Raw genomic sequence first — 115,343 nt, forward strand, 5'->3', positions numbered from 1 at the left:
CACCTCGATGTCGGCTCGTCGCATCCTGGGGCTGGAGTAGGTCCCAAGGGTTGGGCTGTTCGCCCATTAAAGCGGCACGCGAGCTGGGTTTAGAACGTCGTGAGACAGTTCGGTCTCTATCCGCCGCGCGCGTTAGAAACTTGAGGAAGGCTGTCCCTAGTACGAGAGGACCGGGACGGACGAACCTCTGGTATGCCAGTTGTTCCACCAGGAGCACCGCTGGTTAGCTACGTTCGGAAGGGATAACCGCTGAAAGCATCTAAGCGGGAAGCCCGTTCCAAGATAAGGTTTCTCCCACCCTCGAGTGGATAAGGCCCCCCACAGACCATGGGGTTGATAGGCCAGAACTGGAAGCCCAGCAATGGGTGCAGGTGACTGGTACTAAACGGCCGAAGACTTACCACAAAACACATCAAAAAAACAAAAACCGCGTCCACTATGCAACCCTGAAACAACACACACGTGAAAACCGAAAATTTCACCGTGTAGAATTTCATAGAGTTACGGCGGCCACAGCGACAGGGAAACGCCCGGACCCATCCCGAACCCGGAAGCTAAGCCAGTCAGCGCCGATGGTACTGCACCCGACAGAGTGTGGGAGAGTAGGACACCGCCGAACACAACCCAGAAAAGGGGGGACCCACTATAGGTCCCCCCTTTTCGTATTTGATTACAGTTATTCATATCCATTTCTGATCCTTCGGCGAATGGAAAGGTAGTCCGCGTGTCGAAGAACAGCGACGATCGCAAGCCCTTCACTGGTGGCAGGCCAGCGGGCGGCGGGCGGCCTGCGCATCAGCGCGGCGGCGGTCGACCTTTCAGCCAGGGCCGAGATTCTGCGCCGCAGCGCCGACAGAATCGGCCTGAGGAGCCAGAGCTGCCTGAGGACGTGCAGGCGGCAGACCTCGAACCATCGGTCCGCAGGGACCTGCTCAGCCTCGACAAGGGGAACGCCGAAGCGGTGGCGCGGCATCTCGTGATGGCGAGCCGGCTGGTAGACGAGGACCCGGAACTCGCGCTCAAGCATGCGCGGGCTGCTCGACAGCGCGCCGGGCGTATCGCCGTCGTACGCGAAACCGCCGGGGTGACCGCGTATCACGCCGGGGAGTGGGCAGAGGCCCTCGCCGAGTTGCGGGCCGCGAAAAGGATGGGTGGGGCAACCAAACTGCTTGCGGTGATGGCGGATTGCGAACGGGGTCTGGGCCGCCCCGAGCGTGCCATCGAACTGGCCCGCGGCGACGAAGCGCGGGCGCTCACCGGCGAAGAAGCATCGGAACTGCGGATAGTGCTCGCTGGCGCGCGCATGGATCTGGGGCAGGTGGACCAAGCGGTCGTGACCCTCCAAGGCGGAGACCTCAACCCGTCCCAGACCGGTTCCGCCGCCGCCCGCTACTTCTACGCCTACGCCGATGCGCTCACAGCGGCAGGCCGCAAGGATGAGGCATTGACCTGGTTTCTCAATGCCGCGGCCGCCGACGTCGACGGCGAAACCGATGCGGAGGAGCGGGTCGCCGAGCTCTCCGACGAGCACGAGTAACCGATGGGGACGGACTCGCTCGCCGACCGCTACGAGGCGTTGCTGTTCGACCTCGACGGCACTCTGTATGTGGGCGGACAAGCGATACTCGGCGCCGTCGACGTGCTCGCTCAGCTGCACCGCGCCCGACTGTTCATCACGAACAACGCCAGCCGCAAACCGGAAGATGTCGCTGAACACCTTGCGGAGCTAGGCTTTTCAGCGAGCGGCCAGGACGTCGTGACCAGTGCGCAGGCGGCTGCGCACGTGCTGTCGCAACGCCTGCCTGCGGGTGCTGCGGTGCTGGTCGTCGGGACGGATGCGCTCCGCGGGGAAGTCGCCAACGTCGGTTTGCGACCGGTGCGCCGTTTCGACGAAGACGTCGACGCTGTAGTTCAGGGCCACTCGACCGAGACCTGCTGGCCCATTCTCGCCGAGGCCGCCTATGCCATTCGATCCGGCGCGCTCTGGGTCGCGTCGAACACGGACACCACCCTGCCCACCGAACGGGGTCTCGCGCCTGGCAACGGTGCGATGGTGGCCGCATTACGCACGGCCACCGGTGCCGAACCAGTCGTCGCAGGAAAGCCAGCGCCCCCGCTGATCGAAGATGCGCTTGCTCGCGTCGGCACCAGGTCCGCCCTGGTCGTTGGAGACCGGTTGGATACCGATATCGCCGGCGCGAACGCGGTAGGTATCGACTCGTTGCTGGTCCTGACCGGCGTCAGTACCGCCGACGACCTGTTTCGCGCCGATCCGAGTCTGCGCCCGACGTTCGTCAGTTTCGGACTCGATGCGCTGCATCAGCCCGTCGAGGATCCCGATTCGGACTGGCGGGTGAGCGGCGATGGCGAGAATCTGATTTTGGCGGGCGCCGGTGATCCGCTGAGCGCGCTCGTGGCTGTGGCTCGGCAGGCGTGGCAGCGACCGAATTTTGCCGCGGTCGAAGCCGCAGACGACAATGGCGCACAAGCGATTTCGGCATGGGCGCCAGACCGGCACCGCCGTGGACCCGCAGGCCGCGCCCTGCGCGCTACGGAATCGGTGATCGGCTAGCGTTGACCCCGATGAATATCCCGACTCCACGCACCGTCTCGGACCGCGCGCAGCCGCATCCGGGGCTCATGCCGCACCAGGGTGCGGACGAACGGCAGATGGCCGACCCGGACCGGGTCCGGGCTGACATCGCCGAATTGCTGGCGGAACTGAGCTTGGCGCAACCAGCCGGCACCGATCTGACCGCCCGCGCCCGGCTGCTCGAGCAAGCACACGACGTCCTCGTCGACGCGCTGGCGACCGTGGACAAGATCTGAGGTGGTCCGCAAGGCTCGGGTCGACGCCGAGTTGGTCCGCCGCGGACTGGCCCGGTCGCGCGAGCATGCCGTCGAACTGATCGCCGCTGGCAGGGTGCTGATCGCCGGCACCGTCGCCACCAAGCCGGCCACCTCGATCGATCCCGCGACCGCCCTGCTGGTCCGCGAGGAACCCGATGAGGTCCGCTGGGCTTCGCGCGGAGCGCACAAGCTGCTAGGTGCGCTGGCTGCGTTCGAGCCGCTGGGATTGTCGGTGGACGGGCGTAGGGTTCTCGATGCTGGAGCGTCGACCGGTGGCTTCACTGACGTCCTGCTTTCCCGCGGTGCCCGTGAAGTCGTTGCCGTTGACGTTGGCTACGGTCAATTGGTGTGGCGTCTGCAGTCCGATGAGCGAGTTCGCGTGCTCGACCGGACGAATGTGCGCTCGATCGATCCGGAATCCATCGGTGGCGCGGTCGACATGGCGGTGGCGGATCTGTCGTTCATCTCCCTCGGCCTGGTGCTACCGGCGCTGGCGCGGTGCCTCTCGCCGGGCGGCGACCTCGTGCCGATGGTGAAACCCCAGTTCGAGGTCGGCAAGGACCGAGTCGGCTCCGGCGGAGTGGTCCGCGACCCGGTGCTGCGTGCCGAGGCCGTCGCGGGGGTAGCGGCGCAAGCCGGCCAGCTGGGGTTGCAGACGCGTGCCGCGGTGGCCAGCCTGCTGCCCGGTCCGTCGGGAAATGTCGAGTACTTTCTGTGGCTTACCGAAGGTGCGCCACAAGATCCGAACGACACCAGACAACTGATCGAGCGAGCAGTGCAGGAGGGGCCGCAGTGAGCAAACCCGCGCCACAGCGCCGTGAGATCCTGCTCGTTGCCCACCCGGGACGCGCGGAGATCACTGAAACCGCGTATCGGGTCGCGCAGATCTTCGACGATGCCGGAATCGCATTGCGGGTGCTCTCCGACGAGGCCTACAGCGCCGGTATCGAACCTGGGCCGCACACCTTCACCGTGACCGCGGTCGATCACACCCCCGACGCGGCACTCGGCTGTGAAATGGTCCTGGTCCTGGGTGGCGACGGCACCTTCCTGCGGGCCGCCGAACTGGCGCACCCCGCATCGGTGCCGGTCCTCGGCATCAATCTGGGCCGTGTCGGCTTTCTCACCGAGGCGGAGGCTGAACACCTCGACGAGGCGCTGGGCCAGGTGGTCCGCGGCGAGTACCGCATCGAGCACCGGATGACGCTGGATGTCGCTGTCCGCGTGGATGACCGGGTCGTGGACCGCGGCTGGGCGCTGAACGAGGCCAGCATCGAAAACGATTCGCGCATCGGGGTGCTGGAGGTGGTGTTGGAGGTCGACGGCCGGCCGGTGTCGTCCTTCGGCTGTGACGGCGTGCTGATTTCCACCCCGACAGGTTCCACTGCCTACGCCTTTTCCGCGGGTGGGCCGGTGGTGTGGCCGGAGCTCGAAGCCTTGCTGGTGATCCCGAGCAACGCGCACGCGCTGTTCGCCCGCCCGCTGGTGACCAGCCCGGAATCGGTGATCGCGGTCGAGACGGTCGCCGGTGGCCACGACGCGGTCGTTTTCCTCGACGGTCGTCGGACCATCGCATTACCGCGCGGTGGACGCGTCGAAGTGGTGCGCGGCGCGAACCCGGTCCGCTGGGTGCGCCTCGACTCTGCGCCGTTCGCCGACCGGATGGTGCGAAAGTTCGAACTGCCGGTCACCGGATGGCGGGGAAGGAACCGCGGAAGTGCTGGCTGAGATCAGGATCGAGGGCCTCGGCGTCATCACGAAGTCCAGCGCGCAGTTCCACTCGGGACTGACCGTACTGACCGGTGAGACCGGGGCGGGCAAGACGATGGTCCTCACCGGGCTGCATCTGCTCAGTGGTGCCCGCGCCGACGCCGGCCGGGTCCGCCTCGGCGTGGAGCGTGCAGTGGTCGAGGGCCGATTCAGCACGGATGACGTCACACCTGCCGCGCTTGCGCAGGTTGAAGAAGTCCTTGAGTCCACCGGCGCAACCCGCGACGAGGACGACACCATCATCGCCGCGCGGACCGTCAACGCCGACGGCCGATCCCGCGCCCATCTCGGCGGGCGCAGTGTGCCGGCGGCGGCACTGTCGGCGTTCACCGACCCGCTGCTCACGGTGCACGGACAGAACGACCAACTGCGGCTACTGCGCCTCGATGAGCAGCGCCGCGCACTCGACCAGTTCGCGTCGGACACCGTCGGTCCGCTGCTGGCCAAGTACGCCGACCTGCGGCGGCAGTGGCTCGAAGCGCGCACCGAGCTTGTCGAGCGCACCTCACACAGCCGCGAACTTGCCCTCGAAGCCGACCGGCTGCAACATGCGCTCAACGAAATCGACGCGGTAGCGCCCGAACCGGGCGAGGACACCACCATCGCCGCGGAGGTACGCCGGCTCGGTGACCTCGACTCGCTGCGCGAGGCGGCATCGACAGCGCACGCGGCGTTAGCCGGCGCAAGCGGTGAATTCACCAGTGGCACAACAGACTCTGACGGTGCCCTGGACCTGCTCGGCACCGCACGTTCGCGGCTGGAGTCGTGCGACGACCCGGCGCTCGCTGCGCTCGTGCCGCGGTTCGACGATGTCATCGCCGTCGTCATGGATCTCAACTCCGACATCGGCGGATATCTGGCCGGCTTGCCGTCGGATCCGAACGCGCTGGAGAACCTGCTGAACCGCCAGGCCCAGCTCAAGCTGCTCACGCGCAAGTACGCCGCTGACATCGACGGCGTGTTGGCGTGGGCCGAGCAGAGCCGGCAACGACTGGCCAAGATCGACGTATCCAGCGAGGCACTGACCGAACTGGCTGCGCGCGTCGATGAACTGGCGGACAAGCTCGAAGTGGCGGCGAAAAAGCTGACCGCCGCGCGCGTGAAAGCCGCGGCCAAGTTGGCCAAGGCGGTCAGCGCCGAACTCGCCGGGCTCGCGATGGGCAAGGCCGCGCTGGAAGTGATCGTGCGCGAAGTTCCGGCCGCTGCGGACGACTCCGCGCCACTGCGGATCGGCGGACGCGAGCTGCACGCCGGGTCGCACGGTGTCGACGAGGTCGAGTTCCGGCTCAGCGCCCACTCGGGTGCACAGTCGTTGCCCATCAACAAAAGCGCCTCGGGTGGTGAGTTGTCGCGGGTAATGCTCGCGCTCGAGGTCGTGCTGGCCGGCTCGGAGCACGGCACGACGATGGTTTTCGACGAGGTGGATGCGGGCGTGGGTGGTCGGGCCGCCGTCGAGATCGCGCGCAGGCTGGCCAAGCTCGCCCAGACTCACCAGGTGATCGTGGTGACGCATCTGCCGCAGGTGGCGGCGTTCGCCGACACCCATCTGGTGGTGGACAAGTCCGAGAACGGCAAGGGCGTGATCAACAGCGGGGTGCGGTCGCTGTCCAGCGACGAGCGAGTCGCCGAGTTGGCCCGGATGCTGGCCGGCCTCGGTGACACCGAGACCGGCCGGGCCCACGCGGAGGAGTTGCTCGCCACCGCGCGGGCCGCGCGAGTCGGTTAGCTGTTCGCCTTGCGGGTGGCTTCCTTCTTCGCGCCGTTGACGAAAGTGGTGATGAGCGCCTTCAGGCCCGCCCGTAGAACCGGCTCGGGCACCGGCAGTTTCGGCTCCGAGTCCATGGTGTAGACGACGCGGGTGCCGGTGCCGGCGTCAGAGAACTCGATCTGGCCGGTGTGGCTCTTGACCGGCACGCCGCCGACGACCTTGTACGAAATCCGCTGTCCCGGAACAAGCTCGGTGATCTGCTCGCGGACTCCGACAGGGCCGATCCCCAAGAAGTGAACGGCGCCGACGCCCTGACGCTCGACGGTGCCGGGTGTTTCCAGCCGGGTCTGCACCGGCAGGAAATTGCCGTTGTTTTCCCGGTCGGCGAAGATGTCGTAGACCAACTGGCGGGGGGCTTCGATAACCGTGTCGACGGTGTAGGCGGTCATAAGGTTCCTCCTCATCTCTGCGATTTGCTGAGCCTATCCGTCGCCGGGTCGAACGGGATTCCCGGTAAGCGGCCTGGTGCTTGTGTGACGGTTGTGGTAATTGATTCGGCGCGCCTCCACCTGTCCACGGAAATTGGACGCCATCATTGCCGACATGAGAATGCCGGCGCTGCTCTCCCGTAACACTGACTCGCTGCCCGGACTGACGGGCATTGCCCGCGTCGACCGCGACACCACCCGCCTGCTTCGCCGGGTCGGCCCGGGCGACGTGGTAGTCCTCGACGAACTCGACCTCGACCGCATCACCGCGGACGCGCTGGTGGAGGCCGGCGTGCTCGCGGTGGTCAACGCCTCACCGTCGATCTCCGGCCGCTACCCCAACCTCGGCCCCGAAGTGATTGTGGCGAACGGGATTACGCTCGTCGACACGATCGGCGAAGACGGCCTGCGCAAGATCAAAGACGGCACCAAGATTCGCATCGACGAAGGTGTCATCTACAACGGTGAAAAGCGCCTGGCCGAAGGCTTCGAACTCGGTGAGGCTGAGATCTCCGACCGGATGATCGAGGCAAAGAATGGCCTGCAGGATCACCTCGAGGCGTTCTCCGGCAACACCATCGAATTCATCCGCACCGAAAGCCCCCTACTCATCGACGGAATCGGCGTCCCGGACATCGACCTGGACCTCGAGAACCGGCACGTGGTGGTCGTCGCCGAGGATCCCGGTCACGCGCAGGACCTCAAGGCCATCAAGCCGTTCATCAAGGAATACGCGCCGATCCTCATCGGTGTGGGTCAGGGTGCGGACACGCTGGTCAAAGCCGGTTACCGCCCAGACCTGATCGTCGGTGATCCGGAAACCATCACCGGTTCCACACTCAAATGCGGTGCCGAAGTGGTGCTTCCGGCCGACCCGGACGGACATGCCAAGGGACTGGACCGGATTCAGGATCTCGGCATTGGCGCCGTCACCTTCCCCGCGTCGGGCTCGCCGGCAGATCTGGCCCTGCTACTCGCCGACCACCACGGCGCGTCGCTCATCGTCACCGTCGGCAGCACCGCGTCGCTGGACGAATTCTTCGACCGCAGCCGGCGCAACAGCAACCCCGCGACCTTCCTCACCCGCCTCAAGGTAGGTCCTAAACTCGTTGACGCCAAGGCGGTTTCGACGCTCTACCGCAGCCGCGTCTCGGGTGGTGCGATCGCCCTGCTGATTCTCGCGGCGCTGATCGCCGTGATCGTCGCCGTGTTCGCCTCCAACATGGGGGCAGAGGTGGTGGATTGGGCGATCGCCACCTGGAACCGGCTGGCGCTGTGGGTTCAGGGGCTCGTCACCCCATGATTTCTATGCGTTACCACGCGGTCTCGATCGCGGCCATCTTCGTCGCGCTGGCGGTGGGAATAGTGCTGGGCTCCCAGACGCTGGCGTCGGGCCTGTTGTCCGGCTTGCGCAACGACAAGTCGGACATCCAGAAGCACGCCGACGAACTGCAGGACAGCAACAACCAGTTGCAGGTCCAACTCGGCGGCGCCGACGGCTTCAACGCCGCGATGGCTGGCCGGATCGTCAAAGACACGCTGGCGCAACGCACAGTAGTGGTCTTCACCACACCGGACGCGGATCCCGGCGACATCGATTCCGTGACGAAGCTGATCCAGGCCGCCGGTGGCACCGTCACCGGCAAGGTCGGCCTGACCTCGGCATTCATCGATCCGAACAATGCCGACCGGTTGCGCACGACGCTCACCAACGTCATTCCGGCCGGCGTTCAGCTCAAGACCGGCGCGGTCGACCAAGGCAGTCTCGCTGGCGACCTGCTCGGATCCGTTCTGTTGCTCGACGCGCACACCGCCGCGCCGCAGAGCACACCGCAAGAGATGACGCTCGCGCTCGACACGTTACGCAGTGGCGGATTCCTTGCCTACGACCAGATCAGACCCGCCCAGTTGGCCGTGGTGATCTGCGGCAACGGCGGCGGACCGGCCAACTCCGGCACAGTGGTCGGCCGCTTCGCCGCGGCGTTGGACGCCCGCGGGGCGGGCACCGTACTGGCCGGGCGATCGCCGTCGGCCGAGGGGGACGGCCCGATCGCCGTGGTGCGCTCCGATGCGGGCCTGTCGGCGGGCACCACCACGATCGACGACATCGAACGAGAGGCTGGGCGGATCACGGTGCCGCTGGCTCTGCAGGAACAACTTTCCGGAAATGCGGGCCGCTACGGAACCGGGCCGAAGGCCACCGCGGTGACGGTTGGCGCCACTGGCAGCTAGTGCCTCGTCGTTGACGGGGCACGAGCAAAACCTAACCGTGCGGGCGCGTTGTGCGCGCTGCGTGCGGCAGCAAGTGTTACCGTGAAGACCCGTGGGTCGGCAGGCCCCAGCACCACTCCAGAGCCAAGTCCTGCAGCGTCATCACGGGAGCTGTTTTAGTGCAGTCAAGTGCGGGGTCACCATACGCGGGCCAGCAATCACGGATTCATTCGCGCACCGCAACAAAGCACATCTTCGTCACCGGTGGGGTGGCATCGTCGTTGGGCAAAGGCCTGACCGCATCGAGTCTCGGTCAATTGCTCACCGCGCGTGGTTTGCGGGTCACCATGCAGAAGCTCGACCCGTACCTCAACGTCGACCCGGGAACCATGAATCCCTTCCAGCACGGCGAGGTGTTCGTCACCGAAGACGGCGCCGAGACCGACCTGGATGTCGGCCACTACGAGCGCTTCCTCGACCGCGACCTATCCGGGTACGCGAACGTGACCACCGGCCAGGTGTATTCATCGGTGATCGCCAAGGAGCGCCGCGGCGAGTACCTCGGTGACACGGTGCAGGTGATTCCGCACATCACCGACGAGATCAAAAGCCGGATCCTGGCGATGGCGGTCCCGGCTGTGCCCTCCGGTCGCTCCGCAGGCTCCGCTGCTGCCCAGGACCAGACACCCGACGTCGTCATCACCGAGATCGGCGGCACCGTCGGCGACATCGAGTCCCAGCCGTTCCTCGAGGCAGCGCGTCAGGTCCGCCACGACGTCGGCCGGGAAAACGTCTTCTTCCTGCACGTCTCGCTGGTGCCCTACCTCGCGCCCTCGGGCGAACTCAAGACGAAGCCGACCCAGCACTCCGTCGCGGCATTGCGCAACATCGGTATTCAGCCCGACGCTTTGATCTTGCGTTGTGATCGCGAAGTCCCGCAGGCGCTCAAGGGCAAGATCGCGCTGATGTGTGACGTCGATGTCGACGGCTGCATCTCGACGCCGGATGCCCCCTCCATCTATGACATCCCGAAGGTTCTGCACCGGGAAGGCCTGGACGCCTACGTTGTTCGACGACTCGGCCTGCCGTTCCGGGACGTGGACTGGACGGTCTGGGGTGACCTGCTCGAGCGGGTACATCAACCGCGCGAGACGGTGACGGTGGCGCTGGTGGGCAAGTACGTCGATCTGCCCGATGCGTATCTCTCGGTTACGGAGGCGCTGCGGGCCGGCGGCTTTGCGCACCGTGCGAAGGTGCAGATCCGTTGGGTGCCGTCCGACGAATGTGCGACACCCCAGGGCGCGCATGCCGCATTGGCTGATGTCGACGCGATTTTGATCCCTGGCGGCTTCGGAATCCGCGGCATCGAAGGCAAGCTCGGCGCGATCACGTTCGCCCGGACGCGCAAAATTCCGTTGCTCGGACTGTGTCTCGGCTTGCAATGCGTGGTCATCGAGGCCGCCCGCTCCGTCGGGCTCGAGACCGCCAACTCGGCCGAATTCGATCCAGACACAGAACATCCGGTGATCTCGACGATGGCCGATCAGGAGCAGGCCGTCGCGGGTGAGGCCGATTTGGGTGGCACCATGCGCCTCGGCGCCTATCCGGCCGTTCTCACCAAGGGCTCCGTGGTGGCGCAAGCATACGGAACCGAGCACGTGTCCGAGCGTCATCGTCACCGCTACGAGGTCAACAACGTCTACCGCGACAAGATCGCCCAGAGTGGACTGCAGTTCAGTGGCACGTCTCCCGACGGGCACCTGGTCGAGTTCGTCGAACTGCCCGCGAATGTGCACCCGTTCTTCGTCGCCACGCAGGCGCATCCGGAGCTGAAAAGCCGACCGACGCGCCCACACCCGTTGTTCTCCGCGTTCATCAACGCAGCGCTGCGCTACAAACTCGCCGAGCGGCTGCCCGTCCACGTGCACGGTGACGAGGACCTGCTCGACGGCGAGGCTGAGTAGGGGTATGAGCCAACCGCGGCACAACTTCGAAACCGTTTCCAGCAAAACCGTTTACGAAGGCGCGATACTGGCGCTGCGACTCGACCAGGTCGCGATGCCGGGTGGGCGCGTCGCCGAGCGCGAAGTGGTCGAACATCACGGCGCCGTGGCGGTCGTCGCGGTCGATGCCAACGACAAACTTGTTCTCATCGACCAGTACCGGCACCCGGTCGGCCGAAGGTTGATCGAACTCCCGGCGGGTCTGCTCGACAAGGTCGACGAGGACCCGCTCGAAGCCGCCAAGCGCGAACTCGCCGAGGAAACCGGCATGGGCGCGCGAGACTGGTCTGTGCTGGTCGATGTGGTGCTCTCCCCGGGCTTTACCGACGAGGCGTTGCGGGTCTACTTGGCGCAGGACCTGTTCGAAGCCACCCGTGACGAGCCCGAATTGGAAGAGGCGGACATCGAACTGGTCCGAATTTCAGTGCCAGACGCCATTGGGGCCGCGCTGCGCGGTGAAATCGTCAATGCCACGGCCGTTTCCGGCATCCTCGCCCTGGCCGCTGCGCGGGCGTCCGGCTTCCACTTGCGACCCCCCGACGCGGATTGGCCGGGAAAACCAACAAAATTCGCGCGTCGAAAAGCCGAAGGCGGCACCGCCAAGGGTTAGCGTGGACGCGATGAGCGTGCTGGCCTCCGAAATGCAGTCCTACCTCGACCACTTAGCGGTCGAGCGTGGTGCTGCGGCAAACACACTCAGCTCCTACCGGCGCGACCTCGACCGCTACCGGCAGTTCCTCACCGACCGCAGCATCTGCTCGCTCGGCGGCGTGCAGGAGTCGGACGTCAGCGAGTTCATGGTGTCGCTGCGGCGCGGCGACACCGAGGCGAAACTCCCAGCACTGGCAGCAAGTTCCGCGGCACGGGCACTGATCGCCGTGCGCGGATTGCACAAATTTGCGGCCGCGGAAGGAATCACCCAGACCGACGTCGCGCACTCGGTCAAACCACCGACGCCCGGTCGCAGGCTGCCGAAGTCGCTTCCACTCGGCGACGTCATTGCGTTGCTCGAAGCGGCAGGCGGGCCCGAAGACTCCGCCGGACCGCGCGGGCTGCGCGACCGCGCGCTGCTGGAACTGCTCTACTCGACCGGCGCCCGGATCTCCGAGGCCGTCGGGCTCGACGTCGATGACATCGACTTCGACAACCGGGCAGTCGTATTGCACGGCAAAGGCGGCAAGCAACGGCTCGTGCCGATCGGTAGGCCGGCGATCGCCGCGATCGACGCGTACCTGGTTCGGGGCCGTCCGGCTCTCGCTGCGGCGCGCGCGCGGACCCGGGTTGGTGCCACCTACGGCCGGGCCCGGCGGTCATCGGCCGTGCTGTCGGCGCGCGCGTCAGGTCCGCCGCATCCGAATGCTGGTCCCGCTCCGGTGCTGGATGGTCGCTCCGCAGGCTCCGCTCCGGTGTCCTCTGGTCGCTCCGCAGGCTCCGCTCCGGTGTCTTCTGGTCGCTCCGCAGGCTCCGCTCCGGTGTCTTCTGGTCGCTCCGCAGGCTCCGCTCCGGCGCTCGATGGCCGCTCCGCCGCTCCGGCCCTCTTTCTCAACGTTCGCGGTGGCCGACTCTCCCGCCAGAGCGCCTGGCAGGTCCTCCAAACCGCCGCAGACCGGGCCGGCATCACCGCGGGTGTCTCACCGCACACACTGCGCCATTCCTTTGCCACCCACCTGCTCGACGGCGGCGCGGATGTTCGCGTTGTGCAGGAACTGCTCGGTCACGCCTCGGTGACCACCACCCAGATCTACACGTTGGTCACCATCGGATCCCTGCGCGAGGTGTGGGCCGGCGCACATCCGCGCGCACGGTAGTCCGCACGTCACCCGCCAAGTGGTGTCGCACTGCGGTCGATCGACTGCAGTGCAACACGAAACGGCGGGTGACCTCGAGATCTGCCAAAGCGTGTCCGACCACAGGATCGCCGTTGGCAAGCGGTAGCGTTATCCGAAAGTGACCAGGACACACAGGGAGCGTCAGACCGTGATGACACCGCAGCAACCCGCCGGGGTGAGCGGAGCAATAGCGGACGACGCCCAACCCGTTCCGGATACCGCAGAGCCATTGGGGCCCACCGGACGAGCGCTGCGTGACATCCCCGAACCGTCGCCGCTGACCAGCCACGGCCCGGCACGGGTCATCGCGATGTGCAACCAAAAGGGCGGTGTCGGTAAGACCACGTCGACGATCAATCTCGGCGCGTCGCTGGCCGAATACGGTCGCCGCGTGCTGCTGGTCGATCTCGACCCGCAGGGCGCACTCTCGGCCGGCCTCGGCGTCGCGCACCACGACCTCGAACTCACCGTGCACAACCTGCTCGTTGAGAACCGGGTCTCGATCGACGACGTCCTGATGCGCACCCGCGTCGACGGCCTCGATTTGCTCCCCAGCAACATCGACCTGTCCGCCGCTGAGATCCAACTCGTCAATGAGGTGGGTCGGGAGCAGACCCTCGGCCGGGCCTTGCATCCGGTGCTCGACCGCTACGACTACGTCCTGATCGACTGCCAGCCGTCGCTTGGACTGCTGACCGTGAACGCTTTGGCCTGCGCCGACGGCGTCATCATCCCGATGGAGTGCGAATACTTCAGCCTGCGCGGGCTGGCGCTGCTCAACGACACCGTCAGCAAGGTGCACGACCGGCTCAACCCGCGGCTGCACCTCGAGGGCATCGTCGTCACCATGTACGACGCGCGCACCCTGCACTCGCGCGAAGTCATGGGCCGCGTGGTCGAGGTGTTCGGCGACCTCGTCTACGACACTGTGATCAACCGGACAGTGCGCTTTCCCGAAACCAGCGTCGCCGGCGAACCGATCACCAGCTGGGCGCCCAAGTCGGGCGGTGCGCAAGCCTACCGGGCGCTGGCCCGCGAGGTGATCCACCGGACCGGCAAGTGACCGAGGCTGCAGCGCCCACAGCAGCTCCCAGCGAAGCCGACAACAACGCCGGATTCACGGTCCGGCTGCGTAACTTCGAGGGCCCGTTCGACCTGTTGCTGTCGCTGATAAACCAGCGCCGACTCGACGTCACCGAGGTGGCGTTGCACCAGGTCACCGACGAGTTCATCGCCTACACCAAGAATCTCGGCGCCGAGATGGAGCTGGATCAGACCACCGAATTTCTGGTGGTCGCCGCCACGCTGCTCGACCTGAAGGCAGCCCGGCTGCTGCCCTCCGGTGACGTCGAAGATCCCGAGGACCTCGCGCTGCTCGAGGCGCGTGATCTGTTGTTCGCGCGGCTGCTGCAATACCGGGCATACAAGCAGGTCGCCGCCCTGTTCGCCGAGCTCGAAGAGGCGGCGCTGCGCCGCTATCCGCGCTCGGTGGCGTTGGAGGACCGATACGCGGAGCTGCTCCCCGAAGTGATGCTCGGCGTCGACGCCGCCCAGTTCGCCGAGATTGCGGCCGCTGCGTTCGCGCCGCGCCCGATTCCGACCGTCGGCCTCGATCACCTGCACGACGTGCACAAAGTGTCGGTCGTCGAGCAGGCGGGCATTGTGCTGGGGCTCCTGCGCGAGCGCGGCGAGGGTCAGTGGATGTCGTTTCGCGACGTTGCGCGCAGCTCGGGCAACCAACTCGAAGTGGTGGCGAGGTTCTTGGCGTTGCTCGACCTGTTCCGGCAGAAATCGGTGGAGTTCTCCCAGGACGATCCGCTGGGCGAATTGCTGGTGTCGTGGACCGGCGTAGCACCGACCGCGGTGCATGCCGATGACGAGGAAGAAAATGACTGAACCAACTGCACTGCCCGACACGACGCCGACACCCGACGACGCCGAAGTTGTCTCAGCGCTGGAGGCGATGCTGCTGGTTGTCGACGCTCCCGCGCCGGCGGCGCAGTTCGCTGCCGCACTCGAGGTCGACACCGAACGCGTCGAGCAACTCTTGCGGGAAATGTCGGCGCAGCTGACCGAACGCCGCAGCGGCATCGATCTGCGGTACGTGGGGGACGGCTGGCGGCTTTACACCAGGAACGAGTTCGCTCCCTACGTGGAACGGATGCTGCTCGACGGGGCCAGGTCGAAGCTCACGCGTGCCGCTTTGGAAACGCTCGCGGTCATCGCATACCGGCAGCCGCTCACCCGTGCGCGGGTGAGCGCTGTTCGCGGTGTCAACGTGGACGGGGTAATGCGTACACTTCTTGCCCGGGGGCTGATTGCCGAAGCCGGCGTCGACCCCGAGACGACCGCGACGCTGTATTGCACCACCGAGCTGTTCCTGGAGCGGCTGGGGCTGGCGTCGCTGGCCGACCTGCCGCCGCTCGCGCCGTTGCTGCCGGACGTGGACCTGATCGACGAGATCAGCGAAAGTCTGGACACCGACCCCCGCATGAACCGGCTGCGCAAGTCGGCGGAGCCGGAGCAGCATGCAGCAATTCCGGACGACGAGGACTGACCGCCGAGAACACGGCGTGCGAAGAACGACAGGACAACAGTGAACAAACCCGCTCGCCGAGATGGCACACCGGATCACAAGAAGCGCTCCACCCGGAGCGGCGCCGCCGCGAAGGCGCGCTCAGGGCCGAAAGCGCAATCAGGGAAAGCCACAGCCCGCAAACAGACCCAGCAGGGGACCAAGCCGCATGCCGCGCCGAAGCTGAGCAACGCCAAGCCGGCCCGTCACCAGTACGTGGAACCGCGCGGACCGGAGAAACTGGCGGCAGGTGAGGGTGTGCGCCTGCAGAAGGTGCTCGCCCAGGCTGGCGTCGCCTCGCGACGCGCGGCCGAGGAACTGATTGCGCAGGGCCGAGTCGAGGTCGACGGCCGAATTGTCACCGAGCAGGGGCTGCGGATCGATCCCGACATCGCGGTGGTACGGGTGGACGGCACTCGCGTGGTGGTCAAGGAAGACCGCGTATATCTGGCGTTGAACAAGCCGCGCGGCTGGCAATCGACGATGTCGGACGAGCTGGGCCGGCCCTGTGTGGGCGACATCGTCGCCGAACGAGTCGCCGCGGGACAACGGCTGTTTCATGTCGGACGCCTCGATGCCGACACCGAAGGCCTGCTACTGCTCACCAACGACGGTGAGTTGGCGCACCGCTTGATGCACCCGTCGTACGAGGTGTCCAAGACCTACCTAGCGACCGTGCACGGCGTGGTCGGGAAGGGCCTCGGCAAGCAGTTGCGTGCCGGCGTCGAACTTGACGACGGAATTGCGAAGGTAGACAAGTTCTCGGTCCTCGAGTTGGCCGAAGGCAGGTCGCTGGTCAAGGTGGTGCTGCACGAAGGGCGCAAGCACATTGTGCGGCGACTGCTGGAGGCGGTGGATCATCCGGTGATTCGCTTGGTACGCACAGACATTGGATCAGTGGCGCTGGGCGACCAGCGGCCGGGGACACTTCGAGTGCTGGGGCGCAACGAAATCGGCGGCTTGTATGCGGCGGTGGGCCTGTGACCGGCAACGATTCACAGCGGCTGTTCGTCGCCATGGACGGACCGTCGGGTACCGGCAAGTCCAGCGTCGCCCGCCGGCTTGCAGCTCGCCTCGATGCCAACTATCTCGATACCGGCGCGATGTACCGCGCGGCCACCCTGCAGGTGTTGCGCAGCGGCGTAGATCTCGACGACCCAGTGGCGATCGCGGCTGCTGTCGTAGACCTGCCCCTGTTCATCGGCACTGAGCCGGACGGCGAGATCATCGAATTGGCAGGCCAGGACGTGTCATCGGAAATCCGCGGCGCCGTCGTCACGAAGGCGGTTTCGGCGGTGTCAGCTGTCGGACCCGTGCGCGAGCAGTTGGTGGACATGCAGCGCCAGCTCGCCGCGAAGGCTGGCCGAATTGTCGTGGAGGGTCGCGACATTGGGACCGTGGTGCTCCCCGACGCCGAGGTGAAGATCTACTTGACCGCCTCGCCCGAGGCGCGGGCGCGCCGCCGCAACGAGCAGAACATCGCGCAAGGCCGGGGCGACGACTATGAAGCGGTGCTCGCCGACGTGCAACGCCGCGACAACCTGGATTCGACGCGTGCCGTCTCACCGCTGCGGCAAGCTGAGGATTCCATCCTTGTCGATACCAGCGAACTCGGCATCGACGAGGTCATCGACGTATTGCACCGCATTGTGGCTGAACGGACAGGATCGGTGCGATGAGCGAGGAGAGCTTTGCCGGTGACGGCATCTGGTCAGACGAAACCGATTGGGCCTTAGCCGATCTCGGTGATCTGGACGATGCGGCCGAGCATGTGCCGGTACCGATGCTCGCGGTGGTAGGCCGACCGAACGTGGGCAAGTCCACGCTGGTCAACCGGATCATCGGCCGTCGCGAGGCGGTTGTCGAGGACGTGCCCGGGGTGACCAGAGACCGGGTGTCGTATGAGGCCAACTGGGCTGGGCGCCGATTCATGGTGACCGATACCGGCGGGTGGGAACCCGACGCGAAGGGGCTGCAGCAATCCGTTGCGCGCCAAGCTGAATTGGCGATGCAGACGGCCGACGCGATCCTGCTGGTCGTCGATGCGGTTGTCGGCGCGACCGCGACCGACGAGGCAGTTGCCAAGGTGCTACGCCGATCGAAAACGCCGGTGCTATTGGTGGCCAACAAGGTTGACGACGAGCGGATCGAGGCGGACGCCGCGGCGTTATGGTCGTTGGGCTTGGGGGAGCCCAAAGCGGTCAGCGCCGCGCACGGCCGCGGTACCGGCGACCTGCTCGATGATGTCTTGGAAGTACTCCCCGAAACCCCGCGCGAGGGTTCGGGTGTGGCCGGTCCGCGCCGAGTTGCGTTGGTAGGAAAGCCGAATGTGGGCAAGTCGAGCCTGATCAACCGGCTTTCCGGAGACGAGCGCGCAGTGGTGCACGACGTGGCCGGCACGACCGTCGATCCAGTGGACACGCTCGTCGAACTGGGCGGCAAGACATGGCGATTCGTTGACACCGCAGGCTTGCGCAAGCGCGTGAGCCACGCCAGTGGCGCCGAGTTCTACGCGTCGCTGCGAACCAAGTCGGCGATCGAGGCCGCCGAGGTGGCAATCTTGTTGATCGACGCGTCGGAACCGATCACCGAGCAGGATCAGCGGGTGCTTGGCATGATCATCGAGGCGGGCCGCGCGCTGGTGATCGCGTTCAACAAATGGGACTTGGTCGACGAGGACCGGCGCTACCAACTCGGTCGGGAAATCGACCGGGAACTGAACCGGGTGCCGTGGGCGCAGCGGGTGAACATCTCCGCCCGCACCGGTCGTGCGGTGCAGAAATTGGTGCCCGCGCTGGAAACGGCGCTCGATTCGTGGGACAAGCGCATTTCGACAGGTCAGCTGAACTCTTGGCTGAAAGACGTCATCGCCGCGACACCGCCGCCGATGCGTGGCGGGCGGCTGCCTCGGGTCATGTTCGCTACCCAGGCGGCCACCCGACCGCCGACGTTTGTGCTGTTCACTACCGGGTTCCTCGAGGCCGGCTACCGCCGATTCCTGGAGCGCAAGCTGCGTGAGGAGTTCGGATTCGAGGGTTCGCCGGTGCGGATTTCTGTGCGGGTGCGGGAGAAGCGGGTGCGGCGGTAGTTCTCCCGCCGAAACCATGGTTACGTATACGTTGTTCGAGAAGGCGTGTACCTAGCCATGATCTCGTCGACAACTATGGTCGGGCTGACAGGATTTGAACCTGCGACCCCCACACCCCCAGTGTGGTGCGCTACCAAACTGCGCCACAGCCCGTTGCCACCACATGAGGTGACCGGAGTAGCTTAGCGTGCCTTCGCGCGGAGCCCTACCGGGGCCTCACCAACGAAAGTTCGGCCCCGCTCCGCTCGCTGGCGCCCAGCACGGACCGTCCGGTGGCGGAGTGTGTTGGTAGCCGGGGTAACACGGCAGCACGTTTGGCGCCTGCGGCACCGGGGGTGCGGGGTTCTGTGGCGGCGGTGCAGGGTTGACGGCCGGCAGGCACGGCCCGTCGGGCGGCGGTGTGTGCGTGTAGCCGGAGTAGCAGGGCAGCACACCATCGGACGCGGGCGGCGGAGCCGGCTGAACCGGTGGCGCCGGCTCCGCCGATGACGGTTCCACCGGTTGTGCAGCAGCAGAGGTCGTCGCCGGGGGCGGCGGTGGCGGCGCGACCGGCGACGGAGTCGGCGCTTGGGTGGTCGTTGCGGGTGCTGGTGTGGTCACGGTGGCTGAATCGCCAGCCACTGTCGGCGACGATCCGCCGCCCGACACGAGACTGGCGAGGACCACAACGGCGACGATCACCACGAGCGCAACCCCGCCGAGTACCGCCAAATTTCGCCGCACCGCCGGTGATGGTGCGTTAGATGGCTTGTGTGACGGCGCGACGGCGGCGCGTGCCGCAGCGACGAGTTCATCAGTGGAGCGGTATCGCTGCGCCGCGTCGGTGGTGACGCCACGTGCTATTACCGCATCCAATCCGCTTGGCAGCGAACCAAGTGGCGCAGATCGACCAGGGAAGCGCCGCCCGCTGAGGCACTCGTACAACAGCGTGCTCAGTCCGTGAACACCCGCCGTGTCGCGAGGCTTTGTGGCGATGCCGACATCTGTTAGACATGCCATTCCATTGGCACGGACAAGAACATCGGCTGAATCCACTTCCGGAATGGGCAGTCCAGCCGCGCGCACGGCGTTGAGGGCAGAGGACAGTTGCTCGAGGATGTCGATCGACTCGGCAACCGGGAGCGGTCCCGAACGCAGCCTGGCCTGCAAGGTCTCACCGTCGGTGAGCGCGGTGACGATGAAGAGTCGGTTGCCTATTTGACCGAAATCGTGGATTGGCGCCACGTGCGGGTCGTGGATTTGCGCGGCCAGCTCAATCTCATGTTCGAACTCCCCGACGCTCAGATCGTCCTCGGCGGCCTCCGGTGCGAGCGCGCGAATAACCACGTGCTGACACGTCAGCGTATCGTATGCGGCCCAGACCTCTTGGCCGCCAACTGCATTCAGGCGCCGGTCCAAGCGGTACCGGCCGAATCGGGCTCCGGTTTGCATCCTTGCTCCCGAGTTTCGACGTCGACGACATTGCGCGCAACGCTGCGCAGCGGAGATCGAGACCCCCTGCTTCGGGCGATTCTATCGGCGGCGCGAATACCGACAATCACTGCCCGCCGTGACGAACAATGGTTGCGGAGAAGTTGCCATTCTCTGTCGCCTATGACGAAGGCCCCGTCGCATCCAGCGAAATGTTTAAAAAATTGCCACCTCGGGTAGTTGTCCTGATAGTAGCTGGTTGGCGGCACAAGGTCGCACAAACCGGACACTGCAAAGGAAGGAATGCGATGAACTTCGACTCGATCAAGAAGAAGCTGGGCGAGCACAAGGACCAGGTCGACCAGGGGTTGGACAAGGCTGCCGACGCCGCCAAGCAGCGGTTCGAAGGTCACGACGATCAAATCGACCAAGCAGTGGAAAAGGCCAAGGGCTTTACACAGGAGTAGCTCCGGCAGACGACAGCGAGCTGGCCGCTAACTGGCGGCCAGCTCGCTGTCGTTGCGGCCGTGGAGAAATGCCCGAATCGTGAGTATTGTGGCGAGTAAGCGAGAGTTCCAAATCGGTCGAGAAGGTGAGTTCGATGTTCTCGCTGCCGCCAAACGTCAGCGGCTTCGTTTACTGGTTCGTGTCAACATTCGACTCGTTCCCCATCTGAGTGCGTCGGGCATCGGTAGTCGGGACCGTCAGGGATCGCCGATAGCTGACTTCTTCAACTTCGATGCCCCACACCACCTCATGACGCGGGCGTCCGAATGGCACCCAACCGTCGGTCTCGTAGAACCGACGGGCGGATAGTCGCGAGCCCGTCATTATTCATTCTCACGCCGGCGATGCGGCAGCATCTTTGACACTCAGCAAGCTGTCCTGGCTACGTTCGCGCCGGTAGGCGGCGCCGCCGCCGTTGAGTCCGAAGAGGCGCTTGCTCCACAACAGCCACAGCACCGCCGCAATGTTGATAAGAAATGCGATCAGCTTGAACGCGGTCACGCGTTCGGTGAGTTCATAGACCTCGAGGGGAAGAAATACGCTGGTCGCGACCACGGCGAAGTACTCGCCCCACCGGTGTCCCAGCCACAGACCCACCGCTTCGACGAGTTCGATCAGCGCGTATCCGGCCAAAGCCGCGGCGATCCAGGCCAACGTGGTGGGTGACAGCGTGAATGCATGCTGGACGTCGCGGATGATTTTGGAATTGTCCGGATTCCAACCGATTTGGTTGGCCACTGGGCGAAGTACGGGCAGTTCGCGCTCGAACGCTTCCTGCAGGTGTGTTTGTGATCCGCGCACCCTGACGACACCCCAGGCCAGCAGCGCGAAGATGATCACGCGCAGCATCCGCTCGCAAGCGAGAAGCCGCATGATGAAGCGGTCCCGCAAGAGGCGCCCGCGCAGAATTTGCGGCGCGTCACTCGCCGGGCCGTGGCCCTTGGGTGGCCCGATGATGAAGTTCTCGCACCGTAGACACCGCCAGGCCTCGCCAGAGGTGGTGTTCACCAACAGGTGCTGTCGGTACTCGGGCTCGTCGGGCGCGAAGGTCGCATGACCGCGCCATGAGCAGGACCGAAGGGCGAAATCCATTCGGTCACTTTACAGCCGGCCCGCAGTGCGTGCATCGACTATTAGCAAGGGCGTGGACCCGCATTTCAAATGAGTGCAAATTTCGCGAAGGTCTCCACTACTTGCAATGACCGGGGCGTTATATCTAATCGATGACGGCGCCAGCTGAACAAACGGGTACCAGCTGAATCCCTATGCTAGTGGCGTGGACTCGGTTCCGTGGTGCACCGCACGCCAAGCTTTCTATTCCCATCTACCCAATAAAGGCAACAATTGAGAATTATTCTCCGGTCGTCGCGACACCTGTCGCAATTGAGCCTTCGAATTGGGTCATCCTGACCGGGCGCGTTACTTCACGCATTTGCGTGGTATGTACTGATAGTGACTTCCGAACCCGAAGAGAATGCCTTTCACGCCATTGCGGGCGACGTGGACTACCCGATGTGGGTGGTCACCGCGCGCGAGGCCGGTGAGCGGACCGGTTGCCTGGTCGGGTTCGCATCTCAGGCCAGCATCGACCCGCCCCGCTTCGTGGTGTGCCTGTCGATGGCCAACCACACCTATCGGGTCGCCAAGGACGCCGAACGGCTTGCGGTCCACATCCTCGGGCGTGACCACATCGAACTGGCCCGGCTGTTCGGTTCCGAAACCGGCGACGAGGTAGACAAGTTCGCCCAATGCGCTTGGCACGACGGGCCGGACGGACTGCCCATTCTCGACGCCGCAGCGGGCTGGTTCTGCGGGCGAGTCGTCGATCGCTTCCCCCTCGGCGATCACGTTGGCTTCCTCCTGGCCCCCTACGCTGGCGAGTCGCCGCGCACACCGTTGAATCCGGTGTCCTTCACCGACGTGCGCGACCTCGACCCAGGGCATCCCGCCTGAGTCGGTCAGCCGGTCACGATCACCGGATCGCCGATGTGCACATTGTCGAAGTACCACTCAGCATTTGCCGGGCTCAGGTTGATGCAACCGTGGCTCACGTTCGCATAGCCCTGCGAATCCACCGACCAGGGCGCGGAGTGCACAAATACGCCGCTCCAGGTAATTCGCACCGCGTCGTAGACGGTGAGCCGATAACCCTCCGGCGAATTGACCGGCACGCCGTACGTCGAGGAATCCATCACGATCGACGGGTACTTGGCCAGCACAGGGAAGGTGCCCCACGGCGTCTCATGACCGGGCTTGCCCATGGACGCCGGCATCGTCCGCACGACCGCCCCGTTGATGCTCACGGTGAACTCGTGTGAGGACGTGTTCGCCACGGCTACCAGGGCGGCGCCAGTCTTGAAGTGCGACACCGACCTTCCCGCCGAAACGGTGATCGCGCTGCTGGCGGGCCACCAGCTGGCGGGCTGCCATTGCAGCGTGGTGGCGTCGATCCACCGGAACTGGCCGCTCAGCGGCCCTGGCGCGTTAAGCGACACGGCATGCTGCGCCGCAGCCCGGTCATTGACCCGCGCGGCGTAGTGCAGCGTGATCGGCGCGGCCACCCCGACGACTGCGCCGCTGGCCGGCTCGATGGCCGTAACGGCGGGGAGGCCGGGTGGCGGCGCGATCGCTCCGGCCGGGCCGGCCAGCCCCACCGCGAATGCCGCACCGAGTACCGCCGCGGCAGTGCTTCTGATAGTGATCGCGAATCTTGCTATCCACATCTCGGACCAGCCTTTTCGCCGCCTGCCTGACGCTAATCTCCAGTTAAGCACTGCGGAAAACAGATTGGCAGGGGTGCGGCGCCCTTTAATGATCATTTTTCGCCGTGGCTGCCACCTACGCCGCATCGTGGCAGGCTGGGAAATGTCGGCAACGTCAGCGTCCGCGACGGGCGGGCACGGGTAGTGAGGAGTGCGGGTTGTCTATCGCAACAATCAATCCTGCGACAGGGGAGACGGTGCAGACCTTCACTCCCGCAACCAGCGACGAGATCGAGGCCGCGCTCGCCAAGGCGAGCGACCGGGCGGCGACGTACCGAAAGACCAGCTTCGCCGATCGCGCGTCCTGGATGCAGGCGACGGCCGATCTGCTCGAGGCGGAGGCGGACGACGTTGCGGCCATGATGACGTTGGAAATGGGCAAGACGCTGGCCGCAGCAAAGGCGGAAGCGCTCAAGTGCGCCAAGGGCTTTCGCTTCTACGCCAGCAACGCCGAAGAGCTGTTGGCCGACGAACCCGCCGACGCAAAAGCAGTGGGCGCGAGCCAGGCATACGTGCGCTACCAACCGCTCGGCGTCGTGCTCGCCGTGATGCCGTGGAATTTTCCACTGTGGCAAGCGGTTCGATTCGCCGCTCCCGCGTTGATGGCTGGCAATGTCGGCATTCTCAAGCACGCGTCGAACGTCCCGCAGTCGGCGCTGTACCTGGCCGACGTCATCCGACGCGGTGGTTTCCCCGATGGCTGCTTCCAAACTCTGCTCATCGGCTCGGGCGAGGTGGAAAAGATCCTTCGCGATCCGCGGGTGGCCGCGGCGACGCTGACCGGCAGCGAACCGGCGGGGCGCGCGGTCGCCGCGGTGGCCGGTGACGAGATCAAACCCACCGTGCTCGAACTCGGCGGCAGCGACCCGTTCATCGTGATGCCCTCGGCGGACCTCGACCGCGCGGCCGAAGTGGCGGTCACCGCGCGCGTGCAGAACAACGGTCAATCATGTATCGCAGCAAAGCGTTTCATCGTCCACGCCGACGTTTACGACGATTTCGCACAGCGCTTCGTCGAGAGGATGGCGGCTCTCAAGGTCGGCGATCCCACCGAACCCGACACCGACGTGGGGCCGCTTGCCACCGAGCAAGGGCGCTCCGACGTCGAAGCTCTCGTCGACCACGCGGTCGCGGACGGGGCAAAAGTGCTGTGCGGCGGCAAACGACTCGACGGTCCCGGCTGGTATTACCCGCCGACGGTGATCACCGACATCACTAGGGAGATGGAAATCTTCACGGCCGAAGTGTTTGGGCCCGTGGCGTCGCTCTACCGGGTGGACAGCATCGACGACGCACTCGAGATTGCCAACGCCACCACGTTCGGCCTGGGATCGAACGCCTGGACCAACGATGCGGGCGAGCAGGAGCGGTTCATCGACGAGATCGCGGCGGGTCAGGTGTTCATCAACGGCATGACGGTGTCCTATCCCGAACTGCCCTTCGGCGGGGTACGGCGGTCGGGTTACGGCCGCGAACTTTCCGGCCACGGCATCAAGGAGTTCTGCAACGCCAAGACGGTGTGGGTCGGGTAGCCCGCGCGCACGCCGGTCAAGCAGGATGGTGACCACCGCAACCGATGGGAGAACCATGTCGCTCAAGCAGGACACCGCTGTTGCCATCCTCAGCGCCATCAAGCACGCCGCCGAATCCGGCCTGGCGACCAGCGAAGGCCTGAAGTGCCTGGCCGAGGCCTACGCGACTGTCGCCGACTACGCCGAGTCCGACTGAGGGTGGAGTCCGCGCCCATCCTCACCGCAGATCAGATCCGCGCTGCGCTGCAAGAGTTCTCGCCGCATTCGGCCGGCGTCGGCACTGCCCGTGCGGCAGCGGTATCGGTCGCTGTCGGCACCGATGCCGCCGGCGCGACCGCGTTCCTGCTGACGCTGCGACCCGACGAAATGCGGGCGCACCCCGGACAGTTCGCGCTGCCCGGCGGCCGGGTGGAACCGGGGGAGACCGCCGTTTCCGCCGCGCTGCGCGAACTGCACGAAGAGGTCGGCCTCCGTGCCTCGAAAGACGACGTGCTGGGCCGTCTCGACGACTATGTGACCCGGTCGGGTTACGTAATCACGCCGTATGTGGTGTGGGCGGGTGATCTGACGGCCGCGGTGGCCAACCCCGCGGAGGTCGCGACGATTTTCCTGCCGACGATGGCCGAACTCGACGCGGAGCCGCGCTTCATCCAGATACCGGAGTCGCCGCGACCGGTGGTGCAATGGCCGTTTCGGAAATTCCTGATCCATGCGCCGACCGGTGCCATGATCTATCAGTTCCGGGAAGTGGTGCTCCACCATCGCCCCACTCGCGTCGACCACCTGGATCAGCCAGTATTCGCCTGGCGTTGAACACGACGAACGGATGGACGTTCCTATGGGAGTCATGTCGAGCACGCTCGACAAGCTGAATCGTGCTGGGGTGCACCCGGTCGCGTGGCATCCGCCCAAGCCGCCGCCGTTGACCGGCGTCCTCGCGCCTAATACCGCGCTCGACGCGGCCCAGCGGTGGAAGTTGCCGGCCGGGGAGGGCCCCGAGGATGTCGCCGTGGATCCGGATGGCCACGTCGTCACCGGCGGTGTGGACGGCACGCTGTGGCGGTTCGATTCCTCGGGCAATGCCGAGGCGATCGTGAACACCGGCGGACGCCCGTTGGGCGTGGAAGTGCTCGACGACGGTCGGTACCTGGTTTGCGACGCCGAGCGCGGGCTGCTGCGGATCGATGACGCCGGGCGCATCGAGGTGCTTGCCGACGAAGCCATCGGACGCCGGATTCTGGCGTGCAACAACTCTGCCATCGGTCGCGACGGGATTGTCTACTTCAGCGACTCCTCGGCACGGTTCCCGATCGTCGAGCACACCAAGGACATTTTGGAACACGGCGGCACCGGACGGCTGCTGCGGTTCGACCCGAAGTCGGGGGAGATGGACCTGCTTGCCGACGGGCTCAACTTCGCCAACGGCGTTGGGTTGGCCAACGACGAGTCCTATGTGCTGGTCGCGGAAACGGGGTCCTACCGGATCACCCGAGTCGAGCTGACCGGGCCGAGATCCGGGGAGGTCTCGGTCTGGCATGACAACCTGCCCGGCATTCCGGACAACATGGTGTCGCAAACCGCCGCGGGAATCTTCTGGGTGGCTTTGTACAGTCCACGAATGCCGTTGCTCGATCTGGTCGCGCCCTATCCCGCGCTGCGCACGCTCACCGCCAATCTGCCCGCGTTCCTGCAGCCCACTCCGCCGCATCGCGGCTGGGTGCTGGGCCTGAACTCCGATGGTGACATCGTGCACAGCTTGCAGAGCTCCAAGGGTGGCTACGCGCCGTTGACCGGTGTACGGGAAGCCGACGGCTGGCTCTATCTCGGCAGCCTCACCGCCGACAGCATTGCGCGGGTACCTGTGCCGACTGCGAGTGCGGGCGCGTGAGCGAGCAAATCATGGGGAACAGCAGCGAGCGAGCCACCTCCGCGGAAGCCCCGCCGGCCACCCGGTCGGAGCGAATTCTTACGGTGCCCAACGTATTGAGCATCATTCGGCTCATCGGCGTGCCGGTCTTTCTCTACCTACTGCTGGTGCTGAAGGCGGACTGGTGGGCGTTTGCGCTGCTCGTGCTCAGTGGGGTCACGGACTGGCTGGACGGCAAACTCGCGCGCCTGCTGGGCCAAACGTCGCGGCTCGGGGCGCTGCTCGATCCTCTGGTCGACCGCCTGTACATGGTGACGACCCTGATCGGTTTCGTCATCAGGGGCATAATTCCGTGGTGGATCGCGGCCCTGCTTATCGGCCGGGATTTGGTGTTGACGCTCACGCTGCGGGTGTACCGGCGGCGCGGTTTGCCCCCACCAGATGTCATCTACCTGGGCAAGGCCGCAACCTTCGCGCTGATGGCGGCCTTCCCGTGGATGCTTGCCGCACAAGCGGATTGGCCGGGGGCGACCGGCGCGGGCGCTTTCGGGTACGCGTGTTTGGGCTGGGGCTGTGCGGTGTATGTGTGGACGGGAATTCTCTACCTCGGCAAAGCGATTGCCGTCGCGCGAGAGATTCCGGTGGCTAGCCCGCGCTGAGCTGAATCAACAGTGCGACACTCAACCGAACTCGTTACGACCTGACCGAACCCAGTGCTCACCGAAAGGATCCAATCACCGTGAGTGAAATCCCTGCTGACCTGCGCTACACCTCCGAGCACGAATGGGTGCAGCGCACCGGGCCGACGCGGGTGCGAGTGGGCATCACCGACTATGCGCAGGAACAACTTGGTGACGTCGTGTTCGTGCAGCTTCCGTCCGATGGTGAGCAGGTGAGCGTCGGCGACTCTTTCGGCGAGGTCGAGTCCACCAAGAGTGTTTCCGACATCTATGCTCCGATAACGGCGAAAGTCGTTGCCGTGAACGCAGATTTGGAAAGCAGCCCCGAATTGGTGAACTCCGACCCGTACGGCGCGGGATGGCTCGTCGAGCTGGAAGTCGACGGCGAGGACGCGCTGAATTCGGCCCTGGGCGATACGCTTGACGCCGGTGGCTACCGCGATGTGGTGGGTGAGTAACTAGCGCTGCGACGACGCACGAGCAGTATCCCCGCGACACCCGCAACGCCACCTGTGCCGTCTGCCTGCACGCACAGCCTCGGGCAGGGTACGGTCATGAGAAACGCTTTGTGCCGTATGTCGGGGCCCTTCGCAGGGATCTGCGTAGCTCGGATAATTCGGACTGAGGAGGAGATACGGTGAGCCAGAACGAAAATCAATCGGCCTATGGCGAGAGCGCGGCGGAGACCACGTCGGTCTTCCGGCCGATTGGGGAGAACGACGTCCCGGAGCCACCGACGTCGGAACAGCCCGTTTCTGGGGTCGAGGGTCTCCCGCCTGGTTCTGCGCTGCTCGTTGTCAAGCGCGGCCCGAACGCGGGTTCCCGGTTCTTGCTGGACCAGCCGACCACCTCGGCGGGCCGCCACCCGGACAGCGACATTTTTCTCGATGACGTCACGGTGAGTCGTCGCCACGCCGAGTTCCGTCAGGACGACGACGAATTCCAGGTGGTGGACGTGGGCAGCCTCAATGGCACCTACGTCAACCGTGAACCCGTCGACTCCGCGGTACTGGCCAACGGCGACGAGGTGCAGATCGGTAAGTTCCGTCTGGTCTTTTTGACCGGCCCGCGCGGTGGTTCGCAGGTGAACGAGTCATCGGCGGGTGCAGGTAGCCAATGACGGCAGTCGGGCAGACCGCACGCGGGGGGATGTCGATTGGCTCCGTACTCGATCAACTGCGGCCTGATTTCCCCGACATCACCATTTCGAAGATCCGGTTCCTCGAGTCGGAGGGATTGATCAGCCCGGAGCGCACGCCGTCGGGCTATCGGCGTTTCTCCGTGGCTGATTGCGAACGGCTTCGGTTTGTCCTGACCGCACAGCGGGACCAGTACTTGCCGTTGAAGGTCATCAAGGAGCAACTCGAGGCCATCGACAGCGGTGTCGCGACACTCGGTGTGCCGCGCGATCGCAGCGCGCGTCCGCGCTGGTTGTCTCAAGTTTCGCCGGAGGAGTTCCGCAGCGACAGAACGGTCCGGTTCTCGCGCAACGACCTGATCGAGCGGTCCGGTATCGACGAAACGTTTCTCACCGAACTCGTCCGCGCCGGGCTCATCGTCGCCGGGCCGGGCGGGTTTTTCGATGAGGACGCGACGGCGTTGGCAGCCTCTGCGAAAGCGATGTCCGAATACGGCCTCGAGGTCCGGCATTTGCGGGCGTTCAAGCTGGCCGCGGACCGGGAGGCCGCGCTGGTGGCGCAGATCGCCGGACCCATCGCCAAGAGCCGCGACGCCGGCGCCCGGGACCGCGCCGAAGAGATGGTTCGCGAGTTAGCCGCGTTGTCGCTGGCATTGCACACGAGTCTGGTCAAGTCCGCGGTGCGCTCGGCACTGGATCACTAACTCCTCGAAGGCTTCCCCGGCTTCGCCTAGACTCTGTATAGGGCCTTTTGGAAGGCTTCCGTGTCGAGCGCTGGAGGCAGTTTCGATGAGCGAGATGCGCGTTGTCGGTATTCGTGTCGAGCAGCCGCAAAATCAACCTGTGCTGCTGCTTCGCGAGACCCACGGAGATCGCTATCTGCCGATTTGGATCGGGCAAACGGAAGCGACAGCCATCGTGCTCGAGCAGCAGGGTGTGGAGCCCGTGCGCCCGCTCACCCATGACCTGATCAAGAACCTGATCAAGGCGCTCGGTCACACCCTCAAGGAGATTCGCATCGTCGACCTGCAAGAGGGCACGTTCTACGCGGACTTGATCTTCGATGACAACCTGCGGGTGTCCGCGCGGCCGTCTGATTCCGTCGCTATCGCCCTGCGCGTCGGCGTGCCGATCTACGCCGAGGAATCGGTGCTGTCGGAGGCCGGGCTGGTGATGCCCGACGAGCGGGAAGACACCAGTGAACGCGAGGAAGAGGTCGAGAAGTTCAAGGAATTTCTCGAGTCTGTATCGCCCGATGACTTCAAAGCGACAGACGGTTGAGTAACGGTTCAATCTCACCCTCAAGTTTAGGTTGAGAGCGCGGGCGCGTCGGATTGACCGGCTTATGAAGTCCTCATAGCGTTCACGAGCGAGTAGCCTGGGCAATTAGCCCGATCCGAGAGGGAGTAGTCAGTGGGAGACAAGCTGCAGGGTCAGGATGTCCAGCCCGGCCTTTTCCCCGACGACACCGTGCCCGACGATCTTGTCGGTTACCGCGTGCCGAGCGCCTGCCAGATTGCAGGGATCACCTACCGCCAGCTCGACTACTGGGCACGCACCGGACTGGTGGTGCCCTCCATCCGCGGCGCTGCCGGTTCGGGTAGCCAACGGCTGTATTCGTTCAAGGACATCTTGGTTCTCAAGATCGTCAAACGCCTTCTCGACACCGGCATCTCGCTGCAGAACATCCGCGTCGCGGTGGACCACCTGCGCGACCGTGGCGTGCACGACCTGGCCCGCATCACGCTGTTCTCGGACGGCACCACCGTCTACGAATGCACGTCGGCAGAGGAAGTCGTCGACCTGCTGCAAGGTGGTCAGGGCGTGTTCGGGATCGCCGTGAGCGGCGCCATGCGGGAGCTGACCGGAACCATCGCCAACTTCCCGGCTGAGCGCGCCGACGGCGGCGAGGCGGAGACCCGTCCCGAGGACGAACTCGCCTACCGCCGCAAGAACCGCGTGAGCCGCAAGACGGGTTAAGCTGTAATTACGTCTCACCCGCACGGGAGAGTTCTGCACCGGTAGCGGTGCAGACGCCGAAGGAGCAACACCTCTCCGTCAATCTCTCAGGCACCGAGGACCGTGCGGTTTTGGGCGTCTCTGGAAAGTGATGGGAGTACCCATCCGCCCACGGGGAAAGGGTCGGCAGCGCCGTCCCGAATCTCTCAGGCGCCCATCGCGGGCGGCGACAGAGGGGGAGGTTCGAGCTTCGTCGAGCCCGGGAGAACCCGTTGACCCACTCATTCGCCGACCGTCACATCGGACCCGACCAAGCCGAACTCGACAAAGTTCTGCATCTGATCGGGGTGGATTCGCTCGACGTCCTCGCCACTAAGGCACTGCCCTCCAGCATTCTCGACTCGGCCGGCCTCGAGGTTCTGCCAGCACCCGCCAGCGAGCACGAGGTTCTCGCCGAGTTGACCGAGCTGGCCGCGACGAACACGGTAGCGGTGTCGATGATCGGCCTCGGCTATTACGACACGCTGACGCCGCCGGTGCTGGTGCGCAACATCCTCGAGAATCCCGCCTGGTACACCGCGTACACGCCGTATCAGCCGGAGATCAGCCAGGGCCGGCTGGAGGCGTTGCTGAACTTCCAGACCATGGTCTCCGATCTCACGGGCCTGGAGGTGGCCAATTCGTCGATGCTGGACGAGGCCACCGCCGCGGCCGAGGCCATGACCCTGCTGCGCCGGGCCAACCGCAGTAGTTCCGCCCGGTTCGCGATCGACAGCGACTTGTTCCCACAGACTCGCGCCGTGCTCGCGACCCGCGCCGAGCCGCTCGGTATCGAGCTTGTCGAAGCGGACCTGGCCCAGGGCCTACCGGAGGGCGATTTCTTCGGCGCGTGTGTCCAGCTGCCGGGCGCATCCGGCCGCGTGGTGGACTGGGCCGGGTTGATCGAGCAGGCCCATGCGCGCGGCGCCCTCGTGGCGGTCGGTGCCGACCTACTGGCGCTCACGCTGATCACCCCGCCCGGCGAGATCGGCGCCGACGCGGCTTTCGGCACCACGCAGCGCTTCGGAGTGCCGATGGGCTTCGGCGGACCGCACGCCGGCTACCTTGCCGTGCACGCCAAGCACGCCCGGCAGCTGCCCGGGCGGCTCGTCGGCGTCTCCATCGACGCGGACGGTGATCCTGCCTACCGGCTCGCATTGCAGACCCGCGAGCAGCACATCCGCCGGGAGAAGGCCACCTCCAACATCTGCACCGCGCAGGTGCTGCTCGCGGTGATGGCCGCGATGTATGCCAGCTACCACGGTGCGGACGGACTGCGTGCGATCGCGCGGCGCGTGCACGGGCACGCCGAGCGGATCGCGAGCAGCCTCGGCGCGGCGCTCGTGCACGACAAGTACTTCGACACGGTGCTGGCCCGGGTGCCGGGGCGGGCTGAGGCGATAGTCGCCGACGCCCGCTCGCGCGGCATCAATCTGCGCCTCGCGGACGCCGACCATGTCGGCGTTGCCTGCGACGAAGCGACCACGGACGCGCACGTGGCGGCGGTGCTGGCGGCGTTCGGCGTTGCCGCCGCGGAGCCGGTGTGTGCCGGGATTGTGAACCGAACCTCGGAATTCCTCACCCACCCGTCGTTCATCCGCTATCGCACCGAGACCGCGATGCTGCGTTACCTGCGCGCGCTGGCGGACAAGGATATTGCGTTGGACCGCAGCATGATTCCGCTGGGGTCGTGCACGATGAAGCTGAACGCGACCGCGGAGATGGAGCCGATCACCTGGCCGGAATTCGCCCGGCTGCACCCGTTCGCCTCGGCCGACGACGCACCAGGCATGCTGCGCATCATCGCCGACCTCGAACAGTGGCTCGCGGCGATCATCGGCTATGACGCCGTGAGCCTGCAACCGAACGCGGGCAGCCAGGGCGAGTACGCCGGCCTGTTGGCGATCCGGCGCTACCACCTCGAACGCGGCGACACCCACCGCGACACCTGCCTGATTCCCTCCAGCGCGCACGGCACCAACGCGGCCTCGGCCGTCATGGCCGGAATGCGTGTTGAGGTGGTTCGCTGCCGCAGCAACGGCGATGTGGATCTCGATGACCTGCGGGGAAAAATTGCCGATCACGCCGAACGGCTGGCGGCCATCATGATCACCTACCCGTCCACGCACGGCGTGTACGAGCATGAGATCGCCGAACTGTGCGCGCTGGTGCACGATGCGGGCGGGCAGGTCTACGTCGACGGCGCCAACCTGAATGCGCTGGTCGGGCTGGCGCGACCGGGTCGTTTCGGTGGCGACGTCAGCCATCTGAACCTGCACAAGACCTTCTGCATCCCGCACGGCGGCGGCGGCCCGGGCGTGGGCCCGGTGGCGGTGCGTGCGCACCTGGCGAAGTACCTGCCCGGACATCCTGCGGTCGACGGCCTCGGCGAGTCCGGGCCGGTGTCGGCGGCACCCTACGGCTCGGCGTCGATTCTGCCGATCACTTGGGCCTATATCCGGATGATGGGTGCCGACGGCTTGCGCCGCGCGTCGCTGACGGCGATCGCCTCGGCGAACTACATCGCGCGGCGCCTCGATGAGTACTTCCCGGTGCTCTACACGGGCGAGAACGGGATGGTCGCCCACGAATGCATCATCGACCTGCGCGAGTTGACCAAGCGGACCGGCGTGACCGTCGACGACGTCGCAAAACGCCTCGCCGACTATGGATTCCACGCGCCGACGATGAGTTTCCCAGTCGCCGGGACGCTGATGATCGAGCCCACCGAAAGCGAAAGCCTCGCCGAGATCGATGAGTTCTGTGACGCCATGATCGCCATCCGCGGCGAAATCGACCGGGTCGGCGCAGGGGAGTGGCCGGTCGACGACAACCCGCTGCGCGGCGCGCCACACACGGCGGCATGCCTGGTGGGTGAATGGCGTCATCCGTATTCGCGTGAGGTCGCAGTGTTTCCGCGTGGCAAGGCGCGGCCGAAGGTGTGGCCGCCGGTGCGGCGGATCGACGGCGCCCGCGGCGACCGGAATCTGGTGTGCTCGTGCCCGCCGATCGAGGCGTTCAGCGGTCACTGATCGCTTCGAACTGCAACGGAAGCTACGCGGAGAACAACCGAGCGATCGCGCCGGGGATCTCCGACGTTTGGTGCACCGCCACAAACGTGCCGCCGGTTTGGGAGGCGAGCGATCTCGTTGTCGCATTTCCGTCTCCGATGGCCAACACGTTGACGTGCACCGGCTTCGATGTGTCGACGGTGACGGCGGACAGCAACTGAGCACCGGTGACCGCGGAAACGTCGTTGGGACCGTCGGTGATGAGCAGGACCGAATTCCCGCGGCCTGCTTGATAGTTGGCGACGGCGTCGCGGTAGGCGGCCTCGACCGTGGGGTAGGCATTGTCGGCGGTGGAATCGTCCGCTCGTACTCCGGCCAGCGAGCGATCGAGCGTTGCGCGCTGCTGTGGGGTCATCATGCCGGGTTCGACGAGCACGCGATACGGTTGTTGCCCCGTGCTGTATGTCCACAGCCCGATGCGGGCGTCGTCGGCGCTGCGGCCCAGCGCATCGCGGAGCGCGGAAATCACTGTGGCGAGTCGGGAGTCGGTGTTCATCGAGGCGGAGACATCGATGACGACGGTGCTGTTCACCGGGGGCTGGGGATGGGCCACGAGGTCGGCCAGTTGGTTCAATACCGCAGGCGGAGCGGGCTGCAGGGCGGCGCGCGGCGCGGTGGCGAAGCCGGCGTCGCGGAAGCCGTGCTGTTGTTCGGGCTTGCGCAGGTAGTCGGCGAACAGCGCCGCGGCCCGCGCACGGATGTCGCCGAGCGGGCCGTCGCCGTGCAGCACGGCCGCGGGGTAGTTCGCGACGGGCGTTGATCCGGTCGGCGTGAATTCCGACAGCGCGCTCAGGTGCGCGGCGCTCAACTGCTGCCGGGTCACCGCAACGGCGTGCACGGGGGCCGCCGGATCCGGTTGTGCCGCGAGCGCTTTGAGAGGTTCGCCGGGATTGGTGCTCGCCGGTGCATGGCCGATGAGCGTTGCCACGGCGTCGTGAACCGCGGGAGTGGCCAACGATTGGGCGGACAGAGGGCCGGCGGCGGCGCTCGTGCCGACTGCGCTTGCTATCGCTACCGTGGCGGCGTCGTCCGCGGGAAGTGCCAGTCGCAACCCGCCCCACGCGGGCAGAAGGCCTGGGTCGCTTTGCATTGCGGCAATGTCACGCCAGCTGGCGCGCTTGCTGTCGAGTTCGTCGGCAAGTCGTTTCGGCACCGCGAGCACATAGGGACTGGTCGTGACGGACTGTGGTTCGCTGGCGAGTTGCGCGATGGTCAGTCCGCGCAGCGACACCGATGACTGCGGAATCCACATCGCCGGTGCAGCGCCGAGTTTCGTGTCCCACTGCGGCCCGCCGAGAGCCATGCGGACCGCGTCGGAGGGCAGCGCGGTCACGCTGATGTGGATGCAGTAGTCGCCGACGACGGGCGTGGTGGCGTTGTAACCGTCGGCGGCGGAACGGATCTGCGCCCCGACCGTGGGGTCCACCAGCACCGGGACTGTGGCGGTGCCCTGCACGCAACTGTGCGAGGCCGCGGCCACCTGCTGGGAAACGTTGTGGCGCAGTCGGAACCAGCCGAAGACCAGCAAAGCCACCACGGCGATGATGCAGAGGCCGATAATCGGCCCCTTGCTCACGCGGCGGTGGCTTGCGTTGTCTCGGTGTTGGCCCACCGATTCAGGTTAGCGACCTGCCTGCGCCTTGTACTCGCGACGACGGCGGTGCAGGATCGGCTCGGTGTAACCGCTCGGTGACTTGGTGCCCTGCAGGATCAACTCCGACGCCGCCTGGAAGGCGATGTTGTTGTCGAAATCGGGCGCCAACGGCTGGTAGTTCGGGTCGCCCGCGTTCTGCCGATCGACGACCGGAGCCATCCGCTTGAGGCTGGCAATCACGTCCTCTTCGCTGACCACGCCGTGGCGCAGCCAGTTGGCCACGAGCTGGCTCGAAATACGCAGGGTGGCACGGTCTTCCATGAGTGCGACATCGTTGATGTCGGGCACCTTCGAGCACCCCACGCCCTGGTCGATCCAGCGCACGACGTAGCCGAGGATCGACTGCGAGTTGTTGTCCAACTCGTTCTGCTTTTCCTCGTCGGTCCAGTTGGTGTCTGCGGCCAGCGGGATTTCGAGGATCTCCTCGACCGTGGCGCGGCGGGCCTTGGCGATCTCCTTCTGCCGCTCGAAGACATTGACCTTGTGGTAGTGCAAGGCGTGCAAGGTCGCGGCCGTCGGCGAGGGCACCCACGCAGTGTTGGCGCCGGCCTTCGGGTGGGCGATCTTCTGCTCGAGCATGTCGTGCATGAGGTCCGGCATGGCCCACATGCCCTTGCCGATTTGTGCCTTGCCCTCGAGGCCGGCAGCCAGGCCGGTGTCGACGTTCCAGTCCTCGTAGGACAGGATCCACTGCTGCTTCTTCATCTCGGCCTTGCGCACGACCGGTCCGGCCTCCATGGAGGTGTGGATTTCGTCGCCGGTGCGGTCGAGGAAGCCGGTGTTGATGAACACCACTCGGGCTTCGGCGGCCTGAATGCACTTCGCGAGGTTGACGGTGGTGCGTCGCTCCTCGTCCATGATGCCGACCTTGAGGGTGTTGCGGTCCAGGCCCAGCACGTCTTCGACGCGTCCGAAGAGCTCGTTGGTGAACGCGACCTCTTCCGGGCCGTGCATCTTGGGCTTCACGATGTAGACGGAGCCGGTGCGGCTGTTGGACAGGTTCTGGTCGCCGCGCAGGTCGTGCATTGCGATCAGCGAGGTGAACAGCGCATCGAGGATGCCCTCGGGCACCTCGTCACCGTTGGCGTCCAGGATTGCGTCGCTGGTCATCAGGTGACCCACGTTGCGCACGAACAGCAGTGACCGGCCGTGCAGGGTGACTTCGCCGCCGCCGATCGCGGTGTAGGTGCGGTCCGGGTTCATCACGCGGGTAAAGGTCTTGCCGCCCTTGGTGACTTCCTCGGCCAGCGTGCCCTTCATCAGGCCCAGCCAGTTGTGGTAACCGAGGACCTTGTCCTCGGCGTCGACGGCCGCGACCGAGTCTTCGAGGTCCATGATCGTGGTGACCGCCGACTCCAGCACGACGTCCTTGACGCCGGCGGCATCGGTCTTGCCGATCGGGGACTCCGGGTCGATCTGGATCTCGATGTGCAGGCCGTTGTTCTTGAGCAGGATCGCGCTCGGCGACTCCGGGTCACCGATGTAGCCGACGAGCTGCGAGGAGTCCGCAAGGCCGATGTCGGTGCCGTCCTCCAGGGTGACCTCGAGTTCACCGTCGACGATCTTGTAGGCCTTGGAACCGACGTGGGTGCCGGTGATCAACGGAACGGCGTCATCGAGGAAGTTGCGCGCGAATTCGATCACCTTGTCGCCGCGCACCTTGTTGTAGCTGGTGCCCTTCTCCGCGCCGTTCTCCTCAGAGATGGCGTCGGTGCCGTAGAGCGCATCGTAGAGCGAGCCCCAGCGGGCGTTGGCCGCGTTGATGGCGAAGCGGGCATTCATGACCGGCACCACGAGCTGCGGGCCGGCGGTGGTGGTGATTTCCTCGTCGACGTTGGCCGTGGTGATCTTGAAGTCGTCCGGCTCCGGCTCCAGGTAGCCGATCTCCTGCAGAAACGCCTTGTACGCGGCACGGTCGTAGCCGGTGCCCGGGTGCTCGGCGTGCCAGGCGTTGATCTTGCCCTGGATCTCCTCGCGCTTGGCGAGCAGTTGCCGGTTGCGCGGGGACAGGTCGTTGATCAGGGACTCGGCGCCCTGCCAGAACGCCGCGGAGTCGACGCCCGTGCCGGGCAGGGCCTCTTTCTCGACGAAGTCGTACAGAACTTTCGCGACTTGCAAGCCGCCCACCTGAACGCGCTCGGTCATGAAACGCCTCACCTCTCTGCTTGCCAACATGGCTCGGATGCCCACGAGCATACTTCCACAAGACGAAATATGCCATCCGCTAGGTGAAAACATCGATTCGAGTTATCGTAATATGACAATCGATTTCCGCTATCCGAAATTATGGAGGTCAGCGTGTCCAGTGCGTCCGGGGCCGGTGGCGTGCAATCGGTCGACCGTGCCCTGGACATCCTGGAAATCATGGCCGCGGCCGGTGGGCAGATCGGTTTGAGCGAGCTCGCCGAGACTGCCGGCCTGCCCTTGCCGACCATCCACCGGCTTACCAGAGCGCTGGTGGCGCGCGGATATGTACGTCAGTTGCCCTCCCGCAAATACGTCCTCGGGCCCAAGTTGGTGCGTCTCGGTGAGAGCGCGAGCCAATCGATCGGTGCGTGGTCGCGCCCGCATCTGGCCGAGTTGGTTCGGGTCACCGGCGAGACGGCGAACATGGCCGTCCTCGACGACGCGATGGCGGTCTACGTCGCACAGGTGCCATCGGAGCACTCGATGCGGATGTTCACCGAGGTGGGCAGGCGCGTGTATCCGCATTGCACCGGCGTCGGCAAGGCGCTGCTGGCACAGTTGCCCGACGACGCGGTTCGCGGCATCGTGACACGAACGGGTATGCCGCAGCAGACGCCGAACACGGTTACCGACCCGGAGGCCCTGCTCGCGGATCTCGCGACGATTCGTGCCCGAGGCTATGCGATCGACGAGGGTGAACAGGAGGTTGGCGTGCGCTGCTTTGCCGTGGTGGTACCGGGAGCGCCGACCCCGACGGCCGTCTCGATCTCGGGGCCCGCGGCGCGCGTCACGCTCGAGTCCGCTGAGCATGTGGTTCCGACGCTGCGGCGGGTGGCGGCAGATCTGGGTGCGGAGTTCGGATCGGCCGCGCTGTGAGCGAGGATCGTGGGTCCGGTCGCGGCGCGGCCGCGGGTGCGGGTGTCCCGCATAAGCACGGCCGCGCAGGGCGCGCTGTGAACGCCAATCCGGGTCCGGTCGTGGTGGTTACCGGCGCCGGTTCCGGACTCGGCCGCGCCATCACGCGGGAATTCCTCGCGGCCGGCTATCGCGTCGCGCTTGCCGGTCGCCACCTCGACACGCTGCTCGAGTCGGCCGACGGGCATCCGGACAGTCTCGCGATGACCACCGACGTCACCGACCCGGAATCGGTGCACGAGTTGTTCGATGCTGTGCAGCGTCGTTGGGGCCGCGTCGACGTGTTGGTCAATAACGCCGGCACGTTCGGACCCAACGGGAGCGTCGATGAGATCGACCCGACGGAGTGGGTGCACACGGTGGCAACGAACCTGACCGGTTCATTCCTGTGTGCCGCCGCGGCGATCCGAATCATGAAGGCGCAGCGCCCGCGCGGCGGCCGGATCATCAACAACGGGTCGATTTCCGCGCACTCGCCGCGGCCAGGTTCGGCGGCCTACACGGCCAGCAAGCACGCCATCACCGGGCTGACCAAGTCGATCTCGCTGGACGGCCGCGGCTTCGGGATCGCCTGCGGACAAATCGATATCGGCAACGCGGCCACCGAGATGACCGCCGGCATTGCGCAGGGGGCTCGCCAGGCCGACGGGTCGATCCGACCGGAACCAACATTCGACGCGGCTCATGCCGCGCGTGCGGTGCTTGCCATGGCTGCTTTACCGCTGGATGTGAACGTCCAGTTCATGACAATTACTGCGACGGAGATGCCGTATATCGGACGGGGCTGATCGATGAGTACCGCTGATCGAAGCAATATGGCGCGACTGGAAGCGCTCGCGCTCGCGTTGCCGGAAACCGAACGGGTCAACATCGAGCAGTGGGGCGACCATCCGACATTCCGAGTCCGGGGCAAGGTGTTCATTTTCAGCGATACCGATGCCACCTCGATATCCGTGAAGCTACCCAAGGATGAGGCCGCCGCAGTGGTGGCCACCCGTGAATTCGCCGAACCCGCCGGTTACGGCATGGGTAGGCACGGCTGGGTGGCGCTGAATCTCGGATCCGACGGCGTGGACTGGGCTGAGGTTGCGGAGTTGGTCGAGACTTCGTACCGGCTCATCGCGCCAAAACGACTGGTAGCCCAGCTCGATTCACGGGCCTGACGCATCGCCGCGCAAAACTTGTCGTACCCCAGTGGTTTGCTCATTTCCGGCGCGGTTGTGCGCCGAAATTCGAACCTAGACAACTGGAGGATCCGATGCCTACACGCGAGAACGCCTGGCCCCAGGGAACCCCGTGCTGGGTTGACTGTGCGGTCGACGATCCGGACAAAGCCAGCGAGTTCTATTCGGCGTTGTTCGGCTGGGTGATCGAGGAGGGCGCCGAAGATACGGGCGGCTATCTGATGGCTCTGCGCGACGGCCAGTCGGCGGCCGGTCTGATGCCCAAGCCTCCGGGCGTGCAGATGCCGTCGGCGTGGACCACCTACATCGCCGCAGAGAGCGCCGACGACATTGCGCAAAAGATCACCGCCGCAGGGGGTTCGGTGATCAATGGCCCGATGGACGTGCTCGACATCGGGCGGATGCTCATCGCGGCCGACACCTCTGGAGCTGTCTTCGGTGTTTGGCAAGCCAAGCAATTCCCTGGCGCCGGAATCTACAACGAGCACGGCGCTTACTGCTGGAATGAACTGCACACGCACGAGTACGCCAAGGCGCAGCAGTTCTACGCGGCTGTCTTCGATTGGCAGTTCACCGAAATCGGCGACGGACAGAATTTCGCCTATGCGACGTTTGCCGTGCCGAGTGGCGGCAACGCGGCCGGCGGCGTCAACGATGAGGCGAAGTCGTCGAGCGGCGGTCCCAACTACTGGCTCACATGGTTCCAGGTTGACGACACGGATGCGGCGGTGGCGAAGGCCTCGGGCCTGGGCGCGCAGGTGCTCATGCCTGTCGACGACAGTCCCTTCGGCCGGATGGCGGTAGTCCAGGGGCCGCAAGGCGAGGTGTTCGGCGTGATCGACCCGACGCGAACGGTCGGTACTGCGCCCAGCGGCGGCTGATTCGCGCAACCCGCACGACTCACGCCAGCAGGGCTCGGCACCGCGTCAGCAAGGTGTCGCGCAGTGCCCGGGCCCGACCGGAGATGGCCGACTGTTCGCGAACGTACTGGGCCCGTCCCGGGGCCGTCTCGATGCGCACCGGCTCGTAGCCGAGTTCGGACAGGTCATACGGGCTCGCGCGCATGTCCAATGCCCGCGCTTGTAGGGCGAGTTCGAAGCAGTCGACGGTCAGACTGGATTCGACCATGGGAGCAAGCTTGTAGCACCATTTGTACAAATCCATCGAGGCGTGCAGGCAACCCGGTTGTTCGCGGCGGACCTGATCGGCGCGGGTGAGCGGCTGGGCGTTCAACGGCGCGGCGTCCGGCGTGAAGAACCGGTACGCGTCGTAGTGCGTGCATCGCAGCGGCATCGATTCCACCACCGCGTCTGTGCCGGCACGTCCGAGTCGCAATTCGACGTTGCGGTGCCGAATTTCGGTGGAGCGGTACACCATCGCCCACTCGTGCAGACCGAAGCAGGCCAGGTGCGCCGGGCGCTGGGCCGTCGCGGTGAGTAGTGCTGCGATGTATTCGATGGTCTCGCGGCGCTTGGCCACGAACGCCGGATCCACGGTGAAACCGTCGTCAACCCGGTGATAGCCACGCCGTCCGGCGTACTCGTCCGCGTCGGCCAGGACGATGCCGTAGCCGGGGTGCCAACGCAGTAGCTGGGTAGGCCGATAGCTGTAGTAGGTGAACAGAAAATCGATCACCGGATGCTTTTGAGCGCTGCTCGAGTAGCCGCCGAGCAGGCGGTGCACGCGCTCGCGGTGCTGATCACCGCGAGCCGTCCACTCCGCGCGGGGCAGCACCGTCACCGCTCGGCCTGTCGCCTCGTGCTGCCGGGGACGAAGTCGGCGATTCGGTGGGTGCTGTCGCGCACGGTGCCGACGAACTCCTCCACGAGATCCTCGAGCGCAACGATTCCCGCGGTCGAGCCGTCACCGTTGGTGACCTTGCCCAGATGACTACTGGCACGGCGCAGCGTCCCCAGCGCTTCGTAGAGGGGGGTGGTGACCGCCACTGTCGGCAGCACGCGAATGTCGGAACGCGGGATCGGCGTGTTGGGTCCGGCGTTGTCGTCGCTGACTTCGTCGAGCACATCTTTGAGGTGGATGTAGCCGATGAGCGTCCCGTCGTCGCTGCGAACCGGGTACCGCGAATAACCGGTCTTGGTGACCGCTTCCTCGATGGCGCCCAGGGTCGTGCCACCGCCGATCTGCGGAACACACCGTGCTCGCTCCAACGGGATCATCACGTCGGCGACGGTGCGGCCGGTGTTTTCGAGCGCCTGCACGAGCCGGCGATGCTCCTCGGCGTCGAGCAGGCCTTCGGATCGGGACTCGCCGATCATTTCGGACAGCTCCAGCGCCGAAACCGTCGCGTTGAGTTCGTCTTTCGGCTCCACCCGCAGCAGCCGTAGCGATACGTTCGCGAGGATGTTGTAGAACGCGATCAACGGCCGGGCGACCTTGAGCCAGACCAGATGCACCGGCACCAACAGCAGTGCACTGCGTTCCGGTCCAGCCAGCGCGATGTTCTTGGGCACCATCTCGCCCAGCAGAATGTGCAGGATCACGACAACGCCGAGGGCGATCGTGAACGCGATGGGGTGCAGCAGGTTGGACGGAACGTGCATCAGATCCATCGGTCGCTCGATGAGGTGCGCGATCGCCGGCTCGCCGACCCGGCCCAGTAGGATCGAGCAAATGGTGATGCCGAGCTGCGCGGCGGCAAGCATCAGCGACAAATTCTCGCCCGCCTTGATGACCGTGTTGGCTCGCTTCTTGCCTTGGGCAGCGAGTGCCTCCAGCCGGTCGCGGCGCGCCGAGATCAGCGCGAACTCGGCGCTCACGAAAAATGCATTGCCGCCCAGGAGGACGAAGGTGAGGACAACGCCGAGCAGATCGTTCATGCGCCCAGCCTGCGCTCGTCGGTATGCAAGTGGGCGAGGACGTCGCCCGGCACCGGAGTGAGCAAGATCCGGTCGATGCGTCGTCCGTCCATTCGCTCGACCCGTGCGATCCAGCCACCGCGCCTGTCGCCGGGCTCGGTACCCGCTACCTCCGGCAGCGCCACCTCGTCGCCGACCGACGGGATGCGGCCGAGATGCTTGAGCACCAACCCGCCGAGCGTGTCGTAGTCACCCTCAGGGGCGGCGTAGCCGGTGGCTTGGGATACCTCGTCGATACGCAGCAGCCCCGAACAGCGCCAGGCGTCGCCGACGTGCTGCACATCGAGGGTGGGCGCATCGTGCTCGTCGCGGACGTCGCCGAGGATTTCCTCGATGAGGTCCTCGAAGGTCACCATTCCCGCGGTGCCGCCGTACTCGTCGACGACCAATGCCACCTGCATGCCGTCCGCGCGAACCCGTTCCAGCAGTTCGTCACCATCGAGGCTGGCCGGAACCACCACGACCGATCGCGCGATCGATCCCAGTGTGGTTGAAGCCCGCCGGTCGGCGGCGACCGTGAAGGCCTGCTTGATGTGCACGATCCCGAGGGTGTTGTCCAGATCGCCGTCGACCACGGGGAATCGGGAGAAGCCGGTGCGGGCGGCCCGCGCGATCAGGTCGGCCACCGTATCCGTGCGTTCGAGCGTGGAGATCTTGACCCGCGGGGTCATGAGCTCCTCGGCGCTGCGCTCACCGAATTGCAGAGAGCGGTCCACCAACTGCGCGGTGCGCTGATCGATCGCGCCGCGGCGGGCGGAGGTGCGAACCAGCGACCCGAGCTCCTGCGGAGACCGCGCGGAGCGCAGTTCCTCGGCCGGCTCGATACCGAGCCGTCGCACCACCCAGTTGGCAGAGCCGTTGAGCGCCTTGATGAGCCACTTGAACACGGCCGAGAAGCCGACCTGAATGGGCGCCGTCGCCCGCGCCGTCGGGAGCGGCTGGGCAATCGCCAGGTTCTTCGGCACCAACTCGCCGTAGACCATCGACAGCGAGGTGGCCAACAGCAGGGCGACGACCAGGGAAATGACTTGTGCCGCCGTGTCGCCCATGTTGGTTGCGCGCAACAGTGGCCGCAACAACCGGGCAATCACCGGCTCGGCGATGTAGCCGGTGACGAGGGTGGTGATCGTGATGCCGAGTTGCGCACCGGAAAGCTGAAAGGACAGTGTGCGGTGTGCTCGCTGCACTTGCCGGGCGCGTAAGTCGCCGTCCCGGGCGTGCGCGTCGACCGTGCTGCGTTCGAGCGTTGTCAGCGAGAATTCCGCCGCGACAAAGATGGCGGTGCCGAACGTCAACGCGATGAAGCCGATGATGCTTGCGATCGTGAGGAAGACGCCCACCCGCCATCACCGCCGGCGGGGTTCGAGCGTGGGAGCGCCGGGTCGTTCGCCCGGCTCGATAGCGGAGCCCTCCGATGCGGAGCCCTGCGGTGCCTCTACCTGATGGGGCACCTGGGTACCTTTCTCTCGCCGACGTGGTCCGGTAATTCTACCGCTACCAGCCGCTTGGCAGGGGTCGCCCCTCGGCGTATCCGGCCGCGGATTGCACTCCCACGACCGCCTTCTCGTGCAGTTCCGCCAAGGTCCGCGCACCCGCGTAGGTGCAGGTGCTGCGCACTCCAGAGCAGATATGGTCGAGCAGGTCTTCGACACTCGGCCGCTCGACGTTCAGGATCATCCGCGAACTGGAGATGCCCTCCTCGAACAGCGCCTTGCGGGCGCGATCGAACGGGCTGTCGGTCGCGGTACGAGCCGCAACGGCGCGCTTGGACGCCATTCCGAAGCTTTCCTTGTAGGCCACGCCGTCGCGGTCGTGCTGCAGGTCACCCGGCGACTCGTAGGTACCCGCGAACCACGAGCCGATCATCACGTTGGCCGCACCGGCGCTGAGCGCCAGCGCGACATCACGCGGGTGCCGCACGCCGCCGTCGGCCCAGACGTGCACGCCCACATCCCTGGCCGCCGAAGCACATTCGGCCACGGCCGAGAACTGCGGGCGACCGACTCCGGTCATCATTCGAGTGGTGCACATGGCGCCGGGACCGACACCGACCTTGACGATGTCGGCGCCCGCGGCGGCCAGGTCTCGGGTCCCTTCGGCGGAGACGACGTTTCCGGCGACGAGCGGCACCGGCAGATCGAGCGCGCGCACGGCCCGCAACGCCTCCAGCATCTTGGCCTGATGGCCGTGGGCCGTGTCGATCACGAGCACGTCCGCACCGGCGTCCACGAGGCTCTTTGCCTTGGCCGCGACATCGCCGTTGATTCCTATCGCCGCAGCTATCCGCAGGTTTCCGTCGGCGTCGACGGCCGGGCGGTAGATCTCGGTGCGCAACGCACCGGTGCGGGTGAGCACGCCGGCGAGCGTGCCGTCGGCGTTGGTAAGAATCGCCAGGCGGTCACGGGCGGCGTCGAGCAACTCGAAGATGTCGCGCGGCGTCATGGACACCGGGGCGATGGTGACTGCTGTGCGAGTCACCGCCTCGAGTCGGGCGAAACGATCCACGCCCTGGCACGCCGCTTCAGTGACGACGCCGAGCGGACACCCGGCCGCGTCAACCACGACCGCGGCCCCGTGGGCTCGCTTCGGCAGGAGCGAAAGAGCTTGCGACACCGAGGTTTCCTGGCCAAGCACCACCGGCGTGTCGGCGACCAGGTGGCGGCTCTTGACGAAGGCCACGGTATCCGCGACGGCACCGATGGGCAGATCCTGGGGGAGCACCACCAGGCCGCCGCGCCGGGCGACGGTTTCGGCCATCCGCTTGCCGGCGACCGCAGTCATGTTCGCGACCACGACCGGGATGGTGGTGCCCGAACCGTCGCTGGTGGTGAGGTCGACGTCGAACCGGGACGTCACATCCGAACGGTTCGGGACGAGGAACACGTCGTCGTAGGTGAGGTCGTACGGCGGCTGCTGTCCGTTGAGAAACTGCACGTCAAGCCAGCGTACCCGGCGCGACCGGGGTGGCTGTGTGCGCTTCGGACCGCGACAGCAGGATCGTGGTCACGATCATGACGATCCCGGCTACCAGTGTGATCGCCAGACCGGCGCTGTTTGCGCGCAGTCGTTCGTCCAGGACAGCCATCCCGATGAACGCCGCACCGATCGGCTCGGCGATGCTGACCGCCGGCAGCGACGCGGACAGCGGCCCGACCTGGAAGGCCCGTTGTTGCAGGTAAACGCCCGCGATTCCGGCCGCGACGAGCACCCACGTCTGCCAGGCGCCGATCACCGCGAGCAGGCCGTGGTCGAACAGATCGGTCACGTACTTGGTCAGCGCGGCGGCTAGCCCGTAGAGCAGCCCGCTCGCGGTGCCCAGCAGCAATGCCCGCCAGCCGGCGTCGATCCGGGCCAATCCCGCCGCCGTGGCCAATGCGACCACCGCCAGCAGCGCGGAAAGCGGGAGGAGCCATGCCCGCAGCGGCGCACTGGTGTCACCGGCGGTCGGGTCGCCCACGACCAGAAAGACGGCCAGCGCAGTGGTCAGTGCCAAGGCGATCGTCCAGGTGCGGGCATCGATGCGGTGGCCGGAGAATCGCGCCGACAGCGGCAGGGCAAAGACGAGCGCGCTGACCAGGATCGGCTGCACGACCAGCACCGAACCCAGCGCCAGCGCAATCACCTGCATCAGGTAGCCGCCACCGTCGCCGATGATGCCCGCCCACCAGCGCGGATTTCGGACCAGGCCGCTGACCAGCGAGTCGCCCTCTGGAACCGAGGAGGCCGCGCGCTGCTGGGCAACCGCAGCGCAGGCGAACAGGAAGGCGCCGACTACAGCGCACGCAATCGACGCCAACCGCAGATCGGCCACGGATTCATTGTGCACGAGTCAATCACGAGTCACCGCCCGGCGCTCCGCTCCTCACTGCGTTCCTCGTTGCGCTGCGGTACTCGTTGCGATGCTCACGCCGGGCAGTGCCTCTGGGCGAGAGTCACGCGTTGATCAGCCTGCTCAGCTCCACCAGCCACGGCACCGCGACGGCGATGGTCGGCACTACCAGGATCGCCGCGGCTGCGACGTACGCGGCGGTCGCGATCCGCACATCGCCGCGCCGGCCCGCGAGCCGTTGCACCCGGATCAACGTCGTTGGGCCGCCCGCCGAGAGGGCACCCTGCGGCGCGCTGGAACTGGAGCAGGCCACCAGCGCCCGGGCCAGCGGGCCGGGACCGGCAGCCTTGACCGCCGAGTCGTCGGCAAGCAGTTCGATCAGCAGTTGAACGGCGTCGAGCGCGGACGCGCTGCGCACCACGCGCGGGAACGCGTCGTGCACGGCGGTGAACGCTTCGAGCACCAGATCGTGGCGCGCCCGTAGGTGACAGCGTTCATGGCTGAGGATGGCGGCAATCTCGGGCTCACCCAGCGTGCTGAGGGTGCCTTCGCTCACTACGACGCGCTGGCGAATCCCGGGGAGGCAGTAAGCGATCGGTTCGGCGGCCTCGAGCACTCGAATGTTGGAGGCGCGCATGGCCAGCGGCCGAGTCGTGCTGCGGTCGAGTAGGTCTACGAGCATGCGGTGGCGGGCACGGCGCCGACGAGTGCGGACGGCCACCCGAAGCACCGAGTAGATCAGCCGCGCCCCGACCAGCAGCGTGAGCAGGAAGACCAGGACGTAGAGGCTCCACAGCGGCAGGCCGAGGGCATCGATCTCTTTGGTCGGCGCGGTGGTGGGACGTCCGTCGGGGCCGGGCACCAACAACTGGCTCGCGATGGCCAGACCGGACCCGAAGGCGGACAGCACCGCGGCCAGCGCAATCGCCTGCCAGAGCACCAGCCCCGCGCGCGGCGACCGGTATGTCCACGTCGCCCGACTCAGCAACGCTGGAACTGGGCCCGCGAGCAGCAGCGCGAGCACGGCAAAGACCAGCGCAGTGGCGTTCATCGTTGAACTATCACGTGTCCTTCATCGCTCTCACCGGAGCTGCTGGCGTTAGCCAGCGTCTGGATTCGGCCTGTGCGGATCCGTTTCCTCGCTCGGCTGGTTTGCTGCTGCATCGGCGGCCAGCGCTTCGGCTGCCTCCAACTTGGCCAGCGCGGCGCGCAGCGCGGCTGCCTCGTCCGCACCGACCTGTCCGACGAAGTGTACTAGCGCTGCCGTGCGTCCACTGGGCGCTTCGGCCTGCTGCAGCGCATCGACCATGAGGCTGGCGACCAACTCGCCCCGCTCATGCGTGGGCGCGTAGCGATGGGCCCGATCATCGCGTTGCTGGATGACCAGGTTCTTCTTTGCCAGCCGCTGTAGGACGGTCATGACCGTCGTGTACGCGAGTTCGCGCCGAGCCGACAGCGCGTCGTGTACTTGCCGGACCGTTTGAGGTTCTCCGGCCGACCAAAGATGCTCCATTACCGCTCGTTCGAGCTCACCCAGACCCGCCATTCGACCCATTCTACGTGTGTCCGACAAGGTGCGTACTACGGGAGGTAGTAAGCGTGTCTTGTGCGCGGTTCCCAACTAATTAAGGTAATGCTAACCTCACCTCTGTGAAGCAGCCTCATGCGGCAATCCGGGAACCCGATGCTCCGATGACGCTCACCCGGGTGCCGGACCCGTTGTCGGCGCTGACACGGCTGGCCGCGGCTGAGGACTTCGTCGATTTCGTCGTCTACGAGCAGCCCGGGCGTTGGGTGTTTGCCGCGAACCCGGTTGCCAGCGTGACGCTGGAGGCCGAGCAGATTCGTATCCGCGTCGGTGATGAGGACCGGCGGCAGCGGTGGACTGGGAGCCCGGCCAAAGTGCTCGAATCTGCGCTGGCGGTGCTGTTCCCGGAGTCCCCGAGCGAGCGCGGTGCCTATGGATGGCTGGGTTTCGCCCTCTGCGCCTACAGTCTCGGTGCCGAGCGACACCTGACCGGCGATGTTCTTGCTCACCTGATGGTGCCGAGCATCGAGGTGGTTATCGACGCGCACGGTGACGTCACAATGTGCGGCGGAACGTCGCAGGAACGGGGCGCCGTGCGCCGGGCGCTCGCCGGCGCGGACGTCGCCGTGCGCGCGCCGGCGGTTATCGACACCCGAAGCGACAGCAGCGACTACCGCGGCCGGGCCACCGCGGCGATCGCCGAGATCTCTGCCGGCGCCTACGAGAAGGTGATCCTGTCGCGGCGGGTCGACGTGCCGTTCGCTGTCGACATGGCACAGACCTATCGATTGGGCCGCCAGCACAACACTCCGGCACGCTCATTTTTGCTGTGCACGGGTGGACTCGAGGCAGCCGGTTTCAGTCCTGAACTCGTCGTGGCGGTGAATGCGGACGGACTGGTAACCACCGAACCGCTGGCCGGCACGCGCGCGTTCGGCCGCGGCGATCGGGCCGACCAGCGAGCCCGTGCCGACCTCGTTTCCGACCCGAAGGAGATCGTCGAGCACGCGGTTTCGGTGCGGACGGCGATGACCGAGGTAGCCTCTGTGGCCGCGCCCGGCACGCCGTCCGTCTCCGACTTCATGGCCGTGCGGGAGCGCGGCAGCGTCCAGCATCTCGCGTCGACGGTGCAAGGACGGCTCGCACCAAATCGCACGGCATGGGACGCGGTCGAGGCGCTGTTCCCCTCTGTAACTGCCTCGGGCATCCCCAAGGCGTCCGCGGTTGACGCGATCTTCCGACTCGACGATTCCGACCGTGGTCTGTATTCCGGCGCAGTGGTGGCAGTTTCGCCCAATGGCGCGCTGGAGGCGACGCTCGTGCTGCGGGCCGTGTACCAGCAGGGCCGGAACGCCTGGTTGCGGGCCGGAGCCGGCATCATCGCCCAGTCAGATCCCGAGCGCGAGTTCGAGGAAACCTGCGAAAAGCTCGGCAGCGTGGCGCCGTATGTGGTGCCAGCAACTCCTACTGCGTCGAACTTGTGTAGCTGATGGTGACGCTCGGCTCGCTCGTGGCGGTGCTGACCGTGCCGCCGTCGGGAACGAGCGACGACCCGGCGCCACCGGCACCGCCGACGGTGCCCGTTGTCGCGCCCCCGCCTCCACCGCCACCACCGTAATAGCCGCCGCCACCGCCGCTTCCGCCGCCGCCGCGGGTCTTGGCGCTGCTCCCGCCGACCCCGCCGCCACCGCCGGCACCGAACGCGCCGCTCGCGCCGCCGGAGTTGTCGCCGCCGCCCTTACCGGCGGCCCCGTCCTTACCGCCCTTGGTCTTGGTCGCGTCGCCACCGGCGGTCGGTCCGCTGGCCCCACCGCCGCCGGATCCACCGGCGACGATCAGACGTGACTTGAGCTGGTCGTTCTGAAACCCGGACTTGGTGCGCACGTCGGATGCGCCGCCGCCGCCGTTGCCCACCGGGCTGCCGAACGAGCCGGGGCCTCCGCCGTTGAATCCGCCCAGGCCGTCACAGTTGGTGCCGCATTCCGATCCGTCACCGCCGACATAGACATACAGGGTGCTGCCGGGCGTGACCGTCAGCTGGCCGCTGACCATGGCCGCCGGCGGCCCGTCGTGGCCACGGCCGCCGACAGCGGTCACGTTGATCGTCTTGACACTCGCCGGCACCGTGAAGGTCTGCTCGTGCCCGGTGGAGGTGTAGGTGCAGGTCGTCGTTCCGCCTGATTGCGTGCACGGGTCGGCGGCCGATGCCGGGGTAGGAAGCAGACCCGCGCCAACCAGGACGAGGCCGCATACCGTCGCCGAACTCTTGACGATGCAACCACAACGAGCTGACATCTAGCGGTCTCCGTTCACCTGTGGACGCGTCCGACCCGACCGTGCGTGAAATTTCACCGCGGGCGGTGAAATTTCACGCACGGCGTGGGCGTGCGCACTCGGACTGATGGCAGTGTCATTAAACCGCGCGATGTGACTGCTGAGACGAAAGTGGCCGCTGATACGCGACGTGTCGCTCGACAGAGCCGGCGAATGCGACAAGGCTCCCAGTCCAAAGCGTCAAGCGGTGAGCATCGCGACCAGCGCCCGCTTGTCGATCTTGCCGACTGCCGTCGTCGGTAGCGACTCGGCGAGGTGCACCAAATCGGGCAACTTGTAGGTGGCCAATCCGCGCGCGGCCAGAAACGCCTTCAGCTCGCTCAACGTCGGCGCCGAGCCGGCAGGAACGATGGCGGCACAGAGCCTTTCGCCAAGGGCGCTGTCCGGCAACGCGACTGCCGCTGCGTGCCGGACCGCCGGATGCGCAAGCAAGTGGGTCTCGAGCTCGTCGGCGGCAATGTTCTCCCCGCCCCGGTTGATGACGTCCTTCATCCGGCCGGTCACGACGAGATGCCCAGAAGGCAACTGCCGCACCAGGTCTCCGCTTCGGTAGAAGCCGTCGGCGGTGAATGCCCGGGCGTTGTGCTCGTCGGCCCGGTAGTAGCCGCGGATGGTGTATGGCCCGCGTGTCAGTAGTTCACCTTCGGTGCCAGTCGGAACGTCGACGCCCTCGCGGTCGACGACGCGGACCTCGTCGTGCGGACTGAGCGGCCGCCCCTGAGTGGTGCAGATGACCTCGTCTGGGTCATCGAGGCGGGTGAAGTTGAGCAGGCCCTCCGCCATGCCGAACACCTGCTGCAAGGTCGCTCCCAACCGCGGCCGAACCTCGCGCGCATTGGTTTCGGCCAGCCGGGCTCCGCCCACTTGTAGCAGCCGCAGGGTGGACAGGTCGGCCTGTTCCCACTCCGTAGCAGCGCACCACAATTGCGCAAGCGGCGGGACGACTGCCGTGATCGTGACCCCGTGTCGGTCGATGGCAGCAAAAGCATTCTCCGGACTGGCATCGTCGATGAACACGCAGGTGCCGCCGACGGCCAGCGTGCCCAGGATGCCCGGACACGCGAGCGGGAAGTTGTGCGCGGCAGGAAGGCTCACCAGGTACACGTCCGAGTTGGTCAGCTCGCAGACTTGCGCGCTGGCTCGCGCGTTGTAGAGATAGTCGTCGTGGGTACGCGCAATGAGCTTCGGCAATCCCGTCGTGCCGCCCGAAACCAGCAGCAGCGCAATGTCGCTGGGGTCGGTGCAGGGAAGGTCCGCCGCATCCGCGCAGTCGAGCACCTCGCTGAGTCCGCGGAATTCGCCGGGATCGCCGTGCACCAGGACGTGTCGCAAGCCGGGCACCGCCGCCTGCACCGACCGGGCGAGGCCGGTGTAATCGAAGGCCCCGACGCGGTCGGCCACGACGAGAGCTACCGCTCCTGATACGTGCGCAAGGTGGCGAATCTCGGCCTCGCGATGTGCGGGCAGGCACAGCACGGGAATCGCGCCGGCGCGCAAGGACCCAAGCAGCACAATGGCGAACTCGACGCAGTTGGGCAACTGCAGCACGATTCGCTCGCCGGGACGGATCCCGAGGGCGGCAAGTCCCGCAGCGCATCGGTCGACCGCGGCGTCGAGTTCGGCATAGCTCAGCCGTCGGGAGCCGTCGACGAGCGCGTGGGCAGTGGGCCACCGCCGCGCGCCGTCGCGAATCACGTCGCTGATGGTTTCACCACGCCAGTACCCGGCAGCCCGGTAGCGGCGTGCCCGCTCGAGCTCGACTGGGACAAATCCGTCACGGTGATCGCTCATGGCAGCCAAGGCCTCCTCGCAAAGATAGGTAAGGCAACCCTATATTGATGCGCTAGGGTGAGGAACCAGGGACGGGCGAAACGAGGAGAAACGGTGACGGACGCACCGGGCGGCAGCGAGTCCATTCGCGCGCAGATCGCAGCGCAATTGGCCATCGCGCCCGATCTGATCGATGACAACGCGGATCTGATTCAGCTCGGTTTGGACTCGATCCGCATGATGCGGCTGGCAGGCACCTGGCGCAAAGCCGGGTTCAACGTCAACTTTGCCGAGTTGGCCGCAGCGCCCACCGTCGGCGAGTGGGCTCGGATGCTCACTACGGCGGCTACCGAAGAACCAGCAGTGTCTGTCCCGGCGAGCCGCCATGCCGACGAGAACTTTCCGCTGGCCCCCATGCAACACGCATATTGGGTAGGCCGCGGCGACGGGCCCGAGCTCGGCGGGGTCGCCGCCCACCTCTACGTTGAATTCGACAGCGTTACAGTCAATCCGGCCCGACTCCGCGCCGCAGTACATCAGCTTGCCTCGATACATCCGATGCTGCGCGTGCAATTCAACGCCGACGGCACCCAGCGCGTCCTCGCGGAGCCGCATCCCGAGATCTTCACGGTCCACGACCTGCGCGACCAAGGTGCCGCCGACATCACCGACAGCCTCGCGCACCTCCGAGAAACCAAGTCACATCAACGACTTGACGTGCACGACGGGCGCGTCCTCGATGTTACTCTGACCTTGTTGCCGGACAACTCCGCTCGCCTGCACGTGGACGTGGACATGCTCGCCGCGGATGCAATGAGCTATCGGTTGTTGCTTGCCGATCTTGCCGCCCTCTACCGCGGCTCGCGACTTTCACCGGCCGCGTTCGAGTTTCGCGACTATCTGTCCGCAGCCCCGGCGAACTCGCCGGTGTACGAGCGGGACCGGGCGTGGTGGCAGCAGCGGTTACCCGAACTCCCGGCCGCACCGGAATTGCCGCTGATCCCCGAAAGCCAACGGCGGCAACCACACCGGGTCGAGCGGCTCCATCACTGGTTCGATCCGGCCGCCGCGGAGCGACTCAGGACCGGTGCGCACGGTCGCGGCGTCACCCCGGCCATGGCGCTTGCGGCGGTCTTCGCGGAGACGATCGGCCGCTGGTCGGCGCAGCCGCAATTCCTGCTCAATGTGCCACTGTTTCACCGGCAATCGATGCATCCCGATATCGACCGGGTCGTGGGTGACTTCACCTCCTCGGTGTTACTGGACGTCGATGTCGCCGCGCCCGCCACCGTGGTGGAACGCGCTCGGGCGCTGCAGGAAACCATGCACCGCAATGCGTCCCACGGCAGTTACGGCGGCCTCGAGGTTCTCCGGGATCTTGCCCGGCTACGCGGCGAGCCGGTGCTGGCACCGATCGTGTACACCAGTGCGCTGAACCTCGGCGAGCTGTTTGCGACCGAGGTACGCGAAACGTTCGGCACGCCGGTATGGATTGTGTCGCAAGGACCGCAGGTGCTGCTCGACGCGCAAGTCACCGAGCTCGACGGCGGGTTGCTGGTGAACTGGGATGTCCGCGCCGAGGCCTTTCCCGCTGGCGTGGTGCAAACGATGTTCGATCAGTACGTCAGTGCGATCGTCCGACTGTGCGAGGGCGAGGCCGGATGGACGGCCGAATCCCGCCCGCAGCTGCCAATCGATCAGCGAACCGTGCGCAGCGCTGTCAACGACACGAGCGGACCGCTGCCGAAACAGACGCTGCACCAAGGCTTCTTCGAACATGCGGCGAAGGTTCCGGACGCGCCCGCGCTGATCTGGGGTCAAGCGAACGTCCTCAGCTACGGCGATGTCGCCGCTCGCGCCCTCGCCGTGGCCGGTGCGTTGCTGGGCGAAGGCGTCCGTAACGGCCAGAACGTGGTGATCCACTTGCCGAAAGGACCTGAGCAGGTCATCGCCGCGCTGGGCGTCCTGGCCACCGGAGCCACCTACGTGCCCGTCGCCGTTGATCAGCCAGCCGCACGGCGTCGCCAAATCATCGACACGAGCGATGCCGTCCTTGTCATCAGCCGCTCGGACGTGCCCGGTACGCACACGCTGATTTACGAAACCGCCCTTGGGAAACCGCCGTTGGCCCAGCCGCTCTACAGTGACCCGGAAGACGCCGCCTACATCTTGTTCACCTCCGGCTCGACGGGCACTCCGAAGGGTGTGGTCGTGCCGCACCGGGCGGCGATGAACACCATCTGTGACCTCGTCGACAGGTTCGGCATCGGGCCGGGCGACCGTTCGCTTGCGGTGTCGGCCTTCGAGTTCGACCTTTCCGTTTTCGACATCTTTGCGCTGCTGCACGCCGGGGGAGCGGTCGTCACGGTCACCGATGATGAGCGGGGCGACGCGCAGTGCTGGTCCGAATCGATTCGACGCCATGCGGTTAGGGTCCTCAACTGTGTGCCGAGCGTGCTGGACATGCTGCTGAATGTGGGCGGACTCGGTGATTCCCTGCGAGCCGTGCTTCTCGGTGGGGACTGGGTCGGTGTCGATCTGCCGCTGCGACTGTCCCATCAGGTGCCGGGGGCTCGGTTTGCCGGGCTCGGCGGTGCGACCGAGACCGCGATTCACTCGACCATCTGCGAGATCAGCGATCCGCCGGCGCACTGGCCGGCGGTGCCGTACGGAACACCGTTGCGAAACGTGCTGTGTCGCGTGGTCGACGGGTTCGGCGCAGACTGCCCCGACTGGGTCTGTGGTGAGCTGTGGATCGGCGGCGCTGGCGTGGCACGCGGCTACCACAACGACCCGGAACGCAGTGCCGCGCAGTTCGTCACATACAACGGCGAACGGTGGTACCGAACGGGGGATCTGGCGAGATATTGGCCGGATGGGACACTGGAATTCCTGGGCCGCGCCGATCATCGGGTGAAGATTCGAGGACACCGTATCGAACTAGGCGAGGTCGAGGCGGCGTTACGGTCGGTCACCGGCGTGCATCTGGCGGTTGCGGTGGCGATTTCGAATTCGGCGCCGACCTTGGCCGCCGTGGTTGCTCGGGAACCAACCTCGGAATCCTTGACAGGCCAGGAGATTCGCTCCCAGCTCGCCAGCCTGCTACCGGCGTACATGGTGCCGAACACGATCGTTGTTGTTGCGGCGCTGCCGCTGTCGGCGAACGGCAAACTTGACCGGAAGGCCGCGGCGCAGTTGGCGCAGCGGGAACTCGCCGGTGTCGACGGTAGTGACGCCGCCCCGGACAGTGCTTTGGAACGCGCACTCATCGACATCATCGGCGGCGTACTCGGCGTCGAGGTCGGTGTTGAGGACGACTTCTTCGCCCTCGGTGGCGATTCCGTCATGGCGACCGCGGTAGTTGCCCGGATACGGGAGTGGCTGGACGCGCCGAACGCGGTCGTCGCCGATCTTTTCACCGCGCGCACGGTCCGGGCGCTGGCGCCCCGGCTGGATTCTGCGGATGCCGTCGCTGGTCGGCTCGAGCAGGTGGCGCAGGTGTATCTGGAAGTCTCAGCCATGGACGAGTCGGAGCTAGCTGCACTAGCGGTCGGAAGGTAGGGCAACAACGTGCAGACTCTGCTGGTGGTCGGCGCCGGTCCCAAAGCCGTTGCAGTAGCGGCCAAGGCGGCGGCGATGCGCGCAGCCGGTGTGCCGGCACCCCGGATCATCGCGGTGGAGCCGAACACTGTTGCGGGCAATTGGCTGTCCGGCAGCGGTTGGACCGACGGCAATCAGCGGCTCGGGACATCGCCGGAAAAGGACGTCGGCTTTCCCTACGGATCGCACTTGGGCCAAGGAAGCTCACGCGAAATCAACCGAATCATGATGTCGCGCAGCTGGTCCTCCTTTCTCGTCGAGCATTCGATGTTTGCGGAATGGATCGATAGGGGCAGACCACATCCGCAACACCACCTCTGGGCGAAATATCTGCAATGGGTGGCTGCCGAGGTCGGGCTCAAGCGGGTCGCCGGGCGGGTCACCCAACTCGGTGTGGACGGCGGCAGTTGGCGGGTCACCGTGGCAGGTAACGGCGCTGACGAAAGCGTCATCGCCGCCGATGCCGTCATGATCACCGGGCCGGGCCCGAGCGACCGGAAGCTGCTGGATCATCCCCGGGTGCTCAGCATCGCAGAGTTCTGGGATCTCACCGGGCGCCGGCAGCTTCCTGCCGCTTCGCACGCAGCCGTGATCGGCGGCGGCGAGACGGCGGGCTCGGCGCTCGACGAGCTGGTCCGCCACGACGCCATGCTGATTTCGGTGATCTCCCCGAACGCGACCCTCTACACGCGGGGGGAAAGCTACTTCGAGAACTCGTTGTTCAGCGATCCGTCGCGCTGGTCGGCGCTGAGTCCGCAGGAGCGGCGGGAGGTGATTCGTCGCACCGACCGCGGTGTCTTCTCGGTGCGCGTACAGGATGCGCTCCTGGGCGACAACCGGATCCATCATCTGCAGGGACGGGTGGTTGCGGCGTACGCCGACGACGACCTGGTTGCCCTCTCGCTGCACAACGAAACTCGGCCGCAACGGACCTGCCGATTCGACCTTGTCGTCGATGCCACCGGCGGAAACCCGCTGTGGTTCACCGAGTTGCTCGACGACGCCGCCACCGACATCCTCGAGTTGGCTGTCGGCTGGCCTATCAACCAGGACCGGCTCGAGACGGTCATCGACTACGACCTGTCCGTCAGCGGATTGCGCCCGAAGCTGTTCCTGCCCAATCTTGCCGGCATTGCTCAGGGGCCGGGGTTCGCGAATCTCAGCTGCCTGGGGGCCCTGTCGGATCGAGTGCTGCGCTCCGGTCTTGTGGCGGACGCTGCCGCGACCGCAACCGCTATTTCCAGTACGCCTGGGACTTGATCGCCTTACGGTTCAGGCGAAACCGGTGCCGCAGCAGGCTGGTGACCGCCCGCGTCGTCTTGAAATCACATGCCACAAAGCCGAAATGGTCGTGGGCATCGAAAGCGGCATCGGCAACAGCGGCGACGAGGCTGGCGCCATCGGCACCGCGCTGCACCCATACGACGTCGGTATGTGCCGTCTGGGCAAGCGGAATGGACCTGTCGCTGGAATGCACCCATTCGACCCATACCCGTGCAGGGACGTCGCCGATCGCGCCGAGCAGCGAGTTGATCGCCGGGATCGACGCCGTGTCACCCACGATGAGATAACCCTTTGGCGCCGTCTCGGGCAGTTCGAAATTCGTGCCCAGCACGCTCGCCGTGATCGTGTCGCCGGGCTGGGCTGCCAGCGCCCACCGCGCGGCATTGCCGTCATGGATGGCGAACTCGACGTCGAAGGTGTCGGCCGCGCGATCCGGGTCGACGAGGGTGTAGCCGCGCTGGTGCAGCTTCGAGCCGTTGGGGAACCACATCCGGATCCACATGGTGGGGTGTATCGGGCGGTCGTCGAGCAATCCGCCGGCGTTGAAACTCAGCCGGATGTAGTTGTCGGTGATGGCACGTTTGCCGGTCACCGTCAATTGGTAGTCGTTGGCGCCGAATGCCTTCAGTAATGCGCCCTGCAATCCGCGGTGTCCGGTCGAGGCCTCGTGGTTCTCGATGGTCATTGCGTCCCTTCCTGCGCGGCGCGCCGCGGCTTGCGATCGGTTGCGTCGATGACATGGCGAGTGCCGATCGGCACGATGAGCGGACGGTCGGAGACAGGGTCGTCGATGACGGCCGCTTCCAAGCCGAAGACTGCGAACAACATTTCTTCCGTGATGATTTCCGCCGGCGGTCCGGCAGCAACGATGTGGCCGTCCCGCATGACGATCAGCCGATCGCTGTAGCGCACCGCGAGATTGAGATCGTGCAGCACCATCACGACCGTGCGGCCGAGCTCAGAGTGCAACCGGTCGATCAGATCCAGCACTTCCACCGAGTGCGCCAAATCGAGGTATGTCGTCGGTTCATCCAGGAGCAGAATGCCGGTGCCCTGCGCCAGCGCCATCGAGATCCACGCGCGCTGGCGTTGCCCGCCGGACAACTCGTCGAGACACCGGTCGGCCAGATCGGTAATACCGGTGAGCTGCAAGGCCTTGTTAACCTCGTCAGCATCGTCGGCGGACCACTGCCGCAGCCACGATTGATGCGGATGTCTGCCACGGGCAACAAGTTCAGCCACTGTCAGGCCTTCGGGAGCCAACGGCGACTGGGGGAGAAGGCCGAGTCGCTGTGCGATGTCGCGGCGCCGCCACTGCGAGATCGCCTTGCCGTCGAGCACCACCTCGCCGGCCTTCGGCTCCAGCAAGCGACCGAAGGCACGCAGCAGCGTCGACTTGCCGCAGCCGTTCGGGCCGATAATCGTTGTGACCAGGCCGGGTTGAATGTCCAGGTCGAGTCCATCGACGACGATCCGTCTGCCGTAGCCAAGTTGCAGACCTGCGGCCCGCAGCGGCTGGTTCGATCGAGCGCTCACACCGACCTCCGCAGATTGGTTTGGACAAGCAGGTACACGAGAAACACGGCACCGAGCGCCGAGGTGACGATGCCGACGGGAAGCTCCACGGGCAGCATCGTTCTGGCGACGATGTCGGCGGCGACGACGATCACGGCCCCGACCACGGCCGAGGTGAGCACCGGTTCGATTGGGCGGCGCAACAAGTACCGCGAAATTTGCGGTGCCGACAATGCCACGAACCCGATTGGACCGGTAGCGGCGGTAGCCAACGACGCCAGCACCACGGCCAGCGCCAACGCAGCTGCCTGACTGCGTTGGAGGTCGACGCCGAGCGACATCGCCTTGTCCGCGCCAAAACGCAGTGCCGCAATAGTTCTGGACAGATACATCGCCAATCCGGTCGCTGCGGCAAGGCCGATCGTGAGCGGGCCGACCTGTGACCACGTTGCCGAGTTCACCGAGCCGTTGAGCCACACCTGCGCGCGGGCGACGTCGACGATGTCGGCGTACACGAGCAGCCACGAAATCACCGCCAGCAGCAGCGCGTTCAGACCGATGCCGATCAGGACGATCCGCAGTCCGCTGAAACCCGTCGGGCCGCTGCGCCAAGCCAACACGTAGAGCAGTAGCGCGGTCGCCGCGCCACCGACCAAGGCCGCGGTGAAGGTGCCGCCAACGGCGAACAGGCCACCCGCTAGTCCAGCACCGCCCGCAACGATGAAAGCGACCGCCGCGCAGGCCGACCCGGTAGTGATACCCAGCATGTCCGGGCCTGCCAACGGGTTACGAAGAATCGATTGCGTCAGCGCCCCGGCGACACCGAGTGCTGCGCCGGCGAGCGCCGCGACCACCGCGCGCGGCATTCGGACGTCCAACACGATGTAGCGCTGTGCACGAGTTCCGCCGCCGGACAGCACATCGAGCACCTGGGCGACCGACAGCGGGAAATCGCCGCGGCCGATGTCAATGCATGCCAACAGCAAAGCCACCGCCACGAGCGCCGCGACGATCAATGTCGCCGTCGGGCGCCGGACGCCGGAAACGGGACCGAGCTTAGTAAGGAGCGTGCTCACGGCGCCACCGGTACCTTGCGGCGGACTAGCGCAATAAACACCGGCGCGCCGATCAGCGCTGTCACAATCCCGACGTGCAACTCGGCCGGCGCCACGACAATCCGGCCCACGATGTCGGCCACCAGTAGCGTCAGCCCACCCAGCAGCGCCGAATACGGCACCAGCCAGCGGTAATCCGGACCGACCCAGCCCCGCGCCAGGTGCGGGACGATCAGACCGATGAACGCGATGGGTCCGCACGCGGCCGTCGCGGCCCCGGCCAGCAAGGTGATCGACAGCAGGCCGATCACCCGCGCACCGGCGACGTTGATACCGAGCGACCGCGCGACGTCGTCACCCAGATTCAGACCGTTCAGAGCCGGAATGTTGATCACCGCGAGCACCAGGCCGACAGCGAGAAACGGCAGCACCTGCCAGAAAACGCTGATGTCGCGCCCGGCCGCGGACCCCACCACCCAGAGTCGGTAACCGTCGAGGCTGAAGGTGTCTTGCAGCACAAGCGCATTCGTCAACGCCTGCAATCCGAATGTTATTGCGGCGCCGGCGAGCGCGAGGTTCAGCGGCGACGCGTTACCGCCGCCGACGGAGGCGACGCCGAACACGACGATGCCCGCCACCAGCGAACCGGCAAGTGCGAACCAGACGTACTGGTCGGGGTTGCGCAGACCGAACGCGTACATCGAGATGACTACCAGCAGGGCAGCGCCGGCGGTCAGGCCGAGCAGACCGGGATCCGCGAGCGGGTTGCGGGTGTGCCCCTGAATGAGTGCCCCGGCAGTGCCGAGCGCGATGCCGACCGCGAGGCACAACACCGTCCGCGGCAACCGCAACGAGGTGACGATCTGGTCGGTCGGCAAGCCGGTCGGGGACACCAGCGCATGCCAGATGCCAGACAGGGGGATGGCCTGCGCGCCGACGACGATACCGAGCACGCCGGCGGCGACAACGATTGTCGTCAGCGCGGCCAGGCCCGCTTGCCGGCGTCGGTGTGCGGTCACGGTGCCGTGTTCTCCCCAGTTCGACAACCACTTGTTGGTTAGGTAAACCTACCCTACACTCACGTCCGGTAATTCGTTGGGCCGTTGCCGGTGTCCTGAGGGCTGCAGTGACTCTCGGTCCTTACCCGCGATGGGCCCCGCACCGAAGCTGGCGCGGGGCCCATCGGTGTCTTTCTGGTGCGTTCGTGTACTGCTAGATACCAGAGGAATTGGACTCGGCAGTACCGGAACACCGGTCGCCGCTCGAGATGATCGCGGAGGCTCAGATGACACACGCCCCGGAGCAGGACTGGCATTCGGTGACGCCCGAGGAGATGACCCGCTGGGGTGCCAAGGGATTCGACGGCGTCATCGGCCTGCAATACGACGAACTGACTCCCGACCGGGTGCGTGCGCACTGGACGGTGGGGCCCGCGATGCATCAGCCGTTCGGGATCACCCATGGTGGCGTGTACTGCTCGGTTATCGAGTCGCTGGCGAGCCTCGCGGCCGGGTTATGGCTCGGACCCAAGGGGCGCGTGGTCGGCGTCAACAACAACACCGACTTTCTTCGAGCGGTGAGCGAAGGAACCCTGCACGCCGAGGCGCTGCCGATCCACCGCGGGCGCTCCCAGCAGTTGTGGCAGGTCAGTATCACCGATGAGCAGCAGCGGCTGGTCGCGCGCGGTCAGGTCCGCATTCAGAACCTCACATCCCCGCCAGCCGACGCCTGACGGTCCCACCGCACCCTCCGATTGAGGTTAGGCTAACCTAGCTAGCGCAGATTCGGTCGGCCGAAAGGGGCTCGGGAATGAGGATCGGCAATCGGCATCACAGGCTCGGCGGGCCCGTGGTCGCCCTGACGGCCGCGTTGGCCGCGTTGGCCGCGGTGGTGGCCCTGGCGACGGCCTGTTCGTCGAATCCGAGTGATCCCTCCGCGGGCGCGGATGCGGTGACCATCGCGCACGCGCAAGGAAAGACGACGATCGACGGCGTGCCGAAGCGGATTGTCGCGCTGGGCAATCAGTGGCTCGACGCCACGTTGGCGCTCGGCGTTGTACCGGTTGCCTACGTCGACAATGTCGCCGTGATCGCCGGCGGTAAAACGCCGCCATGGGAACCCGCGTCGCTGAGCCAGTCGAAGGCGTTGAAGTCCAGCGGCGACATCACCGAGCAGGTAGCGGCGCTCAACCCGGATCTCATTCTCGCGCCGGGCTTCATGGTGGACAAGGCGATGTATGACCGGCTTTCCGGAGTCGCACCCACCATCCCTGGACTGACCAACGCCCAAATCGATTCCTGGAGCCAGCAAATCGAGGTGCTCGGCAAGGTTCTGCACAAGCAAGGTCAGGCCAAGCAGGTGATCGCCGGAGTCGACGGCAAGATCGACGCGGTCGCACAGCGACTTCCGGGTTTGCGGGGCAAGACTTTCATCACCACGTTGCTCGCCAGCCCGTCCCAACTGATGGTGCTGGCCGATCCGAAAGACGGTGCCAGCGAGGTGTTCGCACGCCTCGGCATGCACATTCCGCAGCACATCGTCGATGCCGCTCCGGGCGGCGGGCGGTTGGCGCTCTCGGCGGAGCGGGTCGGCGACCTGGACGCCGACCTGGTGGTCGCCGCAGCGATGGGCGGCATGGAAAAGACATTCACCAGCCTGCCGGGGTACTCGTCGCTGCCAGCGGTCCGCAAAAAAAGTGTCGCGTTCGTCAACCTCACCGACGCCAGCGGGCTGAACCAGCCGACCGCGCTGTCGTTGCCGTATTTGCTCAACGTCCTCGAACCGGCACTCGCGAACGCCGCACAATGACCCCTGCCGAGTCGACCGTGTCCCTGCGGCCGGGTGCGCGCTGCCTGATCTCGGCGACCGGGGCAGTGCTGTTGCCGGAGAAGGTATCGCTGACCGCACTGACGCCGGCGCAAGCTGCCCTGCTGCGTCGCCTCAGTACCGGCGAGACGGTCTCTAGTCATGCCGCACACGAACCGGAGTGCGCCGGCCTGCTCGATCGCCTCAGCGACGGCGGATGGTTGGTGAAAACTGTCCTGCTCGACGGCAACGAACTGTATGAGGTGATGCCGTTCGCAGGTCCTAATCTAACTGATACCCAAGAGCTCCCAGCGGACAAGCCACTGATCCTGTCGAAATTCACTGTGCTGCGTAGGGATGGTGACAGTCTCGTCATGGAGAACCCGCGATCGTGGTGTGACCTGAAGCTTTTCGACGCGCGGGTGCTCGCCGTTGCCACCGGCGCGACGAGCCCGGCCGACGCCGACCTTCCGGAATCGGTCGTGAGTCAGCTCGTCACCGACCTCCAAGCGGGCGGATTCGTCGTCACCGCGGAATCGATCGAAGACACCGACTTCGCCCTGCGCAGTTGGAGCGCACACGAATTGTGGTTTCACCGTCGCAGCACGCTCGGTGCACGGGTGCAGAGTTGGGCCCACTTCGGGCCCACGAAATGGGCGTCGAGCTCTTTCCCGCCGCTGCCGACACGACACCGGCCTGGGTCCAAATCCGCCGTGCTGCTGGCGACTCCCGATCTCGACACGCTCGAAATCACCGATGTGACGCTGACCGACGCCATCGAGCGGCGTGCCTCGTGTCGGGCCTACGATGACGCCGCACCGATCACGGTCGATCAGCTTGGCGAGCTGCTGTATCGGTGCGCTCGCACGCGTGGGTCGAGAGTAGTTGACCGCGAGGAACTTCCGTCCCGACCGTATCCGTCGGGCGGAAGCATTTACGAACTCGAACTGTATCCGGTGGTGCGCTGCGCGGACGGGCTTGCCCAGGGCATGTATCACTACAACTCCTTCGACCACGCGCTGGAGCTGATTGCCGACGCAGACCATCCCGCGATCGAACGCCTGCTGAGCCCATCCGCCCTGACGCTCGAGGACGGTCGGCAGCCACAGGTACTGATAGTGATTGCCGCGCGGGCCGGCCGGGTGATGTGGGCGTACGAGCAGATGCCGTACGCGCTGATCCTCAAACACGTCGGCGTGCTGACCCAGAATCTCTACCTGGTTGCCACGGCCATGGGGCTCGGCGCGGTGGCACAGGGTTACAGCGACACCGCGGCATTTGCCGACATCACCGGCACCGACGAGCTCGTCGAGTGCAATGTCGGTGCAGTCGTCGTCGGTAGTCCGGCGCGACACTGACCTACATCACACTCGCAATTGCGACGATCGCGTCCTGCCACAGCGTCGCAAGCTGCTGCGCCTCATCTGCCGTGAACAGATCTTGACCCCACCGCCACGTGGTGAGTAACTGCGGGCCTTCCGGTCTCGGCACGACCACGGCGGCAACGTCGAGCGCGTAGTGCATCGGCAATTGTGGCTCCGGATCGAGCGGCACCAACCTCTGCCACGCTGGATCCATGACTGGTTGCCAATTGTCAGACGAGGACTGCGCGGCCAAATCGAAGCGGCCCAGGTAGTTGAACTCGATCTGCGGTGTCGCACAACCGCATAGCTCGGCGTCTTTTCGAACGTACCGCAGCAGACCGTAATCAAGGCCGCGGTCCGGAATGCTCCGCAGTTGCTCGTTTACAGCATTCAACAGTGCGAGTACCGCATCCGGATCACGGCCTGCGGTGTCGACATCCACGTCTGATTCAGCGCCGAATCGGACCGGATAGACCGAGGTGAACCAGCCCACCGTGCGTGTTGTATCGACGCCGAGTAGGTCGTCTTCGCGCCCGTGCCCTTCCAGCGCCACGAGCGTCCCACATGTCGGGTCCTCGCCGCGGCGGCGGCGCCAGCTGGCGACGGTTATGGTGAGTGCGGTCAGCAGCACATCGCGAATCCCGATATCGCCGTTGGGACGTCGCAACAGTTTGCCGGTCAGGTCGGCGGGCGTGAGCGCCTCAACGACGGCGAGGCTTGCCCAGGTATCCCGGCGAGGATCCGGCCTGCGCGAGCCGAGTACCGGGTCCGCGCCCCGACATTGGGCGATCCAGTAATCCCGGCTTGCCTCTGGTTGGAGCGTTGTCGCCCGTTCGGACAGCAGCCGGGAGAATTCACGATAGCTCGTGTACTCGGCGGTAATCGCCGGTGTCTGTCGGTTCTGGATCCGGGCGCCCGCGGTGGCGACATCGTCGAGCAGAATGTGCCACGACACGGCGTCGGTGGCCAGATGGTGAATTACCAAGAGCAGCAAGCCATCCCCGTCTGCCCGCTCGAACCATACCGCGCGAAGCATCACACCGTTGTGCGGCTCGATTTTGTCGATGGTCGGGCGGATGACGTCGGCAATGATGGGCTCGATGTCACCGACTACCGGAACATGGTCGAGAAGCTCAGTCGCGCTGACTGTTCCGTGGGGGCGCGCTACGAGGACTGGTTGACCGTCGCGCAACTCCAGTTGCGCGCGCAGCGCTGGATGGCCATCGACGATCGCCTGCAGAAGCGCTTCGATGTCCGCGCGTTCGGCAGTACGCGGCACCGTGACGAAGGCCGACTGCGTGAATCGCCGATACTCTCTGGCCTCGAGCATCCAGCGCAGCACCGGAAGTGGCCACAGCTCGCCGGTGTCGTCGACAGCAGGCGGCTGCACGGCGGGCGCCGGGCTCGTCACTGCGGCGGCCAAGTCCCGAACCGACGGATGCAGCAACACCACTCGGGGGGTGATCGCTATGCCGAGTCGGCGAGCGCGGTCGACCAGCGAGATCGCGACGATGCTGTCCATTCCGAGGTCGAAGAAGTCGTCGTCGATGCCGATTGTGGGGACGGCATCCGGTGTTTGGGCGACCGCTTCGGCGACCACGCTGCAGAGTTGGCGTTCGAGTTCGGTGCGTGGTTGTGCGCCTCGCTCGCCCGCCTCGGCCATCGCGGCACGGGCCAGCTCCCGCAATGCGTGGGCATCGATCTTCCCGTGCGCGGTCAGGGGCAGCTGCGCGCGCGCGACGATCCGGGCCGGCACCATGTACGCCGGCAGACTGCCGGTCAGCTGTGCACGTAGGTCGGGCCGGTGGCCGTGCCCGGATTCCGTCGCCACCAAGCCGACCAACACCGAACCGCCGGACCGCGGTAGCGCGACGACGTGCGCGCTTGTCACTCCCGGCAGGCCACGGAGCGCCACCTCGATCTCACCGAGTTCGATCCGATAACCACGCACCTTGACCTGGTTGTCGCGGCGGCCCAGGAACTCGAGACTGCCGTCGGTCCGGTAGCGCACCAAGTCCCCGGTGCGATACATACGCTGGCCCGGACGAAACGGGTCAGCGACGAAACTAGTTGCGGTGGTTGCCGGTTGGTCGTGATAGCCGCGGGTGATCTGAGGGCCGGAAAGGTACAGTTCGCCGGCCACTCCGGTGGGCGCCGGTCGCATCCCGGAATCCAGCACATGCGCCGCCGTTCCGGCCGTCGGTTCACCGATCGTCGGTTGCGCCGCCGTCGCCACCCCCATCTGTGCGTGATTCTTCACCGCCCGCGGTGAAAAATCACGCACAGGGGCGGGGGCGGGGGCAGGGGTTGTGGCAGTGCGGATCGACGCGACCATAGCCTCGACGGTGGTCTCGGTCGGGCCGTAGCAGTTGTAGACGTCCGCACGCTCGAGGGATCGGAGCAGTCGCCACGTGTCGGGCGCGATGGCCTCGCCGCCGAGGGCGAGCACCGAAAGGTGTTGGTGGGCACCCGCCTGCCGCAACTGGGCGAACATCGACGGTGACGTGTCGATCATGTCGAGCTGGTGCTCGATGATGCCGTCCACGAGGCGCTGGGCGTCGCGCATTTCCTCGGCATCGAACAGGTGGATCGCATGACCGTCCAACAGTCCGACGAGCGGTTGCCATGATGCGTCGAAACTCAACGACCAGGCATGGGCGATGCGTAACTTGCGGCCCAGCCGGGCGACGGCGGGTCGGTACACCCGCTCGCGATGATCGGCGAAATAGCTGACCACGGCTCGGTGGGTACCGATGACGCCCTTGGGAAGGCCGGTCGACCCGGACGTGAAGATCAGATAGGCGGCATTGTCTGGATGCGCGGCGGGGCGTGCACCGGGCAGCGTTGCGGTCGGCGCGGGGTCGTCGAGATTGAGCAGACCCAATCTGCCGTGACACAGCGACTCGGACTCGGTTGCCGTGATGATCACCGCCGGGTTCGCCTGGGCCAGGAGAACATCGATGCGTTCCTGGGGGAGTGTCACGTCCACCGGAACGTAGGCGGCACCGCACTCCAGCACGGCCAAGAGGGCAACGACGCTCCGGGTACTGCGCGGCAGCACTAGGGCGACAACGTCTTCCGGTCCGATGCCAAGACCACGAAGTCGATGCGCCAGTTCAGCGACGGCCGTGTGTAGTTCGCGGTAGGTGTACCGCTCGCCCTTCGCTGTCAGTGCGATTGCGTCCGGGGTCGCCGTCGCCTGGCTGGTGAAGAGGCCCGAGACGGTTGCGGCCGGATCGATAAGAGGTGCGGCGGAGTGGGTGCCGCGGGAGCGCTCGCAGTCCAGTAGCACATCGAGACGGTCCGGTGAGTCCGCGGAACGGTCGGGAAGTTGTTCGAGGACCCGCAGCACCCGCGAGCCGATATCGGCGCCGGACCAGCGCCGCACCACATCCGGTGTCGCCTCGACAAGAACGACCAACTCGTCATCACGAAGGTATGCCACCACAGTCAGCGGGTAGTGGGCGAGGCTTTCCATGGTGACCGGCAGAAATCGAGTGCCGTCGGCGGTGGTCACCGGATTGGTTGCCGCCTCGATGGGCGCGTTCTCGAAGAGGAACAGCGTGTCGAACAGCGCCGGATGACCGGCGGCGCGCTGCACGGCAGACAGACTGACGAAGCTGAGCTCACGCATCGCGGCGAACTCGCGCTGCAGCCGCTGACAGTGCTGCACAACGTTTGTCGACGCGTCGAGGACCGCCACGGTGGGCACCGTGTTGATGAACAGTCCGATCATCGATTCGACGCCGTCGAGAACGTCCGGGCGTCCGGACACGGTGGTGCCGAAGACGACGTCGCGCCGGTCCGCGAGCCGGCTCAGCGTCAGCGCCCACGCGAACTGCACGGCCGTGCTCATGGTGAGTCCATGCGTGCGGCACCAGTATTGCAGTGCCGCTGTGGCTGTCCGACCGAGCGCTACCCGAGTGCGTTGTGGCTCGGCCGCTCCCACACTGGTGGTGTCGGCGTCGAACAGCAGCAACGGCTCCTCGATCGGCTTGAGGTAATCCGCCCAGCGCTGCACCGCGCCGAGGTGATCCTGGCGCTGCAGCCACGCAATGTAGTCACGGTAGGGTCGCACCGGAGGAAGCGACTCACCCTGTCCGCCAGCATCATAGGCGGCGACGAGTTCGGTGCAGAATACCGCCGCGGACCAGCCGTCCATGAGCAGGTGGTGGGCGGTGACCAGAAGCCGGCGCCGCGGCACATCGCCGGGAGAACTCACGTGCACCAACACGATTCGCAGCGCAGGCCCGCGCGCGAGGTCGAACGGACGCAAGCGCTCCTCGGTGGCCAGCGCATCGAAGTCTTCGGCGGCTGCATCGGTTTCACGCAACGGCACCGTGACCGATGCCGGCACGACCTGGACAGGTTTGGCAACGTTGCGGTCCCAGAACGACACCCGGAGGTTAGGGTGGCGCCGCAACACCACCGCGACGCTGGCTCGTAGTCGGTTCGAATCGAGTGGACCGGTGATGTCGACGACGAACTGCATTGTGTAGACATCGATTCCACCGTCGGCGTCACTGGCCAGCTTGGCGAGCGAAAAGAGTCCTTCCTGTAAAGGGCTGAGGGCGAGCACATCTTCGATATTCCCGCTCATCCCTCCGCCTCCCATGCGGCTGCCAAGCCAGCCAGCTCAGCGTCGCTGAGACCAGATGCCGACATCGGCGCCGAGCGATGGTCTTCCACCACGGTCGCGTCATCCACGGCCGCCGCGAGATCACGAATCGTGAAGTGCTCGAAGACAAGCTGCGGTGTCAGCGGCACACCGAGCTCGTTTGCGCGCACCGCCCATTGGATCGACATCACGCTGTCGCCGCCCAGCGCGAAGAAGCCGTCGTCGGGTGCCACCTCGTCGATCTCGAGCAACTCGGCAAGCAGGTCGGCAAGAACGCGCTCCGTCTCGGACATCGCGGAGGTGCTCGACCGCACCGGTTCGGATACCACGGTGGTCGTCGGGGCGCCGATGTGCACGTTGCCATGTACGTCCCAACGAGCTGGTATGCCCGTGCGGAACAACCGCGAGTCGCGTGCAAACGGATCGGCGACGAATCGGCAGGCGGTGCGCGCCGGGTCGTCGTGATAACCGACGGCGAGCGCCGGGCCACCGAGGTAAAGCTCGCCAACAACGTTGTGCGGCACGGGACGCATCCGTGCATCGAGCACCAGGCGCCGGCCAACCTCGCCGCACACTTCGGAGCGCCACTGGTCGCTGCGGCACATCGAGTGCGGCGCGAGCGCGGTAAGTACTTCTGCCGTTACCGGCGCCAATTCGGTTGTGCGCCAGGAGCGCACCGATGGCAGCATCGATACTCCGGAATGCGCTATGTTGGCGAGCGCCTGCGGCCGGCAAACCACATCGGTTACTTGATGCTCCACGATGACCTGGGCCAGTAGCGCCGCGTCGTCGATCTCATGATCGCAAACAAGCAGCATCGTCGCCGAAGCCGCCAGCCCGGCACGGACTTCCGATAGCAATTGGGGATCATCGGCAGGTAGCGCCAACAACCGGACGTCGGGGGCGCCACAGCTCGCCGGGACGCGCGCGGCTGCAGCGGCGACTGCGGCGGGAGCCACCAACAGTCCGTCGGACACAACGCATTCGCGGTGTGCCAAGGCCTGAAGTTTGCCCAGCGCCGTATCGACCGGCGCGGCGGGCGTGGCGGCGACAAGACGGATCCCCTCGGCATCGAACACTGCGGGCAAGGGCGATGTTTGACTGCTTCGGCTCCACTCGCCGAGGACCCGCTGGGCGCGCTCCGCACCGAGTACGTCGATATCCGCGACCGCCATATCAGGTGCGGCGGCGAAAGCCTCGAAAACCGACCGCAGCCCACTGGCCAGCATCTCGACGGTGTCTGACTCGTAAAGGTCGCTGTTGGCGACGATGCGCGCGGAAATCGACTCGTCCGGCCGCACCGCAAAGCTGACGTTGATGTCGAGGAAGGACGTGTCGAACTCGACCGGCCGCAGTGTCATCGTGGTCTGCGCGGCGTCGTCGAGTACGTAGGCGCTCTCGGTGTCGTGGAAGTGAATCATCACCTGAAACAGCGGGTTCCGCGCCCGCGTGCGTCGAGGTGCCAGCGCGTCAACGAGTCGTTCGATCGGCACTTCCTGGTGGACGAACGCCGTCAGTGCCGTGTCCCGGCAGCGTTGCAGCAACGTCCGCACCGAGGGGTTACCCGCGAGGTCGCAGCGCAAGACCACCATGTTGGCAAACAGGCCGACGAGGCCAGCCATAGCCGGGTCACTGCGACCATCCACCGGCGTTCCCAGCGCGATGTCGTCGCCGGCGCCAAGCCGGCACAGGAGTGTGGCCAGCGCGGCTTGGCAGACCATGAATTCGGTGGCACCGCTGGCAACCGCCAGTTCGCGCAGCCGATTTCTCGTCACGGCGGAAATCTCGAACGACGCGATTTCGCCGTGCTTACCGAGCGCGACGGGGCGCGGGTGGTCGGTGGCGACGGTGATCGAATCCGGAATCCCGGCCAGCGCGGTACGCCAATGTTCGATCTCCGACCGACCGAATTCCGCTGCGGCCGAATCGGTGCCGGCGTCATCGAAGATGGCGCGTTGCCACAGCGCGTAGTCGGCGTACTCGATGCCGCCGTCACTGTGGGTGACGACATTGCGGTCGCGGCGAACACGGTACGCGTCGATCACCTCCGACCGGAATACGGCGAAAGATGCGTGATCGGCGACGATGTGATGCATCAGTATCGACAGCACCCGCGAACTTTCACCCAGTACAAAAAGTTCGGCCCGCACGAGCGGTTCAGCGTCGATCACAAAGGCGTGCCCCGCAATCCGAGCCAGCTCGCCCTCCAGTTCGGTTGCATCGACATGGGTAATTGGCACCGGGATACGCATACCCGGATCGATGTGTTGGCATGGGACGCCGTCGAATTCCGGGAAGGTAGTGCGCAGTGCGGAATGGCGGGCGACGACGTCGTTGATTGCCGCGGCCAACGCTTCGTCGTCCACCGGACCATCTATCTCGATGGTGAAGGGTAGGTTGCCCACCGAACTCGGGCCGTCCATCCGGTACTGGAACCACATGGCCAACTGGGGATAGGACAGCGGTATTCGGTGTGGCCGTGGACCGCGGGTCAGCGGTGGACGCTGCGCGGCCGAGGCGGGGGGTGCGGTAGCCGGCATTTCTTCGCCGGTTTCGTCGAGGTCGATGCCGAACTCGTCGATCACGAGGGCACGAATGTGGTGGGCGAGCCCGGCGACGGTCGGGTGGTCGAAGGGAACCCGCAGCTCCACCTCCACGCCGAACTCCGCGCGGATCAACGTCACCAGGCGGGCCGCCAGCATCGAGTGCCCGCCGAGATCGAAGAAGGAATCGTCGCGACCGACCCGTTCGACGCCGAACAACTCGCCAAACATCGCGCCCAACCGGATCTCGGTGGCTGTCGCGGGGGCGCGGAACGGCTGTGGGGCGTTCGCAGTGGGATCCGGCAGCGCAGCGCGATCGAGCTTGCCGTGCGCGGTCAGCGGAATCTCGGCAAGACCGACGAAGCTTGCCGGAACCATGTGCTCGGGCAGGATCCGCGCGACGGCGGCGCGCACCTCATCAAGCACCGTCTGCGTCGGCGACCCATCGCTGCCCACGATGTAGGCGACGAGCGCGGCATCCGCGCTGCCTTGGCTGCGCGCGAGCACTACGCAGCGGGCCACCTCTGGGTGCGGCTCGATGGCCTCCTCAATTTCGCCGAGTTCGACGCGATAGCCGCGAATCTTGACCTGATCGTCCGCGCGGCCCTGGAAGACGATGTCACCATCGGGGTTTCGGTAGGCCACATCGCCGGTGCGATACAAGCGCGTGCCGTGGCCGAACGGATCGGCGACAAAGTGCTGTGCCGATAGGCCCGGTCGGTGCAGGTATCCCCGCGCGAGTTGGTCTCCGCCGAGGTAGATTTCGCCAGCCACACCGTCGGGCACCAACTGCAGATTGCCGTCGAGAATGTAAAGGGACACATTGCGGTTGGGACGGCCGATCGGCGCGGTACGGGTGCCTTGCGGTCCGCGCACCGGGAAATGCGTTGCCGCCACGACACCCTCGGTGGGTCCGTAGTTGTTCGACAACTCGGCGTCGAAGACGCTGAAGAACCGATCGGCAATCTCGCCTGGTAACGCCTCCCCACCGACCGGCACATGCCGCACGTGTTGCCAGCCACCGACGGCAGGTAGCTGCAGGATCGTGCTCAGCACTGACGGCACCATGTGCAAAACGGTGACCTGCTCGCGAGCGACCAGTTCGGCGATGTAGCGGAGGTCGCGGAAGCCGTTGGGACGAGCGATGATCACGCACGCGCCGAGGGTCAGAGTCGCAAATATTTCGAAAATGGAGGCGTCGAAGCTGACCGACGACGTGTGCAACACCCGATCCGCTGGCGTGACGCCGATGTCGGCGTGCACCCCGCGCAAGTGTTGCGCGATCGCGCGATGCGGTACTGGAACGCCTTTCGGTGCCCCGGTCGATCCGGAGGTGTAGATGATGTACGCCAGATGATCAGGCAGCAAGGGCGCGATGCGGTCTGCGTCGTTCGGCGCTGTCTCGGGATAGGAGCAGGCCGCGGCGCAGGCGTCGGCAAATGTCGGCGCATCGAGAATGAGTTGTGGGCGGGCGTCATTGGTCAGGTACTCGATACGCTGCGGTGGGTACGCCGGATCGACGGGCAGGTAGGTGGCTCCCGCGTGCAGGACGGCGATGGCCGCGACGATGAAATCGGCTGAGCCGTCGAGCTCGAGCGCCACTACCTGCTCCGGCCCGATGCCCTGGCCGATGATCCAGTGTGCGAGTTGTGCCGCCCGGCTGTGCAGTTCGCCGTACGTCCATTGTTTGCCGGTGGTGTCATCGATGACGGCGATGCGGTTCGGGCCCTGCGCGGCCTGCCGCTCGAGCAGTTCGGTCAGCGTCTCAGCCGGGTATGCCGTACGGACGCCTTGGGACGCCCGCAGGAGGTCCTTCGCCTCGGCGGCGCTGGTCAGTGCCAGCCGATCGAGACGCTCGTCGGGGTGCTGAATTGCGTTGTCCAGCAACTCTATATAGCTCGCCAGTATCCGCTCGACCTGGCGGCGGTCGAACGCCTGCGGGTGGAACCGCGCCTCGACCACCGGGCCACCGTGGCCGTTGAGCACCACAGCGATTTCGAGTGGTAGTTCGGCCGTTGCCCGGCCCAGTTGCAGGGGAGTGCTGGAGATACCTTCGAGTGCAAACCCGTTGACGTCATTGCGCATACTGAACGCGACACCGCTGAGCGCCCCGACACCATCGATTCCGGCACGCTGGTTGCGCAGTTCGCGCAGAATGCGGTCGATCCCGACGTCGTGCTGGGCGAGTGCTGCGGTCCAGTCGCTGGCCTTACGCGCAACAGCCTCGGTGAAGCTGCTGTCCAGTCGAACTCCACAGCGGACTGGGAGCGTGTTACCGAAATAGCCGATGACGCCGGAACTGTGCGGGCGCCGCTGCGAAACGGGAACCATGGTGACGAAGTCGGTGGTTCCGCTGAGCCGGGCCAGAGCAGCGTCCGACGCAGCAAACAGCACGACGAACGGTGTCGTGGCGTGGCGACGCGCGGTGTCGCGGATGCGGCCGACAAGCTCCGGCGCAAGCGTCTTGGTGCACAGCGCAGCCGTGGCCGAGCCGTGGTCGGTTTGGCCGGGGAAAGTCAACGGCTGTGGTAACGACGCCAATTGCGCACGCCAATAGTCGATGGCGGCGGGTTCGGGCTCCCTGTCCTCCTGGTGGGCAGTTCCCCGGATTTGTGCGAGCGGAGCGCCGTTGTAGGAAGCGTTGAGGTCGTCGAAAAACGCCCCCCACGATTCGTCGTCCCAGCAGATGTGGTGGATCACCATAATCAGGACGTGCTCGGCGTCGCTGGTCCGCACGAGGGTCACCCGGATCGGCAAGTCGGTGGAAATGTCGAACGGCCGGCCGGATTCGCGGCGCATGAGAACCGCGAGGCGGCGTGCTCGTCCGGCTTCCGGGATGTCGCCGATGTCGACGCTGCGCCAAGCAATTTCAACAGCTTCGTGGACCACCCGACCCGGCCGGCCCGCGTCATCCAGGGCGTACGTACTGCGCAGCACATCGTGACGTTCGACAACGGCGCGAAATGCGGCGTGCAGCCGGTTCACGTCGAGCGGCCCGGTGAATTGGAACGCGACGCTGATGTTGAGCGTCGTATCGGTCGGATCGCTATTGTGCCGCAGCCAGATCCGGCGCTGGCCCGGCGACATAACCGGTTCGACAGGTGCCGCCGGGTTCGCGGCATCGGCGGTCAGACCGGCGTCGAGGAGACGTTGCCGCAACAGTTGCTTGCGGCGGTCGAGCAGGGTATCCGACATGCGTGGTGGTCCTCTGGAGGCTAGCGGGCGTATGCGGCGGGGGCGGCCATCAGCTGCACCAGGTGGTCCAGCGACGCGCCACCGAGGATGGCGGCGATTGGTAGTTCGCGGTCCAGTTCGCCCTGGACGCGGCGGCGAAAGTCCAATGCCTGCAGCGAGTCCAGTCCGAGCTGCACTAGCGGCACCGACGTGTCGATGGCGTCAGCATCGTCCACACCCATGGCACGCGCCAGCTCGTCGAGGAGGCGCCGCTCGACCGAAACCGGTGGGGGAGCTGCGGGTGCTGCGGTCACCGGGTCCGGTAGCTCAGGAGGTGGGACTTCGCGCAGCCGAGACAACAGCGGGTCCTGGCCGAAGATCTTCAGCACCGAACGCACCGATTCCCAATCTGCCGCGGCCACAATGGAGTCGGCGGTTCCACCGGGTACACCGACGGCGAGCGCCGCGTCCGGACTCATCGGATTCATGCCGGTGCCTTCGACCCTGGCGACGCCGACGGCATCGAGCGGACCCTGCACCGACCACAGACCCCACTGCACCGAACGGCAGTCGGTGCCCTGTTCGCGCACCCGGGCGGCCACGACATCAAGGAGCCGATTGCCAACCGCATAGAGCAGCTGCCCACGGCCCCCGATCGTCGCAGCGATAGACGAGCACAGGAGCACCGCGCAGTCCGGCGTCATCGGAAAGTGCCGAAGCACATTCTCGATTCCCAAAACCTTTGCGGCGGTGGAGGCGTCGACATCTTCCGGCGTCACCTCGGTTGGCCGGCGCTCCACGTACTCGGCCGCGGTGTGGATGATCGTCGACGCCGGCTGCCGGGCCTGTTCGGCGGCCAGGCGCGCAACGGCGGCCTCGTCGGAAACGTCGCAACGGACGATGGTGATCTCTGCCCCGCTCGTCCGGCGCAGCGCGGCAACGCGTTCCATCACCTGGGCGCTGCCGCCGCTGCGGCTCACCAACGTGATGCGGCGTGCTCCGCGATGGGCGTAGTAGTCGGCGAATTCGAGTCCAAGCTTGCCGGTGCCACCGGTGATCAGCACGTGCGGTCCGGGTTCCACAGCGGTGGAACTGGCATGCTGTTGTCGGGTGAGCCTTTTGGCGTGGACCTTGCCGTCGCGCAGTGCGAGTTCGGGCTCACCCGCGGTGTGCAGTGCCCTGATGATCGCGGCCGCATCGACACCATTCGGCACGTCGAGGTGGCGGAAGCGAACCGCCGGAAATTCGGTTCCGGCACTGCGGAATCCCGTAGCGGCTGCGGCGGCGATAGGACACGGCGGGCCGTCGCTTGGCAGGACCGTTTCGCCGTCGGCGGTCACCAGCCAGCATTCCCGGATCGCAGGTGACAGACTCGACAGCCAATCGTCGGAGCCGAAGAACCGTCCGAGTTGCGCGATCGCGTCGGTCATCGTTGCGTCTTGCCCGGCGGGTGCGAGAACCACGAGCGTGTCGGCCGCCTCGTCGACGGTAGCTCCGTATGCCGTGGCGGCCGTTGCCAATTGGAACTTCAGATCGGGGGAGTGGCCGCTCGGGTCGGTGATGTGAAGACTGCGGGGCGGAGCAACGCTGCGGTGGCTCAGCGGCTCCCACACCGTAACCAGGCGCTGCGCAGGATGCGCGGGTTCCGGGATCGAGGCTGCGGGCGGAGAAATCCACAGTCGCTTGGTAAGCATCGCGGAGTTCGGGAAGTCGGGAAGTGGCCGAGAACCAGGATCGTTGCTACGCCACAGATCCCACCGGTAGGACGTGTCGGACACGGCCACCTCGAGCAGGTTTGCCGTGAACTCGCCCAGGTCTGTGGCCGTTCGATGTGATGTCGCAATCACGCGACAATTGCGCTCCGGCGCAGCAGCGGCGAGGTTCTCGTGCATGGCCAAGGCCAATGTTGGGTGTTCGGACACCTCGATGAAGGTGTCGATGCCGTGCTCGCGCGCGGCGCAGGCGATGGCCAGGTCGAAGCGAACTCGGTTGCGCAGGTTCCAAAACCAGTAATCGCTGAGCCGATACGAAGAGTTAACCGCCTCGCCGAGGGTTGCGCCGATGCACGGAATGCCGCTGTCGCGGAACGTCTTTTCGGCGAGCTTCTCCTCGAATTCGCCGGCCATCGGCGCACCGAACCGGCCGACGATGGAGGTGTGGGCGGGGTAGCGCACCCGAATCTCCTTCGCGAACGTTCCCGCAGCGCTCAGGGAGTCGATGAGTTCACACACGGTCGGGCGGTCACCCGAAATGGCGAGAATGTGCGGCGAGTTCACTACGGACAGTTCGGCATAACCGCTGTGGCGCGCCAGCATGGCCTCGCAGGCTTCCCGGTCCATCCCGACCACGGCCATCGAATGCCCGTCGGGGGAGTGTGCGTCGACGTACCTGGCGCGCGTGGTGACGATTCGGATCGCGTCGGCCAGCGTCATCGCTCCGGAGATGTAGGCGGCGGCGATCTCGCCCTGGCTGTGCCCGACGGTCACGGTCGGCTCGACGCCGGCGGCGCGCCACATCTGAGCCAGCGCCACCATGTGTAGGAACAACGCAGGCTGGACGATTCGGATGTCCTCATCGACCGGTCCGTCACTGGCAATCACGTACGGCAGCGGCGACCAGCCGTAGATCGACTGGAACTCGTTGTGGCATGCGAGCGCTGCCTCTCGATAGCTCGCGGACTGCTGGTATGCGAGCAAACCCATTCCCGGACGCTGACTGCCCTGTCCGGGAAACACGAAGGCGATGCGTTTCGGCTGGGCTGGACTTGCGACTGAGACTGCGGCATGCGCTGTGCCTGCTTTGATCGCTTCCAGCGCCGAGACCAGTTCGGCGCGGGTGCGTACGGCGGCCAGGGCGCGGTGCCGGCGCGCGCTGCGGACGCCGAACAGCGTGTCGGATACCTGGTGCGGTGTGACGTCAGTGTGCGCGTGGAGATAGTCGAGGATGGCGGACGCTTCGGCCGGAATCAGCTCCGCCGCATGCGACGTGACTAGCACCGGAACTCGACCATCGGGGAGTGCGCGACTAGGCATGGACAGGCTCCTGAAGGGCAGGCATCGCCAAGACAGCGTGCGCGTTGCTGCCGGCAACGCCGAACGATGACACGGCGCCGTAACGCATGCCCGATGTTGGGCGCCACGGCTCCACCTTCGTCGCGAGCCTCAGGCCTGTTGTGTCCCAGTCGATCGCGCCGGTTGGTGAGTCGGAAAAGAGTGTGGGTGCAGTGGAACCCGCTGCGCCGCACAACAAAGTCTTGATCAGGCCGAGCGCCCCGGAGGCGGCCTGTGCATGGCCGAAATTGGTCTTCAGCGACCCCACCACCGGGCTACCGCGCTTGCCGTACGTGTTCGCCAGTGCGGTCAATTCGAGCTTGTCGCCGATCGGCGTTGCGGTCCCGTGGCCTTCGACCATGCCGATCTCGCACGCGTCGATCTTGGCCGCTGCCAGCGTGGCCTCGATCAATTGTTGCTGCGCGTCGGCGCTGGGCACGACGAGCGCACCGGAGCGGCCGTTGTGGTTGACCCGGGTACCGAGGACCTGCGCATAGACACGGTGGCCCAAACGCTGTGCCCGCGACAGCCGTTCTACGACCACGACACCGGCGCCCTCGCCCCAGAGCGTCCCGCTCGCACCTTCCGAGTAGGACCGGCAGTGGCCGTCGACGGAAAGTCCGTTATTGATGGCGAACTCGAAAAAAGCGGCGGGCGAACCCATCACGCAAACACCACCGGCCAGTGCCCAGTCGCATTCGCCGTCGCGGACCGCATTGGTGGCCAGGTGTAGCGCGCTCAGTGCGGAGGCGCATGCGGTGTCCACCGTCATGGCGGGCCCGACAAGTCCGAGGCAGTGCGAGATTCGTCCGGACACTGCGCCGAGGGCGGTGCCGGTCACGCGGTGCCCGCTATAGTCGTTGACCTCATCGGCTCGCGGACCGTACTCGTTGATGGACGCCCCGAGGTAACACCCGGCCAGGTCACCGTCCACGCTCGCCGGGTCTACTCCCGCGTTCTCCAACGCTTTCCACGCCACCCTGAGCCCGACCCGCTGCTGCGGGTCCATGGCGATCGCTTCGCGTGGACTGATGCCGAAGAACCCCGGATCGAATTCTGCTGCGCCGGTGAGAAACCCGCCGGCGTCGGGCACGGTCGTCGTGCCGTCGCGGGTGGTCACGGCGAGCAGTTCGGTTATCGGCCAGCCGCGATCACGCGGTAGCGGCGTGATCATCTCGCGGGCCTCGGCGATGACGTCCCAGAATGCCAGGAGGGTGTCGATCCCGCCCGGGGCTTCCACGGCCATGCCGACGATGACGATCGGGTCGTCGGCATCGCCTTGCTCGATGGCGCTCATCGTGCGCAAAGACTTGGTGCGGAGATGATTTCGGCAACCGCGCTCAGATGGTCGTTGAGGTAGAAATGACCGCCCTCGAACAGCGTCACGGAAACCTCCGCGCGGGTGTGCTCGCGCCAGGCATACAGGTCTCGTGGAGTGACAAACGGGTCCGACTCGCCGCCGAGCACCATGATCGGCGCGTCGATGATTGCGTCTGGATCGCAGTCGTACGCATCGAACGCGCGGTAGTCGGCTTTGAGAACCGGCAACGCCATGCGCACCAGTTCGCTGCTCCCCAGGACATCGGCGCTGGTTCCGTTGAGCGCGTTCATGTGTGCGAGCAGCTCGTCATCCTCGGTGGGGTGCTTGGGAAGGTGTTCGACCAGCGACGGCGCGGTCGCGGCCGAGGCGGCGAGCAACCGCACCGGAATCCCGGATGTCTCGGCGAGTCGGGCGAATTCGAAGGCGACTATCGCTCCCATGCTGTGCCCAACGATCGTCAGCGGCCCAGCCGGACGGGCGGCCGTGAACTCGGCAAAGCTTGCGGCGGCCAACTCGGTCAGTGCTGTCGCGGCAGGTTCGTGAACCCGGTCTTGCCGGCCCGGATACTGCACCACCCGCACGTCGAATGCCGAGCTCAATGATTTCGACATCGCGCGGTATGCCGATGCGCCGCTGCCTGCGTGCGGGAAGATGACCAGCGGTGACCGGCCAGCGGGAGATTTGTGGAATTGCCGGATCCATCCGGGACTGCTCACCATCGACGCGCCGATCCTTCCCACGTGGGGCGTTATCATCGCATCGAACTTAACATAGGCTTCCCTAACTACAAGTGCTCTGGTGAGGACGGCCTAAGTTAGTCGAAAACGCTGAGAACGGAGTCGGATGAGCTGCCTGCCCCGCGAGCTGGTCGACGTGTCGCCGGAGGTATCCGCGGTGCCGGCACCAGTCCTTCCCCAGTGCCCGGCGCCGTACCGGCTGCGCGTCGTCGATCCGGACAGCGACGATCCCGAACTCATTGCCGAGTGGATGTCGTCGCCACATTTGGTGCGGACCTGGGAACAAGACTGGCCCGCGAGCCGCTGGCGTGCGGACAGTGCAGCCCGACTTGCCGGTAGCTACTCGTTGCCGTGCATCCTCGGCTTTCGAGAGACAAATGCCAAGGCGCACACCGACATCGGTTACGTGGAGTTGTACCGCGTGGCGAAGGACGAATGCGCAAAGCTCTACGCCGCCGATCCCTATGACATCGGATTCCACATAGCGGGCGGAATCGAAAGTCTGATTGGACGCGGCGTTTACTCGGCGTTCATGGGCGTCATGGCTGCAGCGATTTGGCAGGCCGAGCCGCACTGCCGGCGAATCATCGGTGACCCCGACCACCGAAACGTGCGCGTGCACCGCGCGCTGGAGAAGAACGGCTGGCACCGGCTGGTCGAATGCCAGGTGCGGCCGGAGCGTCGAATCGCGTTGTACGTGCTGACGCGGCAACCCGGCGATCTGCCGCAGCCGATCGCCGGGTCCGCCCGGTAACTAACCGGCCGCTTGCTGCTCCCGTTCCGGCGTTGGCATGCCCTCGGCGGCGCGCCCGTCTGCAGAGGCTGCGACGGCAGCGCTGGCGTCGTTGGGTGGTCCGACCGGTACCCCGGCTTGGCGCTGCTGGTTTTGCAGTTTCTCCAACGCCAACCGGGCGTAGACCATCTGGCTGGTGATGGCCATCTGGCCGCGGGCACGGCCGATGAAGGTAATGCCCCAGGCGACCACCGTGGTCAGGCGGTTCTTGTAGCCGACCAGGTAGTACAGGTGCAGGACCAGCCATGCCACCCAGGCGATGAAGCCACTGAATTCGAACTTGCCCACCTGCGCCACCGCGTCGAACCGGGAAATGGTGGCCATGCTGCCTTTGTCCCAGTACTTGAACGGCTCGCGATTCGCTGGGTCGTCGTGGCCCTTGAGGTGATTCTTGATCTGCTTGGTCGCATAGTTTGCGCCCTGAATGGCGCCCTGCGCCATGCCGGGCACACCCTTGACCGCCATCAGGTCACCCACGACAAACACGTAGGGGTGGCCCTTGACAGTGAGGTCGGGTTCCACCACGACGCGCCCGGCCCGGTCCACCTCCGTACCGTGCGACTGCTCGGCGATCATCTTGCCCAGCGGGCTGGCCTGCACACCCGCCGACCACACCTTGCAGGCGCACTCGATGCGGCGCTCGGAACCGTCCTTGTCCTTGACGGTGATGCCCTTGTAGTCGACGTTAGTGACCATGGCGTTGAGCTGGATTTCCACGCCCATTTTCTCCAGGCGTTGCTGGGCTTTGAGGCCCAGCTTCTCGCCCATCGGCGGCAGGACGGCCGGTGCAGCGTCGAGCAGGATGACCCGGCAGTCGTTGGGTTCGATGGTCCGAAACGCTCCCGCGAGCGTGCGGTCTGCCAGTTCGGCGATCTGCCCGGCCAATTCGACTCCGGTCGGACCGGCACCCACAACCACGAATGTGAGTCGGCGTTCGCGCTCGGCGTGGTCGGTGGCCACCTCGGCCGCCTCGAAGGCACCGAGGATACGGCCGCGCAACTCCAGCGCGTCGTCGATGGTTTTCATGCCCGGGGCGTAGGTGGCGAACTGGTCGTTGCCGAAGTACGACTGCTGCGCACCGGCAGCAACGACGAGGCTGTCGTAAGGCGTCACCGTCGTGGCGATGTTGGACAGCCGCGACGTCACGGTCTTGGCGTCCATGTCGATCGCCTCGACATCGCCAAGGATGACGCGAACGTTCTTCTGCTTGCGCAGAATCAGCCGGGTCGGCGGCGCGATCTCGCCCTCGGACAGGATGCCGGTCGCGCACTGATACAGCAGCGGCTGGAACAGATGGCTGGTGGTCTTCGAGATCAGCGTGATGTCGACGTCGGCCTTCTTCAGTGACCTAGCTGCCGCCAGGCCGCCAAAGCCTGACCCGATAATGACGACGTGATGGCGCTTAGTAGCAGCATCGGCGGTACTCATCGTGCTCCTTAAGACTCGGCGGTGCGGACACACCGGGACGTCACTTTCCAAACCGTAGTCGCCGTTGGGCGCGTCGTCCTAGCAACGGGTTACTTTCGCGTAACCCAGAACAAACTTCAGGTCTGATCGCCGCCCGCATCGGCGGGCTGTTTGCCCAGCGTAGGGCATCTAGACTGACTTATACGCCGCATAGTCGTTGCGTTGGGAGGTCGCCATGGTCGCAACCGAAGGCTCACGCGCTACGTATCCGCGTACCGAAAACTCCCGGCTGATCGAGACCGGGCGAACAGCCTTGCTCGACCGATTGCTGCATGCCGTCCCCGAACGGGCGGCGACGCTCGCGCAGCCGCCGGCCGGCAGTGGGTTGCGGGCCGTGCGCGGGGATCTCGGCATTCCACTGGTCGGTTCGGGACTCGGGTGGCTGCGATGGGGCCCGGCGCAGCAAATCGAGCAATACCGACGGTGGGGTCCAGTTACCTGGTCGAAGACGCTCGGTCAGCCGATTGTGACGGTGACCGGACCCGATGCCGCCCAGGTCGTGGTTGCCAACAAGGACAAGGCGTTCGGTCAGGGTTGGGAGTATTACATAGGTCCGTTCTTCCACCGCGGGTTGCTGTTGCTCGAGTTCGAGGAGCACATGTTTCACCGCCGCCTGATGCAACAGGCCTTCACGCGGCCGCGTCTGGAGCAGTACTTCACCGAACTCACCGAACTCGCGAATCGCCGGATCGCGAGTTGGCCAACCGGTCGAACGATTCACCTGTATTCCACGCTGAAAGCACTCACGCTCGAGGTCGCCGCCGAGATCTTCATGGACGCCGACGTGGGCGCGGAACGTGACCGGCTCAACCGCGCGTTCATCGCGGCCACCCACGCGGCGCTGGCCGTCGTGCGCGCCCCGGTCCCCGGCGGTAATTGGCGCGCGGGGTTGCGGGGCCGAAAGGTATTGGAGGACTACTTCTATCGCATGTTGCCGGCGAAAAGGTCGTCGGCGGGCAACGACTTCTTTTCAGCCCTCTGCCACGCCCGGGATGAGGACGGCTCGCGCTTCACCGACGCCGACGTGGTCAATCACATGATCTTTCTGATCATGGCGGCGCACGACACGTCGACGACGACGGCAACCAGCGTCGCGTACTTCCTCGGCAAGCACCCGGAATGGCAGGAACGGGCCCGGGCGGAATCGCTGGCGCGGCCATCCGGCCCGCTGGATATGCAGGTCCTGGAAGCGATGACCACGCTCGAAATGTGCATCAAGGAAAGTCTGCGGTTGGTCTCGCCGGTTCCCGGGCTGGTCCGGCGCACCGTTGCCGACACGGAGATCCTCGGCTACTACGTGCCCGCCGGGGTGCTGGTGGATGTGAACGTGTGGGCCAACCACCTACTCGCCGAATACTGGCCGCAACCAGAGCGATTCGATCCGGAGCGGTTCAGCCCGCAGCGCCGCGAGGACAAGTCGCACCGCTACGCGTGGATGCCGTTCGGCGCAGGCGCTCACAAGTGCATCGGGATGCATTTCGGCATGCTCGAGGTGAAGACAATTCTCGATGCGATGTTGCGCAACTTCGAGTGGTCCTACGCCGGTTCGCCATCCCGCGGGTACGAAATGCCCTGGGGATACAGCACTATTTCGTTTCCCCGTGACGACGCGCCGATCGTGTTGCGACGCAGGTGATCACGTCCCGCCGACGACGGCGCAGTAGGTTCGTGGCGGCTGCTTGTATACAGCAGCTGAGTCGGGCCCGGTCTCCTCGCACAACGACTCGTCGGCCTTGCCGTCGATCCGCTTGACGATCTTGATGGCATTCGGATCCGAACAAGCACTCGTGGTGATTCGCTGGTCCGGCATGCGCTGATAACAGGCGCCTTCACGCAGGTTCGGCACCAGGCACAGCGTCTGCCTAACCTTCGAGTTGTCGTCTTGGTCGACGAGGTTGAACGGGAGGTCGCGGCTGGTGCACGAGCCTTTACCGTCGACCAAGGTGGCCACCTCATAGGTGGCATCGGCATCAGAACAGGACCGCTTCTCGTGGTCACTTTCCGATGCGTTGCTCGACAGTTTCGAGAAGTACACGCAGTCACCGACAGCCAATTCGTTCTTCTGCGCCACCTTCGCCGCAATGACACCGATAATCGCGACGACGGCAACAAGCGCGACGACGGCGATTGACAGGCCGATCCACAGACCCTTACGCGACTTCTTCGGAATCTCTTGCGGTGGCGGCATCCCGTAGGGCACTTGACCGCCGGGCTGCGGTCCCCATGGTGGCTGACCACCCGGTTGTTGTCCCCACGGTGGTTGATCGCCGCCCGGCGGTCCGTACGGCGGCCGGTTGCCGGGAGCGGGACTCCCGGCTTGCGCGCCCCAGGGCGGCTGCCCGCCGGGAGGCTGGTTCGGCAGTTGGTTCGGCGGTTGGCTCATCGCACACCTCAACAGTGAAGTACCAGCACACACAGCGCACCCGTGGGGGTGCGAAACCCGCAAGAACTGAGCAAATCCTCGTTCAAGTTTGGCCCTCAGCACGCCCCGACGCCAGCAGCATTTCGGAAATTCCGGACGAATGTCGGTGCGCGGAGTTTGCGGGGCGCACGTGGCTTCGCGCTGTCCGCGGCAGCGCGGCCCGGGCCGCTGTTGCATCGGCCGCGAGTGACTGGCTATCCTCGGACGCTATGCAGCGACTTCTCGTAGTTCACCCGTAGCGGGGTCTGATCTGACCGGCCCCCCGCTGTGGGCCGTTGAACTACCCAGTCGGTCTCTTTCATCGTTTTTCAGAAAGAACCGGACCAATGGCTTTCGCTGCCGAATCAACCAATCACTTCGCCAACTGTGGCTGCGCTGGAGCGTGTGCCGACCCCTTTGCCCGTCAGTACGGCCAGCACCTGCCGAAGACACTGCGTGCGGAGGCATCCGCGCTGAGCTGGGCGCAGTTCTGCGAGCGGTATTCGGCCACTTCCGGTCCTGTTCGCTTCGGCTCGCTTGCGCGCTCCACCAGCAGTCGTCGCGGCGCGGCGGCGTTCGAGGCCACTCTCGCGATCGATGCGGAGATCATCACCGAAGTGATCGACGCGAACGGGCCAATGTCGGCGCTGACCGGCATCCTCTACCGACGCGGCATCAGCATTGAGATGCTGTCCTTCCACCAGCGCGAAACCGCCGACGGAATCGCCACGTTCGTCCTGTGCGAACACAACGGGCGCCGGTACTGGGCCGCGGCAATTGCGTCGAACGCCGTCGAATCGCAGGCACGTGCGCTGATCAACGCCGCGAACCGGCTGCTCCAGAATCGATAGCCGTCACTCGGCGCGGAGCTGCTCACGCAGCCGCGACAGTGTCACCCGGCGCGGAGCTGCTCACGCAGCCGCGACAGTGTCACCCGGCGCGGAGCTGCTCACGCAGCCGCGACAGTGTCACCCGGCGCGGAGCTGCTCACGCAGCCGCGACAGCGTCACCCGGCGCGGAGTTGCTCACGCAGCCGCGACAGTGCCCGGTGTTGATCAAGCAGCACCCGCGCCGGACTCAAACCCAGCGCAACGGCAGTGTCGGCAACCGACAACCCACTCAGCACTCGCAAGATCAAGACTTCCCGTTCGTCGTCGGGGAGTCGGTCGATCAACGAGCCCACTTCCTTACTGCGCCGCCTGCGCTTGCTCAACCGCGCCACATCGTGGCGAGCCTGCCGATTGACGAATGCGAGAAGTGATGCGCCGTTATGCCGCGGAAGCGCACTGATGATGTCGCGACTGATCCGCTGCGCTTCCACATCAGCCTGTTCCAGGCCAATGCTGGCTGACAGCTCCGCGCGGCAGCGTCGGGTGACCAGAGCGCGGACCGCCGGCACCACCGTGCCCAACGCCCGCGGGTCACCTTCCGCGGCGGCGGCGTAGACGCGCTCGTCCACGATTGACATGCCGGCTCCGCTCGTTCTTCGTCCTCTAATGGCGATCAAACGCCGCGAAGCTGCGCATCTGCTGGCAACCGGCTGCGAGTATGTGCAAAGTCGTTAGCCGTGGTCAGCGACCGCGCTAGCCAAAGTTGTCGGTGGCTTGTCCTAGTATCCGATGCAACGGGGACCGCGGATTCGTGCGGGAGATTCAGCAAAGGGGGAGGTATCGAAAATGCTTGTGCTCCATAGAGCTACGCGCACAGACGCCCTTGCTGACGAGCTCGCCGGCGTACTGGCCGCGCCGCTGTCGGATCCGTTCGCCAGCGAGATCATCGCAGTGCCGGCGAAGGGCGTGGAGCGCTGGCTCAACCAACGTCTCGCGGCGCGGCTGGGGAGTCAGGTCGGCGACGGGGTCGCGGCCAATATCGAATTTCCGTATCCGGGCGCGCTGGTAGGTGACGTGGTCGCCCGCGCCAGCGGCATAGCACCGGACGAAGATCCGTGGGCCGCGGACCGCTCGCTATGGACGGTGCTTTCGCTGATCGACTCAGCGATCGATGAACCGTGGTGCGCTGTTCTCGCCCGGCACATTGGCGGCAGCGGGCCGGGCGACGGGCATCGTCTCGGACGTCGCTATGCCACCGCGTCCTACATCACCGATCTGTTCGCCCGTTATGGCGTGCAACGGCCGCAGCTGATCATCGACTGGTCGCGTGGTAACGATTGCGACGGCGCGGGTAACGAACTCGACGATGATGTTCGCTGGCAGCCCCAGCTCTGGCGGCGGCTGCGCGAGCGCATCGGCGTGGCCAGTCCGGCAGAACGCCTCGCCGAAGCCTGTCTGACCGTGCGTGAGCAACCAGAGGCGGTGCAACTGCCCGAACGAATCTCGGTGTTCGGCCCGACGCGGCTCGCCCTCGGCGAACTCGCCGTCCTCGAAGCACTCGGTGCTCATCGCGACGTTCACCTGTGGATCCCGCATCCCAGTCCGGCGATGTGGGCGAGGCTCGCGGAATCGCCGCCGACCCGCCGCCGCACGGACACCAGCGCTCTCACGCTCGAGCATCCCTTGCTGGTCAGCCTCGGACGGGATATCCGCGAATTCCAGGCGCGGCTGTTGCCGGTCGCCCACATCGATCGCAACCACGATGCAGAGTCCGGCGCCGTTTCCGAGACGCTACTTGCCCAGCTACAGACCGACATTCGCGCAGATCGACGACCGAGCGCGGGGTCGACGCCGGACGGTTCGGTGCAAATTCACGCGTGCCACGGCGCCGCCCGGCAGGTCGAAGTGCTGCGCGATGTGCTGTTGCGCGAGTTTCGGAACGACCCGACGCTGGAACCGCGCGACGTGCTTGTCATGTGCCCCGACATCGAAACCTACGCACCGCTGATCCGCGCCGGTTTCGGTCAGGGATCGGGCGGACATCCGGCGCACTCACTGCGAGTGCGGCTGGCCGACCGGGCGTTGCGGCAGACGAACCCGTTGCTGGATGTGGTCGCCACGCTGCTCGATTTGGCCGACCGCCGCATCACGGCCTCACAGGTGCTGGACCTGGCCGCCAGCGCGCCCGTGTGTGCAGGCTTCGGCTTCAGTGGCGATGATCTGGAACGCCTGCGCGCGTGGGCGGCGGAGTCGGGCGCGCGTTGGGGGATCGGTCAACGGCAGCGGCAGGCCTTCGGACTGGACGGATTCGGCCAAAACACCTTCAATGCGGCGCTCGACCGCATACTTCTCGGTGCTGCAGCAGATGAGTTCGATTGCGGTTGGCTCGATCGGGCGACGCCGCTTGCTGACGTGGAAAGTGCCGACATCGACCTGGCCGGACGATTTGCGGAGTTCATCGATCGGTTGGCCGCGACTATGCGAGACCTTGCCCATCCGCAACCCGCGCGACAGTGGATCGAGACCCTCGGCCGGGCGTTGGAACTTCTTACGGACACCGCGCCCGACGACGCATGGCAGACAGCGCAAGCCCGTACCGAACTTTCCGCAGCAACCGAGCATGCCGGTGACGTTGTGCTCCGGCTCGCGGACGTGCGCTCCATGCTCGCCCAGCGCCTCGCTGGACGACCCACCCGCGCCAACTTTCGCACTGGCGAACTGACGGTGTGCACCATGGTGCCGATGCGTTCGGTGCCACACCGAGTCGTTGTTCTGCTCGGCCTAGACGACGAAGTCTTTCCACGCGCCGCTGGCATCGACGGCGACGACATTCTGCTACGCGATCCGTGCACCGGGGAACGGGATCCGCGCAGCGAGGACCGCCAGCTTCTGCTTGACGCGGTGATGGCGGCCGAAGAGCGACTGCTGTTGTTTTATACGGGCGCCGACCCGGTGACCGGAAATGTTCGGCCACCGGCGATTCCGCTGCGCGAGGTCGTGGACGTGATCGAGGCCATGGTTGGGGTGTCGGCGCTCCCGAACGTGCTACGACGCCACCCGCTGCAACCGTTCGATCCGCGCAACTTCGATGCCGTGCAGCCGTTCTCCTTCGACCGCGACGCGTTGGCCGGCGCACGCTCGTGCACGCAGCCGGCGGCGCCTCCGCCGCCGTTTCTCCCCGCCGCGCTGGACCCGCTGATCGAAGAGAGCATCGACCTTGCCGATCTGGCCGCTTTCATTTCGCATCCGGTACAAGGATTTCTGCGGCAACGTCTCGGCATAAAGCTCGTCGACAGGAACGACGAGATCGACGATGCCCTGAGCATCGAACTCGACCCGTTGTCCAAGTGGGACATCGGTGAGCGGATGCTCGCCGCTAGCCTGTCCGGTGTCGACGCGGCGAAATTCCTTGGGGCAGAGTGGCGTCGCGGTACCCTTCCGCCCTTCGAATTGGGCAAGCGGGCGGTTCGCGAGGTGGAAGGCAACGTTGCCTCGCTCGAAAGCGCCGTGCGCAGGCTGTATTCCGAAGAGCCGCAAGCCATCGATGTAGCTGTGGATCTCGGCGACGGTCGTCGGCTGACCGGAACCGTCACCGGGCTACGCAGCAAGATGATCGTCCGCACCTCCTACAGTCGTCTCGCTCCGAAACACCGGCTCAATGCCTGGGTGCAGCTCCTCGCGTTGGCCTGCTCCACTCATGAAAACGATTGGCGTACCTGCACCACCGGTCGAGCGCCGAAGGGACGGCGACCCTACCAATCCACGCTGGCGGTGCCGCCGCAACCGGAGGTCGTGCTGCGTCAGCTGGTGGCCCTGCGCGACCACGGCCTGTGCGAACCGTTGCCCATCGCCGCCAAAGCATCTGCGGCCTACGCCGAGCGGCGGTTCCGCGGCGACGCGGTGGCCGACGCGCTGACTGCGGCGGAAAAGGAATGGGCGGATGCCTACGGCGATGCGACGGATGCAGACATGATCTATCTGCACGGCCCAACACCGAGATTCGAGCATTTCATCGCCGCGAAACCCGCTGCGACGGAGGGTGAGACGACCACCTTCGGCGTACTTTCCCGGCAACTGTGGGATCCGCTGCTCACCATGGAAACGGTGGGTCCGGCATGACTGTCCTCGCTGCGATGCTCACGAAGGACCTCCGCTCTGTACTCGCTGCGTCGGTCCTTCCCTCCGCTCCTCGCTGCGCTGCGATGCTCACGAAGGACCTCCGCTCATGAGCAGCTTCAACCTGTGCGGCGAACTACCCTCGGGCACCACTGTGCTCGAAGCGAGCGCCGGGACTGGCAAGACCTATGCCATCGTCGGTCTGGCAACACGATTCGTTGCCGAGGGGCGGATTGACGTCTCGCAGTTGTTGTTGGTGACGTTCAGTCGCGCAGCAACACAGGAACTTCGCGAACGCACGCGCGACCGTTTCACCGCCATCGCGCGCGGACTGCTCGACATCGAGGCCGCCCGGACCTGCGGTGACGACCTGCTGCGCCACCTCGCCGACGCCGCACCCGAGGTCGTCGCCGAGCGGCGATTCCGGCTCGTGCAGGCCCTCTCGGACTTTGACAGCGCGACAATCGTTACCACTCATAGCTTTTGCCAGCGGATGCTCGACGGTCTCGGCTTCGCCGGCGAGCGTGAGCCTGATGCGACTTTGGTCGAGGCTGTCGACGACCTGGTCAACGAGGTGGTCGACGACCTCTACATGCAGCGCTATGCCGGCATAGCCGAACCGCCGATATCGATCTCGGCGGCCCGCAAGGCGGCGCGGGCTGCCGCACGGGATCGGCAGGCGATTCTGTCGCCCGATCCCAGTGGTGAGTCGACGGCCGCCCACCTAGCGCGTTTTGCGGAGGATGTCCGCGCAGAGGTGCAACGCCGAAAACGCGCCATCGGCCTACGCGATTTCGACGACCTGCTGGTGCTGTTGCGCGATGTGCTCGCCGATCCCGCGCACGGTCGCGCGGCACGGCACCGGATAAGCGCTCGCTACCGCGTGGTGCTCGTCGACGAGTTCCAGGACACCGACCCGTTGCAGTGGGGCATCCTGCGAATGGCCTTTCATGGCGCCAGCGCGTTGATCCTGGTCGGCGACCCAAAGCAGGCCATCTACGGATTCCGCGGTGCTGAAGTCCTGAGCTACCTCGAGGCGGTCAAAGTAGCTGACGCGCACGAGGAGTTGGCGGTCAACTGGCGCAGTGATGCCGACCTGCTCGCCGCGCTCGAGCATGTGTATGGCGGGGCAGCGCTCGGGCACCCAGAGATCGTCGTTCACCCGGTGGCTGCGACGCACCAGGAATCGCGTCTGACTGGCTGCGCGCCACTGCGGCTGCGCTACCTTTCGCGACAAGGCTGCGGCCCACTCGGCAAGGCCGGGTTTGCCGCGGTGGACCGGGTCCGCAATCTCCTCGCCGCGGACCTTGCCGCCGACATAGCCAATTTCCTTTCCAGCGCACCCAAATTGAACCTCAACGGCCAACGCCGCGTCGTCGGGCCAGGTGACATCGCCGTGTTGGTGCGCACCCGAAACCAGATTTCGCTGGTTCGCGCGGCGCTGGATAAAGTCGGCATCCCATCGGTGTTGGCTGGCGGTACGAGCGTCTTCGACACGGCCTCGGCGCAGCATTGGCAGGCAGTGGTGCAGGCGCTGGAACAGCCACATCGCGCGGATCGGGTGCGGATCGCGGCGCTCACTCCGCTGCTTGGCTGGACGGCAACAGAACTCGCGAACGGTGGCGATGACGCGGTCGGCGCCATCGGTGCCCAACTACGGGAATGGGCCGCGCTATTCTCGCGATCCGGTTTTGCGGCCCTGTTCGAGCGGCTGTCCAACGAGACCCAACTTGCCGAACGACTGCTTGCCGTCGATGACGGGGAGCGCGTGCTCACCGACCTGCGGCATATAGCGCAACTGCTCAATCGTGCTGCCGTGGAGGAATCGTTCGGGCTCACCGCACTCGGCCGCTGGTTGAACGAAAGGATCGACGACCCGAATTCGTCCGGGCTCGCCGATCGCAGCCGCCGACTCGACAGCGACGCCGCGGTGGTGCAGATAGCGACAGTGCACTCGAGCAAGGGGCTCGAATTTCCGATCGTCTACGTGCCTTTCGGTTGGGACGCATCGAAATCGTCGACGCCGGACTCGTTGCTTTTCCACGACGAAAACGGCGCCCGGGTCCTCGACGTCGGCGGACCCGGCGCCGCTGGATACAACGAGCGCAAGAAGCGCCACGATTGGGAAGACGCCGGTGATGAGCTTCGCCTGCTCTACGTGGCCCTCACCCGCGCGATGTGTCAGGTGGTGCTGTGGTGGGCGCCGAGTTTCAACACCAAGCTCTCACCCCTGCACCGATTGATCTTCGGGCGGCCGCCGGGTAGCCCCGGTATTCCGGGATCCACCGATGTTCGTCCGGACCCCGAAGTGGCTGCTGCGCTCGCCGAGTGGGCTACGGGCGCACCGCATCTCATGTCGTTGGAGGCGGTGGGACCCGAACCTCGCGCCGCGGCACACTGGTCACCCGAAACGCACGGACCCACACTGCTGCGTGCCGCCGAGTTCGATCGCGTGCTCGATTACGCCTGGCGACGCACCTCCTACAGCGCACTCACCGCCGCGGCGCATGACGCCGCCGGAGTCCGCAGCGAGGCAGAGCAGGAGGGCGTCGTCGACGAGCCGGCGGGCGTCATCGCGTCGGTGCCGGCAATCGCTGTGGCTACCGACATTCCGTCCCCGATGAACCCGCTGCCCGCCGGCGCGGCGTTTGGCACGCTCGTGCATGAAATCCTTGAACAGGTCGACACGTCAACCCCTGATCTCGACGCCGAAATCGCGGTGCAATGCAATCAGGCGGTACGACGGCGGCTCGCCGATCTCGACGTCGACGTGTTGGCCGACGCGCTCGGCGCCGTGCTGCGAACACCGCTGGGCCAGGCAGTCTCGCTGGCCGACATTACGCCTGCAAACCGGCTGGCCGAGCTCGAGTTCGAGTTGCCACTCGGCGGAACGGCGACAGTGACATTGCACCAGGTGGCGGACCTGCTGCGCCGCCACCTATCCGCCGGTGATGTGTTAGCCGCCTATAGCGACGTGCTGACGACGGTGAGTGATGCGCCGCTGCGCGGTTTCTTGACCGGCAGCATCGACGCCGTATTGCGCATTCCGGGGGAGAGGTTCGTCGTGGTGGATTACAAGACAAACCGACTCGGGGCGGGTGACCTCACGGTCGGTCAGTACAGTCAGCAGGCCATGCGCGCGGAAATGATGCGGTGCCATTACCCGTTGCAGGCGCTGCTGTATTCGGTTGCGCTGCATCGGTATCTGCGCTGGCGGCTGCCCGGTTACCAGCCGGGTCGCCATCTCGGCGGGATTCAATATCTGTTCGTGCGGGGCATGGCCGGCCCGGATACGCCGCCGGGGTGCGGAGTTTTCACTTGGCACCCGCCGGCCGATCTCATTGTCGAGCTGTCCGACCTGCTGGCGGGCCGATGACGGACTCCCAGGTGGTCAAGCGCGCAACGGGACTGGTCGGACAGTTCAACGCCGCCGGTGTTCTGGCGCCCGGCGACGTGCACGTCGCGCTGCGAATCGGCCAGCTCGGCAACGAGCCGGACGAGCGGGTGCTCCTTGCCGCAGCACTGGCGGTTCGCGCGGTGCGTTCTGGCTCGGTGTGCCTGGACCTCGCGCGACTCGACGACATAGCCATCGACAACCCCGAAGTCGTCGAATTGAGATGGCCCGACCCTGCCGACGTTGTGGAGGCGCTTCGGCGCAGCCCGCTCGTTGTCGGCGGCAACGCTGGGCCGCTGTGCCCGCTGCGGCTCGTGGAAACCGACGACGACGCCACCCTGCTCTACCTGGACCGATACTTCCGGCAAGAACAGGCGGTTCGGGACGCGCTGCGAAACAGGGCGCGCAGCCGGCCCCCGGTCGACGACGAGTCGCTATCCGGTGAAATTGCCCGATTCTTCCCCGACGCCGAGGTCGCCGACCGGCAGCGGTTGGCTGCGCTGGTGGCGTTGACCAACTGGACGACGATCATCGCCGGTGGTCCCGGTACCGGCAAGACCCACACCGTGGCAAGGATCCTCGCGCTCCTCATGGCACAGTACGGCGCAGCGCACCGCATAGCGCTGGCGGCGCCGACAGGCAAAGCTGCTGCGCGGCTTCAGGAGTCGGTTCGTGAGCAAGCAGCGGAGTTGGACCTGCCAACGACCATGACGGCCTCGACCCTGCACCGGTTGCTGGGCTGGCGGCGCGGTGGCGGTCACTTCCGCTATCACGCCGGGAATCGATTGCCCTACGACACCATCGTTGTCGATGAGACGTCAATGGTGTCGCTGACGATGATGTTCCGGCTGCTCGATGCGGTTCGTCCGAACGCTCGGCTCATCCTGGTCGGTGATCCAGACCAACTCGCCTCGGTCGACGCGGGCGTCGTGCTGGGCGATCTGGTAGCGGGCAGTCCCAGCGGGGGAGCGTTGCATCCCCGAGTCGCAACCGATCCGGCGATGGCTCCGGGCGCCGACGCCGAATCACTGAATACGCAAGAGAGACAACAGGTCGAAGCTGGGATCGTCACTTTGCGGAAGGGCCGCCGGTTCGCCGACGCCATTGCCGACCTGGCAATGGCGGTGCGCGCCGGTGATGCCGACAAGGCTCTAGCGTTTCTCGAAACACCGTCCGATGCGTTGATATTCGTGCCGCCCGATGATCGAGAAGGAGTGCGGCAAAACCTCGTCGACACCGCCGCCGAGGTGACAGTAGCGGCGGCGAACGGGGACGTCACCGCAGCGCTGCGCGCTGTCGAAAAGCATCGACTGCTCTGCGCGCATCGCGAGGGCCCGTACGGAGTCGAACGATGGTCGCACCTTGCACGGGAATGGATCTCAGCGACGACACCAGACCGACTCGACCCGGCGCAGTGGTATCCAGGCCAGCCGTTGCTGGTGACGGCCAACGATTACGACGCGCGCATCTACAACGGCGACACCGGGGTCATCGTGGCGACTGAAGACGGCCTGCGTGCGGCCTTTCACCGTGGCGCGCAACCGCTCCTGATGCATCCCAGCAGGCTGCCCGTCGTTCACACCGTTTATGCGATGACCATCCACCGTAGCCAAGGCAGCCAATACGACGCAGTGACCGTGGTGCTGCCGACCGAGGAGTCGTCGTTGCTCACCCGCGAGCTGCTCTACACGGCCATCACCCGCGCGCGCCATCGCGTCCGGATACTCGGGACCGAAGCCGCCCTGCGCGCCGCGGTGCAGCGCCAAGTGTCGCGAGCCAGTGGGCTGCGTCGCGAAATCCGTTGGCACAGCTAACGCCTTGGTGGCATCCAGGCGAACGGATCGGCGGCAGTCGAGGAATATTCGAGCGCGACCCGGCCGCGATAACCGTGCGCGACAAGCAGATCCAGCTGGCCCACGAGATCGACGTTTCCCGTGCCTGGCATGCCACGCCCGGGATGGTCGGCGATCTGCACGTGCCCGATTCGATCGGCGTATTTAGCGATCGCGGTCGGGACGTCGTCGCCGTTGACCGCGAGGTGATACAGGTCGGCCAGCAGGCGCAGATCGGTCACCTGATGCTCGGCGCGAACCCGGTCCAGCACCGCCACACCCTCGGCGGCGCTACGCAACGGATAGGTCGGCACGGCGCTGAGCGGTTCGATGAGAATCACCGCGCCGATCTGGCTTGCCGCCCGGCCCGCGTACGCGAGATTTTCCGCGGCCAGCTCGTCTTGTTCGCGCGGGTCGAGGCCCGGCAATCGGTTGCCGTAGAGCACGTTGAACATTCGGATGCCCAACCGGCGACCGATTGCGATTGCCGCGTCAGCGTTGTCGCGGAATTCGGCGGTGCGAGTGGGGTCGCTGGCCAACCCGCGCTCGCCGGTAATCAGGTCGCCGCCGTAGAAGTTCATTGCCCACAGCCGCACACCCGCTTGCTCGACAGCGCCGGCAAACCGATCCACGTCGCGGTCGGATGGTGTCGCGCTGCTGAACGGCCACCAGAATTCGACCGCATCGAACCCGGCGCGCGCGGCGGCCGCGGGGCGGTCGAGCAGGTCGAGATCGGTGAACAGAATCGAGCAGTTGACCACCCAATCCACGGCAGCGCTCAGCTGCGTACCTGCGCTACCGCGGCCGTCAGCCGGTCGGTGATTTCATCGATGGAGCCGACGCCGTTCACCTCGATCACCTTGTCACCGAAGTACTCGATGATCGGGTCGGTTTCCGCGTGGTAGATCCCGAGCCGGTTATCGATCACCTCAGCGGTGTCGTCGTCTCGACCGCGGGCAAGCATGCGCTCACGGACCTCGTCATCGGAGACGTTCAGGAACAGAACGGCAGTGATCGGATGGCCCACCTCATCGAGATGCGCGCACAGCGCCTCGGCCTGCGGCAGGGTCCGCGGGAACCCATCGAGGATGAATCCGTCGACGGCGTCCGGTTCATCGAGGCGATCGCTGGTGATCTTCACGATGACGTCGTCGGGAAGGAGTTCGCCACGATCAAGGTATTCGGAGAGCAGTTTGTCGATGTCGGAACCGTCGCCACGCCGGGAGCGCAGCAGATCCCCGGTGGAAATGTGGGGCACCGCGAGTTTTTCCGCGAGCCGTTCGGCTTGAGTGCCTTTTCCCGAGCCCGGTGCCCCGACCATGATCAAACGCATAATGTCCGTCCCTCCGATGCCGGAAATTCCTGCCGGTAATGTCAGTGCGGTTGCTTGCCCCACCCATACTCTGTCACCCTCTGCGTGGGCGTATGCCAAATACTGGGTCGTAACCTATGCGGTAGCCGGCACTGTTCCCCGGCGTGCCGTCGGATGAGAAGCGGATGAGGATGGAAGAACGCAGAAAATCGCCCGGTGCCGGGCCGCTCGACCAACTGATGCAGCTGCCGACCGCAATTTTTCTTGCGCGACTACCAATCCCGACCATTGCGGTGTACCTCGACGGCCGCATTATCTTCGCGAATCCAGCCTGCGAGGGAATGCTCGGTTCGCCCGCGGATGATTTGACCGCGTCCAATGCGACCGACCTGCTCGCCGACGACACCGACGGACGCAGCCCGTACGAGATATTGCGAAACTCGGCGGGGCAGGTGATCGCGTTGCGCCACTCCGACGGGTCCACCGTGCGCGCAATCGTCAGCCAGTCGATGCTCATTCGCGAGGACGACGAGATAGCCCTGGTGTGCTTCCAGGACGTCACCGAACAACTGTGGAACTCACAGACTGCGCTGGGCTCCCGGCGATAATTCCCGTCCTCTCCGCCATTGCATTCCACCAGCGGGAGTGCTTAGCTCACCGGTAGCAAAAAGAGAACACGTTTCAGTTTTGCGGACCAGTGAGGACTACCAGTGCGGTTCACCTATGCCGAGACGATGACCGATCCGGCCAACTACATTCCGCTGGCTCAGGCCGCTGAGGCGGCCGGCTACAGCAGCATGGTCGTCGCCGACAGCATCGCCTATCCCAAGGAATCCGACTCGACATACCCGTACACGCCGGACGGCAGCCGCGAGTTTTTGGAAGACAAGCCGTTCATCGAGACGTTCGTCCTCGCGGCGGCCATGGCCGCGGCGACAAAAACCTTGCGGTTCACGCCCTTCGTACTGAAATTGCCGATCCGGCCACCGGCACTTGTGGCCAAGCAAGCGGGGTCGCTGGCCTACCTGAGCAATAACCGGTTGGCACTCGGCGTCGGCATCAGCCCGTGGCCGGACGACTTCGACATCATGGGAGTGCCGTTCGCGCGGCGGGGCGCCCGGATGGACGAATGCATCGACATCGTCCGTGGTCTGACGTCGGGCGACTACTTCGAATTCCACGGCGAGTTCTACGACTTTCCGCCGATCAAGATGTCGCCGGCGCCCACCGAGCCCGTGCCGATACTGATCGGCGGACACAGCGAGGCCGCCTTGCGGCGCGCGGCCCAACGCGGCGACGGCTGGATGCATGCGGGCGGTGACGACCTCGACAAGCTTCTCGTGCGGCTCGCCGAGCTCCGCAAGGATTACGGCACGTCGGATAACTTCGAGATCCACGTCATCTCGCTCGACGGGTTCACCGTCGACGGCGTCAAACGGCTCGAAGACAAGGGCGTGACGGACGTGATCGTCGGCTTCCGCCTGCCCTACACCACCGAACCGGACACCGAGCCACTGGACACCAAGATCGCCAACCTGGAGCGATTTGCCGAGCATGTCGTCTCGAAGTTCAACTGACCACAGCCACGCGCAGCTCACCGCGGAGTTGCGCGCGGCTGGCTGCGTCTTCGCCGAGGACGAGGCGCGGCTGTTGCTGGCCACCGGGCTACCCGCCGACGATGTCGCCGCGTTGGTCCGGCGTCGCTGCGCGGGCGAGCCGCTCGAGTACCTGATCGGTTGGGTCGATTTCTGCGGCCTGCGGATCGCCGTGGAACCCGGCGTCTTCATCCCGCGACAACGTACGCAGTTTCTGGTGTCGCAGGCGCTGTCGAATACGCGCAGTGGCAGCATCGTGGTAGACCTGTGCTGCGGATCCGGGGCAATCGGCGCGGGAATCGCCGCGGGCGTCCCGGGCATCGAACTCTATTGCACCGATAGCAATCCCATCGCGGTCGGCTGCGCTCGGCGCAATGTCAGCAGGTGGAACGGGCGCGCCTGCGCGGGCGATCTGTTCAATGCGCTGCCCGGCGAATTGCGCGGGCGGATCGACATTGTGACGGCGAACGTCCCTTACGTGCCGACGGCGGCCATCGCACTCTTGCCCGCGGAGGCCCGCGACCACGAACCGCGCACCGCGCTCGACGGCGGTTCGGATGGTCTCGAGATCCTCCGCCGGGTCGCGGCCGAGCTCCCGCCGTGGCTCGCGTCCGGTGGTTGGTTCGGCACCGAATGCTCGCGCGGCCAAGTCAGCGACGTCGTCGACATCCTCACCGCCGTCGGAATGCAGGCGTCGACCGCAAGCGACGGTGCCGATGCCACGACGGTCGTCGTCGGTGCACGCAAGGCCGGTGGCTGATGGCGACAGACAAGCCGCTGGCCGGTTCGGTGGCGTTGGTGACCGGCGCCAGCCGCGGCATCGGGAAGGGGATCGCGCTCGAGCTCGGTGCGGCCGGTGCGCTCGTCTATGTGACTGCTCGCGATAAACCGAATCGCGTCGTGCCCGGCTCGTTGCCGCAGACGGTGGCCGATGCCGCGGAGCTGGGCGGGCGCGCGATCGCCGTGCCGGTGGACCACACCGACGACGCCGCGGTCTCCGGCGTGTTCGCGAAAATCCGCGACGAGGCTGGCCGGCTTGATGTGCTGGTGAACAACGTCTACAACAGCCCAGCGTCGGCACGTTGGCTCGGCAAGCCGTTCTGGGAGATGCCGCCGCAAGCTTGGGATGCAGGGTTCGATGTCGGGGTCCGCTCGCATTATGTCGCCGCGGCCGCGGCCGTTCCGATCATGCTTGCGCAGGGACGCGGGCTGATCGTCAACATCTCCTCGCCGGGCGCGGTCCGCTACATGCACAACGTCGTCTACGGCGTCGGCAAGGCGGCCTTGGACCGCATGACCGCCGACATGGCGCACGAACTCGCCGGCACAGGCGTGGCGGTGGTGTCACTGTGGCCGGGAGTGGTCGACACCGAACTGCTGCAGCTCGTGCCGCGCGATACGCACGGCAAGCGCATCGTGACGCTGCCTGGAGAGGGCAGCTTCGATCTCGACCGGGCCGAAACGCCGCGCTTTGTCGGCCGGGCAGTCGTCGCACTGGCCACCGATGTGGAACTCGATGAGCGCACCGGACGGTCCTGGACTACCGCGGAGTTGGCGCGCGAGTACGGCTTCACCGACGTCGACGCGCGCACAACGCCCTGAATATCGCTGCCGCCTCGCCTGGTTTCGATAGGGTCAGCAGGTCGACGGGAGGGTGGCCATGACGGAGCACGTCGGGATCAGCGGCGAAGAATCGATCTACCAAGACAGCGACACCGACACCGGCCGCAGCGTCGTGCGCATCGCGGCGGTGGCGGCTTTGGGCGGTCTGCTCTTCGGCTACGACAGTGCGGTCATCAACGGTGCCGTCTCGGCGATCCGGGACCAGTTCTCGATCGGGCCGACCGCACTGGGATTCGCCGTCGCGGCCGTCCTCCTCGGTGCTGCGGCCGGTGCGATGTCCGCCGGACGGATCGCGGACCGCTATGGACGGTTGCTGGTCATGAAGGTCGCCGCGGTGGTGTTCTTCGTGAGCGCGTTCGGCGCGGGCCTGGCGCCGAACGTGTGGGTGTTCGTGGTGTTTCGGGTGATCGGCGGGTTCGGCGTGGGAATTGCGTCGGTGATCGCGCCCGCCTACATCGCGGAAATCTCGCCGGCACGGATCCGGGGTCGATTGGGGTCACTGCAGCAGTTGGCCATCGTGTGCGGCATTTTCCTGTCGTTGCTCGTCGACTACCTTCTGGCAAGCGCCGCAGGCAGTTCCGAGGACATCCTCTGGCTGAATCTGCCGGCGTGGCGGTGGATGTTCATCGCGATGGCCGTTCCGTCGTTGTGCTATGGCCTACTGGCCCTGACCATTCCCGAGTCGCCGCGCTATCTGGTTGCCCGCCACCGGATCCCAGAGGCGCGCAAGGTGCTCACGATGCTGTTGGGGGAGAAGAACCTCGAGATCACCATCGATCGCATTCGGCGCACCCTCGAGCAGGAGAAGGAGCCGTCGTGGCGTGACCTCAAACGGCCCGGTGGCGGCGTGGTGCCGATCGTGTGGGTTGGTTTGGCGCTCTCGGTATTCCAGCAGGCCGTCGGCATCAACGTCATCTTCTACTACTCGAACGTGCTGTGGCAGGCTGTGGGATTCGATGAGAGCGACTCGTTCGTCATCACCGTGATCACCTCGGTGGTCAATATCGTGACCACCCTGGTCGCCATCGCGTTGGTCGATCGCATCGGCCGAAAGCCGTTGCTGCTCATCGGCTCAGCTGGCATGTCGGTGACGCTCGGGACGATGGCGGTGATCTTCGGAACCGCGCCGATTGGCGCCGACGGTACCCCGCACCTGGAGGGCGCGGCCGGCCCGATAGCACTGATCGCCGCCAATCTGTTCGTGGTGGCCTTCGGTATGTCGTGGGGGCCGGTGGTGTGGGTATTGCTCGGTGAGATGTTCCCCAACCGCATTCGCGCGGCCGCGCTTTCGCTGGCCGCTGCCGGTCAATGGGTGGCCAACTGGGTGATCACCGTGAGTTTCCCGTCGTTGAAGGATATTTCGCTGGGACTGTCCTACGGGATCTACGCGACCTGTGCGGTGCTGTCGTTCGTTTTCGTGTCGCTGTGGGTGCGCGAAACCAAGGGCGTCACGCTCGAGGACATGCGCGACGACGTCGGCGGACGCCGCGCGGCTACCCGCTGACGGGCGCCGGGTGACGATGCGCCCAAGGCCGCGCTTGCTCCAACTGCGCCGCCAATTGCAGCAACTGTGCCTCCGAGCCCAGGCGGCCGACGAACTGCACACCGAGCGGGAGTCCGGCTGAGGTCCAGTGCAGCGGCACGCTGATCGCCGGGCGGCCGGTGAGATTGGCGAGTTGGGTGTAGGGCACCCAGCCGAGGCTCGCCTCGATCAGGTCGTCGAGTAATCCGGCCTTGGCCAGAACCTTTCCCGCATGCAGCTTGCTGATCACACGCGCGGCGCGTTGCAGCGGTGCCGACGTCTTCGTCGCGCCGACCGGCAGAGGCGGGGTCGCCAGGGTCGGGGTAAGAAACAGGTCATAGCTCTCGTGGAACTTTGCCAGGGCGAGGATGTAACTGTTGATGCTCTCGATTGCGGCGAGCATTGGGATCACTCCCGCCGACCGGCCCAGCTCGGCGATGGCGAGGGTGTCGGCTTCGAAGTCGTCGTCATCGGCTCCGGTGCGGCGTTTGACGTCGGCGACCTGACCGGCAAGCTGGGCGAACCAGATGGTGAGGAAGTCCCGCGCCAGTGCGCCGTCGTCATGCGGCGGCGAGACCTCCTCCACCTGATGGCCCAGTTCGGACAGCAACGCGGCCGCATTCTCTACGGCCGCAACGGCTTCGGAGTCCGGCGATGCATTGATCGCGGACGACGCGGAATATCCGATCCGCAGGGTTCCGGGCGCCGACTTGATGGATTCGCCGAAGGGCTCGCTCGGCAATTCGGCCCGGTAGCCCGTGCGGTTGTCGCGGCCGATGATCGCGTCGTAGATGGCGGCGCTGTCGCGAACCGTGCGTGATACCACGCCTTGGGTGATCATCCCGAACAATGGCTCGCCGGTCTGCGGTCCATACGGGGTCAGACCGCGACCGAGTTTGAGTCCGACCAGCCCGTTGCAGGCGGCCGGGATGCGGATGGAACCGCCGCCGTCATTGGCGCCCGCAACCGGTACCACGCCGGCGGCAACCGCAGCACCGGCACCGCCGGATGACCCACCCGGGGTGTGGCCGGTGTTCCACGGGTTGCGCGCGGCACCCCAAAAATCGGGTTCTGTCACGGCTTTTGCGCCGAATTCGGGCGTGTTGGTCTTTCCGAAGACGACCAGTCCGGCGTCGAGGAAGCGTTGTGTGACCAACGCATGCTCGGTGGCAACGTCGTGAGCAAGGGCGCGAGAACCGCACGAGGTGGCAAAACCGCGGTACTCCTGCGCCAAATCCTTGATGAGGAACGGCACGCCAGCGAAGGGGCCGGCCAATTGTTCCGCCGCCCGTTTGTCGGCCACCTCGCCGAGGTCCATCACAATCGCGTTCAGTTTCGGGTTGACCTGCGCGGCGCGCTCCCGGGCCAGCGCAAGCAGTTCCCCGGCCGTCACCTCACGCTCGCGCAGCAATTCCGCGAGGGCGGTCGCATCGCAGGCCATGTACTCGTCGAGGTTCATCTGACCATCGTAGGTATCGTGAACAAATGCCCGATGCCCGCGCGACCGCCAAGGAAGCCGTCGACGGCCGCACCGTGCGCTGGGACGAGCACAAGGCGCAGCGGCGAGATCTCATCCTTACTGCGGCGGTGCAAGCGGTTCGGGACAGCGGTGGCCAGGTAGGTGTTCAGGAAATCGCTGAGCGCGCCGGCCTGCCGCGGTCGGTGGTGTATCGGTTGTTCGAAGACCGAAAGGACCTCGATGAGCAGCTGCGAGTGCGAATTCTCAACGACCTGATGGCCCAGTTGGCGCCGACCCTGACCCCGCACGGGACTCTCCCCGAGGCCATTGGCCGGTCGGTCGATGCGTATGTCGGTTGGATCGTTGCCAACCCGCGCCTGCACCAGTTTCTTGGCAGCGGTTCGGCGAGCAATCCCACGCGCGGGTCGCGCGTCGTCTACGGAACCAGGACGGCCATCGCGGTGCAGGTCATGGGCTTGTTCGAAAACCTGTTGAGAACACGGACCGAGCACGTGGAAATCGCCGAACCGCTGGCATTTGGACTCGTGGGTCTGGTCGACGCGAGCGTCAACCGCTGGCTCAACAAATCATCGAACAAGGTGAGCCCACAGCAGCTTTCGGAATTTCTCCGAGTGTCGATCTGGCAGGTGCTCGACGGTAACCTGCGCACGCTGGGTATCGAGCTCGATCCCGATACCCAAGTGGCAGAACTGCTTTGACGACTCAGGCGATGCTGCGTTCCGGCTCGCTGCGGTAGCGAGTCGACGGTCCGTCGATGTGCAGGGCCTTCCACAGGCGCCGCGTCACCGGGTTCATCAACCCGAGTTCCTCGGTGAGCTTGCGAACGTCACCGAAGTAACCGGCGAGGATCCGGCGTGATTGCGCTGCACGCCAGAACGCCTCCTTGATCACCTCGCGGGGAATGTCGAACTCTTCGGCGAAGGAGCGCGGCGGCGCCATGATTTCGCCGACGAGCCAACGCATGGCGATCGGAAACGCCAATCCGCAGATCGCGCGGGAGATCGGATTCAGCCGGTCCATGTGGACCTTCAGGAATTCGTTGGCAAAAGAGATGTGTCGTGCCTCTTCGGCGATGTGGATCTGCATACACCGCAGTACCGCTGGCGGCATGTTTTCGCCGGCCCGGATGACGGCCTTCTGGTAGTGGTCGATGGGCTCCTCACCGCCGAGAATGCCGATGAAGAGGATCACGTAGGCGTATCCGCCGGCCACGCCGATGAACGGCGAGGCAATCCGGAACGGCTTGCGCATGCCCGGCACGTCAACACCGATGCGGTTGACCAGCTCCTGAAACATCTGGATGTGGTTGCACTCTTCGGTCATCTCGTGCATGCAGTACCGGAACTCGGGCGAGCCGTTGGGCAACTTCATCGCGTACTGCATCATGCCGCGGATCAGCACACTCTCGAACGCGGCACCGACCTTGATGGCATTGGCTTGGCGCCATTTGCCGATCTCGATCTGCCGTTCCAGCGGCTGGTCCTGGTACCACTGCGTCGCCCCTAGCGGGTCGATGTCTGGGTTGAGCACCCAGCGTGGATCGTCGGGGTCGATCGCGAATTCCGGCGAATCCCAGTCGATGTCGGCGTATGGGTCGAAGTGCCGCCGGACCGACCCCTCCGACAGCAGCTGGAGGGTGTCGCGGTAGTCCTGGCCGAGCCATGAGCGCGCAGCCTTGATAGCGGTATTGGGAACAGACAGCGTCATCGGTGCCTCCTCGGGTCACTATCCAGAGTATATGAGAATCGCTGTCACAGACAGGTTTGTTAGCAATTGTTAGCAGCTTTGTTTGCGACCGGCGTGACCGACTGGTTTTGACGGCGTATAGCGTGGCTGAGGTGATACTCGATCGCTTTCGACTGACCGATCAGGTAGCGATTGTGACCGGTGCGGGCCGAGGTCTCGGCGCGGCAATCGCAGTCGCCTTCGCCGAGGCCGGCGCTGACGTGCTGATTGCCTCGAGAACCACCGCTGAGCTCGACAAGGTGGCGGAACGTGTAGCCGACGCCGGACGCCGCGCCCACGTCGTCACTGCCGATCTCAGCGATGCGACTGCGGCCGGGGCGCTGGCGGCGGCTGCCAGGGATGAGTTCGGCCGCCTCGACATCGTGGTCAACAACGTCGGCGGCGCGCTGCCCAAGCCGTTGCTGGACACGACTGCGGCCGACCTCGAGGCCGCATTCCGGTTCAACGTCTCCAACACGCACGCGCTGACGACGGCGGCCGTGCCGATCATGCTCGAAACCGCCGGTGGCGGATCGATCATCAACGTCACCTCGATGATGGGCCGCGCGCCGGGCCGGGCCTTCGCGGCCTACGGCACGGCCAAAGCCGCTCTCGCGCACTACACGAGGCTCACGGCCATGGATTTGTGCCCGCGCATTCGGGTGAACGCCATCGCGCCCGGATCGATCGTCACCTCCGCGCTCGAGGTCGTCGCCGCCAACGATGCGGTCCGCACGCCGATGGAGCAGGCGACGCCGCTGCGTCGACTCGGCGAACCGGAAGACGTTGCGGCAGCGGCGCTGTACCTCGCGTCGGCGGCCGGGGGATTCATCACCGGAAAGGTACTCGAAGTCGATGGTGGCCTGATCGCACCGAACCTCGACATCCCCATCCCCGATCTGTGAGGAGGAAGCAGTGTCCTATCGGGTCGTGCAATGGAGCACCGGCAACGTTGGCAAACTCGCGTTGCGCGGCATCCTGTCTCACCCCGAGCTCGAACTCGCGGGCGTCTGGGTCTCCGGCGCGGCGAAGGACGGCGTCGACGCGGCTCGGCTCGCCGGACTCGACACCGACTGCGGTGTATCGGCGTGTGCGGACACTGCGAAAATGCTTGCACTGAAGCCTGATTGCGTGGTGTACACCGCGATGACCGACAATCGCCTGGCCGAAGCTCTCGCCGAACTGCAGGCCATCCTCGCCGCCGGCATCAACGTCGTTGCGAGCGCGCCGGTGTTCTTGCAATATCCCTTCGGCGTCCTGCCGGACAACATGCTCGAGCCGCTCCAGGACGCGGCCCGGGCGGGTGGGGCGAGCTTGTTCGTCAACGGGATCGATCCCGGGTTCGCCAACGACCTACTGCCGCTGGCCTTGTCCGGAACCTGTCAACGTATCGACCAGATCCGTTGCATGGAGATCGTCGACTACGCAACCTATGACAACCGCGCCGTGATGGTCGACATCATGGGCTTCGGCCAACCCATCGACCAGACACCGATGCTGCTCCAACCGGGCGTGCTGTCGCTGGCCTGGGGCAGCGTCGTGCGCCAGTTGGCGGCCGGCCTGGGCGTGACCCTGGATTCCGTCACCGAGGCCCACGAGCGGCGACCGGCGCCGGAGGCGTTCGACATCGCGTGCGGGCACATTCCGGAGGGCAGCGCCGCCGCCTTGCGGTTCGAAGTTCGTGGCATGGTCGGCGACCGCCCGGTGACCGTCCTCGAACACGTCACCCGGTTGCGTTCCGACCTCGCGCCGGAGTGGCCGCAGCCGGCGCAGGAGGGTGGTTCCTATCGCGTGGAGATCACCGGCGAACCGTGCTACACCCTGGACCTGTGCTTGCGCAGCGACCTCGGCGATCACAATCACGCGGGACTGGTAGCCACCGCCATGCGCATCGTCAACGCCGTGCCGGCGGTCGTAGCGGCGCCACCGGGAATCGTTACCGCACTGGACCTTCCACTGATCACGGGGTACGCGTCAGCGACACCACCGGAATGATCCGGTCAGTCTTGGTCTCATGCTCGGCGAAGAACGGATAGGTCTGTTTGAGCATGGCCCAGATCCGTTCCCGCTCTTCGCCTTCGAGTGGTGTCGCCACCGCGTCGTAGGTTTCGGCGCCGACTTCGACGGTGACGCGCGGTTCGGCGTCGAGGTTGAGGTACCAGTCGGGATGCTTGGGTGCGCCGATGTTGGAGGCGATCACCAGTAATCGATCGCCGTCGGGGTGAAACATGAGCGGCGCCGTGTAGGGATTGCCCGACTTCCGGCCGCGTGTCGTGAGCAGCAGGAGACGCTCTCGGTGCATGCCCTCGATGTCACCGCCCGCGCGAAACTGCTCGATGGTTCTGCGATTGATGGCCTTGATGTCCATGGATCTCCCGTCGCAGTCGGTCCTCGGTGCAACCTCTATCGTGGGAAAGTCTGACACTTCGCGGAAAGGAACTGCTGCATGGCCGTGCCGGTGTCGCTGGCATTGGGATCCGGGGGTGCGCGCGGCTACGCACATATCGGCGTCATCAGGGAGATCGAGGCGCGTGGCTATGAGATCGGCGCGGTTGCCGGGTCGTCCATGGGCGCGCTGGTCGGGGGCCTTTTCGCGGCCGGAAAGATGGAGCAGTTCGCCGAATGGGCAACCGGCCTCGGTCCACTCGATGTGATCCGATTGCTCGACCCGACGCTCACGGCCAGCGGCGTGATCCGCGCCGAACGGATTTTGGACATCGTCCGAGACATGCTGGGTGGGGTCACCATCGAGGAACTCGATGTTCCGTTCACAGCGGTGGCGACCGACCTCACCAACGCGCGCGAGATTTGGTTTCAGCGCGGACCGGTGGACACGGCCATCCGGGCCTCGATCGCCATACCCGGGGTGATCGCGCCGTTCGAGTTGGAGGGCCGGCTGTTTGCCGACGGCGGGATACTCAACCCGTTGCCCGTCATGCCGAATTCCTTTGCCCGGGTGCGGCACTCGATCGGGGTGACGCTGGGTTCCGGGGAGAAGGGCGGCCCTGAATCGGGGCCCGAAGAATCCGACGCGGCCGAACCGGCCGCGGAGGGCTGGATCGCCCGCGCCCGGCGCAGCGCGGTGGAGGTCGGCGGTTCGGTGACCTCGGTCGTCGCCGACTACTTCTCCGGCAGCACCGGCGCGGACGACGCCGACGTTCCGGTGGCGCCGAAGCTGGGCCGCGTAGAACTGCTCAACCGGTCCCTCGAGATCGTCCAAGCGGCGCTGACCCGTCACCAAATGGCCTCCTGCCCGCCGGACGTTCTGATCGAGGTGCCACGGACTGCCTGCCGAACACTGGACTTCCACCGCGCTACCGAGATGATCGACCTCGGTCGGGCGCTGGCCGTCGACGCCCTCGATCGCGCGGGGTTGACGGGCGAGGAGAACGATTAGCAGAGCGCTAGAGCTGTTCGAGGGTGATGTAGCCGTCCTGGAGCGCGCGGGCGAGCAGCGCAGCCTTCGTCGACGCCGGCCGCCCCACGTTCTGATACTTCATCCGGATGCGCGTGAGGTGAGTGTTGATGGTGCCCGCGGCGATGTAGAGCCGCCTGGCTACCTCCGACTTCGAATCGCTTTGGATCCACGCGAGCAGTACTTCTATTTCCCGCGCGCTGAGCCCAGGCAGCGGGAACGGCGCCACAGCGTCGGATTCTGTTGAAGTCGGTGGTAGCACCGCTGCAGTGCTGGCGAGCATAAGTGTCCTCACAATCAGTCGCATCCGGACGGCGTTGGCCCGACCCCCGTGGTGCTGCGCCGATTGCATTTGACGTTAATCAGACGACAAGTTTGCCAAAAGATTCCACTTCCTTGGCCCCAAAACTGGGGTCAAAGGTATCGAAAATAACGAATTCGGTCAGAAAACAAGCCCGCTGCCCGTTTTGTCTGACTGCATTTCTACCTCGCCTTTGCGGTTTATTTCAAATCGGCTGGGATTGTCAATTCCATCGTTGACCACAACTGTGGCGAGCAGTTCGCGGTAGGGAGGCAAGATGCGCACCGCGACGCTGCCTGTGGCGGCACCATCGAGGGCCGCGACGACGTGACGGTGGAGCTTGACTCGGGCATCGTCGGAGGCGCCGTCCAACCCGTGGTCGTCGATGAGTGCGACCTCGACACCTCGCGCGCGGGCTGCACGAGCCGCGTCGGCAACGCGGCGATCTGCCAATGCGGGTGCGCGCAGCGAGTCGCGTAGCTCGGCCTCGAGCAGCGCGCATTCGAGGCGCTCCTGTTGTTGCAGCGGAGCGGGTTGCAGAATCCTCGTCAGCGCTGGGCGGACCATCGCGTCGACGCGCCGCATTTGGTCGGCACGTTCGGCGAGAGTGGCCTCGGCCGCGGACTCCGCGGCGACCCTGCGGGTGGATTCCTCGCGCAACTGAACGATTTGACGCGCGGCCGGGCGGATGACGTAGGCGAAGAAGGTGGCCATGAGCACCGGCGCGATGTTCACGGCTTGCGGCATAACCGCCGTTGAGATCCCCTGGCCGGAGCGCGCTCCCCAGATACCCGCGACGCCGAGCATCGCGAGCTGGTCCAGCCATCCAGTTGGCGTGCGGCCGCGAACGCAAAGGTAGACCGCGCACGCGGTCCCGGCTGGAAACGGCCAGAGTTGTCCGGATGATGTCGGGGGCGCGGGAATGACCAACGCAACCAATGCACAAGAGACTGGACCGCAGAACGCGATTCCCAGCGTCGCGGTCCGGGGCAGCGGATCACCGCGGACCGCGATGAGTGCGGTGACGGCTGCCGCCGTGAGCGCGAGGGCCAGCATGATCGGCCACCGGTGCGTGACGTCGCTCCACGAGTAAATCGCCTGCGAGCCTTCAGCAATCAAAAACAGTGCCGCCACGGCCCACGCTGCCGACGTGTGCATCCCTAGCAAGGTCCGGGTGTCATGGATCTCGAACTGCCCCGCTGCTGTCATGACCTTGTCCAGCTCAACCGGACCGCGGTGCCTGCGGCCGGTCTCGAGTCCACGTCGACAGCTCCGCCGGTGAGACGCTGCATGCGACCGACGATGCTTGCCGCCACACCGAGTCGGTCCGGCGGAACCTTGTGCACGTCGAATCCGACACCGGTGTCCGCGACCGTGAGGTTGAAGCCCGCTGTCGTGATGCGGATTGAGACGTCTCGCGTCGCGGTTGGACCGGCGTGGCGAATGCTGTTGCGCAGCGCCTCTACGGAAGCCGCGGTCACTGTGCGGACGACCTCGCCGGGAAAGACCAAGTCACCGTCGTCGGCGACGGTCCACGTCAATGGTGTGGTGTCGTCAATGGCATTGAGCGCAATCCGCAGGTGGGCGAGAAGTCCTGCGACGCTGTACCCCTCATCGTCACGGCCGTCGTCGTCGAACTTGGTCAGCGTGATGTCGGCCTGCCGGCGCACGGCATCGCTGTTTCCCTGTTTGCTCGCGGCCAGCAGTGTCGACATCACCCAGTCGTGCAGCAATGCGTTGAACCGTTGCCGCTGCACAGTGCGCGCTTGGCTGCTTGCGGCGGATGCCGCGGCGCTCAGTGCGGTGACACGGGTTTCGTCCAGGAGTCGACCGGCGCGCACGACCATCAGTGCTGCGGCAACAAACAGCAAGGAAAAGCTCACGCTGAAGAGGACGTCGGGAAGGACGGGCGTCGAATGGTCGGGCGTGCGCCCCGAGTGATTCGGCACCAACGAGGAGAGCGTTGCTACGAAAAAGGCGATTATCGTTCGCCGGGGCGGCCACACTGTCGCAGCGACGAGTCCGGCTAGACCGGGGATATCGGCAACCCAAAAAGAATTGGTTGGAATCAGCTCCCCGTCCCAGGCGAGGCGCCAACTCAAGGCGGCGAGAATATAGCCGATAACAGAGGCCGCGGCCGCTGCGCGCATCACATCGAAACGTCGTCGGAAGGCAGCGATGCCGAATACCGCGGGCGGCGCGAAAATTGCTGCCACCGCTCCTATGGTCCAGAGGATGTGGACACATTGTGATTGAGCGGCAATTTGTGGAGCGAGCAGGATCAGATAAAACACATACCCGCTCGCTACGAACAGTGCGATGAGCCGAGTGATCCGCTCCTCGGCGCTATGGTCTATCTCAGTTGACCGAGCTACTTGCGGCGCCGCCGCGGTATCGGTAGCCATCCATCCTCCAAAGCCCGCTTGTACAGCTCGGTCTTGGTCCGCGCTGGCCGTCCCGCTTCCGCATACTTCTGCCGGATGCGGCCCAAGTACGCGTTGACGGTGTCTTCGGTGAGTCCGGTCAACCTCGCGACCCGGGCGGCGGGTTCGCCGGACGCATACAGGCTCAATACGTCTCGCTGGCGCGGGCTCAGGTTGACCTGGTCGAAGTCCTCGTCGCCGTCAATTGCGGCCGCCCAGTCCATGGTTGCCACCACCTTGCCGAAGGCGGCGTCGCGCACGGCAGCGGCGACCACGTCGTCACGTTCGGATTTTCGGACCACGCCCAGGACGCCGGCACGCGCTGCGGCCCGCACGAGGTAGGGCTCGTCGCCGGAGGTGAAGACCAGAGCTTCGATTCCCGCTAGCCGAAGTTGCTGCACGTTGCTGTTGGGAGACGAGCCGTCGGGCAGGCGAAGATCGAGCACCACGAGATCCAATCGACTGGTAATAGCGAGCAACTCGCTCACGCTTGCGGCCGACGCGACAAATTCGACTTCCGGAACGGTGGACAGAATGTGTCGCAATCCGGCGACCGCAACGGCGTGATCTTCGACGACGCCGACCCGTCGTGGTGTCTGCACAGGTTGTATCGCCGTCACAATGCCCCCTCGGTTCGGCTCCGGTGCCGCTTGTAAATTGTTGCTTCAGGTTTGGCCATTTCGCAGGCAAACAAGATACCGACCATTGCCGTTGCCGATTGCTTGTCCGTCAATCGACCGACAGTCGATGATCCGAAAGAGGTTGACTCTCTACTGTCAGTCCGGATGATGGACGTATGTCCAACAATGAGCGGATGCCGCTGCGGTCAGCCGGGTGACATGGGTCAATCACCCGGATTTGAAATCACTGTCGCGGTGAGTGATTTGGCTGCATTGATCCTCGCGGTTCACGCAGCGTCGAACTGCAGCGGTTCGGAGCGTCGTAAATGGAAGTACGGCAATGTTGTTGGGATCGCGCCTGCTTATGTTGACGACATCGAACCCGAGGTGGCCGCCCGCCGTTACCATCGCGACGCATTGCCGATGGCAGCGATTTCCGTGGTTCAGCAGCCATTCCACACCGATGTCCTTTTTGATCGTCGGTCGGCTGGCACGGCGACCGCATATTTCAACGCGGTCGATGGCAAAACCGCGTGGACGACATTTCTCGCCGATGCCACCATCGACAATCTCGATCACGCCGGGGTCGGATATCGGGTCGATCGACCTACCGGACACTGAGTATGTGCTGCACGAGGGGTGCGGTCGCGCCCCACGTCGATGTCTTGTACATCTCGCCGTGAATTCTAGCGCCGTTGCTCTGGCCGCCCATGGCCACGGCCGCTATGTCCGGAACCTCGGACGGCTGGAAATCGCATACCGGGTCGCCGACAAGGCACACGCTGAACACCCGATCACGAACGTCGGCGGGAAAAGCGGTGGTGGTCGCGCCGGAAATCGGTGCCACGCTCGTGCTGATTCCACTGGTGGTGGCCGTCTGCGCCGCCGGGTAAAGGTGGTCGGTGTCTCCGGGCACTTTGTCACCGTCGGCGATCAACAGCACGGCGGCGATTCGGTCGAGAAACCGCGGGTTGGCGTTCGGCCCGGGACCGTGCAACTGGTCGAGGACCCGATGCATCACCATGGCGCCTTGCGAGTAGCCGGCCAGCACGATGCGCGCGCCGGGGCATGAACCGAGTTGACGGTCGATCGCCGCAATATCTTGGATCGCGTTGCTGACGCCGCTGCCAATCCCAGCCAGAAAGTCGCGAACGCCCTGCTCCGATTTGAGCGATTCAACCGCATTGGCGGGATAGTCCAGGGCAGTGGCGCTGACCTGGATTCCTTGGGGCTCGAGTCGGTTTCGGATGTCTGCCACGGCGAAGCCGACCTCCGGTCCCAGTCCGGGTGGGCCGCCCGCGCGCTCGCCGGACCCTTCAGCCCCCAGCACCACGATCTGTTTGTCACATGCCGCCGCGTGGGCGACCGGCGATACCGCGCTTGATTCGATTCCGCACACGAAGGCGGCGATGAGTGTCGTCGCAAGCAAGGCAATTCGATAGCGCATAGTTCTCGTCCCCACCGCCGATGGTCGTACTGCAGCGTATGAACGATAGCGCCTATTCGGCTGGGCGACGGGTCGCCCATAACGCGCGCATGGCGTGCATATTTCCCGCCACCAACATCAGGAATGGTGCTGTGAACAGTGCGGCACCATGGATAGGCAGTTGAGCGAGCCAGCGTAGGTCGTTCGGGTCTGGCTGCTCGCTGAGGGAGTCGATGACGCACGACGATGAAAACAGCAAAGCCACGGCCGATGTCAGGATCAATCCAGTGGCGGCGATGGCGCGTCCGCCCCGCGGCCACCGTCCCAGCGAGGTCGCGCCGACGATGGACAGCGCCATACAAGGTGCGAGGAGCGCAGCACCGAAGATCAACACGAACATCCACCAGGCGGCGACATAGGTGGCCAATGAGGTATTTGCGGCTTCGTTCATGACGAAGAGTGCACCTGCTGAGAAGGCCGCAAAGGCAAGGGGTGTGAGCGCCATTCCGATGATCCAGATCCGAGCTCGTCGCATCGGGTCAGTCTGGCAGAGATCCGAAACTTTCGTGTGTATGTGCATTGACGTCAATAAAGCATTTGGTGTTAACTAGCATCATCATGAAAGTGACACGTACGTACACCATGCGGGCGCGGGCCGTCGCCGCCGAGCAGACGCGCGAGCGCATCCTCGAGGCGGTTCACGATCTTGCGTTGCAGAAGCCGTTCACTGCTATTGCTTTGCCGGAGGTGGCCGAGCGGGCCGGGGTCAGTGTCCAGACGATCTTGCGCCAGTTCGGTAGCCGTGACGGACTGCTCGACGCCACAACTGATTTCGGCAGGGCGCAGATTGTCCAGGAGCGTCGGGTCGAGCCGGGGGATCGAGTTGCGGCCGTGCGCAACGTCATCGATCACTACGAGCGGGTCGGGGACGGCATTCTGATGATCCTCAATCAGGAATCCTGGGACGCGCGGGCGAAGTCGATCACCGACAGCGGCAAGACTTTCCATCGGCAATGGGTGGAAGCGGTGTTCGCGCCCTTGCTCGCCGACCGACCGAAGGCTGAGCGGGTTGAAGCGTTGGACCTTTTGGTGGTCGCGACCGACATCTATACCTGGAAGCTGCTGCGCCGCGACCGTGGCCTGTCTCGTGCTGCTACCGAGCGACGCGTCCTGCGTCTCGTCAACTCCATTCTCGAAGGGTGAATCCGATGGCTCACTTACTTTTTGCCACGTTGGATGCGGGCGGGAACGTCGCGCCCGTAGTTGGCATCGGACGTGAACTGGCCAACCGTGGCCATCGAGTTCGGATCATGAGCCACGAGGCGCAACGGCCGGCCATCGCCAAAGCCGGACTGGAGTTTTCGGCTTATCACAGCGTCCGGCACTGGTCGGCGACTGTGCAACGGTCGCAACTTCGTAGCATTCGCGACATCGTGCGGGCCTTCCTCGATCTGGGCATCGCCGCCGACTTGCTGGAGGCGGTCCGTGCAGATCCGCCAGATATTGTCGTCGTCGATTGCATGCTTATCGATGCGCTGAACGCGTTACATGCCAATGGAATTCGTCATATCGCGTTGTTTCACTCGTTTTACGCGTTCTTCGACGGTTCGTTTCGGAGTGGGCCGGTGGGTCTGGCGAGCAGGGTCAGGCGACTGGACCCGCGAAAGGTTTGGTCTCGCGCCGACAGGCAATTGATCTGCGCCGATCGCCAGCTCGACCCATACCGTGGGAACGTCACTTCCGCAATGGAATGGATCGGCCCGGTCCACGACGCCAATTGCCTCGCGGCGCCCCCGGACGTTCCTCGCGTGCTGGCGAGCCTGAGCACCATCGCTTTTCCGGGGCAGACCGGGGTCTGGCAGAAGATTCTCGACGCGTGCGGTGGACTGCCGGTCGAACTCGTCGCGACCACCGGGCCCGCTGTGGATCCTACCGAGCTGGTTGCGCCAACGAACGCCGCAGTGCATCAATACATTCCGCACAGCGAACTCATGCCCAACTGTTCGGTGGTCATCGGACACGGCGGCCATTCCACGGCGATGCGGGCGCTCGCCTTCGGTGTCCCTGTGCTGACCATGCCTTTGCATCCAATGCTTGATCAACCGATGGTCGGGAAGGCAATTGCCGAGGCGGGTGCCGGGATCGTCGTCAAGCGAAGCGCGTCGCGCAGTCAGATTCGCGATTCACTGGTCGCTTTGCTTGAGGACGGCAATTACCGGTCGGCGGCGGTCGAGATCGCGAATCGACTGCAAGCCAGCAATGGTGCTATCCGTGGTGCCGACCGGATTGAGGGGGCGGCAGTGGCCGGGTGCGATCGTACAAGTAAGCCCTAGCGCTCGAACGTTTGTTCGGGTAGTGTGTAGGCATGGGGCGCAGGGGGAGTGCGAGTGTGGCCACGGACAAGGATTTGTTCGTGTTGGCCGGTCTGGCTCGTGATGGCGTGTTGGAGAATCAGGCGGCGTATCGGAAGGTGAGTGCTGCTGCGCGTCTGTGGGATTCCTGGATCGAGCGAGACGTGCAGCTGGGTGAGGATGACATCGTCGACTGCGGCAATAACGCGATCGCCGAGATTGCGGTGCGGTTGGGCTGTTCGTGTTACACCGCCCAGCGCATGGCAGAGGTCGGGATGCAGTTGCGATTGCGGCTGCCGTTGCTGCGGGAAGCGTTCGCACGCGGGGAGATCGATTACGCGCGCACCGCGGCGGCGTGTCACCGGCTTTGCGGGTTCAGTGCGGACACGGTGTCGTCGGTGGAGTCCGAGGTGGTGGCGGCGGCCCGCGGTTTAGCGCCAGGGCCCTTGAAATCCGAGATCGACCGGATGTTGATGCGGGCGGCGCCGGATGAGTACGCGGAATTGCGCGCCGACGTGGTCCAACACGCTCGGCGGATTCGCAAGACCCCGGACGGTGAGTTGGCGCGGATCACCGTGGATCTGGAGGCGGCTGAGGCCGAGGCGGTGTGGCAGCGAGTGTGCGAGGTCGCCGACACGGTGTGCCGTCACGATAGGCGGGGCCGGCAGTACCGGTTGGTGGATGCGTTCATGGCCATCGCGCACGGGGAGAACGCGTTGGCATGCAGTTGCGAGCGCGAGGACTGTCCGGTGGCGGGTCGGGCGGCGCCTGCGCATCGGCGTAAGCCGCTGGTGCAGATCACCATCGACGTGGTCACCCTGTTGGGGTTGGTGTCCAACCCGGCCTATCTCGCCGGGCACGGGCCGATCGATCCGGAGCTGGCGCGCCAGTTGGCCGCCGATGGCACCTGGCAGTTGTTGTTGGTCGAGGCGACGGACATGGCCAAACAGCTCGGGCTGCTCGACGAGAACGGCGAGCCGGTCGCTGCCGAGCCCGCTGGCGACGAGGTGGTTCCAACTGACGCCGCTGCGCCACCGGTGGTGCAGCCGAGACTACCGGCGGCCGCCGGTGGCGAGTTCTGTGCGCGCGGGTCGCGGATGCGGGCGGGGTGGGTGCCGAAAGGTCCGTCGCCGCGGGCGCGTTCGGTGCTAGGTATCGCCGGGATGACCGAACTGCTCGAAACCGCTCTTGGCCGCCAGCCCGCACGGGACTACGCCGTTCGGCAACTGGCCGGGCCGGCTCCGGTCACCGCGGTGACCTACAAACCGACCGCAGAGACCGCCGCGCTGGTGCGGGCCCGCGATCAGCACTGCCGGTTTCCGGGATGTCGCCGTCCGGCGGCGAACTGTCAGCTCGATCATGTGGTCCCGTTCCGGCACGACAACCCGTTGGCGGGTGGGTTGACCGTGGTGTCGAACATGCAATGCCTCTGTGCGGCACATCATTTGCTGAAAACGCTCAAGCTTTGGCACGCGCGGATGCTGCCCGGCGGCGCCATCGAATGGACCAGCAGCTACGGCGACCACCACACCACGTTGCCGGGCGGGCCCGGCGCGGGCTTCGAGCGCACCCTCGTCCCGAAAATCCACCAGGGGCCCGCCAAATGGCAACCGCCACCACCAGAACCGCCGCCCTTCTGACCGGGGCGAGGAATGATGGGTAACTTTCTGTGCAGTCAATCAAGGAAGGGCTTGTATGGCGACACGATCGTGGTGGGGTTGGGGAAATGTCCAGGACGCTGTCACCGGTCAGGAACGGGACGCACTGACCAAGCGGGTCGCGGCGTTATTACCCGGTGCCGATCTGACCGTGCACGAGGCGCCGGACCCCGCGTCCTTGACGATTCCCAAACCCCGGGTGGCCCCTCCGGATTCGCTCGCTGGACTT

Annotated in this window: 96 protein-coding genes, 1 tRNA gene, 2 rRNA genes, 3 pseudogenes and 1 riboswitch (1 of these 103 running past the window's edge); of the genes and pseudogenes, 63 read left to right on the top strand and 39 right to left on the bottom strand. The window is 65.6% G+C overall.

Features of this window, described 5'->3' with window-relative positions; translation table 11 throughout:
* The 8 genes from FOS14_RS02135 to recN all read left to right on the top strand — a co-directional run.
* Positions 1-405 (top strand): 23S ribosomal RNA (locus tag FOS14_RS02135); the annotation flags it as partial.
* Positions 406-502: 97 nt separating this feature from the next.
* Positions 503-619: ribosomal RNA gene (rrf, locus tag FOS14_RS02140) — 5S ribosomal RNA — on the top strand.
* A 105-nt stretch (positions 620-724) separates the two neighbouring features.
* Positions 725-1,537, top strand: a complete 813-nt coding sequence (locus FOS14_RS02145; protein WP_143768633.1) for a tetratricopeptide repeat protein — start codon at positions 725-727, stop codon at positions 1,535-1,537.
* A gap of 3 nt (positions 1,538-1,540) precedes the next feature.
* Positions 1,541-2,572, top strand: a complete 1,032-nt coding sequence (locus tag FOS14_RS02150; RefSeq protein ID WP_143768634.1) for an HAD-IIA family hydrolase — start codon at positions 1,541-1,543, stop codon at positions 2,570-2,572.
* Between the two features lie 11 nt (positions 2,573-2,583).
* A complete protein-coding gene (locus tag FOS14_RS02155) occupies positions 2,584-2,829 on the top strand; it encodes a hypothetical protein (RefSeq protein ID WP_255450012.1) in 246 nt (81 codons plus the stop codon).
* A gap of 1 nt (position 2,830) precedes the next feature.
* Entirely contained in the window at positions 2,831-3,646 is an 816-nt protein-coding gene (locus FOS14_RS02160; protein WP_143768635.1) for a TlyA family RNA methyltransferase, read from the top strand.
* The gene (locus FOS14_RS02165) at positions 3,643-4,578 is read left to right on the top strand and encodes an NAD kinase (protein ID WP_143768636.1); all 936 of its coding nucleotides are present in this window, start codon (positions 3,643-3,645) and stop codon (positions 4,576-4,578) included. Before FOS14_RS02160 ends, FOS14_RS02165 begins: the two co-directional genes overlap by 4 nt.
* Positions 4,568-6,346, top strand: a complete 1,779-nt coding sequence (gene recN, locus FOS14_RS02170) for a DNA repair protein RecN (protein ID WP_143768637.1) — start codon at positions 4,568-4,570, stop codon at positions 6,344-6,346. Before FOS14_RS02165 ends, recN begins: the two co-directional genes overlap by 11 nt.
* Here the strand turns inward: recN and FOS14_RS02175 are convergent.
* Positions 6,343-6,777 carry an SRPBCC family protein gene (locus FOS14_RS02175; protein WP_143768638.1) on the bottom strand — a complete coding sequence of 145 codons (435 nt, stop codon included), beginning with the start codon at positions 6,775-6,777 and terminating at the stop codon, positions 6,343-6,345. The two genes, recN and FOS14_RS02175, sit on opposite strands and share 4 nt — an antisense overlap.
* 154 nt (positions 6,778-6,931) lie before the next feature.
* Between FOS14_RS02175 and steA the strand changes: the two genes are divergently transcribed.
* From steA to der, 12 genes and pseudogenes are all read left to right on the top strand, one after another.
* A complete protein-coding gene (gene steA / locus FOS14_RS02180; protein ID WP_143768639.1) occupies positions 6,932-8,119 on the top strand; it encodes a putative cytokinetic ring protein SteA in 1,188 nt (395 codons plus the stop codon).
* Complete coding sequence (locus tag FOS14_RS02185; protein WP_143768640.1) at positions 8,116-9,048, top strand: copper transporter; 933 nt, start codon at positions 8,116-8,118, stop codon at positions 9,046-9,048. Before steA ends, FOS14_RS02185 begins: the two co-directional genes overlap by 4 nt.
* Positions 9,049-9,206: 158 nt before the next feature.
* On the top strand, positions 9,207-10,991 hold the full coding sequence (locus FOS14_RS02190; RefSeq protein ID WP_143768641.1) for a CTP synthase: 1,785 nt from the start codon (positions 9,207-9,209) through the stop codon (positions 10,989-10,991).
* Between the two features lie 4 nt (positions 10,992-10,995).
* Complete coding sequence (locus tag FOS14_RS02195) at positions 10,996-11,640, top strand: NUDIX domain-containing protein (protein ID WP_143768642.1); 645 nt, start codon at positions 10,996-10,998, stop codon at positions 11,638-11,640.
* 10 nt (positions 11,641-11,650) lie between these two features.
* Positions 11,651-12,340, top strand: a pseudogene (locus tag FOS14_RS25405) (site-specific integrase); the annotation flags it as partial.
* Between the two features lie 213 nt (positions 12,341-12,553).
* Positions 12,554-12,838, top strand: a pseudogene (locus FOS14_RS25410) (tyrosine-type recombinase/integrase); the annotation flags it as partial.
* A gap of 172 nt (positions 12,839-13,010) precedes the next feature.
* Positions 13,011-13,922 (top strand): ParA family protein, encoded by a 912-nt coding sequence (locus FOS14_RS02205; protein WP_143768934.1) that lies wholly within the window; start codon positions 13,011-13,013, stop codon positions 13,920-13,922.
* Complete coding sequence (locus tag FOS14_RS02210; RefSeq protein ID WP_143768644.1) at positions 13,919-14,755, top strand: ScpA family protein; 837 nt, start codon at positions 13,919-13,921, stop codon at positions 14,753-14,755. The genes FOS14_RS02205 and FOS14_RS02210 overlap by 4 nt, the downstream gene beginning before the upstream one ends.
* Positions 14,748-15,416, top strand: a complete 669-nt coding sequence (gene scpB, locus FOS14_RS02215; protein WP_143768645.1) for an SMC-Scp complex subunit ScpB — start codon at positions 14,748-14,750, stop codon at positions 15,414-15,416. Before FOS14_RS02210 ends, scpB begins: the two co-directional genes overlap by 8 nt.
* A 39-nt stretch (positions 15,417-15,455) precedes the next feature.
* A complete protein-coding gene (locus FOS14_RS02220; protein ID WP_143768646.1) occupies positions 15,456-16,418 on the top strand; it encodes a pseudouridine synthase in 963 nt (320 codons plus the stop codon).
* 32 nt (positions 16,419-16,450) lie between these two features.
* Complete coding sequence (gene cmk / locus FOS14_RS02225; RefSeq protein WP_143768935.1) at positions 16,451-17,113, top strand: (d)CMP kinase; 663 nt, start codon at positions 16,451-16,453, stop codon at positions 17,111-17,113.
* A complete protein-coding gene (gene der / locus FOS14_RS02230; protein ID WP_143768647.1) occupies positions 17,110-18,522 on the top strand; it encodes a ribosome biogenesis GTPase Der in 1,413 nt (470 codons plus the stop codon). The genes cmk and der overlap by 4 nt, the downstream gene beginning before the upstream one ends.
* Before the next feature lie 76 nt (positions 18,523-18,598).
* On the opposite strand, the gene FOS14_RS02235 is transcribed toward der, so the two are convergent.
* Positions 18,599-18,675 (bottom strand) — tRNA-Pro (locus FOS14_RS02235).
* Between the two features lie 63 nt (positions 18,676-18,738).
* Positions 18,739-19,953 carry a protein kinase gene (locus tag FOS14_RS02240; RefSeq protein WP_143768648.1) on the bottom strand — a complete coding sequence of 405 codons (1,215 nt, stop codon included), beginning with the start codon at positions 19,951-19,953 and terminating at the stop codon, positions 18,739-18,741.
* A gap of 287 nt (positions 19,954-20,240) precedes the next feature.
* Between FOS14_RS02240 and FOS14_RS02245 the strand changes: the two genes are divergently transcribed.
* The gene (locus FOS14_RS02245; RefSeq protein ID WP_143768649.1) at positions 20,241-20,399 is read left to right on the top strand and encodes an antitoxin; all 159 of its coding nucleotides are present in this window, start codon (positions 20,241-20,243) and stop codon (positions 20,397-20,399) included.
* 373 nt (positions 20,400-20,772) lie between these two features.
* Here the strand turns inward: FOS14_RS02245 and FOS14_RS02250 are convergent, their stop codons facing one another.
* Complete coding sequence (locus tag FOS14_RS02250) at positions 20,773-21,531, bottom strand: DUF2127 domain-containing protein (protein WP_143768650.1); 759 nt, start codon at positions 21,529-21,531, stop codon at positions 20,773-20,775.
* Between the two features lie 420 nt (positions 21,532-21,951).
* Here FOS14_RS02250 and FOS14_RS02255 point away from each other — a divergent pair, with 420 nt between their 5' ends.
* Positions 21,952-22,392: a flavin reductase family protein gene (locus FOS14_RS02255; protein WP_143768936.1), complete on the top strand. Its 441-nt coding sequence runs from the start codon at positions 21,952-21,954 to the stop codon at positions 22,390-22,392.
* A gap of 5 nt (positions 22,393-22,397) precedes the next feature.
* Here the strand turns inward: FOS14_RS02255 and FOS14_RS02260 are convergent, their stop codons facing one another.
* Positions 22,398-23,162 (bottom strand): L,D-transpeptidase family protein, encoded by a 765-nt coding sequence (locus FOS14_RS02260; RefSeq protein ID WP_143768651.1) that lies wholly within the window; start codon positions 23,160-23,162, stop codon positions 22,398-22,400.
* Positions 23,163-23,359: 197 nt separating this feature from the next.
* Between FOS14_RS02260 and FOS14_RS02265 the strand changes: the two genes are divergently transcribed.
* The 11 genes from FOS14_RS02265 to gcvP all read left to right on the top strand — a co-directional run bounded on the left by FOS14_RS02265 (position 23,360) and on the right by gcvP (position 33,448).
* Positions 23,360-24,733: an NADP-dependent succinic semialdehyde dehydrogenase gene (locus tag FOS14_RS02265; RefSeq protein ID WP_143768652.1), complete on the top strand. Its 1,374-nt coding sequence runs from the start codon at positions 23,360-23,362 to the stop codon at positions 24,731-24,733.
* 28 nt (positions 24,734-24,761) lie between these two features.
* On the top strand, positions 24,762-24,929 hold the full coding sequence (locus tag FOS14_RS24575; RefSeq protein WP_221936638.1) for a hypothetical protein: 168 nt from the start codon (positions 24,762-24,764) through the stop codon (positions 24,927-24,929).
* Between the two features lie 2 nt (positions 24,930-24,931).
* On the top strand, positions 24,932-25,546 hold the full coding sequence (locus FOS14_RS02270) for a CoA pyrophosphatase (protein WP_185981575.1): 615 nt from the start codon (positions 24,932-24,934) through the stop codon (positions 25,544-25,546).
* Between the two features lie 25 nt (positions 25,547-25,571).
* Entirely contained in the window at positions 25,572-26,621 is a 1,050-nt protein-coding gene (locus FOS14_RS02275; RefSeq protein WP_143768653.1) for an SMP-30/gluconolactonase/LRE family protein, read from the top strand.
* 11 nt (positions 26,622-26,632) lie between these two features.
* On the top strand, positions 26,633-27,259 hold the full coding sequence (locus FOS14_RS02280) for a CDP-alcohol phosphatidyltransferase family protein (protein ID WP_143768654.1): 627 nt from the start codon (positions 26,633-26,635) through the stop codon (positions 27,257-27,259).
* A gap of 80 nt (positions 27,260-27,339) precedes the next feature.
* Positions 27,340-27,738: a glycine cleavage system protein GcvH gene (gene gcvH, locus FOS14_RS02285; protein WP_143768655.1), complete on the top strand. Its 399-nt coding sequence runs from the start codon at positions 27,340-27,342 to the stop codon at positions 27,736-27,738.
* A 179-nt stretch (positions 27,739-27,917) separates the two neighbouring features.
* Positions 27,918-28,400: an FHA domain-containing protein gene (locus tag FOS14_RS02290; RefSeq protein ID WP_143768656.1), complete on the top strand. Its 483-nt coding sequence runs from the start codon at positions 27,918-27,920 to the stop codon at positions 28,398-28,400.
* On the top strand, positions 28,397-29,122 hold the full coding sequence (locus tag FOS14_RS02295) for a MerR family transcriptional regulator (RefSeq protein ID WP_143768657.1): 726 nt from the start codon (positions 28,397-28,399) through the stop codon (positions 29,120-29,122). The genes FOS14_RS02290 and FOS14_RS02295 overlap by 4 nt, the downstream gene beginning before the upstream one ends.
* Before the next feature lie 85 nt (positions 29,123-29,207).
* Positions 29,208-29,699 (top strand): bifunctional nuclease family protein, encoded by a 492-nt coding sequence (locus FOS14_RS02300; RefSeq protein WP_143768658.1) that lies wholly within the window; start codon positions 29,208-29,210, stop codon positions 29,697-29,699.
* Between the two features lie 132 nt (positions 29,700-29,831).
* Entirely contained in the window at positions 29,832-30,398 is a 567-nt protein-coding gene (locus FOS14_RS02305) for a MerR family transcriptional regulator (RefSeq protein WP_143768659.1), read from the top strand.
* A gap of 13 nt (positions 30,399-30,411) precedes the next feature.
* A riboswitch (glycine riboswitch) is annotated at positions 30,412-30,511 on the top strand.
* A gap of 138 nt (positions 30,512-30,649) precedes the next feature.
* Complete coding sequence (gcvP, locus tag FOS14_RS02310) at positions 30,650-33,448, top strand: aminomethyl-transferring glycine dehydrogenase (RefSeq protein WP_143768660.1); 2,799 nt, start codon at positions 30,650-30,652, stop codon at positions 33,446-33,448.
* A 22-nt stretch (positions 33,449-33,470) separates the two neighbouring features.
* Here gcvP and FOS14_RS02315 read toward each other — a convergent pair whose 3' ends face one another.
* Together FOS14_RS02315 and FOS14_RS02320 are read right to left on the bottom strand one after the other, a co-directional pair.
* Positions 33,471-35,099 carry a substrate-binding domain-containing protein gene (locus FOS14_RS02315; protein WP_143768661.1) on the bottom strand — a complete coding sequence of 543 codons (1,629 nt, stop codon included), beginning with the start codon at positions 35,097-35,099 and terminating at the stop codon, positions 33,471-33,473.
* Positions 35,100-35,108: 9 nt separating this feature from the next.
* Entirely contained in the window at positions 35,109-37,286 is a 2,178-nt protein-coding gene (locus FOS14_RS02320) for a malate synthase G (protein ID WP_143768662.1), read from the bottom strand.
* 141 nt (positions 37,287-37,427) lie between these two features.
* On the opposite strand from FOS14_RS02320, the gene FOS14_RS02325 reads away from it, so the two are divergent.
* From FOS14_RS02325 to FOS14_RS02340, 4 genes are all read left to right on the top strand, one after another.
* Complete coding sequence (locus FOS14_RS02325) at positions 37,428-38,204, top strand: IclR family transcriptional regulator (RefSeq protein ID WP_143768663.1); 777 nt, start codon at positions 37,428-37,430, stop codon at positions 38,202-38,204.
* Between the two features lie 77 nt (positions 38,205-38,281).
* Entirely contained in the window at positions 38,282-39,031 is a 750-nt protein-coding gene (locus FOS14_RS02330) for an SDR family oxidoreductase (RefSeq protein ID WP_143768938.1), read from the top strand.
* 3 nt (positions 39,032-39,034) lie between these two features.
* Positions 39,035-39,406: an MmcQ/YjbR family DNA-binding protein gene (locus tag FOS14_RS02335; protein ID WP_255450014.1), complete on the top strand. Its 372-nt coding sequence runs from the start codon at positions 39,035-39,037 to the stop codon at positions 39,404-39,406.
* 95 nt (positions 39,407-39,501) lie between these two features.
* The gene (locus tag FOS14_RS02340) at positions 39,502-40,308 is read left to right on the top strand and encodes a VOC family protein (RefSeq protein ID WP_143768664.1); all 807 of its coding nucleotides are present in this window, start codon (positions 39,502-39,504) and stop codon (positions 40,306-40,308) included.
* A 19-nt stretch (positions 40,309-40,327) separates the two neighbouring features.
* Here the strand turns inward: FOS14_RS02340 and FOS14_RS02345 are convergent, their stop codons facing one another.
* The 7 genes from FOS14_RS02345 to FOS14_RS02375 form a co-directional block, all read right to left on the bottom strand.
* Positions 40,328-41,167, bottom strand: a complete 840-nt coding sequence (locus FOS14_RS02345; protein WP_143768665.1) for a 3-methyladenine DNA glycosylase — start codon at positions 41,165-41,167, stop codon at positions 40,328-40,330.
* Entirely contained in the window at positions 41,164-42,264 is a 1,101-nt protein-coding gene (locus tag FOS14_RS02350) for a hemolysin family protein (RefSeq protein ID WP_143768666.1), read from the bottom strand. The genes FOS14_RS02345 and FOS14_RS02350 overlap by 4 nt, the downstream gene beginning before the upstream one ends.
* Positions 42,261-43,643: a hemolysin family protein gene (locus tag FOS14_RS02355; protein ID WP_143768667.1), complete on the bottom strand. Its 1,383-nt coding sequence runs from the start codon at positions 43,641-43,643 to the stop codon at positions 42,261-42,263. The genes FOS14_RS02350 and FOS14_RS02355 overlap by 4 nt, the downstream gene beginning before the upstream one ends.
* Positions 43,644-43,797: 154 nt before the next feature.
* Entirely contained in the window at positions 43,798-45,237 is a 1,440-nt protein-coding gene (locus FOS14_RS02360) for a GuaB1 family IMP dehydrogenase-related protein (RefSeq protein WP_143768668.1), read from the bottom strand.
* A gap of 1 nt (position 45,238) precedes the next feature.
* Entirely contained in the window at positions 45,239-46,114 is an 876-nt protein-coding gene (locus tag FOS14_RS02365) for a DMT family transporter (protein WP_143768669.1), read from the bottom strand.
* Between the two features lie 121 nt (positions 46,115-46,235).
* Positions 46,236-47,183 carry a M56 family metallopeptidase gene (locus FOS14_RS02370; RefSeq protein WP_143768670.1) on the bottom strand — a complete coding sequence of 316 codons (948 nt, stop codon included), beginning with the start codon at positions 47,181-47,183 and terminating at the stop codon, positions 46,236-46,238.
* A gap of 48 nt (positions 47,184-47,231) precedes the next feature.
* Positions 47,232-47,678: a BlaI/MecI/CopY family transcriptional regulator gene (locus FOS14_RS02375; RefSeq protein ID WP_143768671.1), complete on the bottom strand. Its 447-nt coding sequence runs from the start codon at positions 47,676-47,678 to the stop codon at positions 47,232-47,234.
* Between the two features lie 104 nt (positions 47,679-47,782).
* Between FOS14_RS02375 and FOS14_RS02380 the strand changes: the two genes are divergently transcribed.
* Positions 47,783-49,150 carry a salicylate synthase gene (locus FOS14_RS02380; RefSeq protein ID WP_370512151.1) on the top strand — a complete coding sequence of 456 codons (1,368 nt, stop codon included), beginning with the start codon at positions 47,783-47,785 and terminating at the stop codon, positions 49,148-49,150.
* On the opposite strand, the gene FOS14_RS02385 is transcribed toward FOS14_RS02380, so the two are convergent.
* Together FOS14_RS02385 and FOS14_RS02390 are read right to left on the bottom strand one after the other, a co-directional pair.
* A complete protein-coding gene (locus FOS14_RS02385; RefSeq protein WP_143768672.1) occupies positions 49,125-49,955 on the bottom strand; it encodes a glycine-rich protein in 831 nt (276 codons plus the stop codon). The two genes, FOS14_RS02380 and FOS14_RS02385, sit on opposite strands and share 26 nt — an antisense overlap.
* Before the next feature lie 219 nt (positions 49,956-50,174).
* Entirely contained in the window at positions 50,175-51,785 is a 1,611-nt protein-coding gene (locus FOS14_RS02390; RefSeq protein WP_143768673.1) for a (2,3-dihydroxybenzoyl)adenylate synthase, read from the bottom strand.
* A 93-nt stretch (positions 51,786-51,878) separates the two neighbouring features.
* On the opposite strand from FOS14_RS02390, the gene FOS14_RS02395 reads away from it, so the two are divergent.
* The gene (locus FOS14_RS02395; protein ID WP_143768674.1) at positions 51,879-55,325 is read left to right on the top strand and encodes a non-ribosomal peptide synthetase; all 3,447 of its coding nucleotides are present in this window, start codon (positions 51,879-51,881) and stop codon (positions 55,323-55,325) included.
* Positions 55,326-55,334: 9 nt separating this feature from the next.
* Positions 55,335-56,624 (top strand): SidA/IucD/PvdA family monooxygenase, encoded by a 1,290-nt coding sequence (locus FOS14_RS02400; protein ID WP_255450015.1) that lies wholly within the window; start codon positions 55,335-55,337, stop codon positions 56,622-56,624.
* Here the strand turns inward: FOS14_RS02400 and FOS14_RS02405 are convergent.
* The 4 genes and pseudogenes from FOS14_RS02405 to FOS14_RS02420 form a co-directional block, all read right to left on the bottom strand.
* Positions 56,599-57,333, bottom strand: coding sequence for a siderophore-interacting protein (locus FOS14_RS02405; protein WP_143768675.1), 735 nt, complete (start codon positions 57,331-57,333; stop codon positions 56,599-56,601). The genes FOS14_RS02400 and FOS14_RS02405 overlap by 26 nt on opposite strands.
* Positions 57,330-58,184: an ABC transporter ATP-binding protein gene (locus tag FOS14_RS02410; protein ID WP_143768676.1), complete on the bottom strand. Its 855-nt coding sequence runs from the start codon at positions 58,182-58,184 to the stop codon at positions 57,330-57,332. Before FOS14_RS02410 ends, FOS14_RS02405 begins: the two co-directional genes overlap by 4 nt.
* Positions 58,181-59,239, bottom strand: coding sequence for an iron chelate uptake ABC transporter family permease subunit (locus FOS14_RS02415; protein WP_143768677.1), 1,059 nt, complete (start codon positions 59,237-59,239; stop codon positions 58,181-58,183). Before FOS14_RS02415 ends, FOS14_RS02410 begins: the two co-directional genes overlap by 4 nt.
* Positions 59,236-60,225, bottom strand: a pseudogene (locus FOS14_RS02420) (FecCD family ABC transporter permease); the annotation flags it as partial. The pseudogene FOS14_RS02420 and the gene FOS14_RS02415, both read right to left, overlap by 4 nt.
* A gap of 326 nt (positions 60,226-60,551) precedes the next feature.
* Between FOS14_RS02420 and FOS14_RS02425 the strand changes: the two are divergent.
* The 3 genes from FOS14_RS02425 to FOS14_RS02435 all read left to right on the top strand — a co-directional run bounded on the left by FOS14_RS02425 (position 60,552) and on the right by FOS14_RS02435 (position 63,381).
* Complete coding sequence (locus tag FOS14_RS02425; protein ID WP_255450050.1) at positions 60,552-60,950, top strand: PaaI family thioesterase; 399 nt, start codon at positions 60,552-60,554, stop codon at positions 60,948-60,950.
* Positions 60,951-61,027: 77 nt separating this feature from the next.
* Positions 61,028-62,026, top strand: a complete 999-nt coding sequence (locus FOS14_RS02430; RefSeq protein WP_143768680.1) for an ABC transporter substrate-binding protein — start codon at positions 61,028-61,030, stop codon at positions 62,024-62,026.
* Entirely contained in the window at positions 62,023-63,381 is a 1,359-nt protein-coding gene (locus FOS14_RS02435; protein WP_143768681.1) for a SagB family peptide dehydrogenase, read from the top strand. Before FOS14_RS02430 ends, FOS14_RS02435 begins: the two co-directional genes overlap by 4 nt.
* Before the next feature lies 1 nt (position 63,382).
* On the opposite strand, the gene FOS14_RS02440 is transcribed toward FOS14_RS02435, so the two are convergent.
* From FOS14_RS02440 to FOS14_RS02460, 5 genes are read right to left on the bottom strand one after another with little or no spacing between them, the layout of a single operon-like run.
* Positions 63,383-68,002 (bottom strand): non-ribosomal peptide synthetase, encoded by a 4,620-nt coding sequence (locus FOS14_RS02440; protein ID WP_185981577.1) that lies wholly within the window; start codon positions 68,000-68,002, stop codon positions 63,383-63,385.
* On the bottom strand, positions 67,984-73,743 hold the full coding sequence (locus FOS14_RS02445; protein WP_143768683.1) for a non-ribosomal peptide synthetase: 5,760 nt from the start codon (positions 73,741-73,743) through the stop codon (positions 67,984-67,986). The genes FOS14_RS02440 and FOS14_RS02445 overlap by 19 nt, the downstream gene beginning before the upstream one ends.
* Before the next feature lie 20 nt (positions 73,744-73,763).
* On the bottom strand, positions 73,764-76,754 hold the full coding sequence (nbtC, locus tag FOS14_RS02450; RefSeq protein WP_143768684.1) for a nocobactin polyketide synthase NbtC: 2,991 nt from the start codon (positions 76,752-76,754) through the stop codon (positions 73,764-73,766).
* The gene (locus FOS14_RS02455; protein WP_143768685.1) at positions 76,747-78,069 is read right to left on the bottom strand and encodes a polyketide synthase; all 1,323 of its coding nucleotides are present in this window, start codon (positions 78,067-78,069) and stop codon (positions 76,747-76,749) included. The genes nbtC and FOS14_RS02455 overlap by 8 nt, the downstream gene beginning before the upstream one ends.
* Positions 78,066-78,812 carry a thioesterase II family protein gene (locus FOS14_RS02460; RefSeq protein ID WP_143768686.1) on the bottom strand — a complete coding sequence of 249 codons (747 nt, stop codon included), beginning with the start codon at positions 78,810-78,812 and terminating at the stop codon, positions 78,066-78,068. The genes FOS14_RS02455 and FOS14_RS02460 overlap by 4 nt, the downstream gene beginning before the upstream one ends.
* Before the next feature lie 124 nt (positions 78,813-78,936).
* Between FOS14_RS02460 and FOS14_RS02465 the strand changes: the two genes are divergently transcribed.
* Entirely contained in the window at positions 78,937-79,584 is a 648-nt protein-coding gene (locus tag FOS14_RS02465) for a GNAT family N-acetyltransferase (protein WP_143768687.1), read from the top strand.
* On the opposite strand, the gene FOS14_RS02470 is transcribed toward FOS14_RS02465, so the two are convergent.
* Positions 79,585-81,051 carry an NAD(P)/FAD-dependent oxidoreductase gene (locus tag FOS14_RS02470; protein ID WP_143768688.1) on the bottom strand — a complete coding sequence of 489 codons (1,467 nt, stop codon included), beginning with the start codon at positions 81,049-81,051 and terminating at the stop codon, positions 79,585-79,587.
* 214 nt (positions 81,052-81,265) lie between these two features.
* On the opposite strand from FOS14_RS02470, the gene FOS14_RS02475 reads away from it, so the two are divergent.
* Positions 81,266-82,726, top strand: coding sequence for a cytochrome P450 (locus FOS14_RS02475; protein WP_143768689.1), 1,461 nt, complete (start codon positions 81,266-81,268; stop codon positions 82,724-82,726).
* On the opposite strand, the gene FOS14_RS02480 is transcribed toward FOS14_RS02475, so the two are convergent.
* Positions 82,727-83,473, bottom strand: a complete 747-nt coding sequence (locus FOS14_RS02480; protein WP_143768690.1) for a hypothetical protein — start codon at positions 83,471-83,473, stop codon at positions 82,727-82,729.
* Positions 83,474-83,838: 365 nt separating this feature from the next.
* Between FOS14_RS02480 and FOS14_RS02485 the strand changes: the two genes are divergently transcribed.
* Complete coding sequence (locus tag FOS14_RS02485) at positions 83,839-84,342, top strand: alpha-isopropylmalate synthase regulatory domain-containing protein (RefSeq protein WP_143768691.1); 504 nt, start codon at positions 83,839-83,841, stop codon at positions 84,340-84,342.
* A gap of 155 nt (positions 84,343-84,497) precedes the next feature.
* On the opposite strand, the gene FOS14_RS02490 is transcribed toward FOS14_RS02485, so the two are convergent.
* On the bottom strand, positions 84,498-84,959 hold the full coding sequence (locus tag FOS14_RS02490) for a sigma factor-like helix-turn-helix DNA-binding protein (protein ID WP_143768692.1): 462 nt from the start codon (positions 84,957-84,959) through the stop codon (positions 84,498-84,500).
* A 208-nt stretch (positions 84,960-85,167) separates the two neighbouring features.
* Here FOS14_RS02490 and recC point away from each other — a divergent pair, with 208 nt between their 5' ends.
* From recC to recD, 3 genes are all read left to right on the top strand, one after another.
* Complete coding sequence (recC, locus tag FOS14_RS02495) at positions 85,168-88,440, top strand: exodeoxyribonuclease V subunit gamma (protein ID WP_143768693.1); 3,273 nt, start codon at positions 85,168-85,170, stop codon at positions 88,438-88,440.
* Positions 88,441-88,546: 106 nt separating this feature from the next.
* Positions 88,547-91,813, top strand: coding sequence for a UvrD-helicase domain-containing protein (locus tag FOS14_RS02500; RefSeq protein ID WP_143768694.1), 3,267 nt, complete (start codon positions 88,547-88,549; stop codon positions 91,811-91,813).
* Positions 91,810-93,645 carry an exodeoxyribonuclease V subunit alpha gene (recD, locus tag FOS14_RS02505; protein ID WP_143768695.1) on the top strand — a complete coding sequence of 612 codons (1,836 nt, stop codon included), beginning with the start codon at positions 91,810-91,812 and terminating at the stop codon, positions 93,643-93,645. Before FOS14_RS02500 ends, recD begins: the two co-directional genes overlap by 4 nt.
* On the opposite strand, the gene FOS14_RS02510 is transcribed toward recD, so the two are convergent.
* On the bottom strand, positions 93,642-94,433 hold the full coding sequence (locus FOS14_RS02510; protein WP_221936639.1) for a hydroxypyruvate isomerase family protein: 792 nt from the start codon (positions 94,431-94,433) through the stop codon (positions 93,642-93,644). The genes recD and FOS14_RS02510 overlap by 4 nt on opposite strands.
* 8 nt (positions 94,434-94,441) lie before the next feature.
* Positions 94,442-94,996 carry an adenylate kinase gene (locus tag FOS14_RS02515; protein WP_143768697.1) on the bottom strand — a complete coding sequence of 185 codons (555 nt, stop codon included), beginning with the start codon at positions 94,994-94,996 and terminating at the stop codon, positions 94,442-94,444.
* Positions 94,997-95,160: 164 nt separating this feature from the next.
* Between FOS14_RS02515 and FOS14_RS02520 the strand changes: the two genes are divergently transcribed.
* The 5 genes from FOS14_RS02520 to FOS14_RS02540 all read left to right on the top strand — a co-directional run bounded on the left by FOS14_RS02520 (position 95,161) and on the right by FOS14_RS02540 (position 99,697).
* Entirely contained in the window at positions 95,161-95,583 is a 423-nt protein-coding gene (locus FOS14_RS02520) for a PAS domain-containing protein (protein ID WP_143768698.1), read from the top strand.
* 102 nt (positions 95,584-95,685) lie between these two features.
* Complete coding sequence (locus FOS14_RS02525) at positions 95,686-96,552, top strand: TIGR03619 family F420-dependent LLM class oxidoreductase (RefSeq protein WP_143768699.1); 867 nt, start codon at positions 95,686-95,688, stop codon at positions 96,550-96,552.
* Positions 96,530-97,330 carry a putative protein N(5)-glutamine methyltransferase gene (locus FOS14_RS02530; RefSeq protein ID WP_143768700.1) on the top strand — a complete coding sequence of 267 codons (801 nt, stop codon included), beginning with the start codon at positions 96,530-96,532 and terminating at the stop codon, positions 97,328-97,330. Before FOS14_RS02525 ends, FOS14_RS02530 begins: the two co-directional genes overlap by 23 nt.
* Complete coding sequence (locus FOS14_RS02535) at positions 97,330-98,172, top strand: SDR family NAD(P)-dependent oxidoreductase (RefSeq protein WP_143768701.1); 843 nt, start codon at positions 97,330-97,332, stop codon at positions 98,170-98,172. The genes FOS14_RS02530 and FOS14_RS02535 overlap by 1 nt, the downstream gene beginning before the upstream one ends.
* Positions 98,173-98,230: 58 nt before the next feature.
* Positions 98,231-99,697: a sugar porter family MFS transporter gene (locus FOS14_RS02540; RefSeq protein WP_143768702.1), complete on the top strand. Its 1,467-nt coding sequence runs from the start codon at positions 98,231-98,233 to the stop codon at positions 99,695-99,697.
* On the opposite strand, the gene FOS14_RS02545 is transcribed toward FOS14_RS02540, so the two are convergent.
* Entirely contained in the window at positions 99,687-101,174 is a 1,488-nt protein-coding gene (locus FOS14_RS02545) for an amidase (protein WP_143768703.1), read from the bottom strand. The genes FOS14_RS02540 and FOS14_RS02545 overlap by 11 nt on opposite strands.
* A 26-nt stretch (positions 101,175-101,200) precedes the next feature.
* Between FOS14_RS02545 and FOS14_RS02550 the strand changes: the two genes are divergently transcribed.
* Positions 101,201-101,893 carry a TetR/AcrR family transcriptional regulator gene (locus FOS14_RS02550; RefSeq protein WP_143768704.1) on the top strand — a complete coding sequence of 231 codons (693 nt, stop codon included), beginning with the start codon at positions 101,201-101,203 and terminating at the stop codon, positions 101,891-101,893.
* A 4-nt stretch (positions 101,894-101,897) separates the two neighbouring features.
* Here FOS14_RS02550 and FOS14_RS02555 read toward each other — a convergent pair whose 3' ends face one another.
* Positions 101,898-102,902, bottom strand: a complete 1,005-nt coding sequence (locus tag FOS14_RS02555) for a diiron oxygenase (protein WP_143768705.1) — start codon at positions 102,900-102,902, stop codon at positions 101,898-101,900.
* A 131-nt stretch (positions 102,903-103,033) separates the two neighbouring features.
* Between FOS14_RS02555 and FOS14_RS02560 the strand changes: the two genes are divergently transcribed.
* Both FOS14_RS02560 and FOS14_RS02565 read left to right on the top strand, forming a co-directional pair.
* A complete protein-coding gene (locus FOS14_RS02560) occupies positions 103,034-103,825 on the top strand; it encodes an SDR family oxidoreductase (RefSeq protein ID WP_143768942.1) in 792 nt (263 codons plus the stop codon).
* A gap of 10 nt (positions 103,826-103,835) precedes the next feature.
* Positions 103,836-104,915 carry a diacylglycerol kinase gene (locus tag FOS14_RS02565; protein WP_143768706.1) on the top strand — a complete coding sequence of 360 codons (1,080 nt, stop codon included), beginning with the start codon at positions 103,836-103,838 and terminating at the stop codon, positions 104,913-104,915.
* On the opposite strand, the gene FOS14_RS02570 is transcribed toward FOS14_RS02565, so the two are convergent.
* Entirely contained in the window at positions 104,881-105,288 is a 408-nt protein-coding gene (locus tag FOS14_RS02570; protein ID WP_143768707.1) for a nitroreductase family deazaflavin-dependent oxidoreductase, read from the bottom strand. The two genes, FOS14_RS02565 and FOS14_RS02570, sit on opposite strands and share 35 nt — an antisense overlap.
* 78 nt (positions 105,289-105,366) lie before the next feature.
* Here FOS14_RS02570 and FOS14_RS02575 point away from each other — a divergent pair, with 78 nt between their 5' ends.
* On the top strand, positions 105,367-106,317 hold the full coding sequence (locus FOS14_RS02575) for a patatin-like phospholipase family protein (RefSeq protein WP_143768708.1): 951 nt from the start codon (positions 105,367-105,369) through the stop codon (positions 106,315-106,317).
* Positions 106,318-106,324: 7 nt separating this feature from the next.
* On the opposite strand, the gene FOS14_RS02580 is transcribed toward FOS14_RS02575, so the two are convergent.
* From FOS14_RS02580 to FOS14_RS02595, 4 genes are all read right to left on the bottom strand, one after another.
* The gene (locus FOS14_RS02580) at positions 106,325-106,618 is read right to left on the bottom strand and encodes a response regulator transcription factor (RefSeq protein ID WP_255450016.1); all 294 of its coding nucleotides are present in this window, start codon (positions 106,616-106,618) and stop codon (positions 106,325-106,327) included.
* A 159-nt stretch (positions 106,619-106,777) separates the two neighbouring features.
* Positions 106,778-107,845, bottom strand: coding sequence for a hypothetical protein (locus FOS14_RS02585; RefSeq protein WP_143768710.1), 1,068 nt, complete (start codon positions 107,843-107,845; stop codon positions 106,778-106,780).
* Positions 107,842-108,852: a sensor histidine kinase gene (locus FOS14_RS02590; protein ID WP_185981578.1), complete on the bottom strand. Its 1,011-nt coding sequence runs from the start codon at positions 108,850-108,852 to the stop codon at positions 107,842-107,844. Before FOS14_RS02590 ends, FOS14_RS02585 begins: the two co-directional genes overlap by 4 nt.
* A 155-nt stretch (positions 108,853-109,007) precedes the next feature.
* Positions 109,008-109,679 (bottom strand): response regulator transcription factor, encoded by a 672-nt coding sequence (locus tag FOS14_RS02595; protein ID WP_255450017.1) that lies wholly within the window; start codon positions 109,677-109,679, stop codon positions 109,008-109,010.
* A 51-nt stretch (positions 109,680-109,730) separates the two neighbouring features.
* Here FOS14_RS02595 and FOS14_RS02600 point away from each other — a divergent pair, with 51 nt between their 5' ends.
* Entirely contained in the window at positions 109,731-110,300 is a 570-nt protein-coding gene (locus tag FOS14_RS02600; RefSeq protein WP_143768712.1) for a hypothetical protein, read from the top strand.
* On the opposite strand, the gene FOS14_RS02605 is transcribed toward FOS14_RS02600, so the two are convergent.
* Together FOS14_RS02605 and FOS14_RS02610 are read right to left on the bottom strand one after the other, a co-directional pair.
* Positions 110,287-111,126, bottom strand: coding sequence for a cutinase family protein (locus tag FOS14_RS02605; RefSeq protein WP_143768713.1), 840 nt, complete (start codon positions 111,124-111,126; stop codon positions 110,287-110,289). The two genes, FOS14_RS02600 and FOS14_RS02605, sit on opposite strands and share 14 nt — an antisense overlap.
* Positions 111,127-111,178: 52 nt before the next feature.
* Positions 111,179-111,640: a hypothetical protein gene (locus FOS14_RS02610; protein ID WP_143768714.1), complete on the bottom strand. Its 462-nt coding sequence runs from the start codon at positions 111,638-111,640 to the stop codon at positions 111,179-111,181.
* An 89-nt stretch (positions 111,641-111,729) separates the two neighbouring features.
* On the opposite strand from FOS14_RS02610, the gene FOS14_RS02615 reads away from it, so the two are divergent.
* The 4 genes in view from FOS14_RS02615 to FOS14_RS02630 are tightly spaced (at most 56 nt apart) and all read left to right on the top strand, a layout consistent with a single transcriptional unit that may run on beyond the window.
* The gene (locus FOS14_RS02615) at positions 111,730-112,308 is read left to right on the top strand and encodes a TetR/AcrR family transcriptional regulator (RefSeq protein ID WP_185981579.1); all 579 of its coding nucleotides are present in this window, start codon (positions 111,730-111,732) and stop codon (positions 112,306-112,308) included.
* 5 nt (positions 112,309-112,313) lie between these two features.
* A complete protein-coding gene (locus tag FOS14_RS02620; protein WP_143768716.1) occupies positions 112,314-113,438 on the top strand; it encodes a glycosyltransferase in 1,125 nt (374 codons plus the stop codon).
* 56 nt (positions 113,439-113,494) lie between these two features.
* A complete protein-coding gene (locus tag FOS14_RS02625; protein ID WP_185981580.1) occupies positions 113,495-115,096 on the top strand; it encodes an HNH endonuclease signature motif containing protein in 1,602 nt (533 codons plus the stop codon).
* 55 nt (positions 115,097-115,151) lie between these two features.
* Positions 115,152-115,343, top strand: the start of a protein-coding gene (locus tag FOS14_RS02630; RefSeq protein ID WP_143768718.1) for an FAD-binding oxidoreductase. The gene runs 1,440 nt beyond the window's last position; 192 of the gene's 1,632 nt are visible here — the first part of the coding sequence; its start codon is at positions 115,152-115,154; its stop codon lies off the right edge, out of view.

Origin of the sequence: Skermania sp. ID1734 (assembly GCF_007489285.1) — a bacterium.
Classification (GTDB): domain Bacteria; phylum Actinomycetota; class Actinomycetes; order Mycobacteriales; family Mycobacteriaceae; genus ID1734.

What these genes read in the sequence shown, in the direction of transcription:
- cmk (WP_143768935.1), top strand. Translation starts at nt 16,451, where the DNA reads ATGGACGGACCGTCGGGTACCGGCAAGTCCAGCGTCGCCCGCCGGCTT.
- FOS14_RS02575 (WP_143768708.1), top strand. Translation starts at nt 105,367, where the DNA reads ATGGCCGTGCCGGTGTCGCTGGCATTGGGATCCGGGGGTGCGCGCGGC.
- FOS14_RS02445 (WP_143768683.1), bottom strand. Translation starts at nt 73,743, where the DNA reads ATGTCGGATACCCTGCTCGACCGCCGCAAGCAACTGTTGCGGCAACGT.
- FOS14_RS02385 (WP_143768672.1), bottom strand. Translation starts at nt 49,955, where the DNA reads ATGTCAGCTCGTTGTGGTTGCATCGTCAAGAGTTCGGCGACGGTATGC.
- FOS14_RS02530 (WP_143768700.1), top strand. Translation starts at nt 96,530, where the DNA reads ATGTCGTCTCGAAGTTCAACTGACCACAGCCACGCGCAGCTCACCGCG.
- FOS14_RS02480 (WP_143768690.1), bottom strand. Translation starts at nt 83,473, where the DNA reads ATGAGCCAACCGCCGAACCAACTGCCGAACCAGCCTCCCGGCGGGCAG.
- FOS14_RS02295 (WP_143768657.1), top strand. Translation starts at nt 28,397, where the DNA reads ATGACGGCAGTCGGGCAGACCGCACGCGGGGGGATGTCGATTGGCTCC.
- FOS14_RS02515 (WP_143768697.1), bottom strand. Translation starts at nt 94,996, where the DNA reads ATGCGTTTGATCATGGTCGGGGCACCGGGCTCGGGAAAAGGCACTCAA.
- FOS14_RS02255 (WP_143768936.1), top strand. Translation starts at nt 21,952, where the DNA reads ATGTGGGTGGTCACCGCGCGCGAGGCCGGTGAGCGGACCGGTTGCCTG.
- FOS14_RS02155 (WP_255450012.1), top strand. Translation starts at nt 2,584, where the DNA reads ATGAATATCCCGACTCCACGCACCGTCTCGGACCGCGCGCAGCCGCAT.
- FOS14_RS02245 (WP_143768649.1), top strand. Translation starts at nt 20,241, where the DNA reads ATGAACTTCGACTCGATCAAGAAGAAGCTGGGCGAGCACAAGGACCAG.
- FOS14_RS02540 (WP_143768702.1), top strand. Translation starts at nt 98,231, where the DNA reads ATGACGGAGCACGTCGGGATCAGCGGCGAAGAATCGATCTACCAAGAC.
- FOS14_RS02340 (WP_143768664.1), top strand. Translation starts at nt 39,502, where the DNA reads ATGCCTACACGCGAGAACGCCTGGCCCCAGGGAACCCCGTGCTGGGTT.
- FOS14_RS02175 (WP_143768638.1), bottom strand. Translation starts at nt 6,777, where the DNA reads ATGACCGCCTACACCGTCGACACGGTTATCGAAGCCCCCCGCCAGTTG.
- recC (WP_143768693.1), top strand. Translation starts at nt 85,168, where the DNA reads ATGCTTGTGCTCCATAGAGCTACGCGCACAGACGCCCTTGCTGACGAG.
- steA (WP_143768639.1), top strand. Translation starts at nt 6,932, where the DNA reads ATGAGAATGCCGGCGCTGCTCTCCCGTAACACTGACTCGCTGCCCGGA.
- FOS14_RS02520 (WP_143768698.1), top strand. Translation starts at nt 95,161, where the DNA reads ATGAGGATGGAAGAACGCAGAAAATCGCCCGGTGCCGGGCCGCTCGAC.
- FOS14_RS02260 (WP_143768651.1), bottom strand. Translation starts at nt 23,162, where the DNA reads ATGTGGATAGCAAGATTCGCGATCACTATCAGAAGCACTGCCGCGGCG.
- FOS14_RS02535 (WP_143768701.1), top strand. Translation starts at nt 97,330, where the DNA reads ATGGCGACAGACAAGCCGCTGGCCGGTTCGGTGGCGTTGGTGACCGGC.
- FOS14_RS02405 (WP_143768675.1), bottom strand. Translation starts at nt 57,333, where the DNA reads ATGACCATCGAGAACCACGAGGCCTCGACCGGACACCGCGGATTGCAG.
- scpB (WP_143768645.1), top strand. Translation starts at nt 14,748, where the DNA reads ATGACTGAACCAACTGCACTGCCCGACACGACGCCGACACCCGACGAC.
- FOS14_RS02440 (WP_185981577.1), bottom strand. Translation starts at nt 68,002, where the DNA reads ATGGGAGGCGGAGGGATGAGCGGGAATATCGAAGATGTGCTCGCCCTC.
- FOS14_RS02490 (WP_143768692.1), bottom strand. Translation starts at nt 84,959, where the DNA reads ATGTCAATCGTGGACGAGCGCGTCTACGCCGCCGCCGCGGAAGGTGAC.
- FOS14_RS02280 (WP_143768654.1), top strand. Translation starts at nt 26,633, where the DNA reads ATGGGGAACAGCAGCGAGCGAGCCACCTCCGCGGAAGCCCCGCCGGCC.
- FOS14_RS02570 (WP_143768707.1), bottom strand. Translation starts at nt 105,288, where the DNA reads ATGGACATCAAGGCCATCAATCGCAGAACCATCGAGCAGTTTCGCGCG.
- recD (WP_143768695.1), top strand. Translation starts at nt 91,810, where the DNA reads ATGACGGACTCCCAGGTGGTCAAGCGCGCAACGGGACTGGTCGGACAG.
- FOS14_RS02300 (WP_143768658.1), top strand. Translation starts at nt 29,208, where the DNA reads ATGAGCGAGATGCGCGTTGTCGGTATTCGTGTCGAGCAGCCGCAAAAT.
- FOS14_RS02335 (WP_255450014.1), top strand. Translation starts at nt 39,035, where the DNA reads ATGAGTACCGCTGATCGAAGCAATATGGCGCGACTGGAAGCGCTCGCG.
- FOS14_RS02610 (WP_143768714.1), bottom strand. Translation starts at nt 111,640, where the DNA reads ATGCGACGAGCTCGGATCTGGATCATCGGAATGGCGCTCACACCCCTT.
- FOS14_RS02460 (WP_143768686.1), bottom strand. Translation starts at nt 78,812, where the DNA reads ATGGTGAGCAGTCCCGGATGGATCCGGCAATTCCACAAATCTCCCGCT.
- FOS14_RS02390 (WP_143768673.1), bottom strand. Translation starts at nt 51,785, where the DNA reads ATGAGCGATCACCGTGACGGATTTGTCCCAGTCGAGCTCGAGCGGGCA.
- FOS14_RS02470 (WP_143768688.1), bottom strand. Translation starts at nt 81,051, where the DNA reads ATGAGTACCGCCGATGCTGCTACTAAGCGCCATCACGTCGTCATTATC.
- FOS14_RS02580 (WP_255450016.1), bottom strand. Translation starts at nt 106,618, where the DNA reads ATGCTCGCCAGCACTGCAGCGGTGCTACCACCGACTTCAACAGAATCC.
- der (WP_143768647.1), top strand. Translation starts at nt 17,110, where the DNA reads ATGAGCGAGGAGAGCTTTGCCGGTGACGGCATCTGGTCAGACGAAACC.
- FOS14_RS02485 (WP_143768691.1), top strand. Translation starts at nt 83,839, where the DNA reads ATGGCTTTCGCTGCCGAATCAACCAATCACTTCGCCAACTGTGGCTGC.
- FOS14_RS02205 (WP_143768934.1), top strand. Translation starts at nt 13,011, where the DNA reads ATGACACCGCAGCAACCCGCCGGGGTGAGCGGAGCAATAGCGGACGAC.
- FOS14_RS02475 (WP_143768689.1), top strand. Translation starts at nt 81,266, where the DNA reads ATGGTCGCAACCGAAGGCTCACGCGCTACGTATCCGCGTACCGAAAAC.
- FOS14_RS02425 (WP_255450050.1), top strand. Translation starts at nt 60,552, where the DNA reads ATGACCCGCTGGGGTGCCAAGGGATTCGACGGCGTCATCGGCCTGCAA.
- nbtC (WP_143768684.1), bottom strand. Translation starts at nt 76,754, where the DNA reads ATGCCTAGTCGCGCACTCCCCGATGGTCGAGTTCCGGTGCTAGTCACG.
- FOS14_RS02350 (WP_143768666.1), bottom strand. Translation starts at nt 42,264, where the DNA reads ATGAACGATCTGCTCGGCGTTGTCCTCACCTTCGTCCTCCTGGGCGGC.
- FOS14_RS02545 (WP_143768703.1), bottom strand. Translation starts at nt 101,174, where the DNA reads ATGAACCTCGACGAGTACATGGCCTGCGATGCGACCGCCCTCGCGGAA.
- FOS14_RS02320 (WP_143768662.1), bottom strand. Translation starts at nt 37,286, where the DNA reads ATGACCGAGCGCGTTCAGGTGGGCGGCTTGCAAGTCGCGAAAGTTCTG.
- FOS14_RS02150 (WP_143768634.1), top strand. Translation starts at nt 1,541, where the DNA reads ATGGGGACGGACTCGCTCGCCGACCGCTACGAGGCGTTGCTGTTCGAC.
- FOS14_RS02430 (WP_143768680.1), top strand. Translation starts at nt 61,028, where the DNA reads ATGAGGATCGGCAATCGGCATCACAGGCTCGGCGGGCCCGTGGTCGCC.
- FOS14_RS02605 (WP_143768713.1), bottom strand. Translation starts at nt 111,126, where the DNA reads ATGCGCTATCGAATTGCCTTGCTTGCGACGACACTCATCGCCGCCTTC.
- FOS14_RS02185 (WP_143768640.1), top strand. Translation starts at nt 8,116, where the DNA reads ATGATTTCTATGCGTTACCACGCGGTCTCGATCGCGGCCATCTTCGTC.
- FOS14_RS02375 (WP_143768671.1), bottom strand. Translation starts at nt 47,678, where the DNA reads ATGGCGGGTCTGGGTGAGCTCGAACGAGCGGTAATGGAGCATCTTTGG.
- FOS14_RS02585 (WP_143768710.1), bottom strand. Translation starts at nt 107,845, where the DNA reads ATGACAGCAGCGGGGCAGTTCGAGATCCATGACACCCGGACCTTGCTA.
- FOS14_RS02195 (WP_143768642.1), top strand. Translation starts at nt 10,996, where the DNA reads ATGAGCCAACCGCGGCACAACTTCGAAACCGTTTCCAGCAAAACCGTT.
- FOS14_RS02435 (WP_143768681.1), top strand. Translation starts at nt 62,023, where the DNA reads ATGACCCCTGCCGAGTCGACCGTGTCCCTGCGGCCGGGTGCGCGCTGC.
- FOS14_RS02555 (WP_143768705.1), bottom strand. Translation starts at nt 102,902, where the DNA reads ATGACGCTGTCTGTTCCCAATACCGCTATCAAGGCTGCGCGCTCATGG.
- FOS14_RS02370 (WP_143768670.1), bottom strand. Translation starts at nt 47,183, where the DNA reads ATGAACGCCACTGCGCTGGTCTTTGCCGTGCTCGCGCTGCTGCTCGCG.
- FOS14_RS02455 (WP_143768685.1), bottom strand. Translation starts at nt 78,069, where the DNA reads ATGAGCGCCATCGAGCAAGGCGATGCCGACGACCCGATCGTCATCGTC.
- FOS14_RS02325 (WP_143768663.1), top strand. Translation starts at nt 37,428, where the DNA reads ATGGAGGTCAGCGTGTCCAGTGCGTCCGGGGCCGGTGGCGTGCAATCG.
- FOS14_RS02500 (WP_143768694.1), top strand. Translation starts at nt 88,547, where the DNA reads ATGAGCAGCTTCAACCTGTGCGGCGAACTACCCTCGGGCACCACTGTG.
- FOS14_RS02250 (WP_143768650.1), bottom strand. Translation starts at nt 21,531, where the DNA reads ATGGATTTCGCCCTTCGGTCCTGCTCATGGCGCGGTCATGCGACCTTC.
- FOS14_RS02240 (WP_143768648.1), bottom strand. Translation starts at nt 19,953, where the DNA reads ATGCAAACCGGAGCCCGATTCGGCCGGTACCGCTTGGACCGGCGCCTG.
- FOS14_RS02550 (WP_143768704.1), top strand. Translation starts at nt 101,201, where the DNA reads ATGCCCGATGCCCGCGCGACCGCCAAGGAAGCCGTCGACGGCCGCACC.
- FOS14_RS02465 (WP_143768687.1), top strand. Translation starts at nt 78,937, where the DNA reads ATGAGCTGCCTGCCCCGCGAGCTGGTCGACGTGTCGCCGGAGGTATCC.
- FOS14_RS02620 (WP_143768716.1), top strand. Translation starts at nt 112,314, where the DNA reads ATGGCTCACTTACTTTTTGCCACGTTGGATGCGGGCGGGAACGTCGCG.
- FOS14_RS02275 (WP_143768653.1), top strand. Translation starts at nt 25,572, where the DNA reads ATGGGAGTCATGTCGAGCACGCTCGACAAGCTGAATCGTGCTGGGGTG.